Here is a 114691-nt window from a genome sequence, read left to right on the forward strand (position 1 = left end):
ATCGACAGCAGCGTCGATTCCTGGCCGCCGTGCAGGCTGCCGGTCGAGGTGAACACGCAGGCTGGCTTGCCGGCCAACGTGCCGGACAGCCATTGGGTGGCGGTGCCGTCCCAAAAATACTTCATGGCCGAGGCCATATTGCCAAAGCGCGTAGGCGAGCCGACGGCGATGCCGGCGCACTCGCTCAGGTCGTCCAGCTCCACATACGGCGCGCCGTCGGCCGGCACCTCCGGTTCGGTGGCCTCCGCCACGGTCGACACGGCGGGAACCGTGCGCAGGCGCGCGTCGCAGCCCGGCACGCTCTCGATGCCCTGGGCGATCAGTTCGGCCAGTTTGCGCGTGGCGCCATGGCGCGAGTAGAACAAAACGAGAATAATCAGATTAGGTTGGTTCATCAGCGGTATTATAGGGCGCTTTAGCGGGTGGCATCGTTGTCACTCTTGTATTTCGATTATCGCTCATGTACGAAAAATATATTCATCCGGTTTTACATTATCTGTTCCGCCGCTGCCGCAGCGGTATCGCGACGGTGCGTTCGCTGTCCTGGCCCGAAGTGCGCGACCTGTTTTTATTTGCTCAACGCCGCCTGCGCGAGGAAAGCCTGCCGCAAGTGGCGGGCAGTCTCACTTTTACCACGGTGTTCGCCTTGGTGCCGCTGCTGACCATCGCGCTGGCGATTTTCACCACGTTCCCGCTGTTTAATTCCTTCCGCAGCTCGCTGGAAGCCTACTTCGTGCAGAGCGTCATGCCGAAGTCGATTTCCTCCACCATCCTGAACTACCTGACCATGTTCGCCTCGAAGGCCACGCGGCTGTCGGCGGTGGGTGCGGTGGCGCTGATTTTCACGTCGATCGCGATGATGAACCTGATCGAGCGCGTGTTCAACCGCATCTGGCGCGTGCGCGACGAGCGCCGCTGGAGCAAGCGGATCCTGGTCTACTGGGCCATCGTCACGCTCGGTCCCTTGCTGATCGGCGTGTCGCTGACGCTGTCGTCGCAGGTGTTCATGGCCACCAGCACCCTGGTCGGCGACGTGCCGGTGATCGGCGTGCTGATCTACACCATCCTGTCGCTGGCGCTGACCACGGCCGGCTTCACGCTGCTGTACGTGGCGGTGCCGAACCGCGACGTCGACTGGCAGGACGCGGCCTGGGGCGGCTTGGTGGCGGGCCTGGCGTTCGAGGTGGCCAAGCGCGGCTTCGCGATTTTCATCACGCAGTTTCCGACCTATTCGAAGATCTACGGCGCGCTGGCGGCCTTGCCGCTGTTCCTGCTGTGGGTGTACGTGTCGTGGATGATCACGCTGTTCGGCGCGCTGCTGGTGGCCGCGCTGCCGGTGGTGAAGTACGAGCGCTGGTGGCACGAGGCGCAGCCGGGCGGAGAATTCGTCGACGCGATGGCGATCCTGAAAGTGCTGCACGTGGCCTGCAAATGCGGCGACACGGCGCTGGTCAGCGCCGGCACGATACGCGCGCGCACCCGCCTGGGCTTCGACGAGATGGACATGCTGCTTGAGCGGATGATGGCCGAGGGCTGGGTGGGGCGGGTCAAGGTCGAGGCGCCGTCGCGGGTCCAGTGGGGCAAGCGCGTCAGCGATGGCGGCGACCACTGGGTCATCCTGGCCAACGTCGAGAGGCTGACGCTGGCCGAGGTCTACCGCCTGTTCGTCTTCTCCGGCATGCCGATCAACGCCGGCGTGGTGACCGACAGCGACGATGAGCGCGACCGGCAAGCCGCCCGCGACGCGGCGCAACTGGCGCGCGAGGTGGAAACCGCCGTCGAAAACGGCCTGTCCAAGACGCTGGCCGACCATTTCGGTCCCATCGACTGCCGCTAAACCCTGGACCGTTATCGTGGCTTCGCGATGCAAGAAGCGAACCGCATCATCCGCTTCAAGTTCCCGCAAAACTGAACAGCGCATCCAGCACCGCGTCCGGCTGCTCGCTCATCAGCGAGTGGCCGCTGTCCACCGTCACTACCTTGCAGTGCTTGATGGTCGATGTCAGCAGCCTGGTGGACTTGGGCGGCGTCATCATGTCGCGGGCGCCGAACAGGAACAGGGTAGGGCAGCGCACCGCCTGCGCCGCCGCCTCGCCGTTGGCATAGGCGTTACAGGCAGAGAAGTCCGTGTAGAACACCTGCTGCGGATTGATCTGCGAGAGGCGCTGCATCAGCCGGCGCGCGCCGCCCATGACGCTGAAGCCCGGTCCCGGACAAGAGGGCTTGTGCGCGATCGACGAGTGCGACCAGATGTTGACCATGTCGATGGCGCTCTGCTCATCGCTGCGCGCGGTTTCCAGCAGCGCGTCCGACACTTTCATCGGATAAGTCGAACCTATCATGCCCAGGTGCGTCACGCGCTCCGACGCCTGGTGCGACGCTTCCAGCGCGATCAATGAGCCCATGCTGTGGCCGAACAGCGCGGCCTTCCGGACGCCGGCCGCGTCCAGCACCTGCAGCAGCCAGTCCGCCTGCTCGGCCACGCTGGCCTTGGCCGCGCCCTGGCTGCGGCCGTGGCCCGGCAGGTCGACCGCCAGCACGCCATAGCCGTGATGGGCGAAATAACGGGTCTGCAGCGCCCACACCGAGTGATCGTTTTGCGCGCCGTGGATGAAGACCGCGGTCGGCAGCGCCGGGTTGAACGGCTTGCCGCCGGTGTAGCAATAGGCGTCCACGCCTTGTACGGTCAGCAGCATCTCAGGCTCCCTTCTGCGACAGCTTCAGGCCGCGCGCCAGGTCTTCGATCAGGTCATCCACGTCTTCCAGCCCGACCGACAGCCGCATCGTGCCCTCGGTAATGCCTGCCGCCGCCAGCTGCTCGGCCGGAATGCGGAAGTGCGTGGTGGACGCCGGATGGATCACCAGCGACTTGGCGTCGCCGACGTTGGCCAGGTGCGAGAACACCTTCAGCGCGTCGACGAAGCGGCGGCCGGCGGCGCGGTCGCCCTTCAGGCTGAACGAGAACACGGCGCCGCAGCCTTTGGGCAGCAGGCGCTTGGCCAGTTCGTAGTCAGGGTGCGACGGCAGTTCGGGATACGACACCGATTCCACGGCGGGATTCGACAGCAGGAACTCGACCACCTTGCGCGTGTTGGCGACGTGGCGGTCCATGCGCAGGCTCAGCGTCTCCATGCCCTGCAGCACGGCGAAGGCGTTGTGCGGGCTCATGACGGCGCCGAAGTCGCGCAGGCCCTCGCGCCGCGCGCGCAGCGCGAACGGCGCCACGGTCGACTCTTCGGCAAACACCATGCCGTGGAAGCCGTCGTACGGCTCGCACAGCTCCGCAAAGCGGCCGGTCTTGTCGTAGGCGGCCTGCCAGTCGAAGGTGCCGCCGTCCACCAGCAGCCCGCCGATGGCGGTGCCGTGCCCGCACAGGAACTTGGTCGCCGAGTGGAACACCAGGTCGGCGCCGTGCTCGAAAGGCTTCAGCAGGTAGGGCGTGGTGAAGGTGGAATCCAGCATCAGCGGCAGGTGCTGCTCATGGGCGATGGCCGATACGGCGCCGATATCGAGCACGTCCAGCCCCGGATTGCCCAGCGTTTCGGCAAACAGCACCTTGGTGTTGGGCCGGATCGCGGCGCGCCAGGCGTCGAGGTCGCGCGGATCGACGAAGGTGGTGTCGATGCCGAAGCGCTTGAGCGTGTAGGCCAGCATATTGTGCGAGCCGCCGTACAGCGCGCGCGAGGCGACGATGTGTGAGCCGGCGCCGGCGATGGTGGCCAGGCCGAGATGCATCGCGGCCTGGCCGCTGGCCGTGGCGATGCCGGCCACGCCGCCTTCCAGCGCGGCGATGCGTTCCTCCAGCACCGCGTTGGTCGGGTTGGAGATGCGCGAGTAGACGTGGCCGGCGCGCTCCATATTGAACAGCGAGGCCGCGTGGTCCGAGTCCTTGAACGCGAACGACGAGGTGAAATGGATAGGCGTGGCGCGCGCACCGGTGGCCGGGTCGGGTGACGATCCGGCGTGCAGCGACAGCGTATCGAAACCGGGGTATTTGGGTCCGCTCATATTGTCTCTGTAGAGTTATAAGTATGCCGCGCATCCTACCCCGAATCGCGCCGTGGCAACAGCACTGCAAAAATGTTGCGTTTTGCTTATCCAGAGCGCTGGATTTTTCTCCGGGCATACGCTACATTCGCTATAAGGCTACAATAACTAGAACCCCCATTCACAGAGCCTATATCAGCGGACAGGACGGCCCAAAATGAAAGTCTCCGAAATTCTTCAGGTTAAAGGCAGCATTCTTTACACGATTTCTCCGGACCAGCCTTTGGTGGATGCCGCCAATACCATGGCGGAGAAGGACATCGGCTCGCTGGTGGTCATGGAGTTTGGCGATCTGGCCGGCATGCTGACCTTCCGCGAGGTGCTGCGCGCCTTGCACGAAAACGGCGGCACGGTAGGCGCCGGCACCGTGCGCAAGCATATGGACGACCATCCGATCACCGTCACCCCGGATACCGAAGTCAACGAGGTGCGCCGCATCATGCTGGAGAAGCATGCGCGCTACCTGCCGGTGATGAACGCCAAGACCATCCTCGGCGTGATCTCGTTCTACGACGTGGCGCGCGCCGTGCTGGAAGCGCAGAGCTTCGAGAACCGCATGCTGAAAGCCTATATCCGCGATTGGCCGGCCGAGACGGCCGATCAGGCGACCGACTAAACAAAAAACGCCATGTGCGCCGCGGCGGTCAAGGCCGCCGCGGCGCACATGGCGTTGTTGTTTTTCGCGTTCCCTTTCAGGCCACGCCTTTTTCCAGCGTGTCGTTACTGAGCCAGCCGTTCAGCGCCGATGCCGTCATCGGCCGCGCGAACAGGAAGCCTTGCGCCAGCGGGCAGCCCAGCGCCTGCAGGATCTGCGCCTGGCGCTCATCTTCCACCCCTTCGGCGATCACCGCCAGGCCCAGGTTGCGGCCCAGCTGTATCACCATCTCGGCAATGCTGCTGCCGCGCGCGGAGCCGGTGATTTCGGTGACGAAGGCGCGGTCTATCTTCAGACGGTCGATCTGCAGCCGCTGCAGGTAGGACAGCGACGAGAAGCCGGTGCCGAAATCGTCGATCGCGATGCTGACGCCGGTCTGCTTGATCTGGCCCAGCATCTTGATCAGCATGTCCGGCTCTTCCATCGCCATCGACTCGGTGATTTCCAGTTCGACGAATTCCGGCGGCGCGCCCGTGTCCTCGAGCGCCCTGCGCAGCATGTCGAGGAAGTGCGGATGGCGGAACTGCACCTGCGAGACGTTGATCGACATCATGAAATCGTCATGGCCGGCCTTGCGCAGGTCGACCAGCTCGCGGCAGGCGGTGCGCATCACCCATTCGCCCAGGTCGATGATCAGGCCCGAGTACTCGGCGATCGGAATGAAGCGGTCCGGCGAGATGAACTTGCCGTCCGGCGTCTGCCAGCGCAGCAGCGCCTCGGCGCCCACCGGCCGGCGCGTGGCCAGGTCGATCTGCGGCTGGTAGACCACGAACAGCTGGTTCTGGCCGAAGGCGGTGCGCAGCGCGTGCATCATGCGCACCCGCTCGCGGATCTCGACGCCCATCGAGCGCGAGAAGTAGAAGTGGCCGGCGCGCTGCTGCGACTTGGCGCGCTTCAGCGCGATGTCGGCATCCTTGAGCGCGTCGGCGCCGCTGCCTTCGTGCTCGCCCAGGCGCACCAGGCCCAGCGTGGCCGACAGCTGCACGTCCTGGCCGTCGATGCTGTACGGGCGCTGGAACAGCGCCAGGATCTTGGCCGGGTTGACCTGCGACGAGTCGCCCAGCACGCAGAAGATGTCGCCGCCGATGCGCGCCACCGTCAGCTGGCCGCCCAGTTCCGACTGCAGACGTCCGGCCACGGCGACCAGCAGCATGTCGCCGAACTGGTGGCCCAGCGCGTCGTTGGTCTCGGCGAAGTGGTCGAGGTCGACCAGCGACAGCGTGGCGTCGTCGCGCGCCGGGCCGGCCAGCGTGGCGTCGAGGATCTCGACCAGGCGGGTGCGGTTGGGCAGCTTGGACAATTGATCGTAGAAGGCGGCGTTGTGCAGGTGCGTGACCAGCTCGACGTTGTCCAGGCCGACCGCCACGTTGCTGCAGAACACTTCCAGCAGGCGCTCGTCGATCTCGGTCGGCGCGCGGCTGACCTCGAGGAAGGCGACGAAGTCGCGCGAGGCCTTGCCGGCGAAGTACAGGGTGACGAAGTCCGGACCGTACAGGTTGCGCCGCTGCGCCAGCGCCAGTTCCATCGCGTCGTGGATGCGCGGCTCGTCCTGGGCGGTCAGGGTCATGCCGTCCAGCCGGCGGCAGGCGCCGACGGTGGCCATCACCATCAGTTCGTGGCAGCCGTCTTCCGGGCATTCCTGCACGCACAGCACGCCGTTGCCGTCCTGGCCCAGCAGGTCGGTGATCTGCGCCAGCACGCCGGCGGCGAAGTTCTGCACGCCGTGCAGGGTCATCAGCTGGGTGCTGGCGTGGACGATCTGATTGAGGCCGCGGCGGCTGTCGTTGATCTTGCGGATCTGCTCGTACGAGCGGATCGCCGCCGTGACCGTGGTGAACAGCTTGATGCGGGTCAGCTCGGACTTGGTCTTGTAGTCGTTGATGTCGAAATCGCGGATGGCGTCGATTTCCGGCGCGTAGCCGGGCTGGCCGGTGCGCAGGATGATGCGCACGTCGACCAGTTTCAGCGTTTCGCGGATGTAGCGCACCAGATGCAGGCCGGCGTCGTCCTGTTCCATCACCACGTCGAGCAGGATGACGGCGATTTCCGCCTCGTGTTTCAGCAGTTCGCGTGCCTGGCCGGCCGAATACGCATGGACGAATTCCAGCGGGCGCTGCTGCATGTCGAGGTTGCCGAGCGCGAAGGTGGTGGTCGAGTGGACGTCTTCGTCGTCATCGATAATCATTACCCGCCATACGTGGCGGGTACCGGCAGTCGCAGGCGCCGTCGGATGCTCTTCTAAGAATACCAGATCGTCTTGATCATCCTTGGAGTGCTCAAGGGGTGTGATCGGTGGGGGCATGTGTAGCTTCTCCAGGATTTCTCGGTGTTCTTGAGTCAAGTATATAGCGAATTGTTAAAAAGAACGCAGATTTCGGGGGCTGAGGAGGCCGTGTTGTGGGCTTTCGATTGAAACATGATATTTTGCCAATGGAAACTTGTCCATTAGAAATTGTTACGCCAGCGGGACGCGGGGCGCGGCGGGCTGGTAGAATTAGGAACTTTCCACCTTTTTCCAAAGATTCTCTTCTTATGTCCGGCAATACATTTGGCAAATTGTTTTCAGTTACCACCTTTGGTGAGTCGCACGGTCCCGCGATTGGTTGTGTGATCGATGGCTGCCCACCGGGATTGCCTTTGTCGGAAGCGGATATCCAGCCTGAACTGGACCGTCGCAAACCGGGTACATCGCGCCATGTGACGCAGCGCCAGGAGTCGGATACGGTGGAAATCCTGTCCGGCGTCTACCAGGGCGTGACCACCGGCACGCCGATCGCGCTGCTGATCCGCAACGAAGACCAGCGCAGCAAGGACTACGGCAACATTGCAGAAAGTTTCCGCCCCGGGCACGCAGATTACACCTATTGGCACAAATACGGCGTACGGGACCCGCGCGGCGGCGGCCGTTCGTCGGCGCGCCTGACGGCGCCCGTGGTGGGCGCGGCGGCGATCGCCAAGAAGTGGCTGAACCAGCAATACGGCACCGTGTTCAAGGGCTGCATGAGCCAGCTGGGCGACATCGCCGTGCCGTTCCAGGACTGGAGCCACACGCAGGACAACCCGTTCTTCGCCGCCACCGGCGACGCCGACCTGATCGCCCGCATGGAAGCGGCCATGGACGAGCTGCGCAAGGCGGGCGACTCGATCGGCGCCCGCATCGACGTCATCGCGCAGAACATCCCGGTCGGCCTGGGCCAGCCGATCTACGACAAGCTCGACGCCGACATCGCCTACGCGATGATGGGCATCAACGCCGTCAAGGGCGTGGAAATCGGCGCCGGCTTCAAGGCGGTGGCGCAGAAGGGCACCGAACACGGCGACGAGCTGACCCCGACCGGCTTCATCGGCAACAACGCCGGCGGCGTGCTGGGCGGCATCTCGACCGGCCAGGACATCACGGTATCGATCGCCATCAAGCCGACCTCGTCGATCCGCACGCCGCGCCACTCGATCGACAAGGAAGGCAATCCGGTGATGGTGGAAACCTTCGGCCGCCACGACCCCTGCGTCGGCATCCGCGCCACGCCGATCGCCGAGGCGATGCTGGCGCTGGTGCTGATGGACCATGCGCTGATGCACCGCGCCCAATGCGGCGACGTCAAGGTCTCGACCCCCAACATCGCTCTGTAAGCGGTGCCGGTACAAGCCTTCAGCTTCGCCTTATTCCTCTTCTGCTACTACGCACACGCGGGAACCTGGAGCACCTACGCCACACTGTTCTTTGCCGACAAGGGCATGACGGTGGCGCAGATCGGCGTGCTGATGTCGATGATCCAGGTGCTGCGCATCGTCGGCCCCAACGTCTGGGGCTACGTCGCCGACCACTACGACCGCCGCGTGCTGGTGCTGCGCATGGCCGGCTTCGCCGCGCTGATCGGCTTTTCCGGCTTCTTCTTTGGCGCCACCTTCGGCCACTTCATGCTGGCGATGATCGTGCTGAACCTGTTCACCAGCGGCCAGGCGCCGATCTGCGAAGCGCTGATGCTGTCCGAGATGAAGGGCGACCTGACCTATTACGGCCGCATCCGCATGTGGGGCTCGATCGGCTTCATCGTCTCGGTGACGCTGGCCTCGTACGCGCTGGAGCACTACGGCATCGTCACGCTGCCGTGGGTGGCGGCGCTGCTGCTGGTGCTGACGATAGGCGCCGCCTTCCGCCTGCGCGACGTGCCGCGCCGCGCGCACAAGGAGCCGCCGTTGCCGGTGTTTACGCTGCTGCGCCGGCGCCAGGTGATCGCCTTCTTCCTGTCGACCGCGCTGATGGTGTCGGCCCATGCCTCGCTGTACACCTTTTATTCGCTGTACCTGGAGCGCAACGGCTACAGCAAGACCGTGATCGGCGCCATGTGGTCGCTGGGCGTGCTGGCCGAGGTGCTGCTGTTCTATTTCCAGGCGCCGCTGTTCCGCCGCTGGGGCGCGATGCGCATGATGTACCTGACCCTGGGCGTGGCCGTCGTGCGCTTCCTGATGATAGGCTTCGGCCCGCACGTGCTGTGGCTGCTGATCGTGGCGCAGGTCATGCACGCGGCCACTTTCGCGCTGCATCATTCGTCGTCGGTGATGACCTTGCAGCGCTGGTTCTCCGGGCCGCTGCAGGCGCGCGGGCAGGCGCTGTACATGAGCCTGTCGTACGGCATCGGCGGCTCGCTGGGCGGCCTGTTCCTGGCGCAATGGTGGGAGCGGGCGGGGCCGCAGTCGGTGTACTACGTGGCGGCCGTGCTGGCCATGCTGTCGGCGCTGGCCGCCATGCTGTCGTTCCGCTGGCAGGCCGGGGACCGCTACTAGGCCAGCCGGCTAGCCCCGGCTGGCCACCGCCTTGCTTCCGACCTCGGTCTGGTGGCGGCGCTCGACCGAGCGCACCACGATGGCGCGCATGTCGTTGAGCAGCGAGAACTCGGTCTGGCTGAGCTGGATGGGCGGGAAGGAATCGTCCCAGTCGCCGTACAGGAAGCCGGCCGGCTGGCCGTTCGACGACAGCGGCAGGATGACGAAGCTGCGCGCCTCGGATAGCGAGCTCTTCCACCACAGCGGCAGCTTGGCGGCAAACTTGGCGTCGCGGGCGTTCTCGATGAAGATCACGCGGTCGCTGTTGAGCGCGGCATGGAACACGTTCGGCTCGTAGGCGTCGTCGAAGGTCATCGCCGGCAGCAATTCCCGCGTGCCGTCGCCAAAGCTGATCTTGGCCGCGTACTGGTTTTCCTTGCGGTTGCGCACGAAGGCCACAGCGCGCGAGAAATCCAGGCCCTTGTAGACCGTCTCCAGCGCGATCTGCACCATCTGGCCGGGGCTGGCCGAGTCGAGCACGTCGCGCATGTCGGCCAGGCCGCTGAGCAGGATCTTGTTGCCGGCCGCGCGCTGGCGCGTCTTGGCCAGCGCCTTGGCGCGCCGTTCGGCCGGGCGCGACAGCGGGGCGATGGTCAGGTCGTTGGCGGCCACCACCTTGGCCTGCTCGATGGCGTGCATCAGGTTGCCCGGCTCCACGCCCAGCATGCCGGCGTAGGACTCGGTCAGCGCCTTGACCGCCTCGGCGCCGGCGGCGTCGTCATGCCACAGCGATTCGGCGCACAGCGCCGACATCGTCGACAGGCCGGCGATCCAGTCCGACGCGCTGACTTCGGCGCCCGGCTCCGGCGGCGGCAGGTGGCGCATGCCGGAGATCAGGCTGTGCGGCAGGCCCCAGTGCAGCGCGGCCGCGTGGCCGACTTCCTCCAGGCTCAGGCCCAGCGACTCCGGCGCCAGGTCCTCGACGCGGCGGCCGGCGTCGTCGGCCATGCGTTGCAGCTCGGTCCAGCGCTCGGGCATGTAAAAGGTCAGCATCATGCGGCCCAGCGTGTGCAGCATCGAGCACACCACGGCTTCCTCGCCGTGGCGGCTTTCGGCGGTGTAGGCGATCTGCTGCGCGACGATGCCGGCCAGCACGGCCTTTTCCATTTCAACGTGGGCGATGGTGGCGTCGTTCGAGTCGGCGGCCAGTTCCTCGATCAGTTTCAGGCCCAGCGCCAGGTGGCCGATGGCCTCGGTGCCCAGCACCAGCACCGCCTTCGACACCGTGTTCACATGCTGGCCGAAGGCCGAATACATGCCGCTGTTGGCCAGCCGCAGCACTTTTTGCGTCAGCACCGGATCGGACAGCACGGTGCGGGTCATGTTGAATTCCTGCTCGTCCTCGCCGCGCATGGCGCCGAGGATGGCGGTGATGGCCTTGGCGAAGCCCGGCATGTCGCCGCGGCGGCGCGTGCAATCCCACAACTGGGACAGCGTCTGTCCGCCCAGCGGCGAGCTGGTCTCGAAAGCGGCTTGCATCATTGCGCCACCTGTCGCAGTTCGGCTGGCACCACTTTGACGTGGATGCTTTCCTTGAGCGCCGCCATGGCGACATTGGCCGCCATCGGCTTGCCGGTGAGATAACCCTGGATGTACTGGCAGCCGCGCTGGTCCAGGTATTGCAGCTGCTCCTCGGTCTCGACGCCCTCGGCCACGACGGACAGGTCCAGGTGCTTGGCCAGGTCCAGCACGGCGTTGCAGATGGCGCCGTCCTTTTGCGAATCGGGCAGGTCGCGGATGAAGGTGCGGTCGATCTTGAGCACGGAAATCGGGAAGCGCTTCAGGTAGGCCAGCGACGAGTAGCCGGTGCCGAAATCGTCGATGGCGATGCGGGCGTTGCGCTCGGCCATCTTGGTCAGCAGGGACTCGGCATGCGCCGGATCGATCATCAGTGTGCCTTCTGTGATTTCCAATACCAATTGCTCACCAAGTAGGCCGGAGAAGGCGATCGCGTCGTCCAGCACGTCGAGAAATTTATCGTTGCGGAATTGCCGCGGGCTGATATTAACAGAGATGTACAGGCTGCGCTTTGCCACCTCCTCGAACTGCTTGAGCTGCACGCAGGCGGCCTTCAGCGCCCACGCCCCCAGCAGGTTGATCAGGCCGTTGGTCTCGGCGATCGGGATGAAGCGGGCCGGCGGCACCATGCCCAGGGTCGGATGCTTCCAGCGCATCAGCGTTTCGAAGCCCTGGATCTCGCGCGTCCTGGCGTCGACGATGGGCTGGTAGTACAGCAGGAACTCGCCCTCGCGCACGGCCTGGAACATGGCCGCCTCCAGCGAGATGTCGTGCTCGGGCGGGCCGGACTGCGACTGGCTGTAGACCACGCAGCGCGCCTTGCCGGTTTCCTTGGCGCGCGACATGGCGGCGTCGGCCAGCGCCACCAGGCGCACCTCGTCCTCGGCGTGCTGCGGGTAGACCGAGACGCCGACCGAGGCGCCGACGTAGATCGTGTGGCTGTCGATTTCAAACGGCGACTGCAAGGTGGCGATCAGGCGGCCGGTGACCAGCTTGATCTGGGCGTCGGTAGCGGTTCCAGGCAGGACCGCGACAAATTCGTCGCCGCCCACGCGAGCCAGGGTGTCGCTGTCGCGCAGCGTCTTGCGCAGGCGGGCGGCGGCCGTGCGCAGCACGGCGTCGCCGACCGGATGGCCGAGGCCGTCGTTGACTTTCTTGAAGCCGTCCAGGCCGATGGTGGCCACGGAGAAGCCCTGGCCCGAGCGGCGCGCGTTGGCGATCACCATGCGCATGCGGTCCGACAGCAGCAGCCGGTTCGGCAGCTCGGTCAGCGCGTCGTGGGTGGCCATGTGGCGCAGCCGTTCCTCGGTGGTGTGCTGCTGGGTCATGTCGCGGCCGACGATCAGCAGTTCGGCGGCGCCGGCGGGATTGGCGTAGCAGGCCACGCGCAGTTCGTGCCAGACTTCGGCATCCGGAGTCTTGATGCGTACTTCCAGCAGGCGCGTGCCGCCCGACTCGTGCACTTCGGCCAGCACGGCCGCCAGCGGCGCCTGGTCGCCCTCGGACAGCAGAGTGGCCAGCAGCCCGCTGGTCAGCGGATGCTGGCTGGAGATCAGCGCGATGGCCCGTTTGCTGGCGAACAGCACTTGCCCCAGCAGATTCAGGCGGAACACAACATCGCCAGCCTCCTCCAGGAGGTTATCCACATCGTAACGGTGAGGCTGGTCTGGAATACTGGAAAACATCGCGAGGATCTAATCTTTCAATTTAAGCATGTAACAATTGGGCTGCTCGAATCTTGCAAAACCAGAACGCAATGTATCACTGATGAGAGTGAAATTACATGAAAAAAGACAACATCCTTGCGACTTTTAAAGAATTCTCCAAGCTTGGGCCGAAAAACGGCATTTCATAGCAAAAAAGGGGGCATTTTGAGGGCTGCGGAGCGCTTTACAAAGCTGTCTTTTCCGACATATTCGACAAAATGCGCGGCGCCCCCGGTATGTGCCGGAAAACCGCACAGGCGCACCGACACCAGGTCGGCCTCGTCGCTGTCGACGTCGCCGGCGTCGACAGCGGCGTGCGTCGCATTGGCCAGCGCGTACAGCAGCCGGTCGCGGATGTCGTCGAACGTTAGCGCCGGGGCGGGGGCGTCGGCGTTCGGCGCCGCCGCGGGGCTGGCGGCGGGTGGCGGGGGCAGGCCGGCGGCGCGCGCGGCGTTGCGCAGCAGCGTCTCGGACACGCCTTCGGCGCGCAGCGCATCGGTCTGGCCGGCGTATGTCCGCCGCAGCGTGGCGGCAAACGCTGCCGCCGTTGGCGACGCCAGGTCGCACCTGATCTGGCTCAAGCGCATCAGGTTGCGCGCCACCGGGCTGATCGCGGTCTGGCAGAAATAGCGGCTCTCGATCAGCAACGCGGTGTCGAAATCGACTTGCAGGCCTTCCACCATCGCGCACAGAATGGCTTCCGGCGCGGGCGCGTGGCCGCCGGTGCGCTCGCGCAGCATGGCCGGCGCCACCTGCAGCAGGGCCAGCACCGGCGCCGAATCGAGCTCGCCGCCGGGCAGGCGCCAGGCTTTAGCATCCCACGGCTGCAGCGCCGGCATATCGGCCTCCAGCGCGTGGTGGACCAGTTCCGCCATGTGTTCCTCGTCGCCGGCCACCGCGTGCAGCAGGCCGGCTTTTTGCGTCTGGCCGGCGCTCAGCGTCGCTCCCTCCAGCAACAGCGGCATGGCGGCCTGCAGCCCGGCCAGGCGCGCGGCGCGGGCGATCTCGCCGGCCACCGGCGTCATGCCCAGGTGCACCTGCGGCAGGCTGAAAGTCGCTTCTTCCAGGCTGATGCGGCGATGGCAGGCCAGCGCCAGCCCCAGCGCATGACCGGTGACCGCTCCGCTCAGCGTGGCGATCACCGGTATGCCCAGGGTTTCCAGCCGGCGCAGCAGGGCGTTGTAGGCGCCCAGCATGTGCATGCAGTCGCCGGCCTGGGCGGTGGTCAGCGCCATCAGGTGTTCCAGCTCGTGGTCGGCGTCGGCCGCCTCGGAATGGAAGCCGATGATGACGCCGTGCAGCTGGGTGCGCTGCGCCTCCAGCTTGTCGATCAGCGCGCCCAGTTCGCGCTGGAACAGTCGGCTCAGCGGGTTGATGGCGCGCGCAGCCAGCATGACGGTGATGGTGCCGCCGTTTTGATGTGTGGTGATCATGCTCATTCCATTCAAACGCGTTCGATGATGGTGGCGATGCCCATGCCGCCGCCCACGCACAGGGTGACCAGGCCGCGCCTGAGGTCGCGCGCCTCCAGTTCGTCCAGCAGGGTGCCGAGCAGCATGCAGCCGGTGGCGCCCAGCGGATGGCCGAGCGCGATGGCGCCGCCGTTGACGTTGACCTTTTCCTCCGGCACGCCCAGCTCGCTCATGAAGCGCATGACCACCGAGGCAAACGCCTCGTTGACCTCGAACAGGTCGATGTCCTTGATCTCCAGCCCGGCCTTGAGCAGCGCCTTGCGGGCCGCCGGCGCGGGACCGGTCAGCATGATGGTCGGGTCGGTGCCGGTGACGGCGGTGGCCAGCACGCGCGCGCGCGGCCGCAGGCCCAGCCGGCTGCCGGCGGCCTTGCTGCCGATCAGCGCCAGTGCCGCGCCGTCCACAATGCCGGAGGAGTTGCCGGCGGTATGGATATGGTCGACGCGCTCGAGCTGGGGATATTTGCGCAGCGCCAGCGCGTCGAAGCCCATCCTGCCGGCCGCCTCGAACGACGGCTTCAGGCCGCCCAGCGCCTCGACGGTGGTGTTCGGCTTGATGAATTCGTCCTCGGCCAGGATCAGCACGCCGTTCTGGTCGCGCACCGGCACCACCGAGCGGAAGCGGCCGGCGGCCCGCGCGGCGGCGGCCTTCAGCTGCGAGCGCATGGCGTAGGCGTCGACCTGCTCGCGGCTGTAGCCGTCCAGCATGGCGATCAGGTCGGCGCCTATGCCTTGCGGCAAGAAATCGGTGCGCAAGCTGGTTTCCGGATCCAGCGCCCAGGCGCCGCCGTCCGAGCCCATGGGCACGCGCGACATCGATTCGACGCCGCCGGCCACCACCAGGTCTTCCCAGCCGGAACGCACTTTCTGCGCGGCCAGGTTGATCGCCTCCAGGCCGGAGGCGCAAAAGCGGTTCAGTTGCACGCCGGCCACCTTCCAGTCCCAGCCGGCGGCCAGCGCGGCGGTCTTGGCGATGTCGGCGCCCTGGTCGCCGACCGGCGTCACGCAGCCAAGCACGACGTCGTCGATCAGCGCGGTGTCGAGCTTGTGGCGGTGTTGCAGCTCCTGCATCAGGCCCGACAGCAGCGTGATCGGCTTGACGCTGTGCAGGCTGCCGTCTTTCTTGCCCTTGCCGCGCGGCGTGCGGATGGCCTCGTACACATAGGCTTCGGTCATGGATACTCCTTGTCTAGACGACCATCATAGAACGCGATGGCCAACAAAGCAACTGCTTGCTTCGTGTTGTTATTTGCGCTAGTCTGGTCCCCTAAAATAAGGGGCCGGCATGTTTGACAGCCACGAACATCAGGAATTACAGCGCACTCTCAAGCGCTTCATCGAGACGGAAATCAATCCCCATGTCGATGAGTGGGAGGAGGCAAACTTCCCCGCCCATGCATTGTTCCGCAAAATGGGCGACCTCGGTTTGCTCGGACTCACCAAGCCGCCCGAATTCGGCGGCCTCGGCCTCGATTATTCGTATTCGATGGCGATGGCCGAGACCTTGGGCCACGTCGATTGCGGCGCGATCCCGATGGCGATCGGCGTGCAGACCGACATGTGCACGCCGGCGCTGGCGCGGTTCGGCTCGGACGCGCTGCGGCGCGAATTCCTGGCGCCGGCCATCAGCGGCGAGATGGTGGGCTGCGTTGGCGTGTCGGAGGCCCATGCCGGCTCGGACGTGGCGGCCATCAAGACCCACGCGCGCAAGGATGGCGGCGACTACATCATCAACGGCAGCAAGATGTGGATCACCAACAGCCTGCAGGCGGACTGGATGTGCGTGCTGGTCAATACCTCGGACGGACCGGCGCACAAGAACAAGACGCTGGTGATGGTGCCGATGAACACGCCCGGCGTTTCAACCGGCAAGAAGATCCGCAAGATCGGCATGAACGCGTCCGATACCGGCCTGATCTATTTCGACGAGGTGCGCGTGCCGCAACGCCACGCCATCGGCGAGGAGGGGCAGGGCTTCGTCTACCAGATGCTGCAGTTCCAGGAGGAGCGGCTGTGGGCCGCCGCCAACGCGGTGCAGAGCCTGGAGAACTGCATCAACCTGACGGTGGAATGGGCGCGCGATCGTGCGATGTTCGGCGGCCGGCTGCTGGATAATCAGCATGTGTATTTCAAGCTGGCGGAATTGAAGACGGAAGTGGAGAGCCTGCGCGCGCTGACCTACCGGGCCGGACAGCTATATATTAGCGGGCAGGACGTGACGGAGCTGGCCTCGATGTGCAAGCTGAAGGCGGGCCGGCTGCTGCGGCTGGTGCCCGACGCCTGCATGCAGTTCTGGGGCGGCATGGGCTACAGCTGGGACAACCGCGTGGCGCGCCTGTTCCGCGACGGCCGGCTGACCTCCATCGCCGGCGGCGCGGACGAGGTCATGCTGGGCATCATCGCCAAGCAAATGGGCATCCTGCCGAAAAAGGAGAAGCAATGAATACGTTTGATACGCATGAGGTCAGCAACACGGTCGCGCCGTTCGAGAACGTCAATCTGTATGCCGCCGATCCCGCCCTGCAGGAAGCGTTGCTGCGCGAAGGCGGCGCGGCCGCCGCGGAATCGCTGCACGCGCTGGGCGCCGAACTGGGCCGTGCGGAGACGCTGGACCTGGCGCGGCTGGCCAATCTGCACACGCCGAAGCTGCACAACTTCGACCGCGGCGGCCAGCGCATCGACGAGGTGGAATTCCACCCGGCCTGGCATGCGCTGATGACGCTGCTGATCGAGAACGGCGCGGCCGCGTCGCCGTGGTCGGGCCAGCCGGGCGCGCAGGTGGCGCGGGCCGCGCGCTACATGCTGTTCGGCCAGCTGGAAAATGGCTCGCAATGCCCGGTCACGATGACCTACGCGTCGGTGCCGGCGCTGAAGCAGGCGCCTAAGATCGCCGCCAAATGGCTGCCGAAGATACTGTCGTCGCAATACGATCCGCGTTCGCTGCCGGTCGAGCAAAAGTGCGGCGCCATCATCGGCATGGGCATGACGGAGAAGCAGGGCGGTTCCGACGTACGCTCCAACACCACCCGTGCCGAACCGCTGCTGCCGTCCGATGCGCGCGCGCTGTTCGGCGACGAGGGCGAGGACGTGTACCGCATCGTCGGCCACAAATGGTTCTTTTCCGCACCGCAGAGCGACGCCCACCTGATCCTGGCGCAGACCGACGATGGCGGCAGCGCCGGCCTGTCGTGTTTCTTCCTGCCGCGCTACCTGCCCGACGGCAGCCGCAACCAGATCCGCGTGCAGCGGCTCAAGGACAAGCTGGGCAACCGCTCGAACGCGTCGTCGGAAGTCGAGTTCACCGGCGCCTACGGCTGGCTGATCGGCAAGCCGGGGCGCGGCATCCCGACCATCCTGGAGATGGGCAGCCACACCCGGCTCGATTGCGTGCTGGGCAGCGCAGGCACCATGCGCGCCGCGCTGACGCACGCCCTGCATCACGCGCGCGGCCGGTCGGCGTTCGGCCGGCCGCTGTCCGAGCAGCCGCTGATGCGGAACGTGCTGGCCGACCTGGCGCTGGAATCGGAGGCGGCCACCGCGTTCGGCATGCGGCTGGCGCGCTGCTTCGACCAGGGCGGCGACCCGGCGCAGGCGCTGCTGGGCCGCATCCTGACGCCGGCCGGCAAATACTGGATCTGCAAGCGCGGGCCAGCCTTCGGCGCCGAGGCGATGGAGGTCATCGGCGGCAGCGGCTATGTCGAGGACGGCCCGCTGGCGCGGCTGTACCGCGAACTGCCGGTCAATTCGATCTGGGAGGGTTCGGGCAACGTCATGTGCCTTGACTTGTTGCGCGCCTTCGGCAAAACTCCTGCCGCGCGCGAGGCTTTGGCCGCAGAGCTCGCATTGGCCGGCGAGTCCGACGCCGACTACGTCCGCACCACGCAAGCGCTGCTGGCCGATCTGAGCCAGCCGCAGTCCGACGAGTTCGGCGCGCGGGTGCTGGCCGAGCGGGTGGTGCTGGCGGTGCAGGCCGGTTTGCTGCTGCGGCATGCGCCGTCGTATGTGTCGTCGGCGTTTGTGGCGTCGCGGCTGGCGCGCGAGCCGGGCGGGGCGTTCGGCCGGCTGCCGGCCGGCGTCGATTGCGCGGCGATCCTGGCGCGGGCGCTGGTTGAATAAGCGGATCGAATAAGCGGGTTGAATAACTGAGCACAAGGTATCCATGACGAACACAGTCCCTGTCGACAACCGCCGCGCCGACCTGGTGCGCGTGGCCGCGCGTCTGTTCCGCGAGAACGGCTTCGACGGCACCACCACGCGCGATATCGCCGACGCCGTCGGCATGCGCTCCGGCAGTCCGTTTTATCACTTCAAGAGCAAGCAGGAAATCCTGGCCGCGGTGATGGAGGAGGGCCTGGTGGCGGGCCTGCCGGCCGCCGAGCAAATCGTCGCCGCCAGCCTGCCGCCGGGCGCCAAGTTCCAGGCGCTGGTGCGGGCGCATCTGGAGATCGTGCTCGGCGAAGGCCACGACTTCATCCCCGTGCTGCTGTACGACTGGCGCCGGCTGACGCCGGAGCTGCGCGCGCGCGTGCAGGTGCTGCGCGACCGCTACGACCAGCTGTGGCAGGACGTGGTCAACGAATTGTCCGGCGCCGGCCTGCTGCGCAGCGACAGCGCCGTCGCCCGGCTGCTGTTGATGGGCGCCATCAACTACAGCGTGCTGTGGTACAAACCGGGGCAGGGATCGGACCTGGACCAGATAGCGGCGGAGGCCGTCGCCATGTTTTTAGGCCCGGAGGCCTAGTATAATAAAAAGCACATACCGTCCAAAAAGAGCAAACAATGAAACAAGATCCGCGCTTTCCCAACCTGTTCATCACAGACCACCCGCTGATTCAACACAAATTGAGTCACATGCGCGCCAAGGATACGTCGACCCGCACGTTCCGCGACCTGCTCAAGGAAATCACGCTGCTGATGGGTTACGAGATCACCCGCGACCTGCCGCTGACCACCCGCACCATCGAAACTCCGCTGATGACCATCGACGCGCCGGTCATCGCCGGCCGCAAACTGGCCATCGTTCCCATCCTGCGCGCCGGCATCGGCATGAGCGACGGCCTGCTGGACCTGGTGCCGTCGGCCCGCGTCGGCCATATCGGAGTGTTCCGCGATCCGGAAACCCACCAGCCGGTGGAATACCTGGTGCGCCTGCCGGACACGGTTGAGCGCACCTTCATCCTGTGCGATCCGATGGTGGCGACCGGCAATTCGGCCGTGCACGCGGTGGACGTGCTGAAAAAGCGCGGCGTCACCGACGATCAGATCATCTTCCTGGCCCTGGTGGCGGCGCCGGAAGGCATCGAGGTGTTCCAGAAATCGCATCCGGGCGTGAAGATCTACTGCGCCTCGCTGGATTCGCACCTGAACGACCACGCCTACATCGTGCCTGGCCTGGGCGATGCCGGCGACCGCATCTTCGGCACCAAGTAACCGCCATGGCCACGCCTGCCGATCCGGAATTCCGCGCGCGCCTGGCGGCGCTCAACGACAAGTTCGCCGCCACCGTCCCTGCGACGATGGAAAAGATCGGCCAGGCCTTCGCCGAATGCAGGGCCGGCGGCGACCTGCCGCCGGATGCCGCGCTGCATCGGCTGCATGAGCTGCTGCACGGCGTGGCGGGATCGGCCGGCACCTTCGGTTTCGGCATGCTGGGGCAGCAGGCGCGGCGCATCGAGCAGATGCTGCGTGTTGTTTTATCCGAGCATTCCGGATGGCCGGCCGTGATACCGGAAGTAGAGCAATTCCTGCGCTGGGCCGCCAAAGATCCGCGTTCCACGACTTACGAGTAAGGCGTGCGCTTGATCCAGCTCAAACCCGCTATCATTTAGTTGTCTATAGTGACATTCACACCCTGACCGACGAGAGGCTTGACGGGGAGTCTTAAGCTACAGAAAGTCATCTGTAGCCAAGGTTTTCTAACAAAAAAAGCCTGTCTTTGCATTTATTTTCGCGAAGACGTGCTTTTCTCTCGTAAATGGGTATAATGCGGGATCGTTTAGATTCAAGAGTAGTGCAGTTTGTCTGTCATTTCTTTCTTGCCTCAAACGATATCACGGGCGCAAGCCCAACTTAACTGAAATAGGAATTGTAATGGCAACTGGTATCGTAAAATGGTTCAATGATTCGAAGGGCTTCGGCTTTATCACCCCTGACGAAGGCGGCGAAGATCTGTTCGCTCACTTCTCGGCGATTCAGTCCGCAGGCTTCAAGTCGCTGCAAGAGAACCAACGCGTTTCTTTTGAAGTGACCGCTGGTCCTAAGGGCAAGCAAGCTTCGAACATTCAGCCACTGTAATACGCTGAATCAAACGAAATAAGAAATCCTCGGTATCCGAGGATTTTTTTTCGCCTGCGTTTTTGTAATTGTTTCCCTTCGCTCATTTCCCCGTCTTGCGCCAATAGTCCGGCTGCGCATAAGTGTGCCGCAGGAAATCCACAAAAGCGCGTATCCGCAGCGGCAAATGCCGGCGCTGCGCAAACACCGCGTAGATATCGTTGCCCGGCGCCGAGTGTTCGTTGAGCACGGTCTGCAGCTTGCCCGCCTCGATCTCGTTGCCCACTTCCCACATCGAACGCCACGCCAGGCCCTTGCCGGCCAGCGCCCAGTCGTGCAGCACCTGGCCGTCGTTGCTGGCCATGTTGCCGTTGACCTTCAGCACCAGGTTCTTGCCGTTCTCGCGGAAGGTCCAGCCGCGCTGGCTGCCTTCGCTGCTGATCGCCAGGCAGTTGTGCTTGGACAGGTCGGCCAGGGTTTTCGGCTCGCCGTGGCGCTTGAGGTAGGAGGGCGCCGCCACCACCACCCGTTCGTTGTCGGCCAGCTTGACGCTGACCAGGTTGGAATCGGACAGGCTGGCGATGCGGATTGCCACGTCGATGCCTTCGCCGACGATGTCCACCACGCGGTCGCTCATGTTCAGCGTGACGCTGACGTCGCGGTGCTCGGACAGGAAAGACGGGATCAGCGGCGCCACGTGCTGGCGGCCGAAGCCGGCCGGCGCGGAAATCATCAGGTGACCTGTCGCGTGCGCGCTACGTTCGGCCACGGCGGTTTCCGCTTCCTCCAGTTCCGCCAGGATGCGCTGGCAATCCTCCAGGAAGGCCGCGCCCTCGTTGGTCAGCGCCAGCTTGCGCGTGGTGCGTTGCAGCAGCTTGACGCCCAGGCGGCTCTCCAGCGCGTCCAGCCGCCGGCCTATCATGGCCGGCGCGATGCCTTCGGCCCTAGCGGCGGCCGACAGGCTGCCTTTTGAAACGACCTCGACGAAGGTGGATATCTGTCTGAACTGACCCATGTGGTGCCTGACCCGTTATTTGTGATAAAAACGCATAGATGATGTGATTTTTAGTCTCGTTTGCATAACTTATTAGTGAATATACTGTAAAACATATCAAGGCGTAACCGAGTCGTCACACTAAAAGATTCGGCGTGCAACATGATGGGCAGTGCTTATAATTTGATCTGGTAGTTAATGATCTGGCAGTTAATATTTTTTTCGGAGATACCTCATGACGCAGTCCACCATCACTCTGCCGGCAGGCATGGAAATCACAGGCGAGATCAAGCCTGGCTACGAAAACATCCTGACCACCGAGGCATTGTCGCTGGTGGTCAAGCTGACCCGCGAATTTGAAGCGCGCCGTCAACAATTGCTGGCCGTGCGCGTCGAGCGCGCCAAGCGCCTGGACGCCGGCGAGCGTCCCGACTTCCTGCCGGAAACCGCGCACATCCGCGCCGGCGACTGGAAGATCGCGCCGATTCCGAAGGCGCTGGAATGCCGCCGCGTGGAAATCACCGGCCCGGTCGAGCGCAAGATGGTCATCAACGCCTTCAACTCGGGCGCCGACAGCTACATGACCGACTTCGAAGATTCGAACACGCCGAACTGGGACAACCAGATCACCGGCCAGATCAATATGTTCGACGCCGTGCGCCGCACCATTTCGCTGGAACAGAACGGCAAGTCCTACAAGCTGAACGACAAGATCGCCACGCTGGTCGTGCGTCCGCGCGGCTGGCACCTGGATGAAAAGCACGTGCTGGTCGACGGCAAGCGCATCTCGGGCGGCATCTTCGACTTCGCGCTGTTCATGTTCCACAACGCCAAGGAACAGCTGGCGCGCGGCGCCGGCCCATACTTCTACCTGCCGAAGATGGAGTCGCACCAGGAAGCGCGCCTGTGGAACGACGTCTTCGTGATGACGCAAAACGAACTGGGCCTGCCGCAGGGCACGATCAAGGCCACCGTGCTGATCGAAACCATCCTGGCCGCGTTCGAGATGGACGAGATCCTGTACGAACTGCGCGAACACAGCTCGGGCCTGAACGCCGGCCGTTGGGACTACATCTTCTCGTGCATCAAGAAGTTCAAGCTGGACAAGGATTTCTGCCTGGCCGACCGCGCCAAGGTGACGATGACCGCGCCGTTCATGCGCGCCTACGCCTTGCTGCTGCTGAAGACCTGCCACAAGCGCAACGCGCCGGCGATCGGCGGCATGGCCGCGCTGATCCCGATCAAGAACGATCCGGAGAAGAACGATATCGCGATGGGCGGCGTGCGCACCGACAAGGCGCGCGACGCGACCGACGGCTACGACGGCGGCTGGGTGGCCCACCCTGGCCTGGTGGAGCTGGCGATGACCGAGTTCACCAAGGTGCTGGGCGACAAGCCCAACCAGATCGACAAGCAGCGTCCCGACGTTGAAGTGACGGCCGCGCAGCTGATGGACTTCAAGCCGGAAGCGCCGATCACCGAAGCGGGCCTGCGCTACAACATCAACGTCGGCATCCACTACCTGGGCAGCTGGCTGGCCGGCAACGGTTGCGTGCCTATCCACAACCTGATGGAAGATGCGGCCACGGCGGAAATCAGCCGTTCGCAAGTGTGGCAGTGGATCCGTTCGGACAAGGGCGTGCTGGAAGACGGCCGCAAGGTCACCGCCGACATGGTGCGCGCGATGATTCCTGAAGAACTGGCGAAAGTGCAGCGCGACGCGCCGGGCGGCGAGGGCCCGACCTACGTGCGCGCCGGCCAGATCTTCGAGGAGATGTCGACCTCGGCATCGTTCGCGGAGTTCCTGACCTTGCCTCTGTACGAAGAAATCTAAAGGCAACACAACGGCCCATCATTCACGATGGGCCGTTTTTCAATCAGAAGTCATTTTTCCACAAGCGCAGCGCGGTGAAGGTCGCCAGCGGCGTATCGATGCGATCGAGCTTGCCGGCCTTGACCAATTGTTCGGCAATCGCCGGCTCGCGGTAGCGCAGGAATGGATTGGTGGCTTTTTCGACACCTATCGTACTCGGCACCGTGGGCAGGTTGTGCTCGCGCTTGTCGGTCTCCACCTTGACGCGCTCCTGCAGCGCCACGTTATCGGGCTCCACCACGCGCGCGAAGCGCAGATTGGACAGCGTATATTCGTGGGCGCAGAATACCTTGGTATCATCCGGCAGCGCGGCCAGTTTGCCGAGCGAACTGATCATCTGTGCCGGCGTGCCCTCGAACAGGCGTCCGCAGCCGCCGGCGAACAGCGTATCGCCGCAGAACAGCCAGATCGGCTCACCGTCGGCGCGTTCGCGCAGGTAGGCGATGTGGCCCATCGTATGGCCGGGGACGTCGAGCACCGACAGCTTCAGCGCCAGGCCGGGCACGTCGATCAGTTTGCCTTCGCCGACCGGCAGCGTGACGGCGGCGATGCTCTCGTTGCGCGGACCGAAAACGGGAACCTGATAATGCTGTAATAATTCAGGAACGCCGCCAATATGGTCAGCATGGTGATGGGTGAGTAGAATGGCAGTGAGCTTGAGTCCGTTGGCCTTGAGGGCCGCCAGGATAGGCTTGGCATCACCGGGGTCGACCGCTGCGGCGTGGACACCATCATGTATCAGCCACAGGTAATTGTCGTGGAACGCAGGAACAGTAAGAACACTGAGAGTTTGAGTAGAAGAATTGGTCATTGGATCGCAAAAGGCTAGGCATGGACAAGGCAGGATCTGAGAAATCCATTATAGCGCTGGAAGGCTGGCTGCAAACGCCCGCCGGCGTCTACTTGCGTGCGTGGGAACAAAGCTGTCTCGATAATTTAACAGCCGATATCTTTGGATACAACGCGGTGCAGATCGGCATGCCTCAAATCGATGCGCTGGCCGCCAGCCGCATGCCGTACAAGCTGCTGGCCGACCGCAAGGTGCGCGCCGCGGAAAACGAGGGTCTGCGTCCGGTGTCGCTGACGCTGGACTACACCGAGCTGCCGTTCGCCTCGCAATCGGTCGACCTGGTGGTGTTGCCGCACGTGCTGGAATTCTCCACCGATCCGCACCAGGTGCTGCGCGAAGTCGAGCGCGTGCTGATTCCGGAAGGGCAGCTCATCATCTGCGGCTTCAACCCGGCCAGCCTGTGGGGCGCGCGCCACGTGCTGCGGCGCGTCGGCGGCACCTCGTTCCTGCCGCGCACCGAGGAGCTGATCTCTATGCCGCGCATGAAAGACTGGTTAAAATTATTGAACATGGGCGCCAGCCAGAGTCACTTCGGCTGCTACGCGCCGGCCTGCCGCACAGAAAAATGGCTGCACCGCTACGCCTTCATGGATAATGCCGGACCGCGCTGGTGGCCGTATTTCGGCGGCGTCTACATTGTGCAGGCGATCAAGCGCGTGAAGGGCATGCATCTGATCGGTCCGGCTTGGACCAAAAAAACGGCATCGGCCCCCGCGGTCGTGCCGGCAACAAATAAAAGGCGGGAACAGCAGGATGGATAAGGTAGAGACGAAGGTTGAGATATTCACGGACGGCGCCTGCAAGGGCAATCCCGGACTCGGCGGCTGGGGCGCGTTCCTGGTGGCCGAGGGCGCTGAAAAAGAGATTTGCGGCGGCGCCCGCGACACCACCAACAACCGCATGGAATTGCAGGCGGTGATCGAGGCGCTCAACGCGCTCAAGCGTCCGTGCATGGTCACGCTGCACACCGACAGCCAGTATGTACAAAAGGGCATCAGCGAGTGGATCCACGGCTGGAAGGCGCGCGGCTGGAAGACGGCGGCCAAGGAGCCGGTCAAGAACGAAGACCTGTGGCGGGCGCTGGACGCCGCGCAGGCGATGCACACCGTCGAATGGCGCTGGGTGCGCGGCCACAACGGCCATCCCGGCAACGAGCGCGCCGACATGCTGGCCAATCGCGGCGTCGAGCTGGCCCGGGGCCGGTGACCGCTATCGCCTGTTATACTCCACGATCAGACTCATCACAGAACACTATGCGCCAAATCGTACTCGATACCGAGACCACCGGTATCAACCCCAAGCTGGGCAACCGCATCATTGAGATCGGCTGCGTCGAGCTGAACAACCGCATGCTGACGGGGAATAACTTCCACGTCTACATCAATCCGGAACGCGACTCGGAAGAGGGCGCGCTCAACGTCCACGGCCTGACCACCGAGTTCCTGAGCGACAAGCCGAAATTCCACGAGATCGTCGAACAGCTGCGCACTTATATCCAGGGTGCCGAGGTCATCATCCACAACGCGCCGTTCGACCTGGGCTTCCTGAACCACGAATTCAAGCTGCTGAACCTGCCGGACTTTTCCAGCCATATCGGCGGCGTGATCGACACGCTGGTGCATGCCAAGGAACTCCATCCCGGCAAGCGCAACTCGCTGGACGCGCTGTGCGACCGCTACGGCGTGTCGAACTCGCACCGCAAGCTGCACGGCGCGCTGCTCGATGCCGAACTGCTGGCCGACGTCTACCTGTCGATGACGCGCGGGCAGAACAGCCTGGGCATGGATGCGGAAGAGGAAGTCGTGGTCGGCGGCGCGCTGCTGGAGCCGGTGCCGATGGCCGACATCATCTTCTTGCCGGCCTCGGACGAGGAGCTGGAAGCGCATGCCGCCACGCTTGCCGGGCTGGACAAGGCCGTCAAAGGCCAGTGCATCTGGACCGCGACGGTGGCGCCGCAAGCTGCCGCCTGACAATTTTTGCGCGGGGCCTTCCCATGGCGGGAGGTTGTGTGCGATAATTCGCCCCGCTTCGGGAGGTTAGCTCAGGGGTAGAGCACTGCATTCACACTGCAGGGGTCGCAAGTTCGAAACTTGCACTTCCCACCAGAATTTAGTAAGAAAATCAAAGGCCTGCGTCAATCTGATGCGGGCCTTTTTTCTTGCTGGCATGAAAGCACGGATAATTTTTCCTGTTTGTATTCTTCGGCAATGTTTGCGCTATCCAATAGATTGTTCGGTCGTATTCCCAAGCGACTATCGTCAGCGCCTACGCGTCGGATTTATGAAGGGCACTGGCTCCGCCCGCCCCTTAGCCTATTTCGGCTTGTTCGGTGGATCGTTGGGTGTGACGAAGCCGATGGGGTGCTTGGGTGCCGTCGCTGGTGGCGTCATCAGTTCGCGCAGCGCGTCGATGATCTGCTTGAGTTGAGCGTGCGTGCTGTGTTCGAAGGTTTCCTGCTTGAGCGACATCAGGTCGGTCTTGCTCTCGAGTTCATCCAGGCGCAGCGCCAGTTCCTTGTTCGATACCACCAGTTCGCGCAGGCGCACGAAGGCCCGCACCACATACACTCCCATCTCGATGGCCTGCGGCGAGGCAAGCACGTTGGCGGCCTGGATGGCGCCGTGTTCGGTGAAGGCATACGGCAGCGTCTTCGAGAATTTCAGCTTGGCGAGGTGGTCGCAGTTTGCGACCACCTCCTGTTTTTCAGCGGCGGTGAGCTGAAACAGGAAGTCGGCCGGAAATCGCTCCTGGTTGCGCTTGACCTGTTCGTTGAGTCGTTTGGTTGGCACGCCATACAGCTCGGCCAAGTCGGTGTCGATCATAACCTTCTGGCCGCGAATGAGCAGGATGCGGTTTTCGATGCGCGCCAGCGGCGGGGGCGGCGTGCTCATCGCTTGGCTCCGTGAACCCTGATTTCGCGCTGTAGCTTCAAGCAATTCCGGCTTGAAGCTGTGTCGTTTCTCTCACTCATGATGCGACCCTGAAGCGTAAAACTTTAACATAGCACTACTCGATATCCTGACCCATGTAGCTAATCAAGGCCTTGCCAACAAAAATTTGGAGGCTGAGTACGGAGTCCTGCGGGATTTTTCGAGAGCTGGCGGGAGCCATCTAACGCGGGTGTTGCCTATGAATACGGGCTTTGGAAGGCTCCCGCTGTCTCGTATTTGGGCCTTCACACTGCAGGGGTCGCAAGTTCGAAACTTGCACTTTCCACCAAGAATTCGTTTGAAATCAAAGGCTTGCATCATTTGGATGTAGGCCTTTGTTGTTTTTGGCGCTACCAGCGCATGGTCGGAATAAAATCCGCAAATGCGCGCAGCGGCGCCGGCAGATAGCGCCGGCCTGGATAGTACAGCGAGGGACCGTTAAAGGCTGGCCACCAGCGCTCCAGCACCGGCTCCAGTTCACCGCGCTCCATGTAGGGCTTCAGCCAGTCTTCAAACAGGTACACCAGGCCGCTGCCGGCCAACGCCGCATCCACCTTCAAGTCGGCGCCAGCGCCCAGGTTGACGATCAACGGACCGACCGGTTTGATGACGACTTTCTTGCCCTTGTGCTCGAATTCCCAATCCGGCATGGCACCGCTGGAGAAGCGTCCGCGCAGGCAGGTATGTCTCAACAGGTCTTCCGGCCGCTTGGGCAGGCCGTGTTTTAGCAGATAGCCAGGCGACGCTGCCAGCGCAAAACGTTGCCGGCGCGGTCCAATCGGAATCGCCACCATATCCAGTTCCATGTGTTCTTCGTAGCGGACGCCGGCATCGCAGCCGGAGCGCTGCAGATCGACAAAGCTGTCGTCGACGATGATCTCCAGGCAGATGTCCGGATACGCGGCGATAAACGGCGGAATGATGCGCGGCAGGATCAGTTTCGATACGCTGAGCGGCACGTTGAGCCGCAGTCTGCCAGCCGGACGGTCGCGAAAACCGTTCACCACATCCAGCGCGGATTCGACCGCGCCCAGCGCCGGCATCAGTTGCTCCAACAAGCGCTGGCCGGCGTCGGTGGTGGCCACGCTGCGGGTGGTGCGGTTCAGCAGGCGCACACCAAGGCCGGCCTCAAGCCGTCGCACCGCTTCGCTCAGTTGTGACGCGCTATTGCCCGTCATGCGCGCGGCGCCGCGAAAGCCGCCGTGTCTGGCGACCGCGACGAAGGCGCCGATATCCTGCAGATCAGCCATCGGTCATTGTCCTGTATTCGGCACAAGTTGTGCCATTGCGAGGTATTGTCGCACAAAGTTTTCGCGCCTAGACTGTGTTCGTCAACCCATCCTTCAGGAGCATATTTTGAACACCTTCCAACTTGGCGATATGGCTGTCAACCGCATGGGCTATGGCGCCATGCAGCTTTCGGGCCCGCACGTCTTCGGCCCACCCAAGAACCGCGAGGAAGCGCTGGCAGTGCTGCGGGAGCTTGCTGCGCTGGGCATCAATCACATCGACACCAGTGATTTCTACGGCCCCCATGTCACCAACCAGCTGATCCGCGAAGCGCTGCATCCGTACGCGGACGATCTGGTGATCGTCACCAAGATCGGCGCCTCGCGCGGCGCTGACGCTTCCTGGCTGCCGGCCCAATCACCGAAGGCGCTGGAGGCAGCAGTGCATGACAACCTGCGCAACCTCGGCCTGGAGCGACTGGATGTGGTGAACATGCGTCTCATGTTTGACGTCATGGGGCCGGCGGAAGGCGACATTGAAGCCCACATCACCGCGCTGGCGGAACTGCAGCACCGCGGCCTGATACGCCATATTGGCGTGAGCAACGCGACCGCGCAGCAAGTGAAGCAGGCGTGCAGCATCGCCCCCATTGCTTGTGTGCAGAATCAATACAACCTGATCCACCGCCACGACGACGCACTGATCGACGAGCTGGCAAGAGACGGTATCGCCTACGTGCCGTTCTTCCCGCTTGGTGGCTTCTCGCCGCTGCAATCGGCTATCTTGTCGGATGTCGCCGCGCAGCTGGCCGCCACGCCCATGCAGACAGCGCTGGCCTGGCTACTGCAACGTTCGCAGAATATCCTGCTGATTCCCGGCACCTCATCGGTTGCCCATCTGCGTCAAAATGCCGCCGCTGCCGATCTGATACTGCCGCCGGAAGCCGTCCGTAAGCTGAATGGCATCATCACCTCGGCATAACTGCTGGCCGAGGCTGGATCGTGCGCAAGACCACCTGGCCGGCATCGACGCCGCCGGCCAGGTCGCGCTCCAGTTCGAAACTCGCGCTTCCCACCAGCTGCCGAAAGTATGGACGGCGAATCCCCGGTAATTTGATGTATATCAAGGTTTTGAGGATGCATATCCGACTACAGTGATTGACAACATGGCCAATTCAGGACCTCAAGATGGGATTTGAAATGCTTCGGGAATCAACATCGAAAGACCTGGTCTACACCTGCCCGATGCATCCGGAAATCCGGCTCGGCCATCCGGGCAACTGTCCGAAATGCGGCATGAGCCTGGAGCCGGTGATTCCCGATCTGGCAGACGACGACAATCCGGAACTTCGGGATTTCACCCGCCGGTTCTGGTGGACCTTGCCGCTGACGGTCGTGGTGACCACGCTGGCGATGTTCGGGCACCGGCTGGAGCTGATGGAGATCCGCACCCAGACCTGGGTGGAATTGATACTCGCGATCCCCATCGTCCTGTGGGCGGGATGGCCATTTTTCGTCCGTGGCGCCCAATCGGTGCGCAACCGCAGCCCGAACATGTGGACCCTGATCGGGCTCGGCACCGGCGCCGCCTTTGTCTACAGCGTGGTGGCGACGCTCGCGCCACAGGTGTTCCCGCCGACGTTCGTGTCAATGGGGCGCATCGGCGTGTATTACGAAGCGGCGGCGGTCATTATCTCGCTGACCTTGCTCGGGCAGATGCTCGAACTGAAGGCGCGGTCGAAAACCTCGGCCGCCATCAAGTCGCTGCTGGGGCTGGCGCCGAAAACCGCGCGCCGTATCAATGCCGACGGCAGCGAGGAGGACGTGCCGCTCGCCCATGTCCACGTCGGCGACATGCTGCGGGTTCGTCCCGGCGAAAAGGTGCCGGTCGATGGCGTGGTGCTGGAGGGCAGCAGCGCCGTCGACGAGTCGATGCTGACGGGCGAGCCTATCCCCGTCACCAAGCGCACGGGAGACAAGGTGATCGGCGCTACGCTGAATGCCAGCGGGGCTCTGGTGATGCGTTCCGAGAAGGTCGGATCGCAAACCGTGCTGGCCCAGATCGTGCAGATGGTTGCCAATGCCCAGCGCTCCAAGGCACCGATGCAGCGCATGGCGGACGTGGTGGCCGGATATTTCGTCAGCGGCGTGGTCGCGATCGCGGTGCTGACCTTCCTTGCGTGGGGGCTGTTCGGCCCGCAGCCGAGCTGGGTCTATGGACTCATCAATGCGGTGGCCGTGCTGATCATCGCCTGTCCGTGCGCGCTCGGCCTGGCGACGCCGATGTCGATCATGGTCGCCACCGGCAAGGCGGCCACCCATGGCGTGCTGTTTCGCGACGCCGCCGCGATCGAGAAATTGCGCGAGATCGACACGGTCATCGTCGACAAGACCGGTACGCTGACCGAAGGCAAGCCCGCCTTCGAGCGCGCCATCGCCGCCGCCGGCTTTGCCGAGGACGAGGTTTTACACCTGGCCGCCAGCCTCGACCAGGGCAGCGAGCATCCGCTGGCCGACGCCATCGTGCGCGCCGCGCGCGAGCGCGGGCTGGCGCTCGACAAACCCGATGCGTTCGAGTCAAGCAGCGGCATCGGCGTGCGCGGCAGCGTCAACGGCCGGCAGCTCGCGCTCGGCAATACCACCTTGATGACTCAGATCGGCGTGGATGTGGCGCCCATGAAGCCGGCCGCCGAGGCGCTGCGCCTGGAGGGCGCGAGCGTGATGCACCTGGCGGTAGATGGCCGTCTGGCCGGGCTGCTGGCCGTGTCGGACCCGATCAAGGCCAGCACGCGCGAGGCGCTCGACACACTTGCCGCGGCGGGAATACGGGTGGTCATGGCCACCGGCGACGGCGTCACGACGGCCGTCGCCGTCGGCAAGCGCCTCGGCATCGACGAGGTGCACGGCGAGGTCAAGCCGGCCGACAAGCTGGTGCTGGTCGAAAAGCTGCAGCGCGAGGGACGTGTCGTGGCGATGGCTGGCGACGGCATCAACGACGCGCCCGCCCTGGCGCGGGCCGACGTCGGCATCGCGATGGGCACCGGAACCGACGTGGCGATGAACAGCGCGCAAGTGACGCTGGTCAAAGGAGATTTGCGCGGGATCGCGACGGCGCGCCTGATCTCGGTGGGCACTGTCGCCAACATGAAGCAGAACCTGCTGTTCGCGCTGGTCTACAACGCGCTTGGCATTCCGATCGCGGCCGGCGTGCTCTATCCGCTGACGGGATGGCTGCTCTCGCCGCTCATCGCCGCATTGGCGATGAGCCTCAGTTCCGCTTCGGTGATCAGCAACGCCTTGCGGCTCAGATGATGCACTTCGGAAGCCTCAACATGGAACATTCCCCATTTCGGGCCCTTTTGGTATATGTGTACGCCCGGCTGGCGCATACCGAGGAAGTGTGGGCACTGGGGGAATTCGGCGAGGAGTACCGACGCTACCGCGATCGCACTCCCGCCTTCGTTCCGCGGCTCGGGCGGCGCTCCGGGACTGGATTGAGCCGGCGATAGGATTACTTGCCTGGTGGCGGGGTGGCATCCATTCGGTCCATCATCATTTGCATCATCATCTTCATCATGTCCATCTGCTTCTGCATCGCCTGGGGCGACATGGTTTTTGCTCTGGCGGAGCCCGCGCCCGTCATGCCATCCATCATCGACATACCTTCCCGCATGGCTTTCATGTGTTCAGCCATCAAAGCCTTGCGCTCTTCCGGGGTCTTGGCACTCATCATCTTTTCGTGCATGTCGCGCATGGCTCGCATCTGCGCATCCATCTTCGCCGTGTCAACGGGTGTATTGGCGGGCGCGGAGGCAGCCGGATGATGCTCCTCATGCCGGGGCGGTTCGGTCGAGAACGCCTGGCTGGGCGCGATCAGTGCCAGTGTGAGCGGCAGGGCAAGGAACGATTTCATGCGGTTCTCCAGAGACATGGTGACAAGGTTCATCCTACGGATTCATGCCTGAGAATTGTTTGATCCAAGTCAAAATTGTCCCCGGCGTCAAAAACAACAACAAACTGGTGCGTTCAACACGGCTTGCGTTTTGCTTGTATGCTATATATATTAAACAGCGGTTAAACACCGCTCAATATAAAAACATACGTCTATGGGGAGACAATCCAATGACACTCAAGCCATGCCGCGCGCCGTGGGCCAGCAGTTCGCGTCACCTGCCACTCAGAGGAGGTCAGCGATGAAAGCGCCCCGGATTGCCTTGCTGTTCAACGCCAACAAAGCCTTCGACCGCGACGTCGTGGCTGGCATCGCTTCCTACCTGCGTGATGCCGATGTGGCCTGGGACCTGTTTCTGGAAGAGGATTTTCGCCTGCGCCTGGCCGGCTTCGAGCACTGGCAGGGCGACGGCATCATCGCCGACTTCGACGACCCCGCGGTGGCGGCTGTTCTGTCGCGCAGCAGCGTGCCGGTGGTGGCCGTAGGCGGCTCCTATGCCAGCGAAGCCGAGTATCCGCGCGACGTGCCGTATGTCGCGACCGACAACGCGGCCATCGTCAAGCTGGCGCACCAGCATCTGGCCGAGGCAGGCCTGCGCCGCTTCGCCATGTTCAGCCAACCCGCGACCGGCGAGCACCGCTGGGCGCAAGAGCGCGAAAACGCTTTCCACGACCTGATGGAGCGCGACCGGATGGAGGTCGAGATCTTCCGCGGGGGCGACACCAGCGTGGCGGCCTGGAACGAGTCGGTACGGAGCCTGATCTGCTGGCTGCACAGCCTGCCCAAGCCGATCGGCATCATCGCCGTCACGGACGCGCGCGCGCGCCAGCTGCTGCAGGCCTGCGCCATCGCCGGGATCGCGGTGCCGGAACAGGTGGCGCTGGTTGGCATCGACAACGACCCGCTGGTGCGGGCGCTGGGGCGCATCCCGCTCAGCTCCGTGATCCAGGGCGGGGAGCAGATCGGCGCCGCCGCCGCCCGGCTGATGGACGGGATGCTGCACGGCGTACCGCCGGCCGAGCTTCGCCTGCTGGTGCCGCCCGCCGGCGTCAACGCGCAGGCATCGAGCCGGCACCAGGCGGTCAACCACCCGCAGGTGGTGCTGGCCTGCCATTTCATCCGTCAATATGCCTGCCAGGGCATCAGGGGCCAGCAGGTGGCCGCCTACGTGGGCGTGTCGCGCTCCTCGCTGGAGACTTACTTCCGGCAGGAGCTGGGGTGCAGCGTGCACGATGCGATTCTGCGCTTCAAGCTCGAAGCGGCCAAGATGGGCCTGGAAAGCGGAGGTGCCAGCATGGCCGACGTGGCCCAGGGCTGCGGATTTAGTTCTGCCCAATACATGCATCTGGTGTTCAAGCGCGAACTGGGTGGCACGCCGCGCGCCTACCGCAGCCGCGCGCTTGGCGAGGCGGAGGCGGCCTGAGGCCGGAAGTAAGCAAATTCATTGCGCCACTTGGTGATTTAATGAACGCAAAATTATTGAATGTTCAAAACATATACCATACACTGGCCGTCACAAAAAATAGTATTAAATGGAAAATTTCATGATGAAAAGCATAGTGTGCGAAGCACCCGGCCAGTTGCGCATGGTGCACGGTCCGATTCCCGTTGCCGCCGAGGGCGAGGTGCTGATGCGCGTACGGCGCATCGGCGTATGCGGCACCGACATGCACATCTTCCGCGGCACCCAGCCGTTCCTGAGCTATCCGCGCGTGATGGGGCATGAGCTGTCCGGCGAGGTCGTGACCGCGCCGCCAGGCTCGGAACTGGCGCCAGGCGACCAGGTCTACGCCATGCCCTACCTGTCGTGCGGCAGCTGCGTGGCCTGCCGCAAGGGCAAGACCAACTGCTGCAGCCGGATCCAGGTGCTGGGCGTGCACCGCGATGGCGGCATGGCTGAATATCTGACCGTGCCGGCGCAATTCCTGTTCAAGACCGACGGCATTTCGCTCGATGACGCCGCGATGCTCGAATTCCTGGCCATCGGCGCGCACGCGGTGCGGCGCGGTTCGGTGGAAGCCGGACAGCGCGTGCTGGTGGTGGGTGCGGGACCGATCGGCGTCGCGGTGGCCTTGTTCGCATCCCTCAAGGGTGCCAATGTCGCGGTGCTCGATTCGCGCGCCGACCGGCTGGCCTTCTGCAAGGACGCGCTGGGTGTCGAGCACGTGGTGGCGGTCGGCGAGGGCGACAAGGCCGCGCTGCAGGAGCTGTCCGGCGGCGATTTCTTCGACGTCGTGTTCGACGCGACCGGCAACGTCAAGGCCATGGAGCGCGGCCTGGAGTTCGTGGCCCATGGCGGCGCCTATGTGCTGGTGTCGATCGTGCCGGACCGGATCTCGTTCGCCGATCCGGAATTCCACAAGCGCGAGACGACCCTGCTCGGCAGCCGCAACGCGACCGCGGACGATTTCCGCGAGGTGCTGGCGGCCATGAAGGCCGGCCTGGTGCCGACCCGCCTGATGAACACCCATCGCGCCACGCTCGACGATTTCATCGACGTGCTGCCGCAATGGATGGAACCCTCCGCCGGCGTGATCAAAGCCATCGTCGAGGTCTGATTGAATCCGATTCTGCAATTTGGCACCAGCCGCTTTCTGCAGGCGCACGTCGACCTGTTTGTCGGCGAGGCGATGGCCAATGGCGCGGCGCTGGGGCCGATCACGGTGGTGCAGAGCACCGGCAGCGCCCAGAGCGAACAGCGGCTGGCCGCCTTCAACCGCGGCCACGGCTATCCGGTGCGCATCCGCGGGCTGCGCGACGGCGCCGTGATCGACGACGAGCTGCGCGTCACCTCGGTCCGGCGCGGCCTGCACGCCGACCGCGATTGGGCCGAGATCCGCCGCCATGCCGCCGGCGAGGCGCGCGTCATCGTGTCCAACACCGGCGACCGCGGCTACGACCTGTCGGAGCACGACCACCCCGGCCTGCTGTCCGCCGATACCGCGCCGCGCGCTTTTCCGGCCAAGCTGCTGGTGCTGCTGCACGCGCGCTACCGCCAGGGCGGGGCGCCCATCACCCTGTTCCCGTGCGAGCTGGTCGCCAACAACGGCAGCGCGCTGCGCGAGGTGGTGCTGCGGCTGGCGCGCGACTGGGCGCTGGAGCAGGCCTTCGTCGACTGGTTGCAAAGCCGCTGCATCTGGATCAATTCCCTGGTCGACCGCATCGTGTCCGAGCCGATCGAGCCGGCCGGCGCGGTGGCCGAACCCTATGCCCTGTGGGTGGTCGAAGCCCAGCCGGACATGGAGCTGCCATGCACGCATCCGGCTATCGTGGTGACCAGGAGGCTGGAGCCGTATGAGCGGCGCAAGCTGTTCCTGCTCAACCTCGGCCACAGTTTCCTGGCCGAGCAATGGCTGCGCGGCGCGCGGCCGGCGGGCGAGACGGTGCTGCAGGCGATGGCCGACCATGGCCTGCGCGCGGGGCTGGAGGCGCTGTGGGAGGAGGAGGTGCTGCCGGTGTTCAAGGCGCTGGGCGAGGAGGCCGAAAGCCGCGCCTACGTGGAGCAGGTCAGGGACCGTTTCAACAATCCCTATCTGGCCCACCGGCTCGCCGACATCGCCCAGAACCACGAGGAAAAGAAGCGCCGGCGCCTGCTGCCGGTGGTGGAGCTGGCCGGCGAACTCGGTCTAGGCATTGCGCAAGCGCGTCTGCGCGATGCCCTTGGCCTGGTGGCGCTGGAGGTACGGTAGAATGTATGATTGTCCTTTATATATGATCGCCAATCCGGCGTGTTCCCAACCTCATGGCCCGACCTCCTACCATCTTCAAGCGCAGCGCCAACCTGCTGCTCAAGCACATCGCCACCGAGGTGGCGATCGGGGACACGCTGCCCACGGAACACCAGATGGTCGCGCTGGTGGGCGGCAGCCGCACGGCGATCCGCAGTGCGCTGACGTATCTGCATGCGCAGGGCCTGATCAGCGACCTGAAGGAACGGCGCCTGCTGCGCAAGCCGGCGCGCAAGGATTACTTCGACATTGCCGATTTACAGACCGGACCGGACCGGGTGCGGCAGGTGCTGATGGAGCGCATCTACCACAGCGACCTGCCGCCGGGCGCGGAGTTCTCCGAGGCGGAACTGGCGCGTGCGGCCGAGGTCAGCACGATCAGCGTGCGCGAATTCATGATCGAGTTCTCGCGCTACGGCCTGATCGAAAAGAAGCCGAACGGCGGCTGGCGCCTGTGCGCCTTCGACCGCTCGTTCGCCATGGAGCTGGCCGACGTGCGCCAGATGTTCGAGCTGGCGGCGATCGAGCGCTTCGGCATGCTGCCGCCCAGCGACCCGGCGATGGCCGTGCTGGACGACCTGATCGCGCGCCACGAGCAGCTTGGCTCGGTCATGCCGGCGCGCCACAAGGACTTTCCGGCGCTGGACCGCGACTTCCACACCTTCCTCATCGGGCTGCTGCACAACCGCTTCGCGCAGGGCTTTTACGACATCGTGTCGCTGGTGTTCCACTACCACTACCAGTGGGACAAAGGCAACGAGATGGCGCGCAACCAGTACGCGGCGCACGAGCACCTCGACATCCTGCACGCGCTGGCGCGGCGGGACATCAACGGCGCGCTGGACGCCATGCGCATCCATCTGAATTCTTCCCGCAGCACACTGCTGCAATCCATCCGCACCAGAGAGATGCGGGCCCACTCCGGCTGACGCGGCGCGCGGCGGCATGGACAGCTCTCTCTGGAACCGACTGTATGCAAAGGACCGACATGCCCACACCAACCACCGCGCAGGCAGCGAGCCTGCTCCTGATGTCACCCGAGGACAATTGCCTGATTGCCCGCCTTGAACTGAAGGCCGGCGCCAGCGTGGAGATCGACGGCCAGGCCGTCACCCTCGCACAAGACATCCATCTGGGCCACAAGGTCGCGCGCAGCGACCTGCGCGCCGGCGACACGGTGCTGCGCTACGGCGCCATCATCGGCAAGGCCAGCGCGCCGATCGCCGCCGGCGCGCATATCCATACGCACAACCTGGAAAGCTGCTACATCCCGACCTACACGCTGGGCGAGGGCGGCCACCACTTCATCGGGAGCAAAGCCAAATGACGTCGCAACCATCGTACACCCTGGCCGGTTACCAGCGCCTGGACGGCCGCAAGGGCATCCGCAACGTGGTCGTCGTGGCCTACCTGGTCGAATGCGCGCATCACGTGGCGCGCCTGATCACCAGCGCCTTCCCGGATCAGCCGGTGCACCTGATCGGCTTCCCCGGCTGCTTCCCCAACGAGTACGCGGACAAGATCATGCGCAGCGTGCTGACCCACCCGAACGTGGGCGCGGCGCTGCTGGTGTCGCTCGGCTGCGAGAGCTTCGACAAGAACGGCCTGGAAGCGGCCGTCGCCGATAGCGGCCGCCCGGTGCACACGGTCACGATCCAGGACGCGGGCGGCACCCGCAGCGGCGTCCAGAGCGGCCGCGAATGGGTGAACTGGGCGCTGGAACAGGTCGGCGCCCAGCAGCGCGTGCCGATGGGCCTGGACGAGCTGGTGGTGGCCACCATCTGCGGCGGCTCCGACAGCACCAGCGGCATCACCGCCAATCCGGCGGTCGGCGTCGCCTTCGACCAGCTGATCGCCGCCGGCGCCGCCTGCATCTTCGAGGAGACGGGTGAACTGGTCGGCTGCGAATACCACATGAAGCGCCGCGCGGTGACGCCGGAACTGGGCGAGGCCATCGTGCAGACGGTGGAGAAGGCCGCGCGCTACTACACCATCATGGGACACGGCAGCTTCGCCCCAGGCAACGCCGACGGCGGCCTGACCACGCTGGAAGAAAAGTCGCTGGGCGCCTACGCCAAGAGCGGCGCCTCGCCGATCAGCGGCATCCTCAAGCCGGGCGACCAGCCGCCGGGCCACGGCCTGTACCTGCTCGACGTGGTGCCCGACGGCGAACCGCGCTTCGGCTTCCCCAACATTTCCGATAACGCCGAGATCGTCGAATTGATCGCCTGCGGCGCCCACCTGACGCTGTTTACCACCGGGCGCGGCTCGGTGGTCGGCTCGGCGATCTCGCCCGTCATCAAGGTCTGCGCCAATCCGGCCACCTACACCAAGCTGGCCGAGGACATGGACGTCAACGCCGGCCGCATCCTGACCGGCGAGGCGACGCTGGAGCAGGTCGGCGGCGAGATCGTCGACCTGGTGGTGAGCGTCGCCAACGGTGCCCAAAGCTGCTCGGAGCAGCTGGGACACCAGGAATTCATCCTGACCTACAAGCAGTTCGAGCCCACGGGGCCCGGCTGCTTCCCGCTGAAGGCGGCCTGACCGTGCGCTGCGACGACTCGATCGCCCTGCCGCGCGGCGGCCTGCGGCTGACCCGGCTGGGCATGGGCTGCGCGCCGATCGGCGGTTTGTACCAGGCCGTCTCCGAGCGCGCGGCGCGCGCCGCCGTCGATGCCGCATGGGACCTGGGCCTGCGCTATTTCGACACCGCGCCGTACTACGGCTTCACGCGCTCCGAACGCCGCCTGGGCGAGGCCTTGAGCGAACGTCCGCGCGACCAGTACGTGGTCAGCACCAAGGTCGGTCGGCTGATGCTGCCCGCCGCAGGGGTGCTGCCCGGCACCTGCGGCTGGGCCGATCCGCTGCAATACCGCCCGCATTACGACTACAGCTACGACGGCATCATGCGCTCGCACGAGGACAGTCTGGAGCGCCTCGACCTCGATCGCATCGACATCCTGCTGGTGCATGACATCGGCCGCGCCACGCACGGCGAGCTGCACGACAAATACTGGCGCCAGCTCACCGGCGGAGGCTTCCGCGCGCTGGACGAGCTGCGCGGCTCCGGGCGCGTGCGCGCGATCGGGCTCGGGGTCAACGAATGGGAGGTGGTGGCCGACGCGATGCAGGAATGCCCGCTCGACTGCACGCTGCTGGCGGGCCGCTACACGCTGCTGGAGCAGGGCGCGCTGACGCCCCTGCTGGACGCTTGCCAGCGGCACGGCAACGCGATCGTCATCGGCGGACCGTTCAATTCCGGCGTGCTGGCCGGCGCCCGCACCTTCAACTATACCGACGCGCCGGCAGAGATCCTGCAGCGGGTCGACGCCATCGCCGCCGTCTGCCGCGAGTTCGACACGCCGCTGCCGGCGGCCGCGCTGCAATTCCCGATGGCCCATCCGGCCGTGGTGTCCTGCATCCCCGGTTCGCACGACGTGGCGCAGCTGCGCCAGAACGCCGAGTGGTTCGAGCTGCCGATTCCGCCGCAGCTGTGGCAGGAGCTCAAGCGCCGCGGCCTGCTTGACGAGCGCGCGCCGGTGGAGCTGGGGGCGTGATGCGGGTCGACGCCCACCAGCACTTCTGGCACCTGGCCGACCGCCACGGAGCCTGGCCTCCGCCGGCGCTGGCCGCGATCCACCGCGACTTCGCGCCGGACGACCTGGCGCCGTTGCTGGTGCGGCACGGCATTGCCCGCACGGTGCTGGTGCAATCGATGCCAGACGAGCGTGACACCCGCTACATGCTCAACCTGGCGCAGCGTCATGCCTTCATCGGCGGGGTGGTCGGCTGGGTCGACCTGAAGGCGCGCGACGCGCCGACCCGCATCGCCTCGCTGGCGCTCTGCCCGATGCTCAAGGGACTGCGCCCGATGCTGCAGGACCTCGACGACGAGCGCTGGGTCGACGACGAGGCACTGGCGCCGGCGATCGAGGCGATGCGGCATTTCGGCCTGAGCCTCGACGGCCTGGTGCTGCCGCGCCACCTGCCGGCGCTGCTGGCCTTTGCCGAGCGCCATCCCGACCTGCCGCTGGTGATCGACCACGGCGCCAAGCCGCCCATCGCGCGCGGTGAGCTGGAACCGTGGCGCGGCGACATCGCGCGCCTGGCGCGGCTGCCGCAGGTGCATTGCAAGCTGTCCGGCCTGGTGACCGAGGCTGGCGGGGCCTGGAGCGTGGAGGGACTGCGCCCGTACGTCGACCACATCCTGGAGGTCTTCGGTCCGCGCCGTGTGATCTGGGGCAGCGACTGGCCGGTGCTGGACCTGGCCGCCGACTACGGGCAATGGGTCGCCGCCAGCGAGGCCTTGCTGGCGGGCCTGGACGGCGCGGCGCTGGACGACGTCTTCGGCCTGAACGCGCTACGCTTTTACCGACTTGATTGAGGAAACTGACATGCAAAGAATGGGCATGGTGATCGGCATCGCACCCGACCGGATCGCGGAGTACCGCGCGCTGCACGCGGCCGTGTGGCTGCAGGTGCTGGCGGTGCTGCGGGAGGCGAACGTGCGCAACTACACGATCTTCCTGCGCGAGCCGGAGAATCTGCTGTTCGGCTACTGGGAATACCACGGTTCCGACTTCGACGCCGACATGCGGCGGGTGGCGGCCGACCCGGAAACCCAGCGCTGGTGGACCTTTTGCAGTCCCTGCCAGCTGCCGCTGGCCAGCCGCGCCGAAGGCGAGCACTGGGCGATGATGGAACCCGTCTTTCACGTGGATTGAATCATGACTAAACGATTGCAAGGAAAAACCGCGCTGGTCACGGCCGCCGGTCAAGGTATCGGCCGCGCCACCGCGCTGGCCTTCGCGGCCGAGGGCGCGCGCGTGATCGCCACCGACCGCGACCTGGAGCAGGTGGCCACGCTGGCCGGCTGCGAGGCGCGCCGCCTGGACGTCACCGACGCCCAGGCCATCGCCGCGCTGGCGCAGGAACTGGGAGCGGTCGACATCCTGTTCAACTGCGCCGGCTACGTCCATGCCGGCACCATCCTCGGTTGCGAGGACAGCGACTGGGATTTTTCCATGAACCTCAACGTGCGTTCGATGTACCGTTTGATCCGTGCCATCCTGCCCGGCATGCTGGAGCGGGGCAGCGGCTCCATCATCAACATGGCCTCGATCGCCTCCAGCGTGCGCGCGGTGCCGAACCGCTTCATCTACAGCACCACCAAGGCGGCCGTGATCGGCCTGACCAAGTCGGTGGCGGCCGATTTCGTCACCAGCGGGGTGCGCTGCAACGCGATCTGCCCGGGCACCGTGGCCTCGCCGTCGCTGCGCCAGCGCATCGAGACGCAGGCCCACGACAGCGGCCAGAGCGTGCAGCAGGTCAGCCAGGCCTTCGCCGCGCGCCAGCCCATGGGGCGGCTGGGCTTACCGGAGGAGATCGCCGCGCTGGCGATCTACCTGGCCGGCGACGAATCGGCCTTCACCACCGGCACCGTGCACGTGATCGACGGCGGCTGGAGCAATTGAGCATCAACCCTTTACCACAACAAAGAGAAACCGAGACATGAAATTACTGCGATACGGCCCCAAGGGCCAGGAAAAACCCGGCCTGATCGACGCCGAGGGCGTGCTGCGCGACCTGTCGGCCGTGCTGCCGGACCTGCGCGCGGCCGACCTGGGACCGGCCTCGCTGGCGCGGCTGGCGGCGCTGGATCCGGCCCGGCTGCCGGCGGTGCCCGAGCCGGTGCGCATGGCGCCGCCGTGGGCGGGCGTCGGCAAGTTCATTTGCGTCGGCCTCAATTATTCCGACCACGCGGCCGAATCGGGCATGGCGGTGCCGGCCGAGCCGGTACTGTTCATGAAGGCCACCAGCTGCGTGATCGGTTGTAACGATCCGGTGGTGCTGCCGCGCGAATCGGTCAAAAGCGATTGGGAGGTGGAACTGGGTGTCGTCATCGGCAGCACCGCGCGCTACGTCACCGAGGAAGAGGCGCTGCGGCACGTGGCCGGCTATTGCGTGGTGAACGACCTGTCCGAGCGCGAGTACCAGCTCGAGCGCGGCGGCCAGTGGGACAAGGGCAAGGGTTGCGACACCTTCGGCCCCATCGGCCCGTGGCTGGTGACGGCGGACGAGGTGCCGGACCCGCAAAACCTCGACATGTGGCTGGAGGTGAACGGCCGCCGCTTCCAGAGCGGCAGCACGCGCACCATGGTGTTCGGCGTGGCCCACCTGGTCAGCTACATCAGCCGCTTCATGACGCTGAACCCCGGCGACATCATCAGCACCGGCACCCCGCCCGGCGTGGGCCTGGGGCAGAAGCCCGATCCGGTCTACCTGCGCCCGGGCGACACCATGCGCCTGGGGATCGGCGGCCTGGGCGAGCAGCGCCAGACCGTGCACGCGTGGAATCCGGAACTGATCGACGGCTGACCGTGGAAGCGCTCATGCCCGCGATTTTGCCCGAGGCGCCGTTGCGCGAGGAGCAGGCCTTGCTGTCGGTGCGCGGCGTCACCAAGCGCTTTCCCGGCGTGGTGGCGCTCGACGACGTGCATTTCGACGCGTTCAAGGGCGAGGTGCACGCGCTGTGCGGCGAGAACGGCGCCGGCAAGTCGACGCTGATGAAGATCCTCAGCGGCGTCTACCAGCCCGACGCCGGCCAGATCGTGCACCGCGGCGCGGCCTGCCGCTTCAGCTCCACCGTGGCGGCGCAGGCGGCCGGCATCGCCATCATCCACCAGGAGCTGAACCTGGTGCCGCACCTGTCGGTGGCCGAGAACATCTTCCTCGCGCGCGAGCCGCGCAAGGGCTGGCTGGTGGACCAGCGCCGCATGCGCGCCGACACCGCCCGCCTGATCGAGCGGCTCAAGCTGGACGTGGCGCCGCAGGCGCTGGTGGGCACGCTGTCGGTGGCGCAGCGCCAGATGGTGGAAATCGCCAAGGCGTTGTCGCTCGACGCCGAAGTGCTGATCATGGACGAGCCCACGTCCTCGCTGACCGAGAGCGAGACGGGACGCCTGTTCGAGATCATCCATGAACTCAAGCGCGATGGCGTGGCCATCGTCTACATTTCGCACCGGCTCGACGAGTTCCAGCACATCGTCGACCGGGTCACCATCATGCGCGACGGCCGCTATATCTCGACCGCGCTGTGGCGCGACACGTCGGTCGAGCGCATCGTGGCCGGCATGGTGGGGAGGGCGCTGGACGACACCTTCCCGCCGGCCACCCGCGCGCCGCAAACGGACTGCCTGCTGCGCGTGCGAGGCCTGCAGCGCAAGGGCGTGTTCGGCCCGCTGGACTTCGAGCTGCGGCGCGGCGAAATCCTCGGCTTCGCCGGCCTGATGGGAGCCGGCCGCACCGAGACGGCGCGCGCGCTGTTCGGCGCCGATCCGCTCGACGGCGGCACCATCGAACTGGGCGGACGCGCGATCACGGTGCGCTCGCCGGCGGAGGCGATCGGCCACGGCATCGCCTACCTGTCGGAAGACCGCAAGGGCGAGGGGCTGGCGATCCGCATGTCGGTGGCCGCCAACCTGACGCTGGCCAATATGGCGGCGGTGGCCACGCGCGCGGGCCTGATCGATTTTCCGGCCGAGCAGGCGGCGGCCGCGCGCTACATCGAGGCGCTCGGCATCAAGACGCCGTCGCCGGCGCAGCTGGCCCAGTGCCTGTCCGGCGGCAACCAGCAAAAGATCGCCATCGGCAAATGGCTGTTCCGCCAGTCGCAGATCATCATCTTCGACGAGCCCACGCGCGGCATCGACGTCGGCGCCAAGCTGGCGATCTACCGCCTGCTCGACCAGCTGGCGGCCGACGGCATCGGGGTGGTGCTGATCAGCTCCGAGCTGCCGGAGATCATGGGCATGACGGACCGGGTGGTGGTGTTCCATGAAGGCCGGATCACCGGCGTCGTCGACACCCGCGACACGACACAAGAAGAGATCATGCATCTCGCCTCGCTCAGCAAGAAGCGCACATCAGAATCAGAAACGGGACAATAGAGACATGAATGACAGGCAGAAGGATTTGATACAGAAGTTCGCGGCGCTGGCCAGCCTGGCGGCGCTGGCCTTGGTGTTCGCGCTCACCAGCGACGCCTTCCTCACGGTCGGCAACGGCATGAGCGTGGCGCTGCAGGTGACCTCGATCGCCTACCTCGGCGTGGCGGCCACCTTCGTCATCATCACCGGCGGCATCGACCTCAGTTCGGGCTCGGTGCTGGCGCTGTCGGGCGTGGTGGCGGCGTTGCTGGCGCAGGGCGGCATGCCGACCAGCGTCGCCATGCTGGCGGGAGTCGCCGTCGGCGGCGCCTGCGGGCTGGCCAACGGCCTGGCGGTCACCCGCCTCAAGCTGCCGCCCTTCATCGCCACGCTGGGCATGATGCTGATCGCGCGCGGCGTGGCGCTGCAGATCACCGGCGCGCGCGCCATTTCCGGCCTGGGCGAGGCCTTCGGCGCGCTGGGCAACGGCTCCCTGGGACGCATCGAGCGCGACACCGGCGGGCCGTTTCCGGACGTGGTGTTCCCCGGCGTGCCGTATCCGGTGGTGCTGATGATCGTCATCGCGGTCGCCGCCGCGCTGGTGCTGCGGCGCACCGTGTTCGGCCGCCACCTGTACGCGGTCGGCTCCAACTCGGAGGCGGCGCGCTTGTCGGGGGTGCAGGTCGACCGTGTGGCGCTGGCGGCCTATGTGCTGTCGGGCGTGTTGTCAGGGCTGGCCGGCTGCGTGCTGATGTCGCGCCTGGTCACCGGCCAGCCCAACGAGGGCGTGATGTACGAGCTGGACGCGATCGCCAGCGCCGTGATCGGCGGCACCTCGCTGAGCGGCGGCATCGGCGGCATCGGCGGCACCATGATCGGCGCCTTCGTGATCGGCATCCTGCGCAACGGCTTGAACATGAACGGGGTATCGAGCTTCATCCAGCAGATCATCATCGGACTGGTGATCCTGCTGACGGTATGGATCGACCAGAGACGCAACCGGCGCTGAAGCGCCGCAACGTGATTAAAAAAACAGAGAGTGAGGAGAGCATGAACCGAATAGCGAAGATCGCGCCGTTGGCATTGGCGCTGGCCCTGGCGTTGACGGGGCAAACGGCGCGCGCGGCCGACAAGGAAATCGCGATGATCGTCAAGAGCAGCAACTCGAACTTCTGGCAAGTGGTGCGCAAGGGCGGGCAGGCCGGCGTGCAGCAGGCGCCGGGCTACACGCTGAGCTTCCAGGGGCCGGCCTCGGAGTCGGCCATCGCCGACCAGGTCAGCATGGTGGAGAACGCGGTCAACCGCAAGGTGGCCGGCATCGTGCTGGCGCCGTCGGATCCGGACGCGCTGGTGCCGGCGATCCGCAAGGCGTGGGAGGCGCGGATACCGGTGGTGATCATCGATTCGCCGGTGTCGGCTTCCGGCGCCAAGTACTACCAGTCCAGCGTCACCACCGACAACGAGGCGGCCGGCGCGGCCAGCGCCAGGGCGCTGATCGGCAAGATCGGCACCACCGGCAAGATCGCCATCATGTCCTATGTGGCCGGCAGCGGTTCGGAAGTGGGGCGGGTCGGCGGCTTCCGCAAGTACATCGAGCAGAATTCGCAGCTGAAGATCGTCGGCACCTATTATTCGCAATCGCTGATGGCCACCGCGCTGAACCAGACCATCGACGTGCTGGCCTCGCACCCCGACCTGAAGGGGATCTTCGGCGCCAACGAGCCGACCGCGGTCGGCATGGGACGCGCGCTGGCGCAGTCGGGCAAGGCCGCCAAGGTGGTGGGGGTCGGCTTCGACGGCAACCAGGACCTGCGCGACTTCGTCAAGGGCGGCACGCTGTACGCCACCACGGTGCAGGACACCTATGCCATGGGCACGCTCGGCGTGTCGACCGTGGTCAAGGTGATCGAAGGGAAGAAGGTGCCGCCGCAGGTCACCACCGGCGTGGTGCTGGTCACCAAGGCCAATGTCGACCTGCCGGAAGCGGCCAAGGTCTTGTACTGAACCGGGAGCGGAAGACAGCATCCAGGGGCAGCTTCGGCTGCCCCTTTTTTTTTGCGATGTATGAAAACCGCCAGCCTGTTGGGCAATATATATCAACAGCCGTTTCACCTGTGCCATGCGCCGATGGGCGGTGATAGCATCCGCTCCAAGAACAAAAATATGACAGCGCCGTGACCAGCGACGTGACAAACAATATGACAAATAACGAGACAAGCAACATGAAAAAATACATCAAAGAGGGACATTCCATGAGGCGGCAGACTATGAGCTTGCAGCTGCCTGCGCTGGCGCTTTCCTGCGCCGCGCTGCTGACCGCCTGCGGCGGCGGCGGTGGCGGTGCATCGGGAAGCCGCGCCCAGTCGGTCGATTTTCCTTACCCGGGCGCGCGCTACCTGGCGATGGCGCCCGCGCCGCTGGTCGCGACGACGTCCTCCGGACTGCCCGTCACCTTCGCCTCGAACACGCCGGCCAACTGCACCGTCACCGACGGCAAGCTGGTGCCGGTGGCGGTGGGGGAATGCTCGGTCACGGCCAGCCAGGCCGGTGACGGCACCTACGCGCCGGCCAGAGCGCAACAGCTGTTCAAGGTCCTGAAGCACCTGCAGACCATCACCTTCGCGTCGCCCGGCTTCCAGCCGCTGGCCTCGACCCCGGCCCCGCTGGTCGCCTCGTCCGACTCGGGCCTGCCGGTCAGCCTGACCTCCCTCACGCCGGCCGTCTGCACCGTCAGCGGCACCAGGCTGACCCTTGTGTCCAAGGGCGAGTGCGACATCGGCGCGTCGCAGGCCGGCGACGGCACCTATGACGTGGCGAAACCGGTGGTGGTCGCGTTCGACGTGGGCGACGCTCCGCCGCCTGTGCTGCCGGCCCTGTCCGGCTTCGCCTCGCTGTCCGCGACCACGGACGGCGGCGTCTTCGATACCTTCGCCGGCAGCAGCATCGACGGCTGGTGGTGCAGCGACGCCAACTGGTGCGGCGCCAGCCTCAGCGCCGACGGCGGCAGCGTCAGCTACCACTACCTGGTCCAGACCGGCGATCCCAAGCATCCCTATGGCGGTGGCGGTATCGGCGCCTACTTCGGCCTCGAATTCCTGACCCCTGGCGTGGGCAGCATCAGCTCGACCGGCGACACCACCGGCGGCGTGCAGGTCGGCAAGCAGAAGGTGCTCAAGCTCAATGTGGGACAAAACAGCGAATGGTTCGGCAGCGGCGCCAACAACGTCAAGGTCACGCTGGTCCTCGGCCACTTCGCCAGGAAGGCGTCCAACAACAACAGCGCCTGCAACGTGGCGCTGAACACGACGTTCGCGCCGAAGAGCGCCGCGGTCACCGCGTACGAGGTGCAACTGGCCAGCTTCACGGGCATCGGCGAGAGCTGCGACCTGACGGTGGACCCGGCCACCGAGCTGAGCAAATACCCGATCGTGAAGATCAAGATCGAGGCCGCGTCGACCAACGTCACGGTGCTGAGCAAGTCGGCCTCCAGCCCGACCTATCCGACCGAGCTGACCCTGACCGCGCCCGTCACGGTGCAATAAGCCGGCGCGCCGGAGCGGCTAGCCATTGTTCCCACCCCGTCGGTCGACGGGGAGGGCCATCGAGATACCTATTAGAAGAAGAGAGCAAGAAATGAGGAGTCCATTCAAGAAAACCGCGCTGGCCATGGCTGTGGCGCAGGCGGTGATGATCTGCGGCGGCGCGGCGGCCCAGAGCACGGACAACGGCGTCATCGGCGCCGAACAAGGCGCCGACAAGGGCCCGACGGTTATCGTCAGCGGCCAGCGCGCATCGCTGCAGTCGGCGCAAAAGCTCAAGCAGAACGCCGACGAGATCATCGACGGCGTGGTTGCCGAGGAAGCCGGCAAGCTGCCCGACAGGTCGATCACCGAGGTGCTGCAGCGCGTGGTGGGCGTGACCATCGACCGCAACCGCTCGCGCGGCGATCCCGAGCACTTCTCGGTGGAGGGCTCCGGCATCTCGGTGCGCGGCCTGACTTGGGGCTCGTCCACGCTGAACGGGCGCGAGTCGTTCTCGGCCGGCTGGCCGGGCCGCGAGCTGAGCTGGGGCGACGTGCCGGCCGAGCTGATGTCGGCGGTGATCGTGCACAAGAATCCGCCGGCCGACCTGATCGAGGGCGGCGTCAGCGGCCAGGTGGACCTGCGCACCGCGCTGCCGTTCGACTACAAGGGCGACAAGTTCTCGTTCACGGTCAACGGCAACTACAACGCGCTGGGCAGCAAGAAGTCGCCCGGCGTGTCCGGCCTGGTCTCCAAGCGCTGGGAAAACTCGTTCGGGCAATGGGGCGCCTTGCTCGACCTGTCCGCCAACGAGACCAACTCCCACAATGACACGGTGCAGCTGGACGCCTACTTCCCGCGCACCGACATCGTCAACGGCCAGACCGTGTGGGCGCCCAAGTCCGCCTCGTGGCGCACCAACACCAGCAAGACCGACCGCGCCGGCGTGTACGGCGCGCTGCAGTGGAAAAAGAACGGCATGCAGTCGGCCCTGACCTATTTCCACTCGGCCTACAAGGAAGGCGACAGCGAGAACGCCACCTTCACCGGCGTCGAGAACTCGTACAAGTCGCTGATCCTCAATCCCGTGTTCGACAGCCATGGCGTGCTGCAGTCGGGCACCTACACCTACCCGGTGGGCGGCCTGGGCGCGAACAACTTCGCCGCCGGCGGCCTGGGCTTCCAGGCCGACACCGGCTTCAGCGAGCGCCGTTCGCAGACGCGGGAGATCGCCTGGAACTTCAAGTGGGCCGTCAGCGACAGCTGGACGGTGCAGAACGACGTGCAGTGGGTGCACGCCAGGGACAGCAGCCTGGGCAACGTGGTCACGCTGGGCACCTTCGTGCCGAGCGTGGGCCTGAACCTGTCCAGCAATCCGGTCCAGATCAACTTCGACAGCAAGGCGCGCGACTTCCTGGCCAATCCGGCCAACTACTACATGAATTTCATGATGCCGTCGCTGAGCAAGGCGGACGGCGACCTGTACGCCTGGAAGACCGACGCCCGCTACGTGTTCGACCATCCGGTGCTGCGCGACCTGCGCTTCGGCCTGCGGTTGACCGAGCGCCGGGCCAACCACGTCGACGGCGGCGGCTCGGGCTGGACCAGCCTGGCCGAGCCGTGGAACGTCAAGCAGACGTCGGTGCCGGGCCAGCTGCCCAACGCCACCGACCAGCAGGGCTGGCAGTCGCGCGGGACGTTCGGTTACTTCAGCGATCCGCGCTACGCCAGCCTGGTGCCGACCATGGCCTATAATTTCCCGAACTTCTTCAACGGCAAGGTCGCCGCGCCGCCGGCCATGGTGGTGCCGACCATGGCGTTCATCCAGAGCAATCCCGCCTCCTTCGCGCAGCTGACGCAAATCCTCAAGCTGCAATGCCAGGACGGCAACCAGCTGTTCGGCAACAACAACGACTGCTCGACGGCGGGCAGCAGCTGGAAGCCGCTGAGCTTTGACGGCGATCCGGCCAAGGTCGGCCGCCAGAGCGAGAAGACCCAGGCCGCGTTCGTGTCGACCAGCTTCGGCTTCGACAACCTGCGCGTCCCGGTCGAGGGCAATGTCGGCGTGCGCGTGGTGCACACCGAATCGACGGCCCACGGCTACACCGTGTTCCTGCCGACCTACGGCAGCACCACGCCGCCGGAGGTGCCGCAGTTCGGCCCGATCAACGAGCCGCTGGAGGCCACCCACCAATACGTCAACGTGCTGCCCAGCCTGAACCTGAAGGCCAGCCTGTCGGACAAGCTGCAGGCCCGCTTCGCGTTCGCGCAGTCGATGTACCGTCCCGGCTTCGGCGAGCTGAGCGAGTACATCACGCTGAACCAGAACATCGACAACACCGGTCCCGGCGGCAGCGTGCGCAACATCACCTACACCGGCACCGACCGTGGCAATGCCAACCTCAAGCCGACCCGCGCCAACAGCTACGACCTGACGCTCGAGTGGTATCCGAGCAGCGGCTCGTCGCTGACGGCGGCCGTGTTCCGCAAGGACGTGCGCGACATCATCCTGTATGGCGCCTACACGCGCAGCTACAAGGACCTGGCCGGCAATTCGCAAAGCTTCCTGATCACGGCGCCGGACAATTCCGCCAAGGGTTCGGTGACGGGCCTGGAGCTGGCCGGCCAGACCTACCTCGACCATGTGCCGGTCTTGGACCGCTTGCTGCCCGACTGGGCCAAGGGCTTCGGCATCGCGGCCAACTATACCTACATCGACAGCAAGCAGACGCTGTACCACCCGTTCGACCTGAAGTACTGTCCGGCCGCGGGATCTTTCAACAACAGCTCCCTGAGCCTGTATGGTTGCGACACCAACGGACTGCCGTTCAGCTCGCTTCCGCTGATGTACTTGTCCAAGAACGCCTACAACCTGACGTTCATGTACGACAAGGGACCGTTGTCGGCGCGGCTGGCCTACAGCTGGCGCGGACGCTTCCTGCAGGGCGTGACCGTGAACGGCACCCAGGGTACGGACGGCACCAGCGCCGATCCGGCCCGCAATGGCGCGCAGGACGTGGGCTGGGGCTTGCCGACCTGGCAGGAGGCGACCGGCCAGCTGGACTTCGGCATCGACTACCGTTTCAGCGAGCACCTGTCCGGCAACTTCTCGGCCTCCAACCTGACCGACATCGTCGTCAGGCAGACGCAGCAGCAGCACATCGGCAACATGGGGCGCGCCTGGTTCGAGCCTGGACGCAGCTATCGCATGACGCTGAGGTATTCCTACTGACGCGAGCAACTTGAGAGTTTTGTCTCCCTACCTTACCGGTAGTTATGGGGCGGCTTCGGCCGCCCCTTTTTTCATCTGAGCGCCCCGTCCTGGTGTGAGCAGCATCTGTCAATCGGACTCGCAACGGACGGAGGTCGCGTGACAATTTGTGAACATTTATTAAAGAGAAAAAAGATATAGTCGTAGTAACCGATGCTGCAGTGACGCCTAATTAACCAACAATTAGATCCGGAAAATATATGGGATTCGTTACCTGCAGCGCGACTCATCGCTTTGCTCGCCGAGGAAATGTGCATCTTCAGCGAGATATCGACGCTGCGTGCCCTGAATGCCACAAGCACGACACCCTGCGATGGCTTGATTTGTTTAACGATGAATTCGTCGCGACCACCACGTGTACCGATGATTTATTTGAAGAAGGCGGTCAGCTGAATCATCTTTATCGTGCTGTGGTGCGTACCTCCGCCCATGAAGCGGGGGCACTCCAATGGGAATTTGAACGCCGTGTCAACGTGCCCAGTCGGCAAGGCATGGTGTTGAGCTATCTGGCGCAAGCGCTGCGCAACGACGGAATGGAGGCCGCGCAGGACGATTACGAACACCTGGGCGTCAGACCTGAGGCGGTGGTCGTAGTGACTTTGGCGATTCAGGACGGGCAGCCGCTGTTTTTCATCGGGGTCAACGGGCACGACAATACATACCAAGCTGCCGAGAGCTTTTGTAATGCGATGCCGGCCGACATTTGCGACGTACCTTGCATCCATGTTTTCGAGCGCGATCCACATGCGAACGTCGGAGTGCGGCTTGGTTATGATGTCTCCGGCTGGAGTTGGCACGGCGAACAAAAGGTGCTGCGGACGATCAAGGAAGATCATGGCTTAATGGCGAGGCTGTCGACAACTTGCATTGGAATTGCCCATCGCAGCGGTCCATGCACACCGCACACTGCGGGGCATGGCTCTCAAGGCTGCTTTAGCTATCTGGATCGCAAGTATGGAAAAGACGAAAAAAGATTTCAAATGGTTGGTCATCATGCGACCGCGACTTGCACGGTAGCGGCGTATTGGTACGCATTACCGGATCAGGCAAATAATGTGTCGTATCGCAGAATGCAAGAGATCGTTGCCCAGCAGCTGAGGGATCGGGAGGGGGCGGTGCGGCAGATTCAACATCAACCCCAGCTCAGGGCGGTAAGCGGCATTATTGGCAGCTATCTGTGAGCCCCGTACGACTAAGTAAAGTAGTTTGGGTGACGCCTTGAAACACAAAACGCCCGATGAAATTCATCGGGCGTTGCTCAGAAGGTGCAGCCTGTCTTGCTTGAACTAACCGTGCTTACCACCAGCTGCTGTAGATACTGGCCAGCAGCACGCAGATGACCACCGAGCCGAAGGCAAACGCGCCGTCGACGCGGAACAGCGTGCGGTCGATCTGCAGATGACGGGGCGCCGTGCCTGCCGCGGGCTGCGCCAGTTTGCTGATCACGACCATGCCGGCCACCACCACCCAGAACACGATGAACATGCGGTCCAGGAAGGGAATCTCGTAGACGCCGGCGGCATTGGCCTTGGAGAAGCCGATCGGCGCCAGGAAGGACAGGTCCATCATCGTCGGCAGGAACTTCAGGACGATGGAGCCGGCCAGCCCGCCGAAGGTGGCGAACATCGCCGCGCCGGAGGTGGTGCGCTTCCAGAAGAAGCCCAGCAGGAACATGGCCAGGATGCCAGGCGAGACGAAGCCGGTGTATTCCTGGATATACTGGAAGCCGCCTTTCTTGTCGATGCCGAGCAGCGGTGCGATCAGCACGGCCAGGGCCATCGCCACCACCACGCTGACGCGGCCCACCCACACCATGCGCTGCTCGCTGGCGGTCTTGTTGAACAGCTTGGTGTAGATGTCGAGCGTGAAGATGGTGGCGATACTGTTGGCCTTGCCGGCCAGCGAAGCCACCACGGCGGCGGTCAGCGCGGCAAAGGCGATGCCCTTCAGTCCGGACGGCAGCAGGCCCAGCAGGATAGGGTAGGCGCGGTCGGGATTCACTTCGCCGCCCACGTGCATGGCGTCGCCCAGCGCGCCGGACTTGTCCAGCGCATAGGCTGCGATGCCTGGCAACACCACGATGACCGGCATCAGCAGCTTGAGGAAGGCGGCAAACAGCAGGCCCTTGCGCGCGGTCGGCAGGTCGGCGCCCAGCGCGCGCTGGGTGATGTACTGGTTGCAGCCCCAGTAGTTCAGGTTGACGATCCACATGCCGCCCAGCAGCACGGACAGGCCCGGCAAGTCCATGTAGTTCGGATTGTCGCGCGTCAGCACCATGTCGAAGTGGTCGCGGGTATGGGCATACAGTTCCGAGAAGCCGGCCAGCGCGCCGTGCTTGTTGCCCAGCGCGGCGACCAGGTCGAGCGCCAGCCAGGTGGTGACCAGGCCGCCGACCACCAGGCAGGTGACCTGCACCACGTCGGTATAGCCGATCACCTTCATGCCGCCCAGCGTGATCACCGCAGCGAACACGGCCAGGAACAGCATGCAGGGCAGCAGGGCGATGCCGGACAGGCTGCTGATCGCCAGCGCGCCCAGGTACAGGATCGAGGTCAGGTTGACCACCACGTACAGGCCCAGCCAGAACAGCGCCATGGTGGTGGCCACGCCCTTGCCGTAGCGCTGTTCGAGGAACTGCGGCATCGTGTAGATGCGGTTTTTCAGGTAGACCGGCATGAAGAACACGGCCACGATCACCAGCGTGGCGGCGGCCATCAGCTCATACACGGCGATGGCCATGCCGATGCGGTAGCCCGAGCCGCTCATGCCGATGAACTGCTCGGCGGAGATGTTGGAGGCGATCAGCGAGGCGCCGATGGCCCACCAGGTCAGCGAGCCCTCGGCCAGGAAGTAGTCGTGCGAGGCCTTGCCGGAGCCGGCCTGCTTGCGGCGGTAGACCCAGATGCCGTAGCCGGCCACCAGGACGAAATAAAACAGGAAGACGATGATGTCGATGGTTGAAAAAGTACTCATGAAGTGCTCACAATGAAAAAGTTGTCTCTGAAGTTGTTGTTGGAATCGGTACGCGTTATCGGCTGGCATCCTCTTCGATGATCGCCACATCCCACGGGCCAAGGGTCAGCGTATCGTCGGGCGCCACGCGGCGGGAGCCGAGCAGGTCGACGCCGGCCTTGTGGCGGTAGTTGAAGCTGACCGCCGTGCCGGAATAGTTGAAATAGTAGCGGATGGTGCGGCCGAAACTGTTGACGCCGGAGCGCGTGGATACCTGCTGCGGCAATTGCTGGTCCGGTCCGGTCAGGCCCTGTTCCTGCAGCAGCGATTGCAGCACGGCTTTCTGCAATTTGTCGGACAAATAAGTGCCCTCATAAAACACCTTGCCGGCGCCGTACTGATTCGAGGTGATCGCCGGCCACTGGCCGAAGAACGGATGGTCGTAATAGGCGAGGGCCTTGGCGCTGTCCAATTGCAGGAACTCGGCCCAGTGCTGCACCTTGTTGTCCGCGCCGGCGTGGTAAGGGTCGTCCTTCAATGCCAGCGGCTGGGCCAGGTTGGAAAACTCCTGGTAGTGGAAGCCCAGCGCTTCGCGCAGCGGCCCCGGCGCCATGGTCCAGCGCACGGCGGCGTTCTCGTTGGTGAAGCCGCTCTTGAAGGTCATCACCACATGGCCGCCCTTGCGGATATAGTCGGCGATGCGCAGCAGCAGCGCGTCGTCGGCCACATACAGCGACGGCACGATCAGCAGTTTGTAGGAGGAGAAATCCTGCGTTTCCGGGAACACGAAATCGGTGCCGATATTCATCTCGTACAGCGAGCGGTGGATCTGGCGCACCAGCGAGCCGTAGTCGGCCTTGGTGCCGCCGCCGCCCCACTGCGACTCCTTGGCGAAGGGCATGTCGTTGAGCGCGTTCAGCGAGTCGCGGCTCCACAGGATCGCGACGTCGCTGTGCAGCTTCAGGTTGACCAGGCGCGGGCCGATCTTCTGCAACTCGCGCCCGGTGCGGCTCATTTCGGCATACGCGCGGTTCGGCTCCATATCGTGCGACAGCACGCCTTTCCAGTAGGTTTCCTGGTTGGCGTGGATAGACGACCAGTGCCAGTACTCGACCATGTTGGCGCCGTTGGCGAGGTGGGTGTAGACGTCTTCGCGGAACTGCCCGTCGTACGGCGGGTACTGGAAGGACGAGGACCAGTCCGTGGTCTGGGCGTTGGTCTCGGTCACCAGGAAATTGCCGCGCTTGAGCGAGCGGGTGAAGTCGGCGTCCAGCTTTTGCCCGGCGCCGTTGTACCACTCGCGCTGGCCCCAGTGATAGATGTTGACGGCCGGCATGTCGAGCGCGCGCGCCACGGCCGCCTCGTTGACGTCGGCGTGCATGGAGCCGGCGAAATCATGGGTGACGAACTGGCGCGGCGACGCGCATTCGCGTATCAGTCCGGCCTGCCAGGTGAGGAAGTCGGTCACGCGCATCTGGCCCCAGCGCGACCATTCCAGCTTGTAGCCGGTGCTCTGGGCGCCGTCGGGACGGGGCAGGTCGGTCCAGCTGTGCAGATCCTGGCCCCAATAGTTCAGGAACCAGGCCTTGCTGAGGTTTTCCGGGGTGCCGAATTTCTTTTCCAGATAGTGCTGGAAGCGGATGAACACGTCGTCGTTGGCGGCGCCGTAACTGCCGGTTTCATTGTCGACCTGCCAGCCGATCACATTCGGGTTGTCCTTGTAGCGCGCGGCGATACGGCGGATCAGCCGCTCGGCGTAGTAGCGGTAGGCCGGCGCGTCGGTGTTCATGTTCTGCCGCATGCCGTAGGTGTTCTGCACGCCGTTGAATTTGCGGGCCAGGATTTCCGGATGCTGCCTGGCCATCCAGGCGGGGACCGAATAGGTCGGGGTGCCCATGATGACCTTGATCCCGGCCTTGCCCATGGCGTCGACGACGCGGTCCATCCACGCATACTCGAAGCGGCCGTCTTCCGGCTCCCACAAGCTCCACGTCGATTCCCCCAGGCGGACCACATTGAATCCGGCCTCCTTCATCATCCGCACGTCCTTGTCCAGCCGGTCGTAGGGCATGTATTCGTGATAGTAGGCGGCGCCGTACAAGATGGTCGGGAATGCCGGCGGCGCGGCCGGCTGCGGCTGAGCGCCGGCCGGCACGCACGCCGCGGCGGCGATGACGCCCGACAAGGCATATGAAAGTAGTCGTCCTCTAAACATTCGAGACCATCCTGGGGAGTTTTATTGGTTTGATGACAGGTGGGCCATTGTGCGGACTTGCCCGGCAGGCTGGCAATTATGAAATTCGCCGAGGCGATTAACAATTTGTCCCAACTCTCCCACCGGCATGGCGCGCTTACGCAATTTGATGTGTGTGGTTGATATTTTTAACAATTGCGCCGCGCCGGCGCTGCTTCCAAAATACATCCCGGGCAATCAATCTGTTTCCGTTGCCCGTCGTGTTATCTGTACTTTCCAACTGCCTCTCCGGTAGCTTTGGGCGGCTGCGGCCGCCCTTTTTTTGCCGCAGCACACTGTTGTAATGGGAACATCGAGCGGGTAGAATCGCCCGCATGCATGAATTCTATAAAAAAGCATTCCGCGGGTGCTTTTGCCTTCTCGCTGCAAGCCTGGCCCTTGCTTACATCTGTCTTAGACAAAGCTATTTACAAGTCTCGCTTTTCCCGGTGCAGGACAGTCCTCTGCCTTGGCAAGCCCAGTCCAGCTGGAATGTCGGCGCGACCTTCCACATCCACGAAGCTCAGCAGCGGCTGCGCTACGACTTCAACCTGTCCAAGACCGTCGAGCATCCCTTTGTTGCAGCGGAATTATCTTTCCTTGATCGAAAGGGCAAGCCTGTCCATGTGGATTTGTCGCGCTACAGCTCCATCGCGCTGCGGGTTAAGTGTGCGCCGGCCAATACCTTGTCGCTCAGCCTGATCACCTTCGAGGGGGTATCCAAGAGTGCCGACTACCTGAATTACCGGGCGCTTTCGACGTATTTTTCCTGTCATGAACAGGAATCCCGCGTCGAGATCGACCTGACGCGCCTCGAAACTCCCCAGTGGTGGTTCCAGATGGTGAACCTGGACTTGTCGCGGCATGCCTATAAACTCGACAAGGTGCCGAAAATCACCATCGGCAGCTCGTTACAGAGTCCCATCGGCGTGCTGTCGAACGTCGAAGTCAGCGAGCTGGAACTGGAAGGCCGCGACCGCCGTTATCTGCTGCTGCTGGGCGTACTGTTGAGCGTCGCATGGGGAGGTTTTGGCCTGTGGTTTTTCCGGCAACACACGCGCGCCCTGATCGATGATGTAAAAGGCAAGCTGCAGAAGGACTTGCCTTTCGTAGCGTATAAGCAACTATCTCTGGAGCCGCATCGCGACAAGGAAAAGACGGCGATCCTGCAGTTGATTGCAAACAAGTATGCCGACGCGGAGCTGGACCTGGAAAGCGTGGTGGAGCAGACCGGGGTCAATCGCAACAAGGTCAACGATGTGCTGAAATCCGAGCTGGGCTTTACTTTTAGTGGTTATTTGAACAAGTTGCGCCTGACCGAAGCGGCCAGGTTGCTGGCCGAAAAGGACGCGGCGACGGTGGCGGAGATCGCTTACTCGGTCGGCTACGGCAATGTGTCGTACTTCAACAAGCTTTTCAAGGAAGAGTACGGCTGTACGCCCAAGGCGTTCCGCAGCGCGTGCAAGCCGTGATGTCGTTTTATGATTAACACTAACGACAGAATTAATAACACACCCCTCGTTTTGGTAGTAATTCCCTCCTGAGCGTTACCCCGATAGTACGGACGCATCTAAGCTGCAAGGCAGTTGAGGTGTCCGTCCAGGGTTGACGAATGAATAATTTCAAATCCCGCATTGCCCTTCCTTTCTACGCGATCCTGGCGGCCGCTATCGACGACATGCACGGCAAGCCGCAACGACGGTAACGCCGCAGGCAGTGACGGCGGCCCCCGCAAGAGGTGTGCCGCCGATGTTTTTCATTATAAAAAAGACAAGGACGGAGACTATGACGACGAAAACACATCGGATCGCGTTGCTGTTCAACGCAAACAAGACCTTCGACCGCGAGGTCATTTCAGGCATTGCCGCCTATCTGGGACGCCGGCGCTCGACCTGGGAATTGTTCCTGGAGGAGGATTTCCGCACGCGCCTGGACGGCATCGAACATTGGCAGGGAGACGGCGTCATCGCCGACATGGACGACCCGGCGGTGGTGGCGGCCTTGTCGCGCTGCACCGTTCCGGTGGTGGGGGTGGGCGGCTCGTATGCCAGCCTGGACCACTATCCGCCCGGCGTACCCTATGTGGCGACGGATAATTTCAATCTTGTCAAGGTGGCGCACGACCACCTGATCGACGTCGGCCTGCATCGCTTCGCGATGTTCAGCCTGCCCAAGTCCGAGCAGCATCGCTGGGCGCAGGAGCGGGAGGATGCCTTCAGCAGCCTGATGCAGCACGACAATATGGAGGCGGAGATCTTCCGTGGTCATGAAACCAGTGCGCTGTCGTGGGACGAGGCGGTCCGGAGTCAGATCGCCTGGCTGCACAGCCTGCCCAAGCCGATAGGCATCATCGCCGTCACGGATGCGCGCGCGCGGCTGCTGCTGCAAGCCTGCACCATCGCCGGCATCGAGGTGCCGGAACAGGTGGCGCTGGTCGGCATCGACAACGATCCGCTGGTGCGCATGCTGACCCGCATACCGCTCAGTTCCGTCATCCAGGGCACCCAGGAGATGGGCCGGGCCGCCGCCCATCTGCTGGACCAGATGCTGCACGGCGTACGCCCGGACAACACCCCGGTGCTGGTGCCGCCGGCCGGCATCAAGGTGTGCGCGTCCAGCCTGCACCCGCTGGTCAAGCATCCGCACGTGATGCGGGCCTGCCACTATATCCGCCAGTACGCCTGCCAGGGCATCAAGACTCACCAGGTGGCCGAATACGTGGGCGTTTCCCGCTCGTCGCTCGAAGCCTACTTCCGCCGCGAACTGGGATGCAGCGTGCACGACGTCATCCTGCGCTACAAGCTGGATGCGGCCAAGGCCGGCCTGCAAAGCGAACGCAGCATTGGCGACGTGGCGCTCGCCTGCGGCTTCACCTCCACCCAGTATCTGCACCTGGTGTTCAAGCGCGAACTTGGTTGCACGCCGCGCGCCTACCGCGACCAGGTGTTCGGAGCGTTGCCGGCCGACGTCCGCGACGCCGACCATCAGACGGCATAGATCGCGCCTCGAGCGCCTGATCAGCCGCTACCGTTCTCCTTGCTGCCTGGTTCGGCAGACTTTTGGGGGCAGCTTCTGCTGCCCCCTTTTTTCCGGTTTTTATAAAAATCACCAAGCGGCTGAACGATATCGTACAACTGGCCCGCGCCCCATTTTGCTTGCGGATTCAAGGTGTTAGCATCCCAGCCACAACCGGAAAGAACAAGGAGATTGTAACAATGCAGCATTTCCAGCACACCTGCCTGGCGGCTTTCGCGTCGCTCTATCTTGCGCTGCCGGCCGCCCACGCAGCCGATGCCGCCAAGCCGGCGCCGCGCGATGTGGTCGTCGATGCGGCGCAGGCAAGCAAGCCGCTCGATCGTTTCTTCGACCTGTCGGTCGGCTCGGACTATCCGGGCACGCTGCTGCGCGACGACAGCATGGCGCAACTGCGGACCACGGTCGACGAGCTGGGCTTCCGCTATCTGCGCTTCCACGCCATCTTCCACGACGTGCTGGGCACCGTGCGCGTCGAGAACGGCAAGACCGTCTACGACTGGACCAAGATCGACCAGTTGTACGACCGTATGCTGGCGCGCAACATCAAACCCTTCGTCGAGCTGGGCTTCACGCCCAAGGCCATGGCGACCTCGGACAACCAGATCTTCTATTGGCAAGGCAACACCTCGCATCCGAAGCCCGATGCCTGGAAGGACTTGATCGCGGCGTTCGTGCAGCACATCGAGGCGCGCTATGGCCAGGCCGAGGTGCGCAGCTGGTTCTTCGAGGTGTGGAACGAGCCCAACCTGGACGGCTTCTGGGAGCGCGCCGACCAGAAAGCCTATTTCGAACTGTACGACCTGACCGCCAACACGATCAAGGCGATCGATCCGGCCTTGCGCGTGGGCGGACCGTCGACCGCCGGCGCCGCCTGGGTGCCGGAATTCCTCGACCATGTGGCGCGCAGCGGCGCCGCCGTCGATTTCGTCACCACCCACACCTACGGCGTCGACGGCGGCTTCCTCGATGAAAAGGGCGAGGGCGACACCAAGCTGTCGCCATCGCCGGACGCCATCATCGGCGACGTGCGCCGCGTGCGCGAGCAGATCGCCGCCTCGAAGTTTCCGACGCTGCCGATGTATTTCACCGAGTGGAGCACCAGCTACACGCCGCGCGACCTGGTGCACGATTCCTACATCAGCTCGCCGTACATCCTCAGCAAGCTGAAGGGCACCAAGGGCCTGGTGCAGGGCATGAGCTACTGGACCTACACCGACCTGTTCGAAGAACCGGGACCGCCGTCCAAGCCGTTCGAAGGCGGCTTCGGCCTGATGAATCCGCAGGGCATCCGCAAGCCGGCCTACTTCGCCTATAAATACCTGCATGCCTTGCGCGGCAATGAGATTCCCGTGCAGGACGCGCAGGTGATGGCTACGTCCGATGGCAACACGGTGGCTGCGCTGGTGTGGGACTTCCAGCAGCCGGAGCAGAAGGTCAGCAACCGGCCGTTCTACAGCCGCGTCGTGCCGTCGTCGCCGTCGGCGCCGGTCGCGATGCGGGTCAGCCATGTCAAGCCGGGCAAGTACCGGCTGCAGGTGCGCCGCAGCGGCTTCCGCGCCAACGACGCGTACTCGGCCTATATCGAGATGGGCGCGCCGAAGACGCTGACGCCGGCCCAGGTCGACCAGTTGCACGCGCTGACCAAGGATGCGCCGGAGACCGACCGCGTGGTCCGGATCGGCAAGGACGGCGCTTTCGCTCTCACCGTGCCGATGCGCAGCAACGACATCGCGCTGGTGACCTTGACGCGCGCCGACTGAGCTCCGCACTCGCCACATCGCGACCCAGGCACGGGGTTATAATGAGTTTCCTCGCGCCAAAACATGGAGTCGCCCTTGTTACGCTTGTCTATCAGCTTGCGCCAGCTCGGCGTGCTGCTGCCGGCCCTGCTGTGCGGCGGCGCGGGCATGGCCGCGACGGAAGTGCGTACCGCCGCGCAGGTGGGCACCGAGCCGAAATTCCAGGCCGACGAACGCAGCGGGACGGTCGTCGGTATCTGCATCGACATCATGAATGCGGTCGAACGCGTGGACCCCAGCCTGAGGTTCAGCGGCCATCAAGCCTGGCAGCCGCTGGCGCGCATCTATTCCGCCATCGACCACGGCACGCAGGACGCCTCCTGCGGCCTGTCCCACTCCCCTGAGCGCGACAAGAAATACGTGTTCGTCGGTCCGCCGCTGTTTACCATCCGCTATCACCTGATCGCTCGCGTCGACGATCCGGTCTCGATCGCCAGTTGGGACGATGTGCGCAAGCTGGAACCGGACGGCGTGGTGCTGGCCAATCGCGGCTTCGCCGGCGTGACGGTGCTGGAAAAGGCGGGCGTGCGCCTGATCGATGCCAGCGCGGCCAATCCGCAGCTGAACGTGCAAAAACTGCTGGCCCGCCGAGGCCGGCTGTTTTTCCACCGCAGCCCGGGCCTGCAGGCGACGCTGAACCGCACCGGCTACGGCGCCAGGGTGCGCATACTGCCGATGGAAATGGCCAGCAGCCCGCTGTATTTCGTGGTCGGCAGACACCTGGACCCCGGCGTCGTCGAGCGCCTGCGCGCCGCCCTGCAGGCGTTGGAAAAAAGCGGCGAGCTGGAACGTATCGCCCGCAACTGGGAATAAGCGGGGAATAAAGCGGCTTACCGGGCCGGCGCCGGCAGATACTTCAACGTGATTTTGTCGCGCGCGGCGCTCGAGCCGACCTCGGCCAGCGCGGACTTGATGGCGGCCACCAGTTTGGGATCGGATCCGGGACTGATCGCGTAGTAGCTGGTCACCTCGCTCAACCTGGTCGCCTTCACCAGGTTCAGGCGCATGTCGAATTTGGCCCTGGCCGCGTCCACCCGCGTGTCGGTGCTGACGATGTAGTCCAGGTGGTGTGCCTCCAGCTTGCGCAGATTGCCTTCGGTGGAATTCGCCACGTCGATAATGGCATCGCGAATGCCGGCGTTGCGCAGTTCCATGATAGCTGAGCTGCCGTTGATCACGCCTATGCGCTTGGTCTTCAGCTGGGACAGGGAGCTGATCACGGGCGAGTCGCGCCTGCCGTAGACCCACATGGTTTCGGTGGCGATGGGGCTCAGCCAGATGAAATTCTTCTCCCGGTCCGCCCGCCGGACTATCGAGAAGATCAAGGTATTGGGCGTGGTCGTCGTGAGCGCGTAGGCTCTGGCCCATGGAACGATCTGGATGTCGCAACTGATCTTTGCGCGCGTGCAGGCGGCCCGCAAGATATCCGTGGCGATGCCGGTCACTTCGCCGTTTTTCAGGTAGTGGTAGGGCGGCGATTCTTCCGCGTAGGCGGTCAATTCGGCCGAGCCTGCAACTAGCGGCCACAGGACTATGCCCAGGCTGCAAACTGGTCCGAAAATTCGGCGGACGCTGGAATCCAGGGACATCAATACCACTCCAATGCTGTCATTGTTAAAAAATACCGGGCGCGTCAGCGCAAGGCCGGCACGCCGCTCTTCAGCGGGTTATACCAGAGTTCGCTTCGCGACAGCGGCGTTTCCGGTGGCAGGCCGGGATTGTCGATCTTGATCAGGCGGCGGTGAGGCAGATCGGCCTGGTCGATCGACTTGCCCTTGTAGCGCTGGAACAGCTGATCCAGCGTGCCGTCGCGGATCATGATTTCCAGGCCCGCCGCGATGCGTTGCGCCAGCTGCCTTCCCTCGGCGTCGCGCCGCACGAAGAAATAGCGCGGCAGCGGATAATACAGCAGCAGCCCGGGTTCCAGCGCCATCTGCGGATGGCTGGCGCGATGCTCGTCGATCTCGCGCAGCGCCTCGTCGAGCGCGCGTGAAAAGTAATCGAAGCGCCGAGCCATGAGCATGCTGAACAAACCGTCATAGCTGTTGCCTTCAACGACGGGAATGCCCGCCGCGCGCAGGATGGCGACGTCGGCCCAGTTGCTGCCCTGGCCGGCCCGCAGCGCGCGCAGGTCTTGCAGCGTGCGCACTTCGGCAAAACGCGGCAGGTCGGCCGCGCGCACCAGCAGCAGCCGGTAGCCGAGTAAACCCTTGTCCACCGGAATGCGCACCGGTAGGAATTGCCGCTCCAGCGCCAGCGTGGTGGAGCGCGAAAAAACATTGATGCGTCCGCCGGCCGCCGCCAATTCCCCGTTGGCGCGCGACTCTTCCATGCTGACCTTGGAGGCGCGCAATGTGCAGGGGGCATAGGGCGCAGCGGTTTTTTCCAGCGCGGTGCGCAACACCTCCCAGTCATAGTCATAGCGGCTGTCGAGCGTCAATGGATAGACCGCGTTGCAAGCGGCGGCGCCGCAGATGCCTGGCAGCGTCAGCAGCGCCAGCAGAAAACGCGCCGTTGCGGCAGGGTGAAATGGAAGCGGCATCGGGGGCTATCCGTATGAAAACAAATCGAGTGTCCCACAATGCGAAACAGCATGTCAATCTGTCGGCGCCAGCCTGGCGATCAGCGCCAGCAGCGCGTCGACGTCGACCGGCTTGACGAAGTAATGATCGAAGCCGGCCGCGGCCGCCAGGTCGCGGTCCGCGCGGCGGCCGTAGCCGGTCACGGCCACCAGCATGGCCTTGGCGGTCGCCGGCAGCGCGCGCAGGCTGCGCGCCAGGTCATAGCCGCTGATGTCGGGCAGGCCGATGTCGAGCAGGCACAGCTGCGGCGCCGATGCCTGCGCCATTTCCAGCGCCTCCAGCGCGGTGTGCGCGACGATGACCTGGTGCCCGGACGCGCCCAGCAGCAGCTGCAGCGTCTGCGCGGCGTCGACGTTGTCGTCGACCACCAGCACCCGCAGCTTGAAGCCGGATTGCGCCGCCGCAGCGTTGGCGGCTTGCGCCAGCTGGCCCGGCGTGCCGGGCAGGGTGATGGTGAAGGTGCTGCCCTTGTGCTCGCCCTCGCTGTCGACCGCGACCGTGCCGCCGTGCAGTTCGACCAGCGACTTGACCAGCGCCAGCCCCAGTCCCAGGCCGCCCTGCGAGCGGTCGGAATTGCGGTCGGCCTGGGCGAACAGTTCGAACACGCGGCCGCGCAGCTCCGGCGTCATGCCGATGCCGGTGTCGCTGACCACCAGCCGCACCAGGCCGCCGCCGCCGCGCACCGCCAGCTTGATGGTGCCGCCCGCCGGCGTGTACTTGGCGGCGTTGTTGAGCACATTGACCAGCACCTGCACCAGCCGCTTGTGATCGCCCGTGACCTGCTGCGGCACCTCCGGCAGCGACAGCTCGAACTTGTGCTGGCGCGACCTGATCATCGGGTCGGCCTGTTCGATCGCATCGGCGACGATGTCGGCCACGTTCAGCTGCACGCGCGTCAGCGTCACCAGCCCGCGCGTCACGCGCGAAACGTCGAGCAGGTCGTCCACCAGCCGCGTCATGTGGTTGACCTGGCGCACGATGATGGCGGCCGTGCGCTCCACCGCCCCGGCGCTGGCGTGGCCGCTTTGCAGCAGCTGGGCGCCGGCGCTGATCGGCGCCAGCGGATTGCGCAGTTCGTGCGCCAGCATCGCCAGGAACTCGTCCTTGCGCTGGTCGGCCAGGCGCAGCAGGCGCTCGGCGTTCAGGTGCTGCAGTTCCTTGTCCTGCAGGGCGGCGGCCATGGCGTCCAGCGCCCGCGCCAGCTCGCTGATCTCCTCGTTGCCGTAGCTGATGCCGCTGCGCGCCTCCAGCGTGCCCGAGGCGATGCGGTTGGCGGTGATGGCCAGCCGCTTGACCCGGCGCAGCACCAGCACGTCGCCGACAAACCAGGCCGCCAGCAGCGCCAGCGCCAGCGTGGCGGCCAGCGCCATCAAGTCCAGCCGCTGGTCGTGGCGGGCCACCGCCGTGACGTCCTCGACCGGGATGCCGATGGTGACCGTGTAGTCGGACAGGCCGTTGTTGCCGACGCGGGCAAAGCGGTGCAGCCGCTCGATGCCGTCCGGGCCGGTCAGCAGCACCGGCTTGCCCGGTTCGCCGGCCATGGCCGAGCGCATCTCCGGCCACACCATCTGGCCGAACCATTGCTCGGGGTTGGGCTTGCGCGAAATGATGCGGCCTTCGGAATCTGCCGTCAGCAGCAGCGAATTGGGCGGCAGCTTGATGTCGGCGACAAAGCGGTCCAGCTTGGTCAAGTCCAGCGCGGCGAACACCACCGCCTTGACCTGGTTGCCTTCGCCCAGCAGCGGGTAGGTCAGGTTGACGGTGTGCTTCTGGATCACGCGGCCGAACACGTAGCCGCCGGCGACGAAGCGGCGCAGGTGCACGGCGCGGCGGAAGTGCGAGCGGTCCGCCAGGTTGATCAGGGTGACCGACGGGATGGCGCTGCAGGTGACGTCGCCGTTGAGCTGGATCAGGCCGAAGTTGGCGTAGTCCGGATTCTGCTGCTGCAGGTTGGCCAGCAGGCGGCTGCAATGCTGCTGGTCGCCCGTCAGGTCGGGAATGCTGGCGACGTCGCGAAGGATCTGGCGCGCGCCCTCGATCGATTGCGCCTCGTTGGCGGCGGCCAGGTTGGTCAGGCGCTGCAGGTTTTCCTCCGCCACTTCGATCGCGTGTTCGCGTTCGCGCACGCCGCCGATGACGGTCATCACCGCGATCGGCGCGATCGCCAGCGCCACCAGCAGGATCAGCCGGCTGCGCAGGCTGTTGAGTTGAAAGAGGAGAAAAGCCATGCGCTGGATTATCGGGCCCGGTAGCGTTGATTGCCGAAGCCGATGATCGCCCGCACGCCGCGGCGCAGCGTGGCGGTGTCGGCCGCAATATAGCCGAGGCGGATAAAGCCCGGACAGCCCAGCGCTTCGCCCGGCATCACCGCCACCGCGCATTCGGCCAGCAACTGCTCGGCAAAGGCGTGGGTGTCGGTGGTCAGCGGGCTGATGTCGGCCCACAGGTAGGGGCCGGAGGCGGGGCGGCGCATCGTCAGCCACGGCAGGCCGTGCACCAGGTCCAGCACCAGGTCGCGGCGCCGGCGGTAGTCGGCCAGCATGGCGGTGGGGGCGCCGCTTTCAAACGCGGCCGCCAGCGCCAGCTGGATCAGCATGGGCGCGGCGGCGGTGATCGGCCCCTGCAGCGTTTCCATCGCCGTCACCACGTGCGCCGGCGCCACCGCGAAGCCGGCGCGCCAGCCCATCATCGCGTAGCATTGCGACGCCGAATAGATGGTGACGATGCCGGTCTCGCGCCAGTCCGGCCGCGCGGCCAGGCTGGCATGGCCGCCGTCGAAGATCAGCTTTTCATAGCTTTCATCGACGATGGCGCTGGTGCCGGTGCGGCGCAGCCAGGCGGCGATGCAATCGGTCTCGGCCGCCGTCAGCACGGCGCCGGTCGGGTTGTGCGGATTGTTGACGATCAGGATGCGGGCCGCCGGCAGCCGGTCCAGCAGTTCGGCGGTGATCGTGGCGGGCAGGTCGACCAGCACCGGCTCCAGCCCCAGCAGCTTGCAGGTGGCGACATAGGCCGGCCAGTGCGGCTTGAAGATGATCACCTTGTCGCCGGGATCGGCCAGCACGTACAGCGCCTGGTACAGCGCCTGCTTTGCCCCGTTGGTGACCAGGATTTCCGCCGGCGCGGCGTCGATGCCGTTTTCCCGCGTCACCTTGGCCGCCAGGCGGGCGCGGATCTGGCCGTCGCCGGCCACCGTGGTGTATGGCGATGGCCCCTGCAGGCCGTCGCGCACCGCCTGCAGCACCGACGGCGGCGCCTGGAAATGCGAAATCGCGATGGAAAAATCGATGACGTCGTCGCCGCGCGCCTTCATCGCATCGACCCTGCCGTGCATGGCCGTGGTGGCAAGTGGCCTGGAGCGGGAGATGCGTTGGGAGATTTCCATACTAGTATCTATGGGGCAAATGTTTCGATTTTTCATTTTACTTCAGTTGCGCAAGAAGGCACGCACGCATGGCGGAGAAACTTGCCAAATGGTATCCTTGCCAGACTAACCAAAGAGGAAGTTATGCAGTTCACAACAAAAACACTGGGCCACGCGATCGCGCTGGCTTTACTTGCCACCGGCGTTGCCACCGGCGCCGCGCAGGCGGACGAGATCGTCAGGATCGGCCACGTGGCGGCGACTTCGGGCCCTATCGCCCACCTGGGCAAGGACAATGAAAACGGCGCCCGCATGGCGGTCGACGAGCTCAACGCCAAGGGCGTGGTCATCGGCGGCAAAAAATACACGATCGTCATGCAGGCCGAGGACGACGCCGGCGATCCGAAGCAGGGCACGGCCGTCGCGCAAAAGCTGGCGGACGCCCGCGTGGCCGGCGTGATCGGCCACGAGACTTCGGGCACCACGATCCCGGCCTCGCGCATCTATCACGACGCCGGCATTCCGCAGATCTCGCCGTCGGCCAGCAATCCGCAATACACGCGTCAGCACTACAACACCACCTTCCGCAACATCGCCAACGACGAGCAGCTGGGCGCCGCGCTGGCGCGCTACGCGTTGAACACGCTCAAGGCCAAGCGCATCGCCGTCATCGACGACCGCACCGCCTACGGCAAGGGCCTGGCCGACGAATTCACCAAGAACATCAAGCGCTCCGGCGCGGCCTCCGGTGCCGGCATCGTGTCCAACCAGTACACCAACGACAAGGCCACCGACTTCAGCGCCATCCTCACCGCGATCAAGGCGACCAAGCCGGACATGGTCTTCTTCGGCGGCATGGACGCCGTGGCCGGCCCGATGCTGCGCCAGATGAAGCAGTTGGGCATCCCGATCAAGTTCATGGGCGGCGACGGCATGTGCTCGGATTCGGTGCCGCGCCTGGCGGGCGAGGGCATGAGCGACGGCCAGGTGATATGCGCGGAGGCGGGCGGCGTCGAGCCGGCGCAGGAAAAAGGCATGGCCGATTTCCGCGCGGCCTACAGGAAGCGCTACGGCATCGACATCCAGACCTACGCGCCGTACGCCTACGACGCGATGATGACGATGGTCGAGGCGATGCAGAAGGCCGGCTCGATCGACCCGGTCAAGTACATCCCGGTCATGGCCAGGATCACGCACAAGGGCGTGACTGGCAACATCTCCTTCGACGAGCGCGGCGACGTCAAGGACGGCGTGCTGACCATCTACACCTTCAAGAACGGCACCCGCCAGAAGCTGGGCGTGGTCAAGTAATCAACCCGGGCCCGGACCGCCGGGTCCGCCCGGGCCGCGCTGTCCCGGCGGGCCGAAGCGCGGCTCGCCGCCGTCCTCGCCGTTCCTCACATTGCCGCCGAAGCGGTACGACAGGCCGACATAGAACACCCGGCCGTCGAAGCGGCGCGTGCTCGTTTCGCGCAAGGTCGCGCTGTTGATGACGGTTTCCATCTTGTTGGTGCTGAACAGGTCGGTGACCGTGCCGACCAGGCTCAGTTGCGGCGTCACCGCGTGGCGCAGGCTGAGGTTGAAGGTCGAATTCGGCGAGCGGTAGCCCTGGCCCGACAAGGTCTTGCCCTGCATCTGCAGCGCGCCCTGGACCTGGGTGCCGCTGGTGACCGCCCAGTTCAGCCGCACGCGGCCGCTCAGCGAGTTGGCGCTGCGGGTGATCAGCGCGCCGGTGTCGTCCTGCGTGGTCTGCTGGCTGCGCGCCAGGTTGCCGCTGCTGTTCAAGGTCAGGTTCGGCAGCAGCTTGCCGCTGACGGTGAATTCCAGCCCGCTCGAATGGCTGCCTTCGCCGTTCTGGCGGGTGGTCAGCAGCACGTTGTTGGCGATGAAGTAGCGGTAGTCGACGATGGCGTCGGTGTCCTTGCGGTAGTAGCCGCGCAGGTTGGTTTCCAGGCCGGCCATCTTGGTCTCGTAGCCCACTTCGAACGAATCGGTCTTGGTCGGCTTCAGCATCGGGTTGCCCGACGAGACGTTGAACTCGTCGCGGTAGATCACGTAGGGATTCAAGTCGCTGGCGTTGGGGCGGCGGATGCGGCGCGCGTAGGCGAAGCGCAGGTTGGCCGTCTCGCTCGCCTTGTAGGTGGCGAAGAAACTGGGTATATAGTTTGTATAGTTGTTCTTCGCCTCGATGCTGCTGGTGAGCTGGTGAATGTCCAGGTCGGTGTACTCGGTGCGCAGGCCGGCCAGCGCGCCCCAGCGCTCGTTCAGGCGCATCTGGTAGGACGCGTACAGCGCCAGCACGGTCTCTTCCAGCTCGTAGCGGTTGCTGCGCGCCGGATTGACGGTGGCCACCGAGGTCAGCGGATTGATGTCGGTGTACAGCGTGTCCGATTCGTTCTTGTTGGTGGCGGCCTTGTAGCCCGCCTTGAGGCTGCCGCCCCACAGCGGCCGCTCGTAGTCGCCGGTGAAATCGACGATGTGGGTGCTGGTGTCGCTGTGCTGCGTGGCGCGCGTGTCCGGCAGGTTGCCGGCGGCGTAGGTGTTGGCGTAGGCGCTGTCGTTGTCGTTTTCGCTGGCCGACACGCGCAGGTCGATCTTCAGCGATTCGCCCGGCAGTTCGCCCTTGTGGTCGTAGCGGCTGCCCCAGCTGAAGTTCCTGGCGTCGCCTGCGCGCGCGGTGGTGCGCCTGTAGTCGGTGGCGGGGAAGCCGCCGATGGCGCCGTTGACGTAGTGGTCGAGGCCGTGCTGGTCGTTGCCGCGCCCCATGTAGTTGGCACTGGCGGTCAGCGTGTCGTTCTGGTTCAGGTTGTAGCTGACGGTGCCGTTGGCGCCGGCCATATCGTTCAGGCCGACGCCGGACGACGCCTGGCTGCTGTGCACGAAGTTGCCGGTGACCGGGTCGAGCCGGTCGCGGCTGACCACGGCGGTGGAGTTGCGGCCGTCGTGGCGGACGTTGACGCCGCCTTGGAAGCCCCACGGCCCCTCGTTGTAGCTGCCCGACACGGCGCTGTTGTAGCGGCCCGCGTAGCCGGCGTTGGCGTTGACCGAGCCGAATCCGCCGGGCTTGCGGTTGCGGCGCATCACCAGGTTGAGGATGGGGCCGCCGCCGGCCTCGTTGCCGAACTGGGCGCCGGGATTGTTGATGACCTCGACCGATTCGATGTCGTCGGCGTTCATCGCCTGCAAGGTCGGGCCGCGGTTGTCGCCCTGCAGCATGGCCGACGGCTTGCCGTCGACCAGGATCTGCACGTTGGTGCTGCCGCGCAGCGTGACGGTGCCGTCCGGATCGACCGCCACCGACGGCACGTTGTTGAGCGCGTCGGCGGCGGTGCCGTTGGTGCTGGAGATGTCGGACTTGACGTCGTAGACCTGGCGGTCGATACGGTTGGTCGGGCGCTCGCCGGCCACAGTGACCGACGGCAGCACGGCCGCCTCCTTGGGCTTGGCCGTGGTGACTGGCTTGGCGTCGGTTTTTTCGGGGGAGGTCTGGGCCTGGGCGGTGATCGATGTGGCGAAAGACGTTACTACACCTGCGGTCAACAGTATTTTGTGCATAGATTGGCGGCAGCGGCGGCGCCGTCATGTGGATGATGTAAAGTTGCTATTTTACATACTTGAACCGAAAGTAGTCCGGCGATTTACAATACTTTACCAATATGTAACCGGGGAATAAACATGGCACGAGGCATCGCACACATCGGCAGGGACACCTACCGCACCACGCTGGAAGTCGGCGGCCACGCGCTGGTCGCGGACGAACCGGAGCGCAACGGCGGCGCCAACGCCGGGCCGGCGCCCTATGATTATCTGCTGGCCGGCCTCGGCGCCTGCACCGCGATCACGCTGCGCATGTACGCCGACCGCAAGCAGTGGCCGCTGGACGCGGTCGACGTCTCGCTGCACCTGAGCCACGACGACGGTGCCCTGGTGGTCAAGCGTACGCTGGCGTTCAGCGGCGCGCTGCTGCCCGAGCAGAAATCCCGCATGGCCGAGATCGCCGAGAAAACCCCGGTCACGCTGACGCTGAAAGCCGGCGTGCGCATCGACACCAGCTACACTTGAGCGGGGTCAAGCAACACCTGTGCTGAGGCCGGAACCTGTGGCCGAAGTGACAAGTCTAATCAAGGCAAGTTGAGCCGTAACGTTGATTTACCTTGATTCGACTTTCTCACTTTGGGGATTGCCATGGACTTGATGAAACGCTTGCCGCGGCTGCTCGCGGCCGCCGCCAGTTGTACCTTCGCCGCCACCGCCGGCGCCGCGCCGTTGTTGATCGAAGGCTTCGACAATATCGCCACCTTGCCGGCCAGCGGCTGGGTACTGCAGAACAATAGTTCTCCGCCGGGCACGACCTCCTGGTTCCAGGGCAATCCGGCCTTGTTCCCGGCGCCGTCCGGTCCCGCCAATTCCTACATCGCGGCCAACTTCAACAACGCGGCGTTCGGCGGCGCCGTCAGCAACTGGCTGATCACGCCCGAGCTGGCGTTGAACAATGGCGAGGCGATGAACTTCTCGCTGCGCCTGCTGGGCGAAGGCTTCCTGGACCGGGTCGAAGTCTATCTGAGCACCAGCGGTGTCAGCACCGACGTCGGCTCCAGCGCCACGTCGACCGGCGTGTTCAGCTTGCTGGCAGCCTTCGATTCGACGGCGGATACCGGCTGGGTAGCGCGTTCGGTGCTGGTCGACGGCCTGGCGGCGCCGGCCAGCGGGCGCTTCGCCTTCCGTTACGTGGTCGACGATACCGCCGTCAACGGCGACTATATCGGCATCGATGCGGTCAGCGTCAACGCCACGGCCATCCCCGAGCCCGGCGCGATGGCGCTGATGCTGCTCGGCGGCTGCGCGATGTTCGGCGTGCGGCGCCGCTTGCGGCCGCGCCACTGGCTGGCCGTCTCCGGCCTGTCGGCGGCGGCGCTTGCCGCCCAGGCCGCGCCGGTGGACAACGGCGTCATGAGTTTTCCTAATGTGACCGTCGTCGCGCAACCGTCCGCCGCCGTGGCGCCCTCGCAAGAGGGCGGTTTCAAGGCCTACAAGGATCCAGCCACCGGCAAGCTGGGCGCCCCGACGGCAGCCCAGGCGGCCGCGCTGAACGCCGCCGTCCAGGCCGCTAAGCCCGCCGCCAGGTCGCGCGCTGCCGGGCCGAAGATGATCCATCCAGCGCAAGGCGGCATCGGTGTGTTGCGCGACAAGCCGTACTCCAGCTATGCGGTCGCCAGCAGGAATGCCGGCGGCGTGACGGAGCAGTGCGTACCCGGAGAACAAGCGGCACTGGCCGCGATGAAAGGAGAGCGCAAATGAAACGCCTTTTATCCGCCTCCGTTGCAGCATTGGCGCTGCTGTTCTCGCCGGCCAGCTGGGCCGCCGCCACCATCACCATCGTCAACGGCGATCCGGCCGGCGCCGGCTTCAATGACACCACGCCGGCCGCTCCCGTCGGCGGCAACCTCGGCACGACGCTCGGCGCCCAGCGCCTGAACGTGTTCCAGGCGGCGGCCGCCAAATGGGGCGCCACGCTCGATAGCGCCGTGCCGATCCGCATCCTGGCCACCTGGGATGCGCTGCCGTGCGACGAGGGCGGCGCAGTGCTCGGCGCGGCGGGCGCGCTGGCCGTGTTCTCCGGTTTTCCCGGCGCGCCGGTCGCCAACGCCTGGTTCAGCAAGGCCGAGACCGACAAGCTGGTCGGCGAGGACGTCGAGCCGGACACGCCCGACATCCGCGCCACGTTCAACGTCAATCTCGGTCAGCCCGGCTGCTTCACCGGCACCCCGTTCTACCTCGGCCTGGACAACAATCACGGGCCGCTGGTCGACCTGGTGACGGTGCTGCTGCACGAGTTCGGCCACGGCCTGGGCTTCCAGACCTACACCGACGACGAAACCGGCGAACAGCTGGCCGGCGTTCCCAGCATCTGGGACTACTTCCTGCTCGACACCACCCTGGGCAAGTTGTGGAAGGACATGAGCGACGAGGAACGCGTGTTCTCGGCCACCAATTCCGGCCACCTGGTATGGAACGGGCCCATCGTCACGGCGGCGGCGCGGACGGTGCTGCAGGCCGGTGCGCCGGTGCTGACGATATTGTCGCCGGCCAGCATCGCCGGGGTGGACCAGGTCGGCGCGGCCAGCTTCGGTCCTCCGCTGGGCAGTCCGGGCATCACGGGCGAGGTGATGCAGGTGATCGATACAGCGCCCGACCTCGGGCTGGCCTGCAATCCCATGTCGCCGGCGAACGCGCTCGCGGTGCGGGGCAAGATCGCGCTGATCGATCGCGGCGCGTGCACCTTCGTGGTCAAGGTGCGGAACGCGCAGGACGCCGGCGCCATCGCCGTCGTCATCGCCGACAACGCGCCCGGTTCGCCGCCGGCGGGGCTGGGCGGCACCGATCCGGGCATCGTCATTCCGGCGGTCCGCATCACGCAGGACGACGGCCTGCGCCTCAAGGCCGCGCTGGCCAAGCGCACGCGTTTGCATTCGGGCGTGTTCGCCAACCTGGGCGTCAACCTGGCGATGCACGCCGGCACCGACGCCGCCGGCCGCGTGTTGATGTTCGCGCCGAATCCCGACCAGCCGGGATCGTCGGTGTCGCACTACGACACCAGCGCCTTCCCGAACCTGCTGATGGAGCCGGCCATCAACGGCGACCTGCTGCATGAAGTCGCACCGCCGCGCGACCTGACCTTCCCGCTGTTGAGGGACATAGGCTGGTAGCCGGCGTTGGGGCGACTGACTAGTGTTTCAGCCAGCCGCCGCCAAGCGCCTTCACCAGATAGACCGAGCTGACCATCTGCTTGCCGCGTATCTGCACCGCCAGGCGCTGGTTGTTGAGCAGCGTCTGCTGCGCGGTGATGACGTCGAAATAGGTTTCGACGCCGCCGGTGTAGCGGTCGTTGGCCAGCTCCAGCACGCGCTGGGAGCTGCGCACGCTGGCCTCGGACAGCGCATGGGCGCGGCCCAGCGTGGCCAGGTTGCTCATGCCGTCCTCGACTTCCTGCATCGCCACCAGCACGCTCTGGCGATAGTTGGCCACGGCGCCGGTGTAACCGGCCTTGGCGATGGCGACAGTGGCGTCGTTGCGGCCGGCGTCGAACAGCGACTGCGTGACGGCCGCGCCCAGCGACCAGATCAGGTTGGGCGCGGTCAGCAGCTTGCTCATTTCGCCGCTGTCCCAGCCGCCGGTCGGTTGCAGCGTCAGCGATGGGAAATTGGCGGCGCGGGTGACGCCGATGTTGGCGTTGGCGACGGCCACGGCGCGCTCGGCGGAGGCGACGTCCGGCCGGCGCTGCAGCACGTCGGACGGCACGCCGACCGGCAGCGACGGCGGCGACAACGTCACCACGGCCGGCGCCAGCTTGAAGGAGGGCGCCGGCGTGCCGGTCAGCGTGGCGATCGCATGTTCATATTGCGAGCGCTGGCTTTGCAGCAGTTCCAGCTGGGTCTTGCTGGCGTCCAGCAGCGACTGTTGTTGCGCCAGATCCAGGCCGGTGGCGGCGCCCAGTTCGTGGCGCGCCTGGATGAAGTCGTAGGCTTTTTGCTGCAGCACGAGACCCTGGTTGAGTACGTCGATTTCGGCATCCAGTTCGCGCAGGTTGAAGTAGTCTGCGGCCAGTTCGGAGGCCAGCACCAGGCGCATGTTTTCATAGTCCGCCGCGGCCTGCTCGGCGCCGGCGCGCGCGCTCTGCACGCTGCTGCGCACGCGGCCGAACAGGTCGGCCTCGTAGTTGACGGCAAAGCCCAGCTGATAGTGGTCCAGCGCCTGCCGGGTGCTGGCGGTCTTCTGGCGCGCGGCGCCGGCCTGCAGCGTCGCCTGCGGGAACAGGCCGGCCGAGCTGACCGTCACCTGCGCACGGGCCTGCTCCAGCCGCGCGGCCGCCGCGGCCAGGCTCTGGTTGCGCGACAGCGTTTGTTCGGCCAGCTGGTTCAGTTGCCGGTCGCCGAAGACGGTCCACCAGTTGCCCTTCAATTCAGCATCGGCGGGCGCACCGGAGCGGAAGGTGGCGGCGGACTGCCACATGGCCGGCATGTCCACCGGCGCGGGCTGCTCGTACACGGGCGCGCCGGCGCATCCGGCCAGCGCGAGGCTGAAGGCGATGCCTGTTCGGTACGGCAATCTCATGGCTGCGCTTTCTGCGCGCCGCCAACGCCGGCATCGGCCTTGGGCGGCCGCACCGACACCACGTCGCCATCGGCCAGCGAATCCGCCGGATTGACGACCAGCTTGTCCTCCGGCGTGGCGCCGCTGAGAAGCTCGATGCTGTTGCCCAGGTCATGTCCCAGCGTGACCGCCTTCAGTTTGACCTTGCCATCGGCGCCCACCACGGCCACGCGCGGACCCTCGGGACGGAACAGCAGCACGTTCGACGGCGCCAGCAGCGCATTCGAGCTGCCGCTCAACGGCAGCGCCACCTGCACATAGGCGCCGGCCAGCAGCGCGTTGTCCTTGTTCGGCAGGTTGATTTCTATCTGCATGGTGCGCGTGGCTGCGTCGATCGCACCGGCGGTGCGCACCACGGTGCCGCTGAACTGCTGGCCCGCCAGCTCGGCCTGAGTGACCGTCACCTTGTCGCCGACCTTGATGCGCTGCGCATACGTTTGCGGTACATACACGTACACCCGCAGCGGATCGATCTGCGCCAGGCGGAAGAGGGCGTGGTCCGCGCCGCCGTTGCCGCCGTTGATCAGGTCTCCGACCTCCACGTTGCGGCTGGTGACCACGCCGGCGAACGGTGCCAGCACGCGCTTGAACTCCTCGGTTTTCTGCAGGCGGCGCACATTGGCGTCCGCCGCCGCCAGGTTGGCCTGGGCCTGCGTGTAGGCGCTGCTGCGTTCATTGAATTCCTGCTGCGTGACGGCGTCCTTCTTGCGCAAGGCTTCCCAGCGCTCGGCCGAACTCTTGGCCAGTTCCAGGCTGGCCGCAGCCTGCTGGCGCGCCGCCACCGCTTGCGACAGTTGCTGGTCCACTTCCGGCGTGTCGATTTCGGCCAGCACGTCGCCCTTGTTGACGCGGCTGCCGATGTCCTTGGTCCAGCGCAGCACGTAGCCGCTGCTGCGCGCGTAGATCGGCGATTCGATCATGCCCTGCAGCGTGCCCGGCAGCGACAGCGGCTGGCCGCCTTTTGCCGCCTTTGCGTTGGTGGTGACGACATACTGCTGGTTCAATTCCGTGGTGGCGGCGGCCAGCGCGCTGGCGTGGAAGCCGCGCTGCACCAGCGTCAGGGCGCCGCCGGCCAGCAGCAGCGCCAGCGCGACCAGGCCGACCAGCTTGGCGCGCTCCAGCACCGGTCCCCGATGCGGATGGCGGTGTTCATGCGCGCCATCCTCCGGCGCGCTGTGGATGCCAAGTGCGGCGTGACGTTGTTCGGACATATCAGGTATTCCCTTCTGCGACGGCAGGCATGGAGGGCGCGCGGCGCGCGGCCCGGTGTTCGAGGTAGCGGTGGACGCCGGCAAAGACGATAGGCACAAACAGCAGCGTAGAGACGGTGGCGAACAGCAGGCCGCCGATCACGGCGCGGCCCAGCGGCGCGTTCTGTTCCGCGCCTTCGCCCATGCCGATCGCCATCGGCACCATGCCGATGATCATCGCCAGCGCCGTCATCAGCACTGGCCGGATGCGGGTGGCGCCCGCTTCCAGCGCGGCCGACAGCGGCGGCAGTCCGTCGTTCAGGCGCTGGCGCGCGAACGACACCATCAGGATCGAGTTGGCGGTGGCCACGCCCATGGTCATGATGGCGCCTGTCAGCGCGGGCACGCTGAGCGTGGTCCCGGTCAGGAACAGCATCCAGACGATGCCGGCCAGCGCCGCCGGCAGCGCCGTGATGATGATGAACGGATCGACCCACGACTGGAAGTTCACGACGATCAGCAGGTAGACCAGCACGATCGCCATCAGCAGGCCGACACCCAGGCCGACGAAGGAGGTATGCATGGTCTCTACCTGGCCGCGCACGTCGATCTTGCTGCCGCGCGGCAGCTTGGTGCGCATCTCGTCGACCAGCTTCTGGATGTCGCCCGCCGTCGCGCCCAGGTCGCGGCCCTCGACGCTGACGAAAATGTCGATCACCGGCGTCAGGTTGTAGTGTGAGATGATGGCCGGCTGGGTGGTCGGCGCCACGCTCACCAGGCTGCTGAGCTGCTGGGTGGCGCCGGTGCCGTCGCCCGCCGCTCCCGGCGTGCCGGCACCGCGCACCGGCGTGCGCAGCAGCGCGTCCAGGTCGTCGATCAGGTATTGCGGCGACTGCACCGCCACGCTGTACACCACGCCGTTGCTCGGGTTGAGCCAGAAGGCGGGCTGCGTCACGCCGCTGCCGGACAGGGTCACCAAGAGGTTCTGCGCGACGTCGATCGGGTTCAGGCCCAGTTGCTTCATCTGGCTGCGGTCCATTTTCAGGCCCAGGGTCGGCAGGTCCATGCGCTGCTGGATGTGGACGTCGACCGTGCCGTGCACCTGCTTGATCTGCTTCATCAGCTGCGAGGCGACTTCGTAGTTGCTGGCCAGGTCCTTGCCGGCGACCTGGATGTCGACTGCCGCCGGCTGGCCGAAGTTGAGGATCTGCGTGACGATGTCGGCCGGCTGGAAGAAGAACTCCACGCCGGGGAAGCGCTTGGGCAGCTCGCGCCGCAGCTTGTCGATATAGATCTGCGACGGATGGTGGTCCTCGTGCAGCGACATCAATATCTCCGCGTCCAGCGTGCCGATGGTGCCGGCGTTGCTGTACGAGAGGTTGATGCTGCTGTACGGCGTGCCGAGGTTGTCGAGGATGGTTTGCAGTTCCTCTTTCGGGATCACTTCGCGGATGACTTTTTCCACTTGATCGGTCACGCGCGCGGTCTCCTCGATGCGGGTGCCGGTCGGCATGCGCATGTGCAGCCGGATCTGGCCCGAATCGACGCTGGGAAAGAAATCGCGGCCGATGGCGAACACCAGTCCCAGCGACAGCACGCAGAACAGCAGGAAGGCGCCGCCGAAGCGCTTGCGGTGCGTCAGCAGCGAGGACAGGATGACGATGTAGCCGCCGCGGAAGCGCTCGAAGGCCGCGTCGAAGCGCAGGTACACGCGCTGCATCATGTTCGGCTTGTCGTCCGCTGACTTGGGCGCATGGTCCATCATCATCATGACCATGGTCGGCACCAGGGTGCGCGACAGGATGTAGGAGGCGATCATCGCGAACACCACCGCTTCGGCCAGCGGCACGAACAGGTAGCGCGCCACGCCGGTCAGGAAGAACATCGGCACGAACACGATGCAGATGCACAGCGTCGACACCAGCGCCGGCACGGCGATCTCGCCGGCGCCTTCCATGATGGCCTTGTGCAGGTCCGAGCCCTGGTGCAGATGGCGCTCGATGTTCTCGATGGTGACGGTGGCGTCGTCCACCAGGATGCCGACCGCCAGCGCCAGGCCGCCCAGGGTCATGATGTTGATGGTCTCGCCCAGCATGTACAGCACCAGGATCGACGACAGGATCGACAACGGAATCGACACAGCGATGATGCAGGTGCTGCGCCAGTTGCCGAGGAAGAGCAGGATCATGGCGGCGGTCAGCGCGGCGGCGATGATGGCTTCGCGTATGACGCCGCTGATGGCGGCCTTGACGAACAACGACTGGTCGAACAGCGGCGTGATCTTCAGTTCCTTGGGCAGCGACTGCATGGCCTGCGGCAGCAGCGCCTTGAGCGTGTTGACGATGTCCAGCGTCGACGAGCCGCCGTTCTTCAGCACCGACAGCAGCACGCCGCGCTCTCCGTTCTGGCGCACGATATTGGTCTGCGGCGAGAAGCCGTCGCGCACCCGCGCCACCTCGGACAGATAGGTGATGCTGCCGTTCTTGCTCAGCACCGGAATCTGGTTCAGACCGGCGATGGTGTCCGGCGACGCGTTCATGCTGACGTTGAATTCGGTGCCGCCGATCTTGGCGGTGCCGGACGGCAGGATCAGGTTCTGCGCGCTGACGGCGGCCACCACGTCGGTCGGCGTCAGGCCTTTTGCCTGCAGCGCCCTGGTGTCCAGGTCGACCGAGACCAGGCGCGACTTGCCGCCGTAAGGGTAGGGCACGGCGGCGCCGGGTATCGTGACCAGCTGTGGCCGCAGGAAGTTGACGGCGGTGTCGAACATCGCCTGCTCGGTCATGGCCGGGCTGGAGAGGCCCAGCTGGATCACCGGAATGCTGGAGGCGGAATACTTGATGATCAGCGGCGGCTGCATCCCCGGCGGCAGCTGGCGCAACTGGGACTGCGAGATCGCCACCACCTGCGCCAGCGCGGTCTGGATGTTCGCTTCCGGCTGGAAGAAGATCTTGATGACGGAGGAACCGGCCAGCGATTGCGACTCGATATGCTCGATGTCGTTGACGGTGGTGGTCAGGCTGCGTTCGGTGGAGGAGGCGACCCGCTGTCCCATCTCCTGCGCCGACAGGCCGCCGTACTGCCAGATCACGCTGACGACAGGGATATTAATCTCGGGGAAAATATCGGTCGCCATCTTGGTCAGGACCAGAGGCGTGGACAACAGTATCAGCAGCGCCATCACGATAAAGGTGTAGGGCCGCCGCAAGGCGATTTGAACGATCCACATGCTGAAATTTTCCGGGTCTACAGTGACTTTAGCGGAAAATCATAGCACGAGCCGGCGCGCGGCTAGCGGCTTGGAACTCAGAGATACTTTGAATACAGTGCGTTACACGCAGGTGGCGTCGGGCACGGGGGCGGCGGTCACGTAATCGACGATGAGGTCGGCGGCGACGTCGGGGATGCTCAAGAAACGCGCGCCGTTGCGATAGCGGCCGTGGGTTCCGACCAGGGCGCTGTGCAGCACGGTCAGCGTGACCTTGTTCTGGATTGCGCTGCCGGGGAAGCAAAAGTCCAGCACGTAGCCGTTATTAAGCGGCAGCTGGTGGTCGCTGACGAAGGCCACGCCCATGCGCGATATATCGATGATCTGCACGACGGCCGTGTTTCGTCCATCCATGTCACTGACATGGGCATCCACCTGCAGCAACCGGCGCACATGTTCTCTTCTTGGGTCCATGGCTACAGTATGACAGATTCGCGGGGCATAGGCGAGTGCATAGGCTGCGGCGGTGCGTTGTCGCACATACCGCCCGCCGGAGCTTATTTACGCTGAGGCCAGGCACCTGAAAATTGGCTGAAAACGGAGAATGTCATGGCGGCGGAGCAAAAACAGCAGCAAAGACGCATCAAGAGGATCCTGGGCGAAGTGTTCGGCATGGAGACGCTGCGCGACGGCCAGCGTCGCGTGATCGACAGCGTGCTGGCCGGCCGCGACACGCTGGCCGTGATGCCCACCGGTAGCGGCAAGTCGCTGTGCTACCAGCTGCCGGCCTGCCTGCTGGAGGGGGCGACGGTGGTGGTGTCGCCGCTGATCTCGCTGATGAAGGACCAGGCCGAAAAGCTGGAGGACGGCGGCATCGCCAGCGCCGCCCAGATCAACAGCAGCCTGTCGCGCAGCGACGAACTGGCGGCGCTGGACGCCATCGGGCAGGCCGACAAGGACGTCATCTTCTGCACGCCGGAGCGGCTGGTAACGGCGGATTTCCTGGCGCTGCTCAGGCAAAGCCGCATCGCCCTGGTGGTGGTAGACGAGGCGCACTGCATCTCGCAGTGGGGGCACGATTTCCGTCCGGCCTACCTGGAGATCGGCGCCGCGCTCGATGCGCTGGGCCGGCCGCCGCTGCTGGCGCTGACCGCGACCGCCACCGACGACGTGATCGCCGACATTCGCAACCAGCTGGGGCGGCCGCGCATGGAGGTCGTCAACACCGGCATCTATCGCGCCAACCTGCATTACCGTGTCAAGCAGGTCACCAACCCGGATGAAAAATACGCCGCCGCGCTGCAACTGGTGCGCGACAGCGAGGGCGTGGGCATCGTCTACGCGGCCACCGTCAAGGCGGCCGAGGAAATGCACCAGCTGCTGCTCGATGCCGGCGAAAGCGTCACGTTTTACCACGGCAAGCTGCGCGCCTCCGAGCGCGCTGAAAACCAGAACCTGTTCATGAGCGGCGAACGCCGCGTGATGGTGGCGACCAACGCCTTCGGCATGGGCATCGACAAGAGCGATACCCGTTTCGTCATCCACCTGCAGGTGCCGGCCAATCTGGAGGCCTACTACCAGGAGTCGGGCCGCGCAGGGCGCGACGGCCTCGATGCCGAGTGCACGCTGCTGTACTACCACGCGGACAAGCGCCTGCAGCAGTACTTCCTGGTCAAGCACTATCCGTCCGCGCTGGAGCTGCGGGCCGTGTACGAAGCGGCGGTGGCGCTGGGCCAGCCCTCGTTCTCGGAGGCGGAACTCAAGTCGCTGGTCGATCAAACGCCGGCCAGCCAGCTGAAAATCTGCCTGAAGATGCTCAAGGACGGCAAGCTGTTGAAGCGCAACCGCAAGATGGCCTATGTGCTGGCGCCCGGCACGCCGAAAGCGGCGCAGTTCGAGCGCATGGCGCAGGTGTATGCGGACAAGCACGAGCGGGACCGCGCGGGGCTGGAGCAGATGGTGTCCTACGCGCAGAGCGGCTACTGCCGCTGGAAGCTGCTGCTCGATTATTTCGGCGACCGTCCGGACGATTTCGAACGCTGCTGCCGCTGCGACAACTGCCTGTCACCGCCCTCTATCCAGGACAGTCCGCTGCAGCTGGAACCTTCACCGCCACTGGAGCCGGCCGGCGCACACAAGCAAACGCCAGCAGTGCCGCCAGCAGCAGCAAGCCGCCCGATACCAGCATCGCCCCCCGGATTCCGCTAAGGACTTCTAGGCTGCTGCCCGAGCTGACCAGCGCGCCGAAGATCGCCACGCCCATCGCGCCGCCCACCTGGCGCGCCGTGTTCAGCACCGCCGACGCGGTGCCGGCCTGGCGCCGCTCGACGCCGGACAGGATGGAGGTGGTCATCGCCGGTACGGCCAGGCCCATGCCGGCCGGGATCAGGGCCAGTCCGGGCAGCATCTGCAGGAAGCTGGCGTCGTCCGAGATGCCGATCAAGCCCAGCAGCGTATAGCCCGACGCGCCGATCATGGCGCCCAATATCATCGGCGTGCGCACGCCGGTACGCGCCTGCATCCAGCCGCTGGTGATGTTGGCGAAGATGAAGGTCCCCGTCAGCGGCAGGAACACCAGTCCCGCGTGCAGCACGCCGAAGCCACGCACCTTTTGCAGGTAGAAGCTGAGCACGAAGATCACGCCGTAGTACGAGAAATTCATCAATACCCCGAACAGCACGGCGCCCGAGAACGGCGCTCCGCGGAACAGCCCCAATGGCAGCATGGGCGACTTGCCGCGCGCCTCGACCCAGACAAACAGCGCGGCGGCGCCGGCGGCCAGCAGCATGCCGCCGCGCACCAGCCAGTGCTGCCAGCCCAGCGATTGAAATTCGATGACGGCGCCGATGAAACTGGTCAGCATGACGATCGCCAGCAGCTGGCCCTTGACGTCCAGGCTGCGGTGAGGATCGCGGCCGGCCGCCGCCGGCACCACGCGGCCGGTGAGCCAGAAGCCGGCGACGCAGATCGGGATATTGACCCAGAAGATGCTGCGCCAGCCGAAGCCGGGCAGCGACATCAGCAAGCCGCCCAGCACCGGCCCGACGGCGATCGACACGCCGCCGGCGGCCGTCCACCAGGCGATGGCCTTGCCCAGCATCGCCTTGTCGTCCGCGTAGGCGGCGTTCAGGATGGCCAGCGAACTCGGTACCAGCAGCGCGGCGCCGATGCCCTGCAGCGCGCGGGCGACGTTCAGCACCATCGCGGTCGGCGCCATGGCGCAGGCCACCGAGGCGGCGGTGAACAGCGCGAAGCCGGTCATGAAGGTGCGGCGCGAGCCGAACTTGTCGCCCAGTGCGCCGGCCGACAGCAGGAATACGGCGAAGCCCAGCGTGTAGGCGTCCACCACCCACTGCAGGTCGGTGACGCCGGCGCCCAGTTCGTGCCCGATCTGCGGCAAGGCGACGTTGACGATGGTGACGTCCAGCTGGACGATGATAAAGGCGAAGCTGCAAGCGAGCAGGATGGCCAGGGAGGGAGTGTGCGAGGTTTTCATGGCTTCACTATAGAAGTCTTTGACTATTTAAAAAAATGAATAATAATGAAGATATCTATCTCTTTTTAAGAATCGAATATGGAACTCTCCGCCTTGCGCATCTTTAAAGCGGTGGCCGAGGAGGGCAGCGTAACCTTGGCCGCTTCACGGCTCAACCGCGTGCAGTCGAATGTGTCGGCGCGGCTGACGCAGTTGGAGGAGTCGCTGGGCGTGGCGCTTTTCCACCGCTCCGGCCGCAAGCTGCAGATCACCACCGAAGGCTCGCGCCTGCTGGCCTACGCCGACCGCCTGCTGCAGCTGGCGGACGAGGCGCAGGCGGCGGTGCAACCGGATCAAAAGCCGTCCGGCCAGTTGCGCATCGGCTCCATGGAGACCACCGCCGCGGCGCGCCTGCCGCAGGTGCTGGCCGCTTTCAACCGCAAGCATCCCGGGGTCGACCTGGTGCTCGATACCGCGCCCACCGATCAGCTGCTGGACGGCGTGCTGAAGCACCGGCTGGACGTGGCGCTGGTGGCCGGGCCGGTGCCGCATCCCGAACTGGAGCGGCGGCCGGTGTTCGAGGAGGAGCTGGTGCTGATCACCTGTCACACGCATGCGCCGGTGACGTCGCCGTACGAGGTTGCGCGCCGCAACCTGCTGGTGTTCCGTAGCGGCTGTACCTACAGGCGCCGTTTAGAGTCATGGTTCGCGGAAGCGGGCGTGGTGCCGGCGCGGGTGTCGGAGTTCGGCACCTTCGAGGCCATCATCGGCTGCGTGGCGGCCGGCATGGGCGTGGCGTTGATGCCGAAGGAACTGGTGGAGCAGCGCAAGCTGGCCAGGTCGGTGCGCCAGCACCAGCTGCCGCCCGCGATCGCCCACGTCGAAACCATGCTAGTGTGGCGCAAGGACGTGCTGCACCATCCGGCGCGGGCGGCGTTTGCAGAGATCTTGGGGGCCTAGGCAAAGCCCCTCAAAAGAAAGGAAACCTTTGAAGAAGAATGTAATCGTTATCAGCGATAGTGCAGAACCTGAGTTTGCAAGAGTTATTGGCAAAGGTCTGGATGAGTTTAACGAACAGGTCGCGGGCTTGAGTGACCGACGCCCCTTATGCGTCATCGTGAGAGATTCCGATAGCAACGAAGTATTGGGGGGCGCGGTTGGAAGGACTTCTCTTGGGCTTGCTTTTTTGGACCTGTTTCACCTGCCGAGTTCTCTGCGGGGTTCCGGATTAGGAACAAAAATCCTTGGGGCGTTCGAAGAGGAGGCCCGCCAGCGGGGTTGCAGTTCGGCGGTGCTTTACACGATCAGCTTCCAGGCGCCCGGATTTTATGAAAAAAATGGATGGCTAAGTTTTGGCGAAATAGCTTCCGAGCGGGAAGGCATCAGCCGCGTGTTCATGACTAAGAAGCTGTAGCACATGGCGAAAATCGCAGCAAAAAATGCCCGACGATAAGGAGCGGACCATTAAACTAGTTTGTAAGGAGTAGCATGATTCACCGTGAACGGCTCACCGCAACAATCGACGGCGACTTTGTCGTTTTCCTCATCGGCATGCGTCTTAATCAGCCATGGAAGGTGCACAAGTGGTGGCCAGTCGCCGCCGCGATGCCACGCATGATTAGCGAGCTGCGGCGCCAGCCCGAATTGGGCTTGCTGCATGCGGAGATGTGGTTTTCAAGGACGCTTATCATGGTTCAGTACTGGCGCTCGATGGACCAGCTGATGGCCTATGCCACCAGCAAGCAGGCGGCGCATCTGCCGGCGTGGAAGGCGTTCAATCAGTCCGTCGGTACTGATGGAACAGTCGGCATCTGGCACGAAACCTTCGCCGTAGCTGCCGGGGCCTACGAGAGCGTCTATGTCAACATGCCTGCTTTTGGGCTGGGCCGTGCCGGCAGTCTGGAAGCGGCGACCGGGCGCAAGCATTCAGCAGCGAACCGGCTCGGGCGTAGCCAAAAGCCTGAGTAGCGCAGCAAGAAGCGTCCTATAAGGGGAGAGTTCTGCCGTGTCGTGACAAACCGTGAACTTTGCAAGTAAGCAAGATGCTATCCTGACTATCTTTGGCCGTGCTCGGCCAGGAGCCGCCGTTCAGAAAGCTAATCGTTGGGCTGTAGGGAGTGATTGTGGAGCAGCAATTGGGCGAGGGAATGACTGTGAACGAGCGGCTTTATCACTTCGGGCTGATGGACCAGTTTGACGCGGCCGCAAAGTCGGGAAACGTTTCGGCTATGGAGCAAGTCCTTCTTCAGGCGCGGTTTTCAACGGCTCAAGCTAAGGAAACGGCGCAGGCCGTTGCATCTAATCCAAAGCGCTATGGATATTAGATTCAGCAGTCTGACTCAAGAAATTATTCAACGCGTAGGCGCTAAAACGCGTCGGTTAACCCAAACACGTTGACGTGGATGGCATGTCCCGGCCATCAGCGGAAGTTCAAACCAACTTGCGGAGGTTATCATGACGCGCGACACGGATAAAATCGACAAGGCAGTGCTAGCGCTCTTACAGCTGGGCCTGCACGATGAAAACCGCACTTGGAAGACCTTTGATTGGGATGCGATGAGTCGCCTCTACGAAAAAGGTCTAATATCAAATCCTGTTGGGAAGGCGAAGTCGGTCGAGTTGACAGAACAGGGCATGGTCGAATCACGTCGCTTATTTACGGACCTTTTTGAAGCGTAATGTAAAGCAACGAGAGCGCGAACGGCCAGGAACGGCCATGCGGAATAAGATTATTTTTGGAAAAATAGATTTATGAAAAACCGGGTTATAGCGTTAATTTTGGCATTGTGTCTCACCTCTGCTCTATTAGCATTTAGTATGTTTGTTTCTATGAAGTCTTTAAATTGGTTGTTTCAAGTTAATCATCTTACATTGGTTATTTTCTCGACATTAAGTGTGTCCGTGTTATGTATTTCATTTTTCTTGAAAAGAAAATATAGACCTTGACCGAAACCGGCCACCAGCGGACGTTCGGATTTTTAGTGAGGTTTAAGATGCAAATCGGTACTACGTTAAGTCTTGTTAGTGTTGCCGTTGCCATTCCGCTATTCGCTTGGCAAAGGAAATGGGTCATGTCGTTAGCTTGGCTCTTCTCACTAGCCTACACAGTTTTCGACAAGGTATTTCCGTCTGTCTTACCTGAGTATTTGGTGACCTCGTTTTCCTTCGTATTTTTGGCGTTAGTTTTACTCGATTGTTGGCAGAATTTTTCTCACAAGAGAGTCGTCTAGCGGCCAGGTGCCGACGTTCGTGAGGCTGACTGTTGATACTTGAGAATGATATGATATTTTCTTTTTTTCGCCCTAGCGAAGCCGAGATATCCGAGACACGTGCATTTCCGGTCGCTATGGTCGAAAGTGTGAAAAGTGCAGTTCAGGCGCTAGCTAGGGGCCAAATGCATCCGCCGACGGATACGGTAATTTCCGTTTGCATTGCAGAAGAAATTTTAAACATCCCGTACCGAGTATATTACGATAAACAGAGCCTCTTGAAGGCTACGAACACGTCAGATGAAAGTGGGTGGATTTCGTTGTGCTTGGGAACACGCCACTACGATGGGTTTGTACGCGAACAGTGCCTTCGTCGCTTATTGGCCATCGGTGAGATGTGGGTAGTTCCCTTCGTCGTTCAACTTTTAGGCGAGTATGTGATAGAAGTCAGTCAGCCTATTTATGAACGATTTAATGACGGAATCGAAGCGAAGTACATAAATTTTTTTAAACAGAACCAAAAATACTGCCAATACCTCGAATGCCGAGCTATTAGTTATTGGAACGAATACTACCGATATCGCTTCGCCAAACACAAGGACTATCCAGCCTTTAAGGCATTAGTAGCGTTACAAAAAGCCGCCGCCTCAGTCAATAGCAAGGATGCTTGAATCGGAATGTCTGCAACGGGGCGGAAACGGTCTTTCGTTTTACCCAGCTTATGACGGCTCAAGTTTAAGCTACTATGCTTTCCGATCGGTATCCTTCGCACGCTTAAGAGCGCGGCAGCTTCTCAATCAGGAAATCGACAAAGGTCCGCACCCGCAGCGACAGGTGGCGGGCGTGCGGATACAGCAGGATAAAGGGCCGCGACGTGCCGCCGTGCTGCGGCAGCAGCTCCACCAGGTCGCCGCGCGCCAGGTCCTGCTCGACGATGAAGCGGTAGGTCTGTACCAGCCCCGCGCCGGCGCGCGCCAGCGTGACGATGCCCAGCACATCTTCCGAACAGCATAAGCCGCCGCCGGTCGGCACGTCGACCTGCGCGCCGTCCACCATGAAGGGCCAGGGGATGCGCTTGCCGGTGCTGGGCAAATCGAACTGTATGCACTCGTGGTTCTGCAGGTCCTCCAGCTTTTTCGGCTTGCCGGCGCGCTTCAGGTAGGCGGGCGACGCCACCAGCACCAGCTCCGCATCCTCCAGCTTGCGCGCGATCAGGTTGGAATCGGCCGGCGAGCGGCCGCGTATCGCCAGGTCGTAGCCTTCGTCGGCGAAATCGATGTTGCGGTTGCTGACGTGGATATCCAGCGTGACCTCCGGGTAGCGGCGGCGGAACTCGCCCAGCAAGGGCAGCAGGCGGTAGTGGGCGTATGGCGTCGGCGCGCTGATGCGCAGTGCGCCGGCCGGCTTGGCCTGGCCGCCGGTGACCTGGCGTTCGGCGTCGGTCAGCTGCGACAGCGCCTGGCGGCATTGCTCGAAGTAGAGGCGGCCGCCGTCCGTCAGGCGGATCTGGCGCGTGGTGCGCACGAACAGGCGCACGCCGAGCCGCTCCTCCAGCCGGGCGATCGAGCGGCTGACCGCGGCCGGCGTCACGCCGGCCGCGGTGGCGGCGGCGGTGAAGCTGCCCAGTTCCGCCGCGAAGCAGAACAACTCTATGCTCCCCAGCAGGACATCGTCGAAATAGCGCTTCATATCGGCCTCAATTGATTACATGGTGTATCAATTATCTTGCATTCCGCTGTCTTTATCAACGCTGTGCTCAAAAGTATAGTGAGTTCCATGGCGTCGAGAACGCTACCCACGAAACTTCAAGGAGCATCAAAATGAAAACTGTTATCGTCACTGGCGCATCAAGCGGCATCGGCTTTTCCATCGCCGAGGCTTACCTGAAACGCGGCTACAACGTCGTCGGCAACGCCCGCACGCTGGACCGCCTGCAAACGGCCGCCGCCAAGCTGGGGAACCCGGCCAACTTCCTGCCGGTGGCCGGCGACATCGCCGAACCGGCGACGGCCAAGGCCCTGTTCGAGCGCGCCATCGCCGCTTACGGCAAGGTCGACATCCTGATCAACAACGCGGGCATCTTCGTCGCCAAGCCGATCGCCGATTACTCGCAGGCCGATGTCGAAGGCATCGTCAGCACCAACCTGATGGGCTTCTTCTATCCATCGCAGGAAGCGGCCAAGCACATGAGCGCCAACAAGCAAGGCCATATCGTCACCATCACCGCCAGCCTGGCGATACAGCCGACGTCCAAAGTGCCTGCGCTGCTGCCGATCCTGATCAAGGGCGGGCTGAATCATGCCACGCGCGGCCTGGCGCTGGAACTGGCCGGCGCCAACGTCAAGGTCAACGCGGTGGCGCCCGGCATCATCAGCACGCCGATGCACGGCACCGACGAAGGCACGCTGTCCTTCCTGAAGGGACTGTCGCCGAGCGGCGAGATGGGCAGCACGCAGGACATCGTGGACGCGGTGCTGTACCTGACCGAGTCGAGCTTCACCAGCGGCGTGGTATTGCCGGTAGACGGCGGCGCCACCGCCGGCACCTGGTAAGGAGACGGCCATGCCTTACGTGAATATCCGTGTGACCAATGAGGGAGTGACGTCGGCGCAGAAACTGAAGCTGATCGAAGGCGTCACCGACCTGTTGAGCGAGGTGCTGAACAAGGACCCGGCGACCACCTTCGTCATCATCGACGAGGTGGAGACCGACAACTGGGGCCTGAACCGCGAGAACATCACCACGCGCCGCAAGCGCGCCAAAGCCTCAGAGTGATGCCGCCATCTGTTCGAGCGCGGCCCGTTGAAGTATGACGAAGCCGCGCTCGCGCAACTCCACCCAGCCACGCCGGCGCATGGCGCTGAGCGTGCGGCTGACGGTGGCGGCGGTCAGGCCGAGATAATCGCTGATCTCCTCGCGCGACATCGGCAGCGGAATATGGCCTTCCGGTTTCGGCGGCAGCGGCGCGGGACCTGCGCGCTGCAGCAGGAACAATGCGACGCGCTGGCTGGCGCTGGCGCTGCGCAGGATGGATGCGGTCAATTGCTGGTGGTCGATCTCCGCGCTCAGCATGGTGCTGAAGCGGTCGGCGGCGCCCGGCTGTTGCCGCATCAGCGCCGACAGCTGGTGATAGGGGACGGCGTCGATGTGGCAGCCGGTGAGCGCCAGTGCCGATGTCTGGCGTTGCTGCTGTCCCAGCGCTTCGATGCCGACCCAGTCGCCCGGCTGCAGGAAGTCGACGATGCGACGGACGCCGTCGCGGCACTGCTGGTACAGCTTGATATGGCCGATGCGGATGAAGTAGATTTCATCGCGGGTGGCGTCGTTCATCTGGAACAGGTGGGCGCCGCGTTGCAGCTGCAGCGGCCTGCCAAGCTGGTTGTGCACAATGTCCATGATCATGCCGCTGCCCGCCCTTCGATCTGAGGATGTCCCGGTGCCCGGACATCCGCCAGCCGGTGCAGCGCGGGCGCATCGAGCAGCGTGACGTCGCGGCGGCACAGCTGCAGCAGCGCGCGCCGTTTGAAATCCAGCAGCAGCCGGCTGACGCATTCGGGCGTCACACCCAGGTAGCTGGCGATATCGCAGCGCGACATCGGCAGGCGGAACCGGACTGCGTCGCCGCCGTTGCCTGTCTGCCGTTGCGACAACGACAGCAGCAGGTCGGCCATGCGTTGTTCGGCCCGGGTATCGCGCAGCATCAGCGTGGCGCGCTGTTCGCGCCCGATCTCGCGGCTCAGCAGATTGTGCAGGCTGGGGCGCAGCGTCGCGTGACGGCTCCAGCGGATGCGGCACACTTCACTATCTTCAAGCGCGACGACGGTGTTGGCGTGCTGCCGCCGTCCCAGCGTTTCCAGTCCGATGAATTCCGATGCCACCGCGAAGCCGACGATTTGCGGCGCGCATTGCGGCGCCGCGCGCAGGATCTTGAAGCTTCCCGAACGGATATTGTAAATGTGGCCGCCGGCCGCATCGCCGGCCTGGTAAAGAATGGCGTGGCGGTCGATGCGGATATGCGGGCTGTCTGCCGGATCGCCATCCGCGATGCCCTGGCACAAGCCATGGTGCGCGCAACTGGCGCAGGAGCTGCCTCCGTTGGATTTGTTCATGTCGTCCACTCCGGTGTTATTTGCTTGCATGGTAGAAGTGTCGAAGCGCAAAATCCTTGATGTGGATCAAATTTTTTCTTGATGAATATCAGTACTCTTTGGCAACTGATCACAAGTAATGCTATTTAGGAATTGAGCCATGAACCAGACCGCCGCACATGATGCCCTGCGCGCAGAGTTGCGCATCGCCGCCGTGGCCTTCGAGGCGTCGCAAGGGATGATGGTGACCGATGCGCACGGCCGCATCTTGAAGGTGAACCAGGAGTTCACCCGCATCACCGGTTACGATGCCGACGAGGTGGCCGGCAAGACGCCGGGCCTGTTGAACTCCGGCCGCCACGCGCCCGACTTCTACCAAGCCATGTGGGCGGCGATCGCCCGCGATGGCCGCTGGGCGGGCGAGATATGGAACCGTCGCAAGAACGGCGAGGTGTATCCTGAATACCTGAGCATCGCAGCCGTACGCGACGACGCCGGCGCGGTTTGCAACTACGTCGCGTCGCTGGCCGATATCACGCTGAGCAAGGCCGCCAATGATGAAATCCGCAGCCTGGCATTTTATGACCCGTTGACGCATCTGCCCAACCGCCGCATGCTGCTGGAGCGCTTGCGCCAGATGCTGGCCGGCGGCGCGCTGCATGACCAGTACGGCGCGTTGATGTTCATCGACCTGGACAACTTCAAGGCGCTCAACGACACGCTTGGCCACAACGTCGGCGACCAGTTGCTGCAGCAGGCGGCGGATCGCTTGCAAGCAGGTTTGCGCAAGGGGGACACCGTGGCCCGGCTCGGCGGCGACGAATTCGTCGTGCTGGCGGAAGGCTTGAGCGGCAATGCGCGGGAAGCGGTGGGCGAAGCCGAAGCTTTGGGCGCCAAGGTGCAGGCTTCGCTCAACCTCCCGTACACGCTGGGCGAACATCAAATCCACAGCACATGCAGTATCGGCGTCACCTTGTTCCACAACCGCGAACCGCCGTCGCCGGTCGAATTGCTGAAGCAGGCGGATATCGCCATGTACCAGGCCAAGCAGGCCGGCCGCAATGCGATGCGCTTCTTCGACCAGCAGATGCAGGACCGCGTCAGCGCACGGGCGCAGCTGGAAACGGATCTGCGGCGCGCGATCGACCTGGGCCAGTTCAAGCTGTACTACCAGGTGCAGGTCGATCAGCTGGGCATGCCCCTCGGCGCCGAGGCCTTGATACGCTGGGTGCGCGAGGACGGCTCGCTGGTTTCGCCGGCCAGCTTCATCCCGCTGGCCGAGGAGACCGGCCTGATACTGCCGGTCGGGCATTGGGTGCTGGAGACGGCGTGCGCCCAGTTACGGACATGGCAGTCGGTTCCAGGGATGGAGCACATGATCCTGGCGATCAATGTCAGCGCGCTGCAATTCCATCAGCCGGGTTTTTGCGACGACGTGCGTTCGGCGGTCGAGCGCTGCGGCATCGACCCGCGCAAGCTCAAACTGGAGCTGACCGAAGGCATGCTGCTGGAAAAAATAGAGCACACCATCACCGCCATGCGGCGGCTGAAGGAGATGGGGGTGCGCTTCGCACTGGACGATTTCGGCACCGGCTATTCATCGCTGCAGTACCTGAAGCGCCTGCCGCTGAACCAGTTGAAGATAGACCAGTCGTTCGTGCGCGACCTGGCCAGCGACGCCAGCGACCAGGCCATCGTGCGCACCATCATCGCGATGGCGCGCAGCCTGCAGCTGGATGTGATCGCCGAGGGCGTCGAGACGTCGGCGCAACGCGAGCTGCTGGAGCAGATGGGCTGCCTGCGGTACCAGGGCTATTTGTATGGCAGACCGGTACCGGCATCCGAGCTGGAGGCGTTGGCCGCGCCGGATTGCATCAGCCCAGCGCTTCGGCCGGGCCGAAGAACTCGTAGAAGGTTTGCGACGGCGGCACGCCCAGGTCCCGCAGGTGCGACTTGATGGCCTTCATGAATGGCGTCGGTCCGAGGAAGTAGGCGTCCACGTCGCGCGTCTCCGGCAGCCAGGCACCCAGCTGCTGCTGGTTCAGGTAGCCGGTGGCGTGCGGCTGCGGGCCGGCATCGTTGGCCGCTTCGTAGCAGTAGAAACGCTGCAGTTGCGGGTGCGCCGCCGCCAGCGCGTCGATGTGATCGCGGAAGGCGTGCACGCCGGCGTGGCGCGCGGCGTGGATGAAATGGATCTTGCGGCCGGTGGCCAGCGCCGCCGTCAGCATGGCCAGGGTCGGCGTGATGCCGACGCCGCCGCTGATCAGCACCAACGGCTTGTCGCTGGCGTTCAGCAGGAACTCGCCCGACGGCGGGAACAGCTGCAGGCTGTCGCCGACGCCCACGTGATCGTGCAGGAAGTTGGACACTTTGCCGCCTGGTTCGCGCTTGACGCTGATGCGATAGCTGCTGCCGTTGCTGGCGGCGGACAGCGAATACTGGCGGCGCGCTTCCTCGCCGTCGACCGTCGCCAGCAGGCCGATGTACTGGCCCGGCTGATGCGCCATCACCTTGCCGCCGTCGATCGGCTCCATGACGAAGGAGGTGATCTCGTCGCTTTCCACCGTCTTCGATACGATCTTGAACTCGCGCGCGCCGCTCCAGCCGCCTTCCGCCGCAGCCTGCTCTTCGTAGATGCTTTGCTCGGCACCGGCCAGGATGTCGGCCAGTTGGCCGTAGGCGGCAGCCCAGGCATCGATCACCGCATCGGTCGCCGTCTCCGCGCCCAGCACTTCGCGGATCGCCTTCAGCAGCGAGGCGCCGACCATCGGATAGTGCTCGCGCTGGATCCGCAGCGAGACGTGCTTGTTGATGATGGTCGATACCAGCGGACCGAGTTGCTCCAGGCGGTCGATATTCTTCGCGTACATCAGCACCGCGTTGGCCAGCGCGCGCTGCTGGTTGCCGTCCTGCTGGTTGGCCTGGTTGAACAGGGGTAGAACCTGTGGGAAGTCGCGGAACAGCGTCAGGTAGAAATGTCGGGTCAGGGCTTCGCCGCCTTGTTCCAGGATGGGGACGGTGGCGCTGATGATGGCTTTTTGTTCGGTGCTGAGCATTTTATGGTCCATGTGTGGTTTCGACATAAACAAGTATATCATATGAATCTTTATGCGCAACAACAAGCGCAATGAAAATCAATGCGCTTGCGGGAGCAGCCTTAGAGATCGAACTTCAGTTCCGCCACGTAGGTCCGTTGCGGATACGGGTGGAAGTTCCAGTATTTGTAGTTGTTCAGGTTATCGATCCCCAGCGCCAGGCTCCATTGCTGGCTGATGCGGTAGCGCGCGCGGACATCGGTAGTGAAGTATTTGCTGGCGCCCTGGTAGGTGAAGCCGTTGACGTCCGTGTTGTCCAGCGTCGAATACTGGCTGCCGCTGTAGCGCGCCGCCAGCGTCAGGGAGAGCTTGTCCGTGGCCGCGTAGTTGGCCACGCCGGTGGCGCGCCACTCGGGAATGCGCGGCTGCCATTTGCCCACGCTGGCCGGGAACTTGTCATTGCGGACGATTTTGGAATCGGTCCAGGTCAGGCTGGAACTGAGGCCCAGGCCGCGCAGCCAGACGTCGTCCGCCGTGTAGGCCGCCTCCAGTCCCTTGGTGCGGATGCGGTCGACGTTCTGGATATTGTTGACGTTGGGCGTGACCAGCACGTTGGTCTGCGAGTACAGCGCGTCGCTGGTACGCTCGCCGAAGGCGGTCAGGCGCAGCAGGCCGGCGGCGAGTTTGCGTTCGGCCGTCAGTTCCGAGGTCCACGATTTTTCCGGCTTCAGGTTCGGATCATTGTTGGTGGTCTGGCCGGCTGCGTTGACGCCGCCCTGGTACAGCTCGGACACGGTCGGCATGCGCACCGCGCGGCCCAGCGAGGCTTTCAGCACCCAGTCCTCATTCGCCTGGTAGGCCAGTGCGGCTTTCGGCGACAAATGGTTCTCGCTGCGCTCCGGATACGGCGCGGTCCTGGTGGCGTTGGAGATGGCGCCGTCATGGGCGTGCCAGTGTTCGTAGCGCAGGCCGAGCACCGTCTTCCACGACGGCGCGAACTTCCAGCTGTCCTGCGCGTACAGGCTGTTGGTCTCGCTCTTGCCGGTGAAGGCGGCATTGCGCGCGCCGGGCGCGCCGGCGATCCAATCGCCGGTGGCGTTCTCGATGCTGGCCAGTTTGTAGGCTTCGCGCTGATAGCCGAATTCCGCCACGTGTGCTGCGTCCGGACGCCATACGCCCTTTGCCGACAAGGTGTTCCAGCCGGTGCCGCCCTGGTTGACGATGCGTCCCGCGCCGCCGGCCGACGCCGCCGGCAGTGCGGTGGTGGCGGCGCGCAGGATGTCCTTGTCGTAGTCGTACAGGCTGGCGGCCAGCTCCCAGTCGAACACGCCCCTGGTGCTGGACTTGAGTGTCAGGCCGTGCATGAAGTGCTGAAGGTTTTCGTTGGACAGGTTGAAGTCTGTCGCGCCCAGCGCGTAGCTGCGGCCGCCGATGTTGACGGTGCCGCCGTAGACGGCCAGGCCGCCGCCGTCGCGCAGGTAGCTGGATGGACGGCCTTCGGAGTCGTTGCGCCACAGGCCGAAGGTGTAGCTGGCGCGCAGCCTTGGCGAGAAGTCGTAGGCCAGCTTGGCCTTGAACTGGTCCTGCACCGTGTGGTACTGCGTGGCGGCGCCGAGTATCAGCCAATCCTTGTTGGCGCGGTCTTGGCCGGCGACGGCGCCGGTGACGGGCGTGCCGGTCGATCCCGGCGTGCCGGCGCCGAGCAGACGGGTAGGGAAGGTCAGCGGCTGGCCGTCGCTGTCGGTGCGGTTGAGGTCCACGTACCACGACCAGCCGCCTTGGCGGTCGCCGAGCGAGAAGCTGCCTTGCTTGCCCTGGTAGCTGTCGCTGGTGCGATACAGGTCGAAGGGCTGGTGCGTCAGCGTCAGCTTGGCGTGGGCTTCGAATTTGGTCGGCATGCGGGTGACGTAGTCGACCACCGCGCCGACCGAGTTGCCGCCGTAGGCGGCGGAGAAGGGGCCATACAGCACATCGACGCGCTCGATCTGCTCCGGGCTGACCATGCCCCAGCGGGGCGCGAACGTGGCGCCGTTGCCGAGGTAGTTGGACAGCAGGATGCCGTCGGCGTACACCATCGAGCGCGCGCTGTTGCCGGTGCCGGAGGCGCGGGTGGACAGCACGGCGTGGTTGTAGTCGCCGATGTAGCGCTTGCGCACCAGCAGGCTGGGAAGGTATTTCAGCGCGTCTTCGGCGTCGGTGGCGTTGATGGTGCGTTCGACTTCTTCCTTGGTGATGCCTTCGATGGTGGTCGGGATCTGGGTTGGAAGCGAAGTAGGGCGGTTGCCGGAAATGGTCACGGTGCCCAGTTGGTGGATCGGTGCGTCCTGCGCGCAGACGGCGGACGAGAAGGCGGCAAGCAGCGCCAGCGCCAGTGAAGACATGGTCGGTTTCATGGTGTTCCTGATGGTTCGATGACAGCGGCCGCGCGCGATCTCTATGGTCGGCGGGCGGCGCGATTGTGTACGGCTAACGGTCAGGAAATGGCGGGCGGGCCGCGCGGATGGGCGGCGGTCCAGTTGTGCAGCGGTTGCGGCGCGCTGTAGAACAGCGGCGGATAGAAGTCATGGCCGGCGATGACGGCCAGGCCGGTCGCCGTTGGCGGCAGCAGCGCCAGTGAGCCGCCGTGGGTGGCGCAATACGGACAGTGCTCCATGCCGTGCATCGGCGGAGACGGCGCTTTTTTGGCCGGGTCGACCGAGCAGATGTCGGCATAGCCGTAGGGCGTCGATGGCGTCAGCGCATGCGAAATCGTCGGCGCAATGGCGCTGAACAGGACGGCCAGCATGGCGATCCAGATGTGCAGCGTTTGACGTTTCAGACTTTTCAGCATGGCGGCATTATATCTCAGGCCGCCCTTACATTTGCGAATGAGAAGTGTTATCATTTGGAACCTCGTAGCTCTCTGGCCTGCCCATATGTCCTTGCATACCCTGCCGTTTCAACGCACCCTGATCGCCGTCGCCGTATCCTTGCTGGCGGCGCCGTTGCTGCACGCGCAGCAGGCCGACGCGCCCATTGAGTCGATCCAGGTGTCGGGCAGCTGGCTCGGTTCCGGCTTGCAGAACAGCGTGAAGAATTTCGCCGGCGCGCGCACCGTGTTGAAGAAGGACGACATCGACGCCACCGGCGCCGCCGACATCGGCGACGTCATGCGCCGCATCCCGGGCGTGCAGTCGACCGACAACTCCGGCACCGCCGGCAGCTCGATCTCGCTCAACATCGGCGTGCGCGGCCTGACCGGCCGCTATTCGCCGCGTTCGACGGTGCTGCTGGACGGTATCCCGCTGGCGGTGGCGCCGTACGGCCAGCCACAGCTGTCGTTCGCGCCGGTCAGCCTCAACAACATCGAATCGATCGACGTGGTGCGTGGCGGCGGCGCGGTGCGCTACGGTCCGCAAAACGTCGGCGGCATCATCAACTTCCGCAGCCGCTCGATTCCGGACGCGCCGGGCGTCGTCACCGATGCGTCGCTGCGCTACAACGAGTACAGCGGCGGCGGGCAGAACCGCCAGTACAGCGCGTTTGCCGGCGCGCAAATGGAGAACGGGTTTGGCGTGGCGCTGCTGTATTCCGGCATGGACGGCACTGACTGGCGCGTGGCCAGCGATGAAAAGGTCAACGACGTCGCGCTCAAGTTCCGCTACCAGATCAATCCGCACAGCGAGGTGTACGGCAAGCTGTCCTACTTCGAGGTGAATTCGCGCACGCCGGGCGGGCTGACGGTGAAGGAGTACAACGCCAATCCCTTCCAGAACACGCGCCCGACCGACTTCTGGAGCGGCAACCGCAACGGCATGGACGTCGGCTACCTGAACACCTTGTCGGCCACGCAGGAAGTGGAGATCAAGGCTTACTATAACGAGAGTTTCCGCCAGAGCTCGTTGATCAACGCCGCCAGGACGCAGCTGACCTGGCAGCCGCGCAACTACGAAGTGCTGGGCATCGAGCCGCGCGCCACGCAGCGCTTCGCCGCCGCCGGCATGACGCACGACGTGACGGTCGGCTACCGCTACCTGCGTGAGCGGGGCGACGACAACAACTACATCCAGACCGTATCGACCGGCGCGAACGGCGCGACGTCGACCTTCCTCAACAGCACCGACGCGCATGCGGCGTATGTCGACGACCGCATCGCGGTTGGCGCCTGGCGCATCACGCCGGGGCTGCGATACGAGCACATCAAGTCGGAGCGCAACGACTTGACGGCCAGGTCTGTCTTCGCGACCGACAACAACAAGGCCTTGCCGTCGCTGAACGTGGCCTACCTGATGAACCGGGCGCTGACGGTGTTCGCCAACTACACGACCTCGTTCGGACCTGTGCAGAACACCCAGCTCAATTCGCAGACGTCGGCCAACCCGCTGATCCCGGAGCTGGCCAGGACGGCCGAGCTGGGCGCGCGCTGGAAGACTTCAACGCTAAGCGCCGAGGTCACGGCCTTCAGGCTGAAATTCGACAACCAGATCCTGCAAGTGCCGGGCACGACGCCGGCGGTGTTCCGCAACATCGGCGCGACCAAGCACGACGGCATCGAAACGGCGGTGGACTACGGCTTTGACGAAGCGGGCGCGCTGGCGGGCCTGAACGTCTACGCCAACTACACGTACACCAAAGCGGTGCAGGATTCGGGGACGACGGCCGGCCTGGACGTGCCGTTCTACTCGCGCAACACGGACACGGTGGGCGCGCGCTACCGCGTCGGCGCGTGGACGGCGAACCTGTCGAGCACCCACCAGAGCAAGCAATATTCCGACACCGCCAACACGGTGGCCGAGGCGGCGAACGCGAGCGTGGGCCAGATCCCCGGATTCCGCCTATGGAACGCCCAGCTGGGCTGGAAGCTGCCGGGCAAGCCTGGCTATGAACTGATGGCCGGCATCAACAACATCGCCGACAAGCGCTACTACACCCGCAACGTCGACGGCAACGCCGGCCGCATGGTCGGCGCCCCGCGCATGGCCTACCTGCAACTTCGCGCCAGCTATTAATCCGGGGTCAGATCTGACATTTGGACACGGACTCTACCGTACTGCCCTGACTAAGAGCCTTTCCACGCCCGGATCGCGCGACTCGCCGTTTTTACCGACACGTTGAAGTGCCGTGCTATCTCGGTGATGGTGTATGCAGTGCTGGCGTAGGCGCGGGCCATGGCCTCGTTGCGGTCTGCATAGTTCTTTTGATAGGTGGTCAGTGGCTGTGCAAGATTGCCGCGTTGCTGTCTGGAGATATAGTCAAGTGTCGCGATGTCCTGTGACGGCTGAAGCCGCCTAACAAAATCCGCGTCGCCAAGTATGAGCTGGTTTGATGTCTGCTTGAGTAGACTCTCCGCGCCGCCGCCCTCCAATACGAACTTCTTGTACTTCACGATGGCATCCGCTCGGTTTGCGTCGAAGTTGGCCAGCAACCAATCGGTCTGCAGCCATGTCGGCGGCGGTGTGGATCCTGTCGTCAGACGGTAACTGCTCCACGGCCAATCTTCCGGGGCTGCGACCAAATTTGCGCGGACTGGATTCAGAACGATGTATCGCGCCAACTCCAGCAGGTAGGTTTCCTTTTGCACCAGGATGGCTTTGTATCGACCCTGAAAAACATGGCCAACCAAACTGTGCCTGCGGTTGAAGTATTGCGAATACACGCCATTCAGTTGCTGCATGCCGCGCGATAAATTGCCATCTGCGGTTTCGAGCAGGATGTGATAGTGATTCCCCATCTGGCAGTATCCATGGACTACAAAATTGAACTGCTCACATACGTCGCCAATATGCTGCAGCCAGACGAGACGGTCGGTGTCGTCGAGATAGATCGACGCTTTACGGTCTCCACGTGCGGTGACATGGTAAAGAGCGCCGGCAAACTGTAGTCGGAGGGGGCGTGCCATGCTGCGACACTAATCGACCTGAGGTAGTAAAGATTGAGAAGCCTCAGCTTTTGCTCAACTAGCTCAGCAGATCCCGATTACAGTCGAGTTCGTGTCCAAATGTCAGATCTGACCCCGGATTTGCAAATGTCAGATCTGACCCCGGATTTGGGCGTAGGACAAAGATGACATTTTGCAATGTTCATAGCCTACATAGGGCTGCAAGGTGGTCCTATACCTGCAGTCAGGGCCGCTGCCTATAGTGTCTACATGCGATCCACACGACATCATTCGAAGGATCAACCAGACATCGAGGCATAAAATGAACAACATTAATATCAGCACCAAGGCAGCTCCTTCGCAGTCCATCAGCCTGATCGGCGCCCAGCAGAACGACTTGCTGCGCGCGCTGTCCCGCGACGATTTGCTGGCGTTGTTTGCCGACCTGGAATTGGTGACTTTGCCGGCGGGCAAGCACTTGTTCGACTACGGCGACCAGGTCGAATACACCTACTTCCCCACCAACGCCATCGTCTCGCTGCAGTATGTGATGGAAGACGGCGCCACCACCGAGATCGCCGTCGTCGGCAGCGAGGGTGTGGTCGGCGTGGCGCTGTATCCCACCGAACGCGCCAGCTACTCGGCCGTCGTCCAGTGCGCCGGCTACGGCTACCGCCTGCGCACCGACGTGCTGCGCGCGGCCTTCTACAGCGGCGGCCCCCTGGCCCAGCAGCTGATGCGCTACACCAGCGCCATGTTCGCCCAGCTGGCCCAGAACGTCGCCGGCAGCCGCCATACCACCATCGAACAGAAACTGTGCCGCTGGCTGCTGGAGCGCCTCGACCGCTCCCAGTCCAACGAGCTGAAGGTGACGCAGGAATTGATCGCCAATATGCTCGGCGTGCGCCGTGAAAGCATCACGGGCGCGGCCGGCAAACTGGCTGAGGAAGGCTTGATCGAGTATCGCCGCGGCTGCGTCACCGTACTGGACCGCGACATGATGGAATGCCGCGCCGGCAGCTGCTACCAGTCGGCACACGGCGCCGCCGGCAAGGCCATGCGATACGCGGCTTGATGGTCAATGCAGGGTTAGTGCAGGACGCGGGACGCCGGCTGGATGCTGAAGCCGGCGTAGTCCATGCGTGGCATGGGACGGATCGCCTCGGCCTGGTCGAGCTTGCGCTGCACCAGCTTATGCCAGGCGCTGGCCCAGCGGGCCGCCAACTGGGATTCCTCCGCCGAACGCGCATACAGCGTCCTCTCCACGGCGATTTTCTGTCTTTGCAGGGCGTAGGTGGCAGATATCAGAGTAGTCATGGCGGTCACGGAATGGCTAGGTTGGGCAGTATGCGATGCCATTTTGACCGGCTCGCCGCCATTTGAATGTGCGCCAGTTCACCCATGCGCATCAGAAGTCAGGCATGGCCGCGTAAAATGCGGCCATTGTTGTGTTTTTGCATCAACTGTTGCGTCTGTCACGGCGGAAATGAGGCGGCAAGCCGCCTCACTTTGCCGATAATTTCCATTTCAATAATATTGTTCATTTGCCCGCAAGTGCGGCGATGGCGGCCGCCACGCCGGCGCCGTAGGCCGGATCGGCCTGGGTGCAGTTGAAGATATGGCGCTCCTGCACCGGCTTCGACACGCCATGGATCGCGCGCGCCGTGTTCTCGAACAGCAGCTGCTTCTTCTCCGCCGTCAGCAGGCGGAACAGATTGCCCGGCTGCGAATAGTAGTCGGTGTCGACGCGGTGGTCCCAGTGCGCGGCCGCGCCTTCCAGCGACAGCGGCGGTTCGGCGAACTGCGGCTGCTGCAGCCACTCGCCGCGGCTGTTCGGCTCATACGAGGTGCCGGCGCCGTGGTTGCCGTCGGTGCGCATGGCGCCGTCGCGGTGGTAGCTGTGGAACGGGCATTTCGGCGCGTTGACCGGGATCGCGTGATGGTTCACGCCGAGCCGGTAGCGCGCCGCGTCGCCGTACGAGAACAGGCGCGATTGCAGCATCTTGTCCGGCGAGAAGCTCACGCCCGGCACCACGTTGGCCGGCGAGAACGCCGATTGCTCGACCTCCGCAAAATAATTTTCCGGATTGCGGTTCAGTTCCAGCACGCCGACGTCGATCAGCGGGTAGTCCTTGTGCGGCCAGACCTTGGTCAGGTCGAACGGGTTGTAGGGCACCTTGGAGGCTTCGTTTTCCGGCATGATCTGCACCGCCAGTTTCCAGCGCGGGAAGTCCTTGGCTTCGATGGCGTCGAACAGGTCGCGCTGCGAGCTTTCACGGTCGCGGCCCACCACCTCGGTCGCCTCGGCGTCGCTGAAGTTGGCGATGCCCTGCTGGCAGACGAAGTGGAACTTGACCCAGAAACGCTCGTTGTTCGGGCTGATGAAGCTGAAGGTGTGGCTGCCGAAGCCGTGCATGTGGCGGTAGCCTTTCGGGATGCCGCGGTCGCTCATGACGATGGTGATCTGGTGCAGCGCTTCCGGCAGCAGCGTCCAGAAGTCCCAGTTGTTCTCCGCGCTGCGCAGATTGGTTTTCGGGTCGCGCTTGACGACGTGGTTCAGGTCCGGGAACTTGAGCGGATCGCGGAAGAAGAACACCGGCGTGTTGTTGCCCACCACGTCCCAGTTGCCTTGCTCGGTATAGAACTTGACGGCGAAGCCGCGGATATCGCGTTCGGCGTCGGCCGCGCCGCGTTCGCCGGCCACGGTGGAGAAGCGCATGAAGATATCGGTCTTCTTGCCGACCTCGGAGAACAGCGCGGCGCGCGTGTATTTGGTGATGTCGTGGGTGACGGTGAAGGTGCCGAAGGCGCCGGAGCCCTTGGCGTGCATGCGGCGCTCGGGTATCACCTCGCGCGCGAAGTGGGCCAGCTTTTCCAGGTGCCATACGTCCTGCAGCAGGACCGGGCCGTGCGGGCCGGCGGTCTGGGTGTTCTGGTTGTCGACGACGGGCGCGCCGGCCGCGGTGGTGAGGTTTTTCATGGAAGCTCCCAGGTTATGGAAACTTTCAGCTTACCGAACTTATGCTTGCGGCGCCGCTCTCTTTAGAGGGAGCGCGCGCCCGGCAATCGTTGCAGCTGCACCAGGGCCAGGTTGGCGTACAACGGCGGGCCGAGGACATGGGAGACGGTGCGCGCCACCATCGCGCAGGCCATCAGGCTAAGCACCATGGCGTGGCCGTCCACCATTTCCATGACGATGATGAAGGAGGTCAGCGGCGCCTGGGTTGCCGCCGCCAGGAAACCGACCATGCCCAGCGCGATCAGCGCGCTCGCGTGCGGATAATTCAGCAACTGGGCGACGTCGTTGCCCAGCGCGGCGCCGATGGCCAGCGACGGCGCGAAGATGCCGGCCGGGACGCCGGACCAGGCGGTCAGCCAGGTGGCGATGAATTTGAAGGAAAAGAACATCGCCGGCGTGCGATCGTGGCCGGCCAGCATGTCGTGCGTATGGCCATAGCCGCTGCCGATGACGGCGCCGCCGGTCAGCAGGCCCAGGCCCGCCACCGCCAGGCCGCAGCCGGCGGCGAACCATATGGGCCAACGGCCGCGCCAGCGGCTGAAGCGGTCGGTGGCGGTGCCGCTGAGCGAGGCGATCAGCAGGCGCGAGAACAGGCCGCCGGCCAACCCGCTCAGCAGGGCCACCAGCAACCCCGGCAGCAATAGCGACAGGTCGATGCCGGCCGCGTGGATGATGCCGAAGTAGGTGGCGTTGCCGTTGACGGAGACCGCCATCAGGCCGGCCAGCACGATGGCGGCCATCAGCAGGCCGCTGCTGCGCTGTTCCGGTGTGCGGGAGAGTTCTTCGATGGCGAACATGACGCCGGCCAGCGGCGTGTTGAAGGCGGCGGCGATGCCTGCCGCGCCGCCGGCCACCAGCAGGCCGTGCGCGGTGACGGTGGTCCGCTCGGGCAGCCAGCGCCGCGCACTGAGCATGACGCCGGCCGCCACCTGCACCGACGGTCCTTCGCGGCCGATCGACAGGCCGGCCAGGAAGCCGCCGGCGGTCAACAGGATCTTGGCGACACTCAGCCGCAACGAGGCAAACAGGCCGAGTTGCTCGGTCGGTGTAGAAGGTTCCAGGCCGGCCATGACTTGCGGTATGCCGGAACCGCCGGCGCCGGCGGCATAGCGGCGCGTCAGCCAGACGATGACGGCTGTCGACAATGGCGTCCACAGCAGCGGAGCCCACCAGGCCAGGCGGCACAAGGCCTCGAACAGATCGAATGCCTGTTCGGCCAGCCAGGTGAAGCCGACCACGGTCAGGCCGGCGGCGGCGGCGAACGCCACCACCAGGCCGCGCGAGCTCCAGACGCGCCAGTCGCTGAATTCTTTGTGGAAGGCCCTACGGATATTGTGCGGGTGTTTCATCTGCGCTGCAGAACCTGAAAGTAAAAACGCCCGGCTTGGGCCGGGCGTTTTGAAGGGCGATTACTTGCTTGGGTAGACGATGTCTGCGCGGCGGTTTTGTGCGCGGGCTGCGTCGTCGCTGCCGGTGGCTTTTTCTTTACCGAAGCTGACGGCTTCCATCTGGCTGTCTTTCACGCCTTGTACTTTCAGGGCGGTGATGACGGCTTGGGCGCGCTTCTGGCCCAGGGCCAGGTTGTACTCGGTGCCGCCGCGTTCGTCGGTGTTGCCTTCGACCTTGATCGACACGTTAGGATTGGCCGACAGGAATTTGCCGTGATCGGCGACCAGCGCGCTGAACTCCGGCTTGACGGTGTACTTGTCGAAGTCGAAGAACACGCTGCGGTTCTTGTAGATCGAGCTGTTCGGGTCCAGGTAGGCTGGCAGAACCACGGCAACCGGAGCGGCCACTGGTGCTGGAGCTGGAGCGACTGGTGCTGGAGCGACCGGCGCAGGTGCCGGTGCCGGGGCAACGACAGGGGCTGGGGTGCTGCAGGCGCTCAGGACGGCCAGTGCGCAGGCTGCCAGCAAGATTTTTTGTTGTGCTTTCATGGAAAAACTCCCGAATGGTTTCAGTTTTTGTAGGGAACTGCATGGGTATGAGGCTGTACAGCCAGCCGCGAGCGGTATTATATAAGGGTTTCCCTGAGAAGAATTGACTCAATGCATTATTTTTTCAGCCAGGGAGCGAATGGCGCCAGATCCTTGCCCGCTTCGACGTACCAGGCGCGGCGGGCGATGTCGAATTGCGCGCCCAGCGCCTTGACCTGGTCCTTCTCGTGGAAGGTGGCGCTCAGGTAGTGGCGCGACGGCGCGGCGGCGGGCGCGGCGGCTTTCTGCGACTGGTTGCGGGCCACGGCGCCGTCGGCGGCGGCGGCCGATTTCGGCAGCCGCATCTGGGCGATGAAGGCGCTGCGCAGCGCCGCGTCGGTGGGCGAGAGCAAGGTCAGGCGCGCGCGGGCGCGGGTGGCGCCGACGTAGAACAGGTTTTCCTCGTCGGCCTTGGGCTGGGTCGGGTGCGGGAATTCGTCGGCCTGCAAAAAGGGCAGGATCACGTGGTCGAATTCCTTGCCCTTGGCGTTGGCCACGCATTCGATCAGCACCGCCTTGCGTTCGCGCTTGCGGCGGATGAAGGCTTCGCGGGCGTTCATCGCGGCCCAGAACTCGCGCAGCGTCTGGCCCGAGGCGGCGGCCGATTCCAGCAGTCCCGCCACCGATTTGTTGACCACGCCCGCTTCGTAGGGACGCACAAAGATGCGCCGCGCCGTCGCCACCAGCTTGACCCGCTCGCACACTTCGCGCAGCACGTCGGCCGCCGGCGTGGCCTGGTCGACCGTGGACAGCCAGGCGATGGTGGCGATCACCGCCTGCTTGGTGGCCTGGCTGGCGACGTCGCGGTAGCTGGTTTCCTCGTCGTCGCGGCGCTCGTCCTCGATCAGGAACAACTCGCCCAGCAGCGCCGGATCCTTGACGATTTGCGCCTTGAAGTTGTCGATGCGGCGCGCCGTGAAGCGCATTTCGCTGAAGGCCAGCATGGCGTCGACGATCGCGCCGCGCACCTGTTCGGACTTGACGGCGGCGAAGTCCTTCAGCGCGATCGCCAGCAGGCCGCGCAGGAACAGCATCTCGTCGCGCTGCAGGTAGCCGGCCATGGCCGGCGTGCGGTAGTCGATGTCCGCTTCGATCAGCGCGTTCTCGATGGCCATCGACTGGTGGCGGTCGCGTATCAGGATGGCGCAGCCGTCCAGCGGATGGCCGTCGGCCTTCCACTGCTTGATCGCGGCGATGGCCTGCAGCGCGCAGCCGGCGGCGTCGTCGTAGTGGGCCTGGCGGATCTCGGTGCGCAGCGGCAGGCTCGATTCCACCGCCTTTTGCTTGAATTCGGCCATGGCGTAGGCCAGGTGCGGGCCGTGGCGGTAGCTGTAGGTGAGCGGATAGCGCACCAGCTTCGGATAGCTCTGCGCGAAGCGGCGGTTCAGGTACTGCTCGCTGGCGCCCAGCCTGGCGTGGATCACCTGGTCCTTGTCGCCGGCGCCGACGAAGAAGCATTGCGGCCTGGCGACCAGCGCGTCGAGGATGCGGAAGGCGGCCTCGTTCAGGTCGTGCAGCTCGTCGCACAGCACCAGCCGGTAGTCGGGGAAGTGCTCGGCCAGCCGCGCGCCGCCGTCCAGGTTGCAGGCCAGGTCGTAGGTGGCGTCGAACGGGCCGCGGAACACCGCGCCGGCGCCACCGTCCAGCCGCAGCGTTTCATATTCGATGGTGGTCAGGTAGTCGGTCAGCGGCACGCCCAGCAACTCGGCCGCTTCCTCCACCCCCATGAATTCCACGTCGGTGGCCAGCGCCATCGTCGCCTTCAATTGCAGCTGCAGGTCGAGAAACTGGGCCAGCGCGATGCTGTGGGTTTGCGGCTCCAGGCCGTCGAGGCCGCCGGCGTAGCGCTTGCCGACGCGGTCGACCGCCTCCAGCGCGTAGGCTTTCAGTTGGCGCGCCTCGGCGCACTGACGCAGCGAGTCGCCGTCGATGCGGTCCAGCTGTTGGGCCGCGAAATCCTCGAAGGTCTGCACCGCCACGCGCGCGGCCAGCGCCGCCGGCACGCCGACGTCGAGCAGTCGCTGGCGCATGACGTCGCGCGCCTCGGGCGTGAAGGTCAGCGCCAGGATCTGTTCCGGCGCCAGCTTGCGCGCCAGCGCCTCGCCGATGCGCAGCGCCAGCGTGGTGGTCTTGGCGGCGCCGGCGTTGGCGTCCACCAGCACCACCTTGTTCTGGGCCAGCTGGATCGCGGTCTGCTCTGCGGTGGGGATCAGGCCATGCGGGGTGAAACGGGGAGGATTATTGGTTTGGACAGCGCTCATCCGCACATTATAGCGAGCGGCGCGGGGATGGCGGACACCGGTGGCTGCAACGGCTGCAGGCGCGCGGTCGCCCCCTCGATGAACTGGGCGCTGAACACGCGCCGTTCGATCTCGGTTTCCCGGCTGTCGATGACGGCGCACAGCAGGTTGGCGGCGGCGGCGGCCATCTTTTGCATCGGCTGGCGCAGCGTGGTCAGGTTGTAGCTGAGCCAGTTCGACGGCTCGACCGCGTCGAAGCCGGCCACCGACATCTGCTCCGGCACGGCGATGCCCAGCTGGTGGCGGGCGCAATCGAGGCAGCCGATGGCCATCACGTCGCTGCCGCAGATGATGGCGTCGGGCACGCCGCCCATCTGCTCGATGATGGCCTTGAGGCCGGCGGCGCCGCTCTTGTAGTCGTATTCACCCGGCACCACGACCGGCGGCGGCAGGCCCAGTTCGGCCAGCCGCTCGCAGGCGCCGCGGCGGCGCTCGCTGGCGACGGTGGAATCCTCGGTGCCGGCGATGATGCCGAAGCGGCGGTGGCCGGCGGCGGCCAGGCGCGAGACCAGCATGCGGCCCGCTTCCAGGTGGTCGCAGGTGACGGTGTTGACGCTTTCGTCGCGCAGCGTGCGGTTGAACAGCACCAGCGGCATGCCGCGCCGCTCGAATTCGGCGATGTGGTCGCCGCTGAGGCGGGCGGCGGCGATGACGCCGTCGACCTGGAATTGCCAGACGTCGGCCAGCACGCGGTCGACGTCGCTCTCGCGCTCCAAGGTGAACAGCAGCACGCGCTTGCCGCGCGTGGTCAGGTTCTGGCTCAGCTCGGCGAGCAGTTCGGGGTAGTACAGGTTGGCCTGGTTGGTGATCAGCACCGCCACCATGTTCGAGCGGCGCGTGATCAGGCTGCGGGCGGCGGCGTTGGGGATGTAGTCCAGCAGCGCGGCGGCCTTCATCACGCGGGCGTAGGTGGTCTTGGAGACGCTGGCGCCCGGCTTGAAGCAGCGCGATACCGCGGATTGCGATACGCCGGCCACCAGCGCCACGTCGTACGAGGTGACGCGGCGGGCTTCGCGGGCGATGGTGGCTTTGTGTTCAGTCGCGCTGACTTCGAGTGTCGGCTTGGTCTTGGTCATTGTTTTTATGCGGGGTGGCTGCTTGTGCAGGTCTCAATCCGTCGAGCATAATCAAAAACTTGTCCGATAGCAACAAATATCGTTTTTCTTTCAAGAAATATTCGGCTAGTTGTGGCCACCATGCAATTTTTACCCGAAGGTGGGATTTCGCGGCAATTTCTGATAAGATACCGCCCCTTTACGATCTGAAGGATTTGACATGGCCATAGCTTGCGGCGTCGATTTTGGCACGTCAAATTCCACCGTGGGCTGGGTGCGTCCCGGCCACCCCGTGATGCTCGGGCTGGAGGATGGCAAGACCACCTTGCCGTCGGTCGTGTTCTTCAACGCGGAGGACGAGGAAGTCACCTTCGGCCGCGCGGCGCTGGCCGAATACCTGGCCGGCTACGAGGGACGCCTGATGCGCTCGATGAAGAGTTTGCTCGGCACCAGCCTGATCGACGGCCAGACCGAGGTCGGCGGCCGCGCGCTGCCGTTCCGCGCGCTGCTGGCCCAGTTCATCGGCGAGCTCAAGCACCGCGCCGAACAGTCGGCCGGCCGCCAGTTCACGTCGGCCGTGTTCGGCCGTCCGGTCCATTTCATCGACGACAGCAGCGACAACGACCAGCTGGCCGAGGACACGCTGGCCGAGGTGGCCCGTTCGGTCGGCTTCAAGGACATCGCCTTCCAGTTCGAACCGATCGCCGCCGCCTTCGACTACGAGTCGCAGATCGCCCGCGAGGAACTGGTGCTGATCGCCGACATCGGCGGCGGCACCTCGGACTTTTCGCTGGTGCGCCTATCGCCCGAGCGCGCGAAGAAAACCGAGCGGCGCGACGACATCCTGGCCAACGGCGGCGTCCACATCGGCGGCACCGACTTCGATAAATACCTGAGTCTGTCGTCGGTGATGCCGCTGCTGGGCTACGGCAGCCGCCTGCGCAACAACAGCGAGGTGCCGTCGAGCTACTACTTCAACCTGGCGACCTGGCACACGATCAACCAGGCTTACACCAAGAAGATGTGGACCCAGCTGTCCGACCTGCTGCGCGATTCGGCCGAGCAGGAAAAGCTGGGCCGCCTGCAAAGGCTGATCGACGAGCGCGCCGGCCACTGGCTGGCGATGAAGGTGGAGGAGGGCAAGATCGCCTTGTCCGACGCCGCCCGCGTGCAGCTGGAGCTGGACCGTCTGTCGCCGGCCGTCACGCTGGAGCTGGACCGCGCCGCGTTCGACGAGTCGATCGGCCACCTGGTCGGATCGGTCGAGAACACCGTGCTCAGCCTGCTGCGCGATGCAGGCGTGGCGCCGGCCGATGTCGACACCGTATTCTTCACCGGCGGCTCGAGCGGCGTGCGCATGCTGCGCGAACGCATCGCGGCGCTGGTGCCGGCCGCGCGCAAGGTCGAGGGCGATTTGTTCGGCAGCATCGGCGCCGGCCTGGCGCTGGACGCCGTGCGCAAGTTCGGCTGAGGTGACGAGATGCTGAACCAGTCCATCGTCATGCTCGACTTTGAAACCACCGGCCTGTCGCCCGACATGGGCGACCGCATCACCGAAGTGGCGGCGCTGCGCATCGTCGACGGCAAGGTGGTGGAGCGCTATGTCTCGCTGATCAACTGCAATGTGCGCATCCCTTCGTTTATCACCGGCCTGACCGGCATCACGCAGGCGATGGTCGACGGCGCGCCGCCGGTATCGAAAGTGGTGCCGGAGCTGCTGGACTTCATCGGCGGCGACACGCTGTCCGCCCACAACGCCAGCTTCGACGACAAGTTCCTGCGCGCCGAGGCGGCCCGGCTGGGCTTGACGCCGGGCTATCAATCGCTGGTGTGTTCGCTGAAACTGTCGCGCCGCGTGTTTCCCAACCTGGCCAGCTACAAGCTGGGCAATCTGTCGGGACAGCTGGGCATCCGCTTTGCCAGCGCGGCCCACCGGGCCGAGTCCGACGCGGAAGTGGCGGCGCAGGTGCTGATTCATATCGGCAAACATATCGGCGCCACCTATGGCATCGCCGGTGTCGATCCGGCCTTGTTGGTGTCGATCAACAAGCTGGCGGCCGCCAAGGTCCACCAGTTCCTGGAAAAACAAAAAGTGCGGTGACCAAGCGTCACTCGCATTACAATACCGGCACCGATTAACCGTTTGTTGGTATTTTGTGAACATACGCCGCAACCTTTGCCACGTGCTGCTGTCGCTTCTGCTGGTGTTTTCCCAGCAGATGGGGTTCTCGCACGCGCTGTCGCATGCGGCGGCGGGTTCGGTGCAGCTTGCCGCCCAGGCAAGCGACCAGGCGGCTGACGACACCGGCGGCATCACCAAGCTGGGCCTCGATCACAGCTGCGCCCAATGCCTGGCGTTCGCGCAGATCGGCTCCGCCGCCGACACCCGTTTCTATTCCTTCCCGCTGGCCGACAACGATGCGTCGGCCGCCATCGCCTCCACGCCCGCGGCGCTGGATTGCCAGCGCACCGTTTGCGGCTTCCTGTCCCGAGCTCCGCCCGTCCTGTCCTGATTGCGTCCGTTGGATCCGTTGCCGCTGCATCCAGAGCAGGCGGCGGTTCGTCGTATCTCTCTACAGGAATCAACATGTTGAAGCACAGCGTAATCGTGGCGGCCCTGAGCGCCGCCGTGGCAGCACCACAAGTGCATGCCGCCGATAAAAAAGAACAAAAGGAACTGGCCGAGATCCGCGCCGAGATCCGCCAGATGAAGGACGCCTACGAGGCCCGCCTGCAGGCGCTGGAGCAGCGTCTGCAGCAGGCGCAATCGGATGCGGCAGCCGCCAAGGCGCAGCTGGCTGCGCCGGCCGTCGCTTCGGCCGCCGCTCCGGCGACGACCCCGCCGGCCGATGCCGTGGCCGCCGCGCCTTACGTTGAAACGCCGGCAGTGCCGTCGGCCGTCGGCGGCGCCAATGCGCCAAGCAACCTGTTCAACCCGAACATCTCGATGATCCTCGGCGGCACGTTGCAAAACCTGAAACAGGATACTACCCAGTACCGTCTGCAAGGCTTCGCGCCCAGCGGCGGCGAGGTCGGTCCGGGCAAGCGCGGCTTCAGCCTGGGCGAATCCGAGCTGACCATGGCCGCCAACATCGATCCGCAATTCGCCGGCCAGCTGACCTTCTCGCTGAGCGGCGACAACGAGGTATCGGTGGAAGAAGCCTTCGTCCAGACCCGCGCCATGGAAAACGGCCTGAACATCAAGGCCGGCCGCTTCCTGTCCTCCATCGGCTACCTGAACAGCCAGCACGCCCACACCTGGGACTTCGTCGACGCGCCGCTGGCCTACCAGGCCTTCCTCGGCGGCCAGTACAAGCCGGACGGCGTGCAAGCCAAGTGGCTGGCGCCGATCGACCAGTTCCTGGAAATCGGCGTCGAGGCCGGCAGCGGCAGCGGCTTCCCCGGCAACGACCGCAACAAGAACGGCGCCGGCGCCGTCAGCGTGTTCGCCCACATCGGCGACGACATCGGCGATGCGGCCAGCTACCGCGCCGGCGTGTCCTATCTGCATACCGGCGCCGAGCAGCGCGCCTATGAAGACCAGGGCCTGACCAACAGCTTCAGCGGCAAGACCAATATGTGGATCGCCGACGCCATCTACAAATGGGCGCCGAACGGCAATCCGACCAACACCAACTTCAAGCTGCAGGGCGAATACTTCCGCCGCAAGGAAACCGGCACGCTGGACTACGCGGTCGACACCGCCGAGGCCGCCAACGGCAGCTACCGCAGCACGCAGTCCGGCTGGTACCTGCAAAGCGTCTATCAGTTCATGCCGACCTGGCGCGCCGGCCTGCGTTACGACCGGCTGTCGTCCGGCTCGCAGCGCATCGGGCTGATCGACAGCGGCGTGCTGGGCTGGGCCAGTCTGCCTGTCCTGGAGGCGTACGACCCGTCGCGCACCAGCTTCATGATCGACTACAGCCCGTCCGAGTTCTCGCGCCTGCGCCTGCAACTGGCGCGCGACAAGTCGCGTCCCGGCGTCACCGACAACCAGATTTTCCTTCAATACATCATGAGCCTGGGCACGCATGCTGCCCACTCGTTCTAAGGAGCAGGCAATGAAACACACACTCAAACAACTGCTGTTGGCCGCCGCAGCCTGCGTGGCGGCAACGTCGGCGCACGCCGCCCTCAACGTGCTGGCCTGCGAGCCGGAATGGGAAGCGCTGACCAATGAGCTGGGCGGCGACAAGGTCAAGGTGTCCAGCGCCACCAACGCGCTGCAGGATCCGCACCGCGTCGAGGCCCGTCCGAGCCTGATCGCCCGCACCCGCAACGCCAACCTGCTGGTGTGCACCGGGCTGGAGCTGGAAGTGGGCTGGTTGCCGGTGCTGGTCCAGCAGTCGGGCAACAGCAAGATCGCCGCCGGCCAGCCGGGCAACTTCGAGGCCGGCGCGTTCGTGCAGCGCCTCGACGTGCCGAGCAAGGTCGACCGCAGCGAGGGCGACGTCCACGCCGCCGGCAATCCGCACATCCAGCAAAACCCGCACAACATCGCGCTGGTGGCGGTGGCGCTGGCCAAGCGCCTGGCCGAGCTCGATCCCGCCAACGCCGCCTACTACCAGGCGCGGCAGAAGGATTTCTCGGCGCGCTGGGACGCCGCCATGCTGAAGTGGGAAAAACAGGCCGCGCCGCTGAAGGGCGTGGCCGTGGTCGAGCACCACAAGAACATGGAGTACCTGATGAGCTGGCTGGGCTTGCGCCAGGTGGGCACGCTGGAGCCCAAGCCGGGCGTCGAGCCGAGCGCGGCGCACCTGTCGGAGTTGCTCAACCAGCTGCAGCGCGCGCCGGCCAAGATGGTGATACGCGCCGCCTACCAGGACGGCCGCGCTTCGCAGTGGCTGTCCGAGCACGCCAAGATTCCGGCGGTGGTGCTGCCGTTCTCCGTGGGCGGCGACGACAAGAGCAAGGATTTGTTCGGCCTGTTCGACTCGACTGTACAACGCTTGCTGGATGCGAATAAATGAACGCTGAAACACTGGACCTGATGATCATCCTGCCGGCGCTGCTGGCGGGCCTGCTGGTGCTGACCACGCACGTGCCGCTGGGCGCGCAGGTGCTCAAGCGCGGCATCGTGTTTATCGACCTGGCGATCGCGCAGATCGCCGCGCTGGGCGTGATCATCGCCGGCGTGGCCGAGCTCGATCCGCAGGGCTGGGCGGTGCAGGGCGCGGCGGCCGCGGCGGCGGTGCTGGGCGCCTTGCTGCTGACCTGGACCGAGAAGCGCTGGCCGGAAGTGCAGGAAGCGCAGATCGGCGTGATGTTCATCCTGGCCGCGACCGCCGGCCTGCTGCTGGTGGCGCATAATCCGCACGGCGGCGAGCATTTGCAGGACTTGCTGGCCGGCCAGATCCTGTGGGTGCGCTACGATCAGCTGCTGGTGCCGGCCATCGGCACGGTGGTCATCTGCGCGCTGCTGTATTTCTTGCGCGACCGTTTGAGCCGGCTCGGCTTTTACCTGATCTTCGCGCTCGCTGTCACAGCTTCGGTACAACTGGTGGGCGTCTATCTGGTGTTCACCAGCTTGATCGTGCCCGGCCTGGCGGTGCGCCATTATTCCGGCAAGAAACGACTAGTGCTGGCTTACCTGATCGGCGCCGCCGGCTATGCCAGCGGCCTGGTGCTGTCGACGCTGTACGATCTGCCATCGGGCGCCTTGATCGTCTGGTGCCTGACGGTGCTGGCGATTGGCGTGTACGCGGCGGGTCCGAAGCCCAATGGCCGGCAACGCAGCATTCATCACTGAGTCGTCACTGAGTCATCACTGAGTCATCACTGAAAACGATAACATTTTATCATGACGCATTTGAGCGCGCTCAAACCACGAAACGGGGTGCGTTTTACACTTTAACCAACATTGTGACAGCGTTGGACTGAGGTGTGCCATGAAAAATCAGAGCTCGGCGAGGGAAGGGTACGACACCTATTTGTGGTATCGCGAAGCCGCCGAGCGCGGCGATGCGTACGCCCAGTTCAATCTGGGGCTGCTCTACAAAAAAGGCGACGGCATCGCACGCGACGAGGGCCGCGCGTTCTACTGGATGTTCAAGGCCGCGCACCGGGGCCTGGCGTTCGCCCAGAACCACCTGGGGGTGATGTACTACAACGGCCGCGGCGTCACCAGCGACGACCGCGAGGCGGTGCGCTGGTTTCGCGCCGCCGCCCAGCAGGGCGACGTTTCGGCCCAGCAAAACCTGGGGCAGATGTACAAGAAGGGACGCGGCGTGTCTCGCAACGATGAAACCGCCTTGTCGTGGTTTTACCGCGCGTCCGAGCAGGGGGCGGCCAGCGCCCAGACCTTGCTCGGCGAAGCCTACGTGCACGGCATGGGCGTGCGGCGCAACTTTCCGCTGGCGCTGGCCTGGTTCCGTAAGGCCGCGCTGCAAAACGATCCCAGCGCACAACTCAATCTCGGTTTGATGTACAAGCACGGCCACGGCGTGGCGCGCAACGATGCGCAGGCGCTGGCATGGTTCCGCCAGGCCGCCGCGCAGGGCGACCCCGTCGCGCAGCGGCTGGTCGGCGTGGCCTATGCCGAGGGGCTGGGGGTGGCGGCCGACCAGCTGCGCGCCTATGCCTGGCTGCAGCGCGCGGCCGAGCAGGAAGACGCCGACGCGCAGTTCAACCTGGGCATCATGCTGGCCAACGGCAAGGGCGTGGACCGGGACGACGAGCTGGCGTTTTCGTGGTACCGCCGCGCGGCCGAGTCCGGCCATGTGCTGGCCCAGTACAACCTCGGCGGCATGTACGCGCGCGGACGCGGCGTGGCGCGCGACGAGCGGCGTGCGTTGGAGTGGTACCGCATGGCCGCCGAGCAGGGGGCGCCGAACGCGCAGTTCAATGTCGGCGTGATGTACGCGAACGGCCACGGTGTGGCCAAGGACGAGGCGCGCGCGGTGACCTGGTACCGCAGCGCGGCGGAGCAGGGCGACGCCAGCGCGCAAAACAACCTGGGCGTGATGTATGCCAACGGGTTGGGCGTGGCGCAGGACGACCGGCAGGCGGCGGAATGGTATGGCAAGGCCGCCGAGCAGGGCCACGCGATGGCGCAGTTCAACCTGGGCGGCATGTACGGCAGCGGCCGCGGCGTGCCGCGCGACGTGCAGCAGGCGTGCATGTGGCTGTTGCTGGCGGCCGACGCCAGCGAGCTGGCCGCCGCCAGCAACCGCAAGAAATCCGAGCTGGGCTTGACGCCGCAAGCGATGGCGGCGGCGCAGGAACAGGCGCGGGAATGGCGCGCCGCCCACTGCAAGCTGACGCGGCCGCTATAGCCTTTGCCTGTCAGGCGCCTTGCCGGCGGTCGATGAACAGGCTGTTGCCGTGTATCTTCTTGGCCTGCTTCTTGGATTCCGCCGCCGCGGTGGCGATCTGGTGGTGGGTGTAGTACTG

At 64.6% G+C, this 114691-nt stretch carries 98 protein-coding genes, 1 tRNA gene and 1 pseudogene (2 of these 100 only partly in view); 61 read left to right on the plus strand and 39 right to left on the minus strand.

Going from position 1 to position 114691, the window contains the following annotated elements:
• Nucleotides 1-395, minus strand: partial view of an NAD(P)H:quinone oxidoreductase gene (wrbA, locus tag ABWW33_RS01705; protein ID WP_176650494.1) — the 5' portion only. It extends 217 nt beyond the left edge of the window; the window shows 395 of its 612 coding nt (coding positions 1-395); it begins with the start codon at nucleotides 393-395; its stop codon lies off the left edge, out of view.
• A gap of 65 nt (nucleotides 396-460) precedes the next feature.
• Here wrbA and ABWW33_RS01710 point away from each other — a divergent pair, with 65 nt between their 5' ends.
• Nucleotides 461-1837 carry a YihY family inner membrane protein gene (locus ABWW33_RS01710; protein ID WP_176650495.1) on the plus strand — a complete coding sequence of 459 codons (1377 nt, stop codon included), beginning with the start codon at nucleotides 461-463 and terminating at the stop codon, nucleotides 1835-1837.
• Nucleotides 1838-1892: 55 nt separating this feature from the next.
• On the opposite strand, the gene ABWW33_RS01715 is transcribed toward ABWW33_RS01710, so the two are convergent.
• Nucleotides 1893-2696, minus strand: coding sequence for an alpha/beta fold hydrolase (locus ABWW33_RS01715; protein ID WP_353398191.1), 804 nt, complete (start codon nucleotides 2694-2696; stop codon nucleotides 1893-1895).
• Between the two features lies 1 nt (nucleotide 2697).
• Nucleotides 2698-4008, minus strand: a complete 1311-nt coding sequence (locus ABWW33_RS01720; protein WP_353398194.1) for an O-acetylhomoserine aminocarboxypropyltransferase — start codon at nucleotides 4006-4008, stop codon at nucleotides 2698-2700.
• A gap of 196 nt (nucleotides 4009-4204) precedes the next feature.
• Here ABWW33_RS01720 and ABWW33_RS01725 point away from each other — a divergent pair, with 196 nt between their 5' ends.
• Nucleotides 4205-4663 (plus strand): CBS domain-containing protein, encoded by a 459-nt coding sequence (locus ABWW33_RS01725; protein WP_176650498.1) that lies wholly within the window; start codon nucleotides 4205-4207, stop codon nucleotides 4661-4663.
• A 76-nt stretch (nucleotides 4664-4739) separates the two neighbouring features.
• Here ABWW33_RS01725 and ABWW33_RS01730 read toward each other — a convergent pair whose 3' ends face one another.
• Nucleotides 4740-7004 (minus strand): putative bifunctional diguanylate cyclase/phosphodiesterase, encoded by a 2265-nt coding sequence (locus tag ABWW33_RS01730; RefSeq protein WP_176650499.1) that lies wholly within the window; start codon nucleotides 7002-7004, stop codon nucleotides 4740-4742.
• Nucleotides 7005-7234: 230 nt separating this feature from the next.
• Here ABWW33_RS01730 and aroC point away from each other — a divergent pair, with 230 nt between their 5' ends.
• Entirely contained in the window at nucleotides 7235-8332 is a 1098-nt protein-coding gene (gene aroC / locus ABWW33_RS01735) for a chorismate synthase (protein WP_353398198.1), read from the plus strand.
• Nucleotides 8333-8335: 3 nt separating this feature from the next.
• Entirely contained in the window at nucleotides 8336-9487 is a 1152-nt protein-coding gene (locus ABWW33_RS01740) for an MFS transporter (RefSeq protein WP_353398201.1), read from the plus strand.
• A 9-nt stretch (nucleotides 9488-9496) separates the two neighbouring features.
• Here the strand turns inward: ABWW33_RS01740 and ABWW33_RS01745 are convergent, their stop codons facing one another.
• The 4 genes from ABWW33_RS01745 to ABWW33_RS01760 all read right to left on the minus strand — a co-directional run bounded on the left by ABWW33_RS01745 (nucleotide 9497) and on the right by ABWW33_RS01760 (nucleotide 15397).
• Nucleotides 9497-11005 carry an HDOD domain-containing protein gene (locus ABWW33_RS01745; protein ID WP_176651234.1) on the minus strand — a complete coding sequence of 503 codons (1509 nt, stop codon included), beginning with the start codon at nucleotides 11003-11005 and terminating at the stop codon, nucleotides 9497-9499.
• Complete coding sequence (locus ABWW33_RS01750) at nucleotides 11005-12729, minus strand: putative bifunctional diguanylate cyclase/phosphodiesterase (protein ID WP_176650502.1); 1725 nt, start codon at nucleotides 12727-12729, stop codon at nucleotides 11005-11007. Before ABWW33_RS01750 ends, ABWW33_RS01745 begins: the two co-directional genes overlap by 1 nt.
• Nucleotides 12730-12893: 164 nt before the next feature.
• Nucleotides 12894-14183, minus strand: a complete 1290-nt coding sequence (locus ABWW33_RS01755) for an enoyl-CoA hydratase-related protein (protein WP_353398205.1) — start codon at nucleotides 14181-14183, stop codon at nucleotides 12894-12896.
• Between the two features lie 11 nt (nucleotides 14184-14194).
• Complete coding sequence (locus ABWW33_RS01760; RefSeq protein ID WP_353398208.1) at nucleotides 14195-15397, minus strand: acetyl-CoA C-acetyltransferase; 1203 nt, start codon at nucleotides 15395-15397, stop codon at nucleotides 14195-14197.
• Between the two features lie 109 nt (nucleotides 15398-15506).
• On the opposite strand from ABWW33_RS01760, the gene ABWW33_RS01765 reads away from it, so the two are divergent.
• From ABWW33_RS01765 to ABWW33_RS01790, 6 genes are all read left to right on the plus strand, one after another.
• Entirely contained in the window at nucleotides 15507-16664 is a 1158-nt protein-coding gene (locus tag ABWW33_RS01765; protein WP_353398211.1) for an acyl-CoA dehydrogenase family protein, read from the plus strand.
• Complete coding sequence (locus ABWW33_RS01770; protein ID WP_353398214.1) at nucleotides 16661-18337, plus strand: isovaleryl-CoA dehydrogenase; 1677 nt, start codon at nucleotides 16661-16663, stop codon at nucleotides 18335-18337. Before ABWW33_RS01765 ends, ABWW33_RS01770 begins: the two co-directional genes overlap by 4 nt.
• A 43-nt stretch (nucleotides 18338-18380) precedes the next feature.
• The gene (locus tag ABWW33_RS01775; protein WP_353398217.1) at nucleotides 18381-18962 is read left to right on the plus strand and encodes a TetR/AcrR family transcriptional regulator; all 582 of its coding nucleotides are present in this window, start codon (nucleotides 18381-18383) and stop codon (nucleotides 18960-18962) included.
• Nucleotides 18963-19000: 38 nt separating this feature from the next.
• Entirely contained in the window at nucleotides 19001-19651 is a 651-nt protein-coding gene (upp, locus tag ABWW33_RS01780) for a uracil phosphoribosyltransferase (protein ID WP_161009427.1), read from the plus strand.
• A 5-nt stretch (nucleotides 19652-19656) separates the two neighbouring features.
• A complete protein-coding gene (locus ABWW33_RS01785; protein ID WP_176650508.1) occupies nucleotides 19657-20010 on the plus strand; it encodes an Hpt domain-containing protein in 354 nt (117 codons plus the stop codon).
• Between the two features lie 301 nt (nucleotides 20011-20311).
• Nucleotides 20312-20515 carry a cold-shock protein gene (locus ABWW33_RS01790; protein ID WP_008448165.1) on the plus strand — a complete coding sequence of 68 codons (204 nt, stop codon included), beginning with the start codon at nucleotides 20312-20314 and terminating at the stop codon, nucleotides 20513-20515.
• Between the two features lie 82 nt (nucleotides 20516-20597).
• On the opposite strand, the gene ABWW33_RS01795 is transcribed toward ABWW33_RS01790, so the two are convergent.
• Nucleotides 20598-21509 (minus strand): LysR family transcriptional regulator, encoded by a 912-nt coding sequence (locus tag ABWW33_RS01795; RefSeq protein ID WP_176650509.1) that lies wholly within the window; start codon nucleotides 21507-21509, stop codon nucleotides 20598-20600.
• Between the two features lie 214 nt (nucleotides 21510-21723).
• Here ABWW33_RS01795 and aceB point away from each other — a divergent pair, with 214 nt between their 5' ends.
• Nucleotides 21724-23322, plus strand: a complete 1599-nt coding sequence (aceB, locus tag ABWW33_RS01800) for a malate synthase A (protein WP_353398223.1) — start codon at nucleotides 21724-21726, stop codon at nucleotides 23320-23322.
• Between the two features lie 43 nt (nucleotides 23323-23365).
• Here aceB and gloB read toward each other — a convergent pair whose 3' ends face one another.
• Nucleotides 23366-24172 carry a hydroxyacylglutathione hydrolase gene (gene gloB, locus ABWW33_RS01805; RefSeq protein WP_353398226.1) on the minus strand — a complete coding sequence of 269 codons (807 nt, stop codon included), beginning with the start codon at nucleotides 24170-24172 and terminating at the stop codon, nucleotides 23366-23368.
• Between the two features lie 20 nt (nucleotides 24173-24192).
• Between gloB and ABWW33_RS01810 the strand changes: the two genes are divergently transcribed.
• The 4 genes from ABWW33_RS01810 to ABWW33_RS01825 all read left to right on the plus strand — a co-directional run bounded on the left by ABWW33_RS01810 (nucleotide 24193) and on the right by ABWW33_RS01825 (nucleotide 26316).
• A complete protein-coding gene (locus ABWW33_RS01810; RefSeq protein ID WP_176650512.1) occupies nucleotides 24193-24972 on the plus strand; it encodes a class I SAM-dependent methyltransferase in 780 nt (259 codons plus the stop codon).
• Entirely contained in the window at nucleotides 24965-25417 is a 453-nt protein-coding gene (rnhA, locus tag ABWW33_RS01815; RefSeq protein ID WP_176650513.1) for a ribonuclease HI, read from the plus strand. Before ABWW33_RS01810 ends, rnhA begins: the two co-directional genes overlap by 8 nt.
• A 47-nt stretch (nucleotides 25418-25464) precedes the next feature.
• The gene (gene dnaQ / locus ABWW33_RS01820) at nucleotides 25465-26181 is read left to right on the plus strand and encodes a DNA polymerase III subunit epsilon (protein WP_176650514.1); all 717 of its coding nucleotides are present in this window, start codon (nucleotides 25465-25467) and stop codon (nucleotides 26179-26181) included.
• Nucleotides 26182-26241: 60 nt separating this feature from the next.
• Nucleotides 26242-26316 (plus strand) — tRNA-Val (locus ABWW33_RS01825).
• Nucleotides 26317-26523: 207 nt separating this feature from the next.
• Here ABWW33_RS01825 and ABWW33_RS01830 read toward each other — a convergent pair.
• Complete coding sequence (locus tag ABWW33_RS01830) at nucleotides 26524-27102, minus strand: ORF6N domain-containing protein (RefSeq protein WP_353398230.1); 579 nt, start codon at nucleotides 27100-27102, stop codon at nucleotides 26524-26526.
• Nucleotides 27103-27491: 389 nt separating this feature from the next.
• Nucleotides 27492-28391 carry a LysR substrate-binding domain-containing protein gene (locus ABWW33_RS01835; protein ID WP_176650518.1) on the minus strand — a complete coding sequence of 300 codons (900 nt, stop codon included), beginning with the start codon at nucleotides 28389-28391 and terminating at the stop codon, nucleotides 27492-27494.
• Nucleotides 28392-28497: 106 nt separating this feature from the next.
• Here ABWW33_RS01835 and ABWW33_RS01840 point away from each other — a divergent pair, with 106 nt between their 5' ends.
• On the plus strand, nucleotides 28498-29352 hold the full coding sequence (locus tag ABWW33_RS01840; protein ID WP_353398233.1) for an aldo/keto reductase family oxidoreductase: 855 nt from the start codon (nucleotides 28498-28500) through the stop codon (nucleotides 29350-29352).
• A gap of 218 nt (nucleotides 29353-29570) precedes the next feature.
• Complete coding sequence (locus tag ABWW33_RS01845; RefSeq protein ID WP_353398236.1) at nucleotides 29571-31682, plus strand: copper-transporting P-type ATPase; 2112 nt, start codon at nucleotides 29571-29573, stop codon at nucleotides 31680-31682.
• A 199-nt stretch (nucleotides 31683-31881) separates the two neighbouring features.
• On the opposite strand, the gene ABWW33_RS01850 is transcribed toward ABWW33_RS01845, so the two are convergent.
• Nucleotides 31882-32283, minus strand: a complete 402-nt coding sequence (locus ABWW33_RS01850) for a hypothetical protein (protein ID WP_353398239.1) — start codon at nucleotides 32281-32283, stop codon at nucleotides 31882-31884.
• 280 nt (nucleotides 32284-32563) lie between these two features.
• Here ABWW33_RS01850 and ABWW33_RS01855 point away from each other — a divergent pair, with 280 nt between their 5' ends.
• The 17 genes from ABWW33_RS01855 (at nucleotide 32564) to ABWW33_RS01935 (ending at nucleotide 51951) form a co-directional block, all read left to right on the plus strand.
• A complete protein-coding gene (locus tag ABWW33_RS01855) occupies nucleotides 32564-33745 on the plus strand; it encodes a XylR family transcriptional regulator (RefSeq protein WP_176650522.1) in 1182 nt (393 codons plus the stop codon).
• 124 nt (nucleotides 33746-33869) lie between these two features.
• Entirely contained in the window at nucleotides 33870-34880 is a 1011-nt protein-coding gene (locus ABWW33_RS01860; protein WP_353399210.1) for a zinc-binding alcohol dehydrogenase family protein, read from the plus strand.
• Entirely contained in the window at nucleotides 34881-36011 is a 1131-nt protein-coding gene (locus ABWW33_RS01865) for a mannitol dehydrogenase family protein (protein ID WP_353398242.1), read from the plus strand.
• A gap of 53 nt (nucleotides 36012-36064) precedes the next feature.
• Nucleotides 36065-36979, plus strand: coding sequence for a GntR family transcriptional regulator (locus tag ABWW33_RS01870; RefSeq protein ID WP_176650524.1), 915 nt, complete (start codon nucleotides 36065-36067; stop codon nucleotides 36977-36979).
• A 59-nt stretch (nucleotides 36980-37038) separates the two neighbouring features.
• Complete coding sequence (locus ABWW33_RS01875; RefSeq protein ID WP_176650525.1) at nucleotides 37039-37377, plus strand: UxaA family hydrolase; 339 nt, start codon at nucleotides 37039-37041, stop codon at nucleotides 37375-37377.
• Nucleotides 37374-38594, plus strand: coding sequence for a UxaA family hydrolase (locus ABWW33_RS01880; RefSeq protein WP_353398245.1), 1221 nt, complete (start codon nucleotides 37374-37376; stop codon nucleotides 38592-38594). The genes ABWW33_RS01875 and ABWW33_RS01880 overlap by 4 nt, the downstream gene beginning before the upstream one ends.
• 2 nt (nucleotides 38595-38596) lie before the next feature.
• Entirely contained in the window at nucleotides 38597-39607 is a 1011-nt protein-coding gene (locus tag ABWW33_RS01885; RefSeq protein WP_176650527.1) for an aldo/keto reductase, read from the plus strand.
• The gene (locus ABWW33_RS01890; RefSeq protein ID WP_353399213.1) at nucleotides 39607-40434 is read left to right on the plus strand and encodes an amidohydrolase family protein; all 828 of its coding nucleotides are present in this window, start codon (nucleotides 39607-39609) and stop codon (nucleotides 40432-40434) included. Before ABWW33_RS01885 ends, ABWW33_RS01890 begins: the two co-directional genes overlap by 1 nt.
• 10 nt (nucleotides 40435-40444) lie before the next feature.
• Nucleotides 40445-40774 carry an L-rhamnose mutarotase gene (locus ABWW33_RS01895; RefSeq protein WP_353398248.1) on the plus strand — a complete coding sequence of 110 codons (330 nt, stop codon included), beginning with the start codon at nucleotides 40445-40447 and terminating at the stop codon, nucleotides 40772-40774.
• 3 nt (nucleotides 40775-40777) lie between these two features.
• Complete coding sequence (locus tag ABWW33_RS01900) at nucleotides 40778-41524, plus strand: SDR family oxidoreductase (RefSeq protein ID WP_353398251.1); 747 nt, start codon at nucleotides 40778-40780, stop codon at nucleotides 41522-41524.
• Between the two features lie 37 nt (nucleotides 41525-41561).
• A complete protein-coding gene (locus ABWW33_RS01905) occupies nucleotides 41562-42428 on the plus strand; it encodes a fumarylacetoacetate hydrolase family protein (protein WP_176650530.1) in 867 nt (288 codons plus the stop codon).
• A gap of 14 nt (nucleotides 42429-42442) precedes the next feature.
• A complete protein-coding gene (locus ABWW33_RS01910) occupies nucleotides 42443-43999 on the plus strand; it encodes a sugar ABC transporter ATP-binding protein (protein ID WP_353398254.1) in 1557 nt (518 codons plus the stop codon).
• A gap of 4 nt (nucleotides 44000-44003) precedes the next feature.
• Nucleotides 44004-44987 (plus strand): ABC transporter permease, encoded by a 984-nt coding sequence (locus ABWW33_RS01915; protein ID WP_176650532.1) that lies wholly within the window; start codon nucleotides 44004-44006, stop codon nucleotides 44985-44987.
• A gap of 50 nt (nucleotides 44988-45037) precedes the next feature.
• Nucleotides 45038-45982, plus strand: coding sequence for an ABC transporter substrate-binding protein (locus tag ABWW33_RS01920; RefSeq protein WP_353399216.1), 945 nt, complete (start codon nucleotides 45038-45040; stop codon nucleotides 45980-45982).
• Between the two features lie 263 nt (nucleotides 45983-46245).
• Nucleotides 46246-47520: a hypothetical protein gene (locus ABWW33_RS01925; RefSeq protein ID WP_353398258.1), complete on the plus strand. Its 1275-nt coding sequence runs from the start codon at nucleotides 46246-46248 to the stop codon at nucleotides 47518-47520.
• Nucleotides 47521-47611: 91 nt separating this feature from the next.
• Nucleotides 47612-50731 (plus strand): TonB-dependent receptor, encoded by a 3120-nt coding sequence (locus ABWW33_RS01930; RefSeq protein WP_353398261.1) that lies wholly within the window; start codon nucleotides 47612-47614, stop codon nucleotides 50729-50731.
• A gap of 239 nt (nucleotides 50732-50970) precedes the next feature.
• Nucleotides 50971-51951, plus strand: coding sequence for a hypothetical protein (locus ABWW33_RS01935; protein ID WP_353398264.1), 981 nt, complete (start codon nucleotides 50971-50973; stop codon nucleotides 51949-51951).
• Between the two features lie 115 nt (nucleotides 51952-52066).
• Here ABWW33_RS01935 and ABWW33_RS01940 read toward each other — a convergent pair whose 3' ends face one another.
• Nucleotides 52067-53743: a sodium:solute symporter family transporter gene (locus ABWW33_RS01940; RefSeq protein WP_176650538.1), complete on the minus strand. Its 1677-nt coding sequence runs from the start codon at nucleotides 53741-53743 to the stop codon at nucleotides 52067-52069.
• 55 nt (nucleotides 53744-53798) lie between these two features.
• Complete coding sequence (locus ABWW33_RS01945; protein WP_353398267.1) at nucleotides 53799-55937, minus strand: beta-galactosidase; 2139 nt, start codon at nucleotides 55935-55937, stop codon at nucleotides 53799-53801.
• Nucleotides 55938-56290: 353 nt separating this feature from the next.
• Between ABWW33_RS01945 and ABWW33_RS01950 the strand changes: the two genes are divergently transcribed.
• From ABWW33_RS01950 to ABWW33_RS01965, 4 genes are all read left to right on the plus strand, one after another.
• A complete protein-coding gene (locus tag ABWW33_RS01950; protein WP_353398269.1) occupies nucleotides 56291-57427 on the plus strand; it encodes a helix-turn-helix domain-containing protein in 1137 nt (378 codons plus the stop codon).
• 313 nt (nucleotides 57428-57740) lie between these two features.
• Complete coding sequence (locus ABWW33_RS01955; RefSeq protein ID WP_353398272.1) at nucleotides 57741-58952, plus strand: XylR family transcriptional regulator; 1212 nt, start codon at nucleotides 57741-57743, stop codon at nucleotides 58950-58952.
• A 218-nt stretch (nucleotides 58953-59170) separates the two neighbouring features.
• Nucleotides 59171-60751 (plus strand): GH39 family glycosyl hydrolase, encoded by a 1581-nt coding sequence (locus ABWW33_RS01960; RefSeq protein WP_353398275.1) that lies wholly within the window; start codon nucleotides 59171-59173, stop codon nucleotides 60749-60751.
• 75 nt (nucleotides 60752-60826) lie between these two features.
• Complete coding sequence (locus ABWW33_RS01965) at nucleotides 60827-61603, plus strand: substrate-binding periplasmic protein (RefSeq protein WP_353398277.1); 777 nt, start codon at nucleotides 60827-60829, stop codon at nucleotides 61601-61603.
• A gap of 17 nt (nucleotides 61604-61620) precedes the next feature.
• On the opposite strand, the gene ABWW33_RS01970 is transcribed toward ABWW33_RS01965, so the two are convergent.
• From ABWW33_RS01970 to ABWW33_RS01985, 4 genes are read right to left on the minus strand one after another with little or no spacing between them, the layout of a single operon-like run.
• On the minus strand, nucleotides 61621-62379 hold the full coding sequence (locus tag ABWW33_RS01970; RefSeq protein ID WP_353398279.1) for a substrate-binding periplasmic protein: 759 nt from the start codon (nucleotides 62377-62379) through the stop codon (nucleotides 61621-61623).
• A 44-nt stretch (nucleotides 62380-62423) separates the two neighbouring features.
• A complete protein-coding gene (locus tag ABWW33_RS01975; RefSeq protein ID WP_353398282.1) occupies nucleotides 62424-63332 on the minus strand; it encodes a substrate-binding periplasmic protein in 909 nt (302 codons plus the stop codon).
• Nucleotides 63333-63386: 54 nt separating this feature from the next.
• On the minus strand, nucleotides 63387-65600 hold the full coding sequence (locus tag ABWW33_RS01980; RefSeq protein ID WP_353398284.1) for a hybrid sensor histidine kinase/response regulator: 2214 nt from the start codon (nucleotides 65598-65600) through the stop codon (nucleotides 63387-63389).
• An 8-nt stretch (nucleotides 65601-65608) separates the two neighbouring features.
• Nucleotides 65609-66757, minus strand: coding sequence for a pyridoxal phosphate-dependent aminotransferase (locus ABWW33_RS01985; protein ID WP_353398287.1), 1149 nt, complete (start codon nucleotides 66755-66757; stop codon nucleotides 65609-65611).
• 123 nt (nucleotides 66758-66880) lie between these two features.
• Between ABWW33_RS01985 and ABWW33_RS01990 the strand changes: the two genes are divergently transcribed.
• Nucleotides 66881-68047, plus strand: coding sequence for a branched-chain amino acid ABC transporter substrate-binding protein (locus tag ABWW33_RS01990; RefSeq protein ID WP_353398290.1), 1167 nt, complete (start codon nucleotides 66881-66883; stop codon nucleotides 68045-68047).
• On the opposite strand, the gene ABWW33_RS01995 is transcribed toward ABWW33_RS01990, so the two are convergent.
• Complete coding sequence (locus ABWW33_RS01995) at nucleotides 68048-70291, minus strand: TonB-dependent receptor domain-containing protein (RefSeq protein WP_353398293.1); 2244 nt, start codon at nucleotides 70289-70291, stop codon at nucleotides 68048-68050.
• A 120-nt stretch (nucleotides 70292-70411) separates the two neighbouring features.
• Between ABWW33_RS01995 and ABWW33_RS02000 the strand changes: the two genes are divergently transcribed.
• The 3 genes from ABWW33_RS02000 to ABWW33_RS02010 all read left to right on the plus strand — a co-directional run bounded on the left by ABWW33_RS02000 (nucleotide 70412) and on the right by ABWW33_RS02010 (nucleotide 73443).
• Nucleotides 70412-70798, plus strand: a complete 387-nt coding sequence (locus tag ABWW33_RS02000) for an OsmC family protein (protein ID WP_353398296.1) — start codon at nucleotides 70412-70414, stop codon at nucleotides 70796-70798.
• 123 nt (nucleotides 70799-70921) lie between these two features.
• On the plus strand, nucleotides 70922-72034 hold the full coding sequence (locus ABWW33_RS02005) for a choice-of-anchor J family PEP-CTERM protein (RefSeq protein ID WP_353398298.1): 1113 nt from the start codon (nucleotides 70922-70924) through the stop codon (nucleotides 72032-72034).
• Nucleotides 72031-73443 carry a PA domain-containing protein gene (locus ABWW33_RS02010; RefSeq protein ID WP_353398301.1) on the plus strand — a complete coding sequence of 471 codons (1413 nt, stop codon included), beginning with the start codon at nucleotides 72031-72033 and terminating at the stop codon, nucleotides 73441-73443. Before ABWW33_RS02005 ends, ABWW33_RS02010 begins: the two co-directional genes overlap by 4 nt.
• A gap of 19 nt (nucleotides 73444-73462) precedes the next feature.
• Here the strand turns inward: ABWW33_RS02010 and ABWW33_RS02015 are convergent, their stop codons facing one another.
• The 4 genes from ABWW33_RS02015 to ABWW33_RS02030 all read right to left on the minus strand — a co-directional run bounded on the left by ABWW33_RS02015 (nucleotide 73463) and on the right by ABWW33_RS02030 (nucleotide 79759).
• Complete coding sequence (locus ABWW33_RS02015; RefSeq protein ID WP_353398304.1) at nucleotides 73463-74848, minus strand: efflux transporter outer membrane subunit; 1386 nt, start codon at nucleotides 74846-74848, stop codon at nucleotides 73463-73465.
• A complete protein-coding gene (locus ABWW33_RS02020) occupies nucleotides 74845-76098 on the minus strand; it encodes an efflux RND transporter periplasmic adaptor subunit (protein WP_353398307.1) in 1254 nt (417 codons plus the stop codon). The genes ABWW33_RS02015 and ABWW33_RS02020 overlap by 4 nt, the downstream gene beginning before the upstream one ends.
• A 1-nt stretch (nucleotide 76099) precedes the next feature.
• Entirely contained in the window at nucleotides 76100-79306 is a 3207-nt protein-coding gene (locus tag ABWW33_RS02025) for an efflux RND transporter permease subunit (protein WP_353398310.1), read from the minus strand.
• A gap of 102 nt (nucleotides 79307-79408) precedes the next feature.
• Nucleotides 79409-79759: a PilZ domain-containing protein gene (locus tag ABWW33_RS02030; protein WP_176650556.1), complete on the minus strand. Its 351-nt coding sequence runs from the start codon at nucleotides 79757-79759 to the stop codon at nucleotides 79409-79411.
• 135 nt (nucleotides 79760-79894) lie between these two features.
• Here ABWW33_RS02030 and ABWW33_RS02035 point away from each other — a divergent pair.
• Nucleotides 79895-81337: pseudogene (locus ABWW33_RS02035) on the plus strand (RecQ family ATP-dependent DNA helicase); the annotation flags it as partial.
• A 22-nt stretch (nucleotides 81338-81359) separates the two neighbouring features.
• On the opposite strand, the gene ABWW33_RS02040 reads toward ABWW33_RS02035, so the two are convergent.
• A complete protein-coding gene (locus tag ABWW33_RS02040; RefSeq protein WP_444550975.1) occupies nucleotides 81360-82781 on the minus strand; it encodes an MFS transporter in 1422 nt (473 codons plus the stop codon).
• A gap of 78 nt (nucleotides 82782-82859) precedes the next feature.
• Between ABWW33_RS02040 and ABWW33_RS02045 the strand changes: the two genes are divergently transcribed.
• The 6 genes from ABWW33_RS02045 to ABWW33_RS02070 all read left to right on the plus strand — a co-directional run bounded on the left by ABWW33_RS02045 (nucleotide 82860) and on the right by ABWW33_RS02070 (nucleotide 86640).
• Complete coding sequence (locus ABWW33_RS02045; protein ID WP_176650558.1) at nucleotides 82860-83720, plus strand: LysR family transcriptional regulator; 861 nt, start codon at nucleotides 82860-82862, stop codon at nucleotides 83718-83720.
• Nucleotides 83721-83748: 28 nt separating this feature from the next.
• Nucleotides 83749-84174, plus strand: coding sequence for a GNAT family N-acetyltransferase (locus ABWW33_RS02050; RefSeq protein WP_176650559.1), 426 nt, complete (start codon nucleotides 83749-83751; stop codon nucleotides 84172-84174).
• A gap of 74 nt (nucleotides 84175-84248) precedes the next feature.
• A complete protein-coding gene (locus ABWW33_RS02055) occupies nucleotides 84249-84728 on the plus strand; it encodes a DUF4188 domain-containing protein (protein ID WP_353398314.1) in 480 nt (159 codons plus the stop codon).
• A 155-nt stretch (nucleotides 84729-84883) separates the two neighbouring features.
• A complete protein-coding gene (locus ABWW33_RS02060) occupies nucleotides 84884-85084 on the plus strand; it encodes a hypothetical protein (RefSeq protein WP_353398317.1) in 201 nt (66 codons plus the stop codon).
• A gap of 130 nt (nucleotides 85085-85214) precedes the next feature.
• Nucleotides 85215-85439, plus strand: a complete 225-nt coding sequence (locus ABWW33_RS02065; protein ID WP_353398320.1) for a DUF6429 family protein — start codon at nucleotides 85215-85217, stop codon at nucleotides 85437-85439.
• Between the two features lie 601 nt (nucleotides 85440-86040).
• Nucleotides 86041-86640 (plus strand): hypothetical protein, encoded by a 600-nt coding sequence (locus ABWW33_RS02070; protein ID WP_353398323.1) that lies wholly within the window; start codon nucleotides 86041-86043, stop codon nucleotides 86638-86640.
• Between the two features lie 103 nt (nucleotides 86641-86743).
• Here the strand turns inward: ABWW33_RS02070 and ABWW33_RS02075 are convergent, their stop codons facing one another.
• Nucleotides 86744-87658, minus strand: coding sequence for a LysR family transcriptional regulator (locus ABWW33_RS02075; protein ID WP_176650562.1), 915 nt, complete (start codon nucleotides 87656-87658; stop codon nucleotides 86744-86746).
• 131 nt (nucleotides 87659-87789) lie between these two features.
• On the opposite strand from ABWW33_RS02075, the gene ABWW33_RS02080 reads away from it, so the two are divergent.
• Together ABWW33_RS02080 and ABWW33_RS02085 are read left to right on the plus strand one after the other, a co-directional pair.
• A complete protein-coding gene (locus ABWW33_RS02080; protein ID WP_353398327.1) occupies nucleotides 87790-88521 on the plus strand; it encodes an SDR family NAD(P)-dependent oxidoreductase in 732 nt (243 codons plus the stop codon).
• 10 nt (nucleotides 88522-88531) lie between these two features.
• The gene (locus ABWW33_RS02085) at nucleotides 88532-88744 is read left to right on the plus strand and encodes a 2-hydroxymuconate tautomerase family protein (RefSeq protein ID WP_176650564.1); all 213 of its coding nucleotides are present in this window, start codon (nucleotides 88532-88534) and stop codon (nucleotides 88742-88744) included.
• On the opposite strand, the gene ABWW33_RS02090 is transcribed toward ABWW33_RS02085, so the two are convergent.
• Nucleotides 88736-89365, minus strand: a complete 630-nt coding sequence (locus tag ABWW33_RS02090) for a Crp/Fnr family transcriptional regulator (protein ID WP_353398330.1) — start codon at nucleotides 89363-89365, stop codon at nucleotides 88736-88738. The genes ABWW33_RS02085 and ABWW33_RS02090 overlap by 9 nt on opposite strands.
• Before the next feature lie 2 nt (nucleotides 89366-89367).
• The gene (locus ABWW33_RS02095; RefSeq protein ID WP_353398332.1) at nucleotides 89368-90078 is read right to left on the minus strand and encodes a Crp/Fnr family transcriptional regulator; all 711 of its coding nucleotides are present in this window, start codon (nucleotides 90076-90078) and stop codon (nucleotides 89368-89370) included.
• A 139-nt stretch (nucleotides 90079-90217) separates the two neighbouring features.
• Here ABWW33_RS02095 and ABWW33_RS02100 point away from each other — a divergent pair, with 139 nt between their 5' ends.
• Entirely contained in the window at nucleotides 90218-92014 is a 1797-nt protein-coding gene (locus ABWW33_RS02100) for a putative bifunctional diguanylate cyclase/phosphodiesterase (protein ID WP_353398335.1), read from the plus strand.
• On the opposite strand, the gene hmpA is transcribed toward ABWW33_RS02100, so the two are convergent.
• The 3 genes from hmpA to ABWW33_RS02115 all read right to left on the minus strand — a co-directional run bounded on the left by hmpA (nucleotide 91932) and on the right by ABWW33_RS02115 (nucleotide 95922).
• Entirely contained in the window at nucleotides 91932-93113 is a 1182-nt protein-coding gene (hmpA, locus tag ABWW33_RS02105; protein WP_353399219.1) for an NO-inducible flavohemoprotein, read from the minus strand. The two genes, ABWW33_RS02100 and hmpA, sit on opposite strands and share 83 nt — an antisense overlap.
• A 101-nt stretch (nucleotides 93114-93214) precedes the next feature.
• A complete protein-coding gene (locus ABWW33_RS02110) occupies nucleotides 93215-95485 on the minus strand; it encodes a TonB-dependent receptor (RefSeq protein ID WP_353398338.1) in 2271 nt (756 codons plus the stop codon).
• An 80-nt stretch (nucleotides 95486-95565) separates the two neighbouring features.
• Nucleotides 95566-95922 carry a DUF2946 domain-containing protein gene (locus tag ABWW33_RS02115; protein WP_353398341.1) on the minus strand — a complete coding sequence of 119 codons (357 nt, stop codon included), beginning with the start codon at nucleotides 95920-95922 and terminating at the stop codon, nucleotides 95566-95568.
• 85 nt (nucleotides 95923-96007) lie between these two features.
• Between ABWW33_RS02115 and ABWW33_RS02120 the strand changes: the two genes are divergently transcribed.
• Entirely contained in the window at nucleotides 96008-98080 is a 2073-nt protein-coding gene (locus tag ABWW33_RS02120) for a TonB-dependent receptor family protein (protein ID WP_353398344.1), read from the plus strand.
• Nucleotides 98081-98130: 50 nt separating this feature from the next.
• Here ABWW33_RS02120 and ABWW33_RS02125 read toward each other — a convergent pair whose 3' ends face one another.
• Entirely contained in the window at nucleotides 98131-98970 is an 840-nt protein-coding gene (locus ABWW33_RS02125; RefSeq protein ID WP_353398347.1) for a transposase, read from the minus strand.
• A 301-nt stretch (nucleotides 98971-99271) separates the two neighbouring features.
• On the opposite strand from ABWW33_RS02125, the gene ABWW33_RS02130 reads away from it, so the two are divergent.
• Entirely contained in the window at nucleotides 99272-100024 is a 753-nt protein-coding gene (locus ABWW33_RS02130; protein ID WP_176650572.1) for a Crp/Fnr family transcriptional regulator, read from the plus strand.
• Between the two features lie 14 nt (nucleotides 100025-100038).
• Here the strand turns inward: ABWW33_RS02130 and ABWW33_RS02135 are convergent, their stop codons facing one another.
• From ABWW33_RS02135 to ABWW33_RS02160, 6 genes are all read right to left on the minus strand, one after another.
• Nucleotides 100039-100266: a hypothetical protein gene (locus ABWW33_RS02135; protein WP_353398350.1), complete on the minus strand. Its 228-nt coding sequence runs from the start codon at nucleotides 100264-100266 to the stop codon at nucleotides 100039-100041.
• Between the two features lie 223 nt (nucleotides 100267-100489).
• The gene (locus ABWW33_RS02140) at nucleotides 100490-101929 is read right to left on the minus strand and encodes a catalase (RefSeq protein WP_353398353.1); all 1440 of its coding nucleotides are present in this window, start codon (nucleotides 101927-101929) and stop codon (nucleotides 100490-100492) included.
• 62 nt (nucleotides 101930-101991) lie between these two features.
• The gene (locus ABWW33_RS02145) at nucleotides 101992-103317 is read right to left on the minus strand and encodes a chloride channel protein (RefSeq protein WP_353398356.1); all 1326 of its coding nucleotides are present in this window, start codon (nucleotides 103315-103317) and stop codon (nucleotides 101992-101994) included.
• Nucleotides 103318-103377: 60 nt separating this feature from the next.
• A complete protein-coding gene (locus ABWW33_RS02150) occupies nucleotides 103378-103905 on the minus strand; it encodes an OmpA family protein (RefSeq protein ID WP_353398359.1) in 528 nt (175 codons plus the stop codon).
• 116 nt (nucleotides 103906-104021) lie between these two features.
• Nucleotides 104022-106205 carry an ATP-dependent helicase gene (locus ABWW33_RS02155; protein ID WP_353398361.1) on the minus strand — a complete coding sequence of 728 codons (2184 nt, stop codon included), beginning with the start codon at nucleotides 106203-106205 and terminating at the stop codon, nucleotides 104022-104024.
• Complete coding sequence (locus tag ABWW33_RS02160) at nucleotides 106202-107320, minus strand: LacI family DNA-binding transcriptional regulator (protein WP_176650578.1); 1119 nt, start codon at nucleotides 107318-107320, stop codon at nucleotides 106202-106204. Before ABWW33_RS02160 ends, ABWW33_RS02155 begins: the two co-directional genes overlap by 4 nt.
• A gap of 199 nt (nucleotides 107321-107519) precedes the next feature.
• Here ABWW33_RS02160 and ABWW33_RS02165 point away from each other — a divergent pair, with 199 nt between their 5' ends.
• From ABWW33_RS02165 to ABWW33_RS02195, 7 genes are all read left to right on the plus strand, one after another.
• Nucleotides 107520-108770, plus strand: coding sequence for an Hsp70 family protein (locus ABWW33_RS02165; RefSeq protein ID WP_176650579.1), 1251 nt, complete (start codon nucleotides 107520-107522; stop codon nucleotides 108768-108770).
• A 9-nt stretch (nucleotides 108771-108779) separates the two neighbouring features.
• A complete protein-coding gene (locus ABWW33_RS02170; RefSeq protein ID WP_353398365.1) occupies nucleotides 108780-109400 on the plus strand; it encodes a 3'-5' exonuclease in 621 nt (206 codons plus the stop codon).
• Nucleotides 109401-109455: 55 nt separating this feature from the next.
• Nucleotides 109456-109812, plus strand: coding sequence for a hypothetical protein (locus tag ABWW33_RS02175; protein ID WP_353398368.1), 357 nt, complete (start codon nucleotides 109456-109458; stop codon nucleotides 109810-109812).
• 74 nt (nucleotides 109813-109886) lie between these two features.
• On the plus strand, nucleotides 109887-111350 hold the full coding sequence (locus ABWW33_RS02180; protein ID WP_353398371.1) for a putative porin: 1464 nt from the start codon (nucleotides 109887-109889) through the stop codon (nucleotides 111348-111350).
• A 10-nt stretch (nucleotides 111351-111360) separates the two neighbouring features.
• On the plus strand, nucleotides 111361-112269 hold the full coding sequence (locus ABWW33_RS02185; protein WP_353398374.1) for a metal ABC transporter substrate-binding protein: 909 nt from the start codon (nucleotides 111361-111363) through the stop codon (nucleotides 112267-112269).
• Nucleotides 112266-113048 carry a metal ABC transporter permease gene (locus ABWW33_RS02190; protein WP_353398377.1) on the plus strand — a complete coding sequence of 261 codons (783 nt, stop codon included), beginning with the start codon at nucleotides 112266-112268 and terminating at the stop codon, nucleotides 113046-113048. The genes ABWW33_RS02185 and ABWW33_RS02190 overlap by 4 nt, the downstream gene beginning before the upstream one ends.
• Nucleotides 113049-113187: 139 nt before the next feature.
• A complete protein-coding gene (locus ABWW33_RS02195; RefSeq protein ID WP_353398380.1) occupies nucleotides 113188-114573 on the plus strand; it encodes a tetratricopeptide repeat protein in 1386 nt (461 codons plus the stop codon).
• A 10-nt stretch (nucleotides 114574-114583) separates the two neighbouring features.
• On the opposite strand, the gene ABWW33_RS02200 is transcribed toward ABWW33_RS02195, so the two are convergent.
• Nucleotides 114584-114691: the 3' portion of a GGDEF domain-containing protein gene (locus ABWW33_RS02200; RefSeq protein ID WP_353399222.1), read on the minus strand. Its footprint extends 1644 nt past the window's final position; the window shows 108 of its 1752 coding nt (coding positions 1645-1752); its start codon lies beyond the right edge, outside the window; its stop codon occupies nucleotides 114584-114586.

Origin of the sequence: Duganella hordei, from assembly GCF_040369125.1 — a bacterium.
GTDB lineage: Bacteria > Pseudomonadota > Gammaproteobacteria > Burkholderiales > Burkholderiaceae_D > Rugamonas > Rugamonas hordei.

Excerpts from the sequence above, each read along its gene's own strand:
- ABWW33_RS02065 (WP_353398320.1), top strand. The coding sequence starts at position 85,215 with ATGACGCGCGACACGGATAAAATCGACAAGGCAGTGCTAGCGCTCTTA.
- ABWW33_RS01790 (WP_008448165.1), top strand. The coding sequence starts at position 20,312 with ATGGCAACTGGTATCGTAAAATGGTTCAATGATTCGAAGGGCTTCGGC.
- ABWW33_RS01860 (WP_353399210.1), top strand. The coding sequence starts at position 33,870 with ATGAAAAGCATAGTGTGCGAAGCACCCGGCCAGTTGCGCATGGTGCAC.
- ABWW33_RS01725 (WP_176650498.1), top strand. The coding sequence starts at position 4,205 with ATGAAAGTCTCCGAAATTCTTCAGGTTAAAGGCAGCATTCTTTACACG.
- ABWW33_RS01855 (WP_176650522.1), top strand. The coding sequence starts at position 32,564 with ATGAAAGCGCCCCGGATTGCCTTGCTGTTCAACGCCAACAAAGCCTTC.
- ABWW33_RS02055 (WP_353398314.1), top strand. The coding sequence starts at position 84,249 with ATGATTCACCGTGAACGGCTCACCGCAACAATCGACGGCGACTTTGTC.
- ABWW33_RS02195 (WP_353398380.1), top strand. The coding sequence starts at position 113,188 with ATGAAAAATCAGAGCTCGGCGAGGGAAGGGTACGACACCTATTTGTGG.
- aceB (WP_353398223.1), top strand. The coding sequence starts at position 21,724 with ATGACGCAGTCCACCATCACTCTGCCGGCAGGCATGGAAATCACAGGC.
- ABWW33_RS01890 (WP_353399213.1), top strand. The coding sequence starts at position 39,607 with ATGCGGGTCGACGCCCACCAGCACTTCTGGCACCTGGCCGACCGCCAC.
- ABWW33_RS01955 (WP_353398272.1), top strand. The coding sequence starts at position 57,741 with ATGACGACGAAAACACATCGGATCGCGTTGCTGTTCAACGCAAACAAG.
- ABWW33_RS02045 (WP_176650558.1), top strand. The coding sequence starts at position 82,860 with ATGGAACTCTCCGCCTTGCGCATCTTTAAAGCGGTGGCCGAGGAGGGC.
- ABWW33_RS01985 (WP_353398287.1), bottom strand. The coding sequence starts at position 66,757 with ATGGAAATCTCCCAACGCATCTCCCGCTCCAGGCCACTTGCCACCACG.
- ABWW33_RS01875 (WP_176650525.1), top strand. The coding sequence starts at position 37,039 with ATGCCCACACCAACCACCGCGCAGGCAGCGAGCCTGCTCCTGATGTCA.
- ABWW33_RS02000 (WP_353398296.1), top strand. The coding sequence starts at position 70,412 with ATGGCACGAGGCATCGCACACATCGGCAGGGACACCTACCGCACCACG.
- ABWW33_RS01785 (WP_176650508.1), top strand. The coding sequence starts at position 19,657 with ATGGCCACGCCTGCCGATCCGGAATTCCGCGCGCGCCTGGCGGCGCTC.
- ABWW33_RS02095 (WP_353398332.1), bottom strand. The coding sequence starts at position 90,078 with ATGAACAAATCCAACGGAGGCAGCTCCTGCGCCAGTTGCGCGCACCAT.
- ABWW33_RS01765 (WP_353398211.1), top strand. The coding sequence starts at position 15,507 with ATGTTTGACAGCCACGAACATCAGGAATTACAGCGCACTCTCAAGCGC.
- ABWW33_RS01810 (WP_176650512.1), top strand. The coding sequence starts at position 24,193 with ATGGACAAGGCAGGATCTGAGAAATCCATTATAGCGCTGGAAGGCTGG.
- ABWW33_RS01730 (WP_176650499.1), bottom strand. The coding sequence starts at position 7,004 with ATGCCCCCACCGATCACACCCCTTGAGCACTCCAAGGATGATCAAGAC.
- ABWW33_RS01710 (WP_176650495.1), top strand. The coding sequence starts at position 461 with ATGTACGAAAAATATATTCATCCGGTTTTACATTATCTGTTCCGCCGC.
- ABWW33_RS02170 (WP_353398365.1), top strand. The coding sequence starts at position 108,780 with ATGCTGAACCAGTCCATCGTCATGCTCGACTTTGAAACCACCGGCCTG.
- ABWW33_RS02075 (WP_176650562.1), bottom strand. The coding sequence starts at position 87,658 with ATGAAGCGCTATTTCGACGATGTCCTGCTGGGGAGCATAGAGTTGTTC.
- ABWW33_RS01835 (WP_176650518.1), bottom strand. The coding sequence starts at position 28,391 with ATGGCTGATCTGCAGGATATCGGCGCCTTCGTCGCGGTCGCCAGACAC.
- ABWW33_RS02150 (WP_353398359.1), bottom strand. The coding sequence starts at position 103,905 with ATGAAAGCACAACAAAAAATCTTGCTGGCAGCCTGCGCACTGGCCGTC.
- ABWW33_RS02190 (WP_353398377.1), top strand. The coding sequence starts at position 112,266 with ATGAACGCTGAAACACTGGACCTGATGATCATCCTGCCGGCGCTGCTG.
- ABWW33_RS02070 (WP_353398323.1), top strand. The coding sequence starts at position 86,041 with ATGATATTTTCTTTTTTTCGCCCTAGCGAAGCCGAGATATCCGAGACA.
- ABWW33_RS02100 (WP_353398335.1), top strand. The coding sequence starts at position 90,218 with ATGAACCAGACCGCCGCACATGATGCCCTGCGCGCAGAGTTGCGCATC.
- ABWW33_RS01845 (WP_353398236.1), top strand. The coding sequence starts at position 29,571 with ATGCTTCGGGAATCAACATCGAAAGACCTGGTCTACACCTGCCCGATG.
- ABWW33_RS01795 (WP_176650509.1), bottom strand. The coding sequence starts at position 21,509 with ATGGGTCAGTTCAGACAGATATCCACCTTCGTCGAGGTCGTTTCAAAA.
- ABWW33_RS01760 (WP_353398208.1), bottom strand. The coding sequence starts at position 15,397 with ATGACCGAAGCCTATGTGTACGAGGCCATCCGCACGCCGCGCGGCAAG.
- ABWW33_RS02110 (WP_353398338.1), bottom strand. The coding sequence starts at position 95,485 with ATGAAACCGACCATGTCTTCACTGGCGCTGGCGCTGCTTGCCGCCTTC.
- ABWW33_RS01925 (WP_353398258.1), top strand. The coding sequence starts at position 46,246 with ATGAGCTTGCAGCTGCCTGCGCTGGCGCTTTCCTGCGCCGCGCTGCTG.
- ABWW33_RS01850 (WP_353398239.1), bottom strand. The coding sequence starts at position 32,283 with ATGAAATCGTTCCTTGCCCTGCCGCTCACACTGGCACTGATCGCGCCC.
- ABWW33_RS01940 (WP_176650538.1), bottom strand. The coding sequence starts at position 53,743 with ATGAGTACTTTTTCAACCATCGACATCATCGTCTTCCTGTTTTATTTC.
- ABWW33_RS01915 (WP_176650532.1), top strand. The coding sequence starts at position 44,004 with ATGAATGACAGGCAGAAGGATTTGATACAGAAGTTCGCGGCGCTGGCC.
- ABWW33_RS01970 (WP_353398279.1), bottom strand. The coding sequence starts at position 62,379 with ATGTCCCTGGATTCCAGCGTCCGCCGAATTTTCGGACCAGTTTGCAGC.
- ABWW33_RS01935 (WP_353398264.1), top strand. The coding sequence starts at position 50,971 with ATGGGATTCGTTACCTGCAGCGCGACTCATCGCTTTGCTCGCCGAGGA.
- ABWW33_RS02020 (WP_353398307.1), bottom strand. The coding sequence starts at position 76,098 with ATGTCCGAACAACGTCACGCCGCACTTGGCATCCACAGCGCGCCGGAG.
- rnhA (WP_176650513.1), top strand. The coding sequence starts at position 24,965 with ATGGATAAGGTAGAGACGAAGGTTGAGATATTCACGGACGGCGCCTGC.
- ABWW33_RS02085 (WP_176650564.1), top strand. The coding sequence starts at position 88,532 with ATGCCTTACGTGAATATCCGTGTGACCAATGAGGGAGTGACGTCGGCG.
- ABWW33_RS02140 (WP_353398353.1), bottom strand. The coding sequence starts at position 101,929 with ATGAAAAACCTCACCACCGCGGCCGGCGCGCCCGTCGTCGACAACCAG.
- ABWW33_RS02005 (WP_353398298.1), top strand. The coding sequence starts at position 70,922 with ATGGACTTGATGAAACGCTTGCCGCGGCTGCTCGCGGCCGCCGCCAGT.
- ABWW33_RS01750 (WP_176650502.1), bottom strand. The coding sequence starts at position 12,729 with ATGTTTTCCAGTATTCCAGACCAGCCTCACCGTTACGATGTGGATAAC.
- ABWW33_RS02135 (WP_353398350.1), bottom strand. The coding sequence starts at position 100,266 with ATGACTACTCTGATATCTGCCACCTACGCCCTGCAAAGACAGAAAATC.
- ABWW33_RS02090 (WP_353398330.1), bottom strand. The coding sequence starts at position 89,365 with ATGGACATTGTGCACAACCAGCTTGGCAGGCCGCTGCAGCTGCAACGC.
- ABWW33_RS02180 (WP_353398371.1), top strand. The coding sequence starts at position 109,887 with ATGTTGAAGCACAGCGTAATCGTGGCGGCCCTGAGCGCCGCCGTGGCA.
- dnaQ (WP_176650514.1), top strand. The coding sequence starts at position 25,465 with ATGCGCCAAATCGTACTCGATACCGAGACCACCGGTATCAACCCCAAG.
- ABWW33_RS01720 (WP_353398194.1), bottom strand. The coding sequence starts at position 4,008 with ATGAGCGGACCCAAATACCCCGGTTTCGATACGCTGTCGCTGCACGCC.
- ABWW33_RS01900 (WP_353398251.1), top strand. The coding sequence starts at position 40,778 with ATGACTAAACGATTGCAAGGAAAAACCGCGCTGGTCACGGCCGCCGGT.
- ABWW33_RS02185 (WP_353398374.1), top strand. The coding sequence starts at position 111,361 with ATGAAACACACACTCAAACAACTGCTGTTGGCCGCCGCAGCCTGCGTG.
- ABWW33_RS01830 (WP_353398230.1), bottom strand. The coding sequence starts at position 27,102 with ATGAGCACGCCGCCCCCGCCGCTGGCGCGCATCGAAAACCGCATCCTG.
- ABWW33_RS01990 (WP_353398290.1), top strand. The coding sequence starts at position 66,881 with ATGCAGTTCACAACAAAAACACTGGGCCACGCGATCGCGCTGGCTTTA.
- ABWW33_RS02040 (WP_444550975.1), bottom strand. The coding sequence starts at position 82,781 with ATGAAAACCTCGCACACTCCCTCCCTGGCCATCCTGCTCGCTTGCAGC.
- ABWW33_RS02165 (WP_176650579.1), top strand. The coding sequence starts at position 107,520 with ATGGCCATAGCTTGCGGCGTCGATTTTGGCACGTCAAATTCCACCGTG.
- ABWW33_RS02080 (WP_353398327.1), top strand. The coding sequence starts at position 87,790 with ATGAAAACTGTTATCGTCACTGGCGCATCAAGCGGCATCGGCTTTTCC.
- ABWW33_RS02145 (WP_353398356.1), bottom strand. The coding sequence starts at position 103,317 with ATGAAACACCCGCACAATATCCGTAGGGCCTTCCACAAAGAATTCAGC.
- upp (WP_161009427.1), top strand. The coding sequence starts at position 19,001 with ATGAAACAAGATCCGCGCTTTCCCAACCTGTTCATCACAGACCACCCG.
- ABWW33_RS02010 (WP_353398301.1), top strand. The coding sequence starts at position 72,031 with ATGAAACGCCTTTTATCCGCCTCCGTTGCAGCATTGGCGCTGCTGTTC.
- ABWW33_RS01745 (WP_176651234.1), bottom strand. The coding sequence starts at position 11,005 with ATGCAAGCCGCTTTCGAGACCAGCTCGCCGCTGGGCGGACAGACGCTG.
- ABWW33_RS01775 (WP_353398217.1), top strand. The coding sequence starts at position 18,381 with ATGACGAACACAGTCCCTGTCGACAACCGCCGCGCCGACCTGGTGCGC.
- hmpA (WP_353399219.1), bottom strand. The coding sequence starts at position 93,113 with ATGCTCAGCACCGAACAAAAAGCCATCATCAGCGCCACCGTCCCCATC.
- ABWW33_RS01895 (WP_353398248.1), top strand. The coding sequence starts at position 40,445 with ATGCAAAGAATGGGCATGGTGATCGGCATCGCACCCGACCGGATCGCG.
- ABWW33_RS02120 (WP_353398344.1), top strand. The coding sequence starts at position 96,008 with ATGTCCTTGCATACCCTGCCGTTTCAACGCACCCTGATCGCCGTCGCC.
- ABWW33_RS01975 (WP_353398282.1), bottom strand. The coding sequence starts at position 63,332 with ATGCCGCTTCCATTTCACCCTGCCGCAACGGCGCGTTTTCTGCTGGCG.
- ABWW33_RS02125 (WP_353398347.1), bottom strand. The coding sequence starts at position 98,970 with ATGGCACGCCCCCTCCGACTACAGTTTGCCGGCGCTCTTTACCATGTC.
- ABWW33_RS02160 (WP_176650578.1), bottom strand. The coding sequence starts at position 107,320 with ATGACCAAGACCAAGCCGACACTCGAAGTCAGCGCGACTGAACACAAA.
- ABWW33_RS01950 (WP_353398269.1), top strand. The coding sequence starts at position 56,291 with ATGCATGAATTCTATAAAAAAGCATTCCGCGGGTGCTTTTGCCTTCTC.
- ABWW33_RS02115 (WP_353398341.1), bottom strand. The coding sequence starts at position 95,922 with ATGCTGAAAAGTCTGAAACGTCAAACGCTGCACATCTGGATCGCCATG.
- gloB (WP_353398226.1), bottom strand. The coding sequence starts at position 24,172 with ATGACCAATTCTTCTACTCAAACTCTCAGTGTTCTTACTGTTCCTGCG.
- ABWW33_RS02155 (WP_353398361.1), bottom strand. The coding sequence starts at position 106,205 with ATGAGCGCTGTCCAAACCAATAATCCTCCCCGTTTCACCCCGCATGGC.
- ABWW33_RS01995 (WP_353398293.1), bottom strand. The coding sequence starts at position 70,291 with ATGCACAAAATACTGTTGACCGCAGGTGTAGTAACGTCTTTCGCCACA.
- ABWW33_RS01945 (WP_353398267.1), bottom strand. The coding sequence starts at position 55,937 with ATGTTTAGAGGACGACTACTTTCATATGCCTTGTCGGGCGTCATCGCC.
- ABWW33_RS01905 (WP_176650530.1), top strand. The coding sequence starts at position 41,562 with ATGAAATTACTGCGATACGGCCCCAAGGGCCAGGAAAAACCCGGCCTG.
- ABWW33_RS02025 (WP_353398310.1), bottom strand. The coding sequence starts at position 79,306 with ATGTGGATCGTTCAAATCGCCTTGCGGCGGCCCTACACCTTTATCGTG.
- aroC (WP_353398198.1), top strand. The coding sequence starts at position 7,235 with ATGTCCGGCAATACATTTGGCAAATTGTTTTCAGTTACCACCTTTGGT.
- ABWW33_RS01880 (WP_353398245.1), top strand. The coding sequence starts at position 37,374 with ATGACGTCGCAACCATCGTACACCCTGGCCGGTTACCAGCGCCTGGAC.
- ABWW33_RS01910 (WP_353398254.1), top strand. The coding sequence starts at position 42,443 with ATGCCCGCGATTTTGCCCGAGGCGCCGTTGCGCGAGGAGCAGGCCTTG.
- ABWW33_RS01930 (WP_353398261.1), top strand. The coding sequence starts at position 47,612 with ATGAGGAGTCCATTCAAGAAAACCGCGCTGGCCATGGCTGTGGCGCAG.
- ABWW33_RS02130 (WP_176650572.1), top strand. The coding sequence starts at position 99,272 with ATGAACAACATTAATATCAGCACCAAGGCAGCTCCTTCGCAGTCCATC.
- ABWW33_RS01980 (WP_353398284.1), bottom strand. The coding sequence starts at position 65,600 with ATGGCTTTTCTCCTCTTTCAACTCAACAGCCTGCGCAGCCGGCTGATC.
- ABWW33_RS01770 (WP_353398214.1), top strand. The coding sequence starts at position 16,661 with ATGAATACGTTTGATACGCATGAGGTCAGCAACACGGTCGCGCCGTTC.
- ABWW33_RS01960 (WP_353398275.1), top strand. The coding sequence starts at position 59,171 with ATGCAGCATTTCCAGCACACCTGCCTGGCGGCTTTCGCGTCGCTCTAT.
- ABWW33_RS01715 (WP_353398191.1), bottom strand. The coding sequence starts at position 2,696 with ATGCTGCTGACCGTACAAGGCGTGGACGCCTATTGCTACACCGGCGGC.
- ABWW33_RS01870 (WP_176650524.1), top strand. The coding sequence starts at position 36,065 with ATGGCCCGACCTCCTACCATCTTCAAGCGCAGCGCCAACCTGCTGCTC.
- ABWW33_RS02015 (WP_353398304.1), bottom strand. The coding sequence starts at position 74,848 with ATGAGATTGCCGTACCGAACAGGCATCGCCTTCAGCCTCGCGCTGGCC.
- ABWW33_RS02030 (WP_176650556.1), bottom strand. The coding sequence starts at position 79,759 with ATGGACCCAAGAAGAGAACATGTGCGCCGGTTGCTGCAGGTGGATGCC.
- ABWW33_RS01755 (WP_353398205.1), bottom strand. The coding sequence starts at position 14,183 with ATGATCACCACACATCAAAACGGCGGCACCATCACCGTCATGCTGGCT.